This is a genomic window from Xenorhabdus budapestensis (assembly GCF_017743015.1).
Lineage (GTDB): Bacteria > Pseudomonadota > Gammaproteobacteria > Enterobacterales > Enterobacteriaceae > Xenorhabdus > Xenorhabdus budapestensis.
On record NZ_CP072455.1, the window covers coordinates 3,618,699 to 3,734,041 of the forward strand.

At 41.5% G+C, this 115,343-nt stretch carries 97 protein-coding genes, 1 other RNA gene and 3 pseudogenes (2 of these 101 cut by a window edge); 35 read left to right on the plus strand and 66 right to left on the minus strand.

The window, feature by feature from the left end:
• A protein-coding gene (gene ushA / locus HGO23_RS15950; protein WP_209027235.1) for a bifunctional UDP-sugar hydrolase/5'-nucleotidase UshA crosses the window boundary here: on the minus strand, window positions 1-747 show its beginning. It extends 912 nt beyond the left edge of the window; the window shows 747 of its 1,659 coding nt (coding positions 1-747); the start codon lies at window positions 745-747; its stop codon lies off the left edge, out of view.
• Between the two features lie 341 nt (window positions 748-1,088).
• On the opposite strand from ushA, the gene HGO23_RS15955 reads away from it, so the two are divergent.
• Both HGO23_RS15955 and ybaL read left to right on the plus strand, forming a co-directional pair.
• Window positions 1,089-2,333, plus strand: a complete 1,245-nt coding sequence (locus HGO23_RS15955; RefSeq protein WP_209027236.1) for an MFS transporter — start codon at window positions 1,089-1,091, stop codon at window positions 2,331-2,333.
• 215 nt (window positions 2,334-2,548) lie between these two features.
• The gene (gene ybaL, locus HGO23_RS15960) at window positions 2,549-4,261 is read left to right on the plus strand and encodes a YbaL family putative K(+) efflux transporter (protein WP_209027237.1); all 1,713 of its coding nucleotides are present in this window, start codon (window positions 2,549-2,551) and stop codon (window positions 4,259-4,261) included.
• 58 nt (window positions 4,262-4,319) lie between these two features.
• Here ybaL and HGO23_RS15965 read toward each other — a convergent pair whose 3' ends face one another.
• The 9 genes from HGO23_RS15965 to apt all read right to left on the minus strand — a co-directional run bounded on the left by HGO23_RS15965 (window position 4,320) and on the right by apt (window position 14,864).
• Window positions 4,320-5,630 (minus strand): inosine/guanosine kinase, encoded by a 1,311-nt coding sequence (locus HGO23_RS15965; protein ID WP_099135798.1) that lies wholly within the window; start codon window positions 5,628-5,630, stop codon window positions 4,320-4,322.
• Between the two features lie 194 nt (window positions 5,631-5,824).
• Entirely contained in the window at window positions 5,825-6,940 is a 1,116-nt protein-coding gene (gene wzz(fepE), locus HGO23_RS15970; protein WP_099135799.1) for an LPS O-antigen length regulator Wzz(fepE), read from the minus strand.
• A 215-nt stretch (window positions 6,941-7,155) separates the two neighbouring features.
• The gene (gene hemH / locus HGO23_RS15975) at window positions 7,156-8,121 is read right to left on the minus strand and encodes a ferrochelatase (protein WP_209027238.1); all 966 of its coding nucleotides are present in this window, start codon (window positions 8,119-8,121) and stop codon (window positions 7,156-7,158) included.
• A gap of 172 nt (window positions 8,122-8,293) precedes the next feature.
• Window positions 8,294-8,938 (minus strand): adenylate kinase, encoded by a 645-nt coding sequence (gene adk / locus HGO23_RS15980; RefSeq protein ID WP_209027239.1) that lies wholly within the window; start codon window positions 8,936-8,938, stop codon window positions 8,294-8,296.
• A gap of 173 nt (window positions 8,939-9,111) precedes the next feature.
• The gene (gene htpG / locus HGO23_RS15985; RefSeq protein WP_169923053.1) at window positions 9,112-11,001 is read right to left on the minus strand and encodes a molecular chaperone HtpG; all 1,890 of its coding nucleotides are present in this window, start codon (window positions 10,999-11,001) and stop codon (window positions 9,112-9,114) included.
• Window positions 11,002-11,226: 225 nt separating this feature from the next.
• A complete protein-coding gene (gene recR / locus HGO23_RS15990; protein WP_209027240.1) occupies window positions 11,227-11,835 on the minus strand; it encodes a recombination mediator RecR in 609 nt (202 codons plus the stop codon).
• The gene (locus tag HGO23_RS15995; RefSeq protein ID WP_099135804.1) at window positions 11,835-12,164 is read right to left on the minus strand and encodes a YbaB/EbfC family nucleoid-associated protein; all 330 of its coding nucleotides are present in this window, start codon (window positions 12,162-12,164) and stop codon (window positions 11,835-11,837) included. Before HGO23_RS15995 ends, recR begins: the two co-directional genes overlap by 1 nt.
• 47 nt (window positions 12,165-12,211) lie before the next feature.
• Complete coding sequence (dnaX, locus tag HGO23_RS16000; RefSeq protein ID WP_209027241.1) at window positions 12,212-14,215, minus strand: DNA polymerase III subunit gamma/tau; 2,004 nt, start codon at window positions 14,213-14,215, stop codon at window positions 12,212-12,214.
• Window positions 14,216-14,312: 97 nt separating this feature from the next.
• Window positions 14,313-14,864 carry an adenine phosphoribosyltransferase gene (gene apt, locus HGO23_RS16005; protein ID WP_099135806.1) on the minus strand — a complete coding sequence of 184 codons (552 nt, stop codon included), beginning with the start codon at window positions 14,862-14,864 and terminating at the stop codon, window positions 14,313-14,315.
• A 208-nt stretch (window positions 14,865-15,072) separates the two neighbouring features.
• Between apt and priC the strand changes: the two genes are divergently transcribed.
• Both priC and rsmS read left to right on the plus strand, forming a co-directional pair.
• Window positions 15,073-15,615, plus strand: coding sequence for a primosomal replication protein PriC (gene priC, locus HGO23_RS16010; protein ID WP_099135807.1), 543 nt, complete (start codon window positions 15,073-15,075; stop codon window positions 15,613-15,615).
• A 17-nt stretch (window positions 15,616-15,632) separates the two neighbouring features.
• Window positions 15,633-15,803, plus strand: a complete 171-nt coding sequence (gene rsmS / locus HGO23_RS16015) for a pleiotropic regulatory protein RsmS (protein WP_099135808.1) — start codon at window positions 15,633-15,635, stop codon at window positions 15,801-15,803.
• Between the two features lie 36 nt (window positions 15,804-15,839).
• Here rsmS and mscK read toward each other — a convergent pair whose 3' ends face one another.
• Both mscK and acrR read right to left on the minus strand, forming a co-directional pair.
• Window positions 15,840-19,190 carry a mechanosensitive channel MscK gene (gene mscK, locus HGO23_RS16020; protein WP_425330523.1) on the minus strand — a complete coding sequence of 1,117 codons (3,351 nt, stop codon included), beginning with the start codon at window positions 19,188-19,190 and terminating at the stop codon, window positions 15,840-15,842.
• A 299-nt stretch (window positions 19,191-19,489) separates the two neighbouring features.
• Entirely contained in the window at window positions 19,490-20,140 is a 651-nt protein-coding gene (gene acrR, locus HGO23_RS16025; protein ID WP_145956621.1) for a multidrug efflux transporter transcriptional repressor AcrR, read from the minus strand.
• Window positions 20,141-20,291: 151 nt separating this feature from the next.
• On the opposite strand from acrR, the gene HGO23_RS16030 reads away from it, so the two are divergent.
• The 4 genes from HGO23_RS16030 (at window position 20,292) to HGO23_RS16045 (ending at window position 26,220) form a co-directional block, all read left to right on the plus strand.
• On the plus strand, window positions 20,292-21,491 hold the full coding sequence (locus HGO23_RS16030; RefSeq protein ID WP_099135811.1) for an efflux RND transporter periplasmic adaptor subunit: 1,200 nt from the start codon (window positions 20,292-20,294) through the stop codon (window positions 21,489-21,491).
• Window positions 21,492-21,505: 14 nt separating this feature from the next.
• Window positions 21,506-24,640 carry an efflux RND transporter permease subunit gene (locus HGO23_RS16035; RefSeq protein ID WP_209027243.1) on the plus strand — a complete coding sequence of 1,045 codons (3,135 nt, stop codon included), beginning with the start codon at window positions 21,506-21,508 and terminating at the stop codon, window positions 24,638-24,640.
• A 961-nt stretch (window positions 24,641-25,601) separates the two neighbouring features.
• A complete protein-coding gene (gene tomB / locus HGO23_RS16040; protein ID WP_099135813.1) occupies window positions 25,602-25,970 on the plus strand; it encodes an Hha toxicity modulator TomB in 369 nt (122 codons plus the stop codon).
• Window positions 25,971-26,016: 46 nt separating this feature from the next.
• Entirely contained in the window at window positions 26,017-26,220 is a 204-nt protein-coding gene (locus tag HGO23_RS16045; RefSeq protein ID WP_010845060.1) for an HHA domain-containing protein, read from the plus strand.
• 131 nt (window positions 26,221-26,351) lie between these two features.
• On the opposite strand, the gene ffs is transcribed toward HGO23_RS16045, so the two are convergent.
• Window positions 26,352-26,448: signal recognition particle sRNA small type (gene ffs / locus HGO23_RS16050), an RNA gene on the minus strand.
• A gap of 878 nt (window positions 26,449-27,326) precedes the next feature.
• Between ffs and tesB the strand changes: the two genes are divergently transcribed.
• On the plus strand, window positions 27,327-28,196 hold the full coding sequence (tesB, locus tag HGO23_RS16055) for an acyl-CoA thioesterase II (protein ID WP_099135814.1): 870 nt from the start codon (window positions 27,327-27,329) through the stop codon (window positions 28,194-28,196).
• Between the two features lie 106 nt (window positions 28,197-28,302).
• On the opposite strand, the gene amtB is transcribed toward tesB, so the two are convergent.
• The 5 genes from amtB to HGO23_RS16080 form a co-directional block, all read right to left on the minus strand.
• On the minus strand, window positions 28,303-29,583 hold the full coding sequence (amtB, locus tag HGO23_RS16060) for an ammonium transporter AmtB (RefSeq protein ID WP_099135815.1): 1,281 nt from the start codon (window positions 29,581-29,583) through the stop codon (window positions 28,303-28,305).
• Between the two features lie 15 nt (window positions 29,584-29,598).
• Window positions 29,599-29,937 (minus strand): P-II family nitrogen regulator, encoded by a 339-nt coding sequence (gene glnK / locus HGO23_RS16065; protein WP_038262238.1) that lies wholly within the window; start codon window positions 29,935-29,937, stop codon window positions 29,599-29,601.
• A 179-nt stretch (window positions 29,938-30,116) separates the two neighbouring features.
• On the minus strand, window positions 30,117-31,910 hold the full coding sequence (locus HGO23_RS16070) for a SmdB family multidrug efflux ABC transporter permease/ATP-binding protein (protein WP_209027244.1): 1,794 nt from the start codon (window positions 31,908-31,910) through the stop codon (window positions 30,117-30,119).
• The gene (locus HGO23_RS16075; RefSeq protein WP_099135817.1) at window positions 31,894-33,642 is read right to left on the minus strand and encodes a SmdA family multidrug ABC transporter permease/ATP-binding protein; all 1,749 of its coding nucleotides are present in this window, start codon (window positions 33,640-33,642) and stop codon (window positions 31,894-31,896) included. Before HGO23_RS16075 ends, HGO23_RS16070 begins: the two co-directional genes overlap by 17 nt.
• A gap of 68 nt (window positions 33,643-33,710) precedes the next feature.
• On the minus strand, window positions 33,711-34,172 hold the full coding sequence (locus HGO23_RS16080; protein WP_099135818.1) for an Lrp/AsnC family transcriptional regulator: 462 nt from the start codon (window positions 34,170-34,172) through the stop codon (window positions 33,711-33,713).
• A 121-nt stretch (window positions 34,173-34,293) separates the two neighbouring features.
• On the opposite strand from HGO23_RS16080, the gene HGO23_RS16085 reads away from it, so the two are divergent.
• Both HGO23_RS16085 and queC read left to right on the plus strand, forming a co-directional pair.
• A complete protein-coding gene (locus tag HGO23_RS16085; RefSeq protein ID WP_099135819.1) occupies window positions 34,294-35,346 on the plus strand; it encodes a PLP-dependent cysteine synthase family protein in 1,053 nt (350 codons plus the stop codon).
• A 32-nt stretch (window positions 35,347-35,378) separates the two neighbouring features.
• Window positions 35,379-36,077, plus strand: a complete 699-nt coding sequence (gene queC, locus HGO23_RS16090) for a 7-cyano-7-deazaguanine synthase QueC (protein ID WP_099135820.1) — start codon at window positions 35,379-35,381, stop codon at window positions 36,075-36,077.
• Between the two features lie 37 nt (window positions 36,078-36,114).
• On the opposite strand, the gene HGO23_RS16095 is transcribed toward queC, so the two are convergent.
• From HGO23_RS16095 to bolA, 9 genes are all read right to left on the minus strand, one after another.
• A complete protein-coding gene (locus tag HGO23_RS16095) occupies window positions 36,115-36,525 on the minus strand; it encodes an acyl-CoA thioesterase (protein ID WP_099135821.1) in 411 nt (136 codons plus the stop codon).
• A 148-nt stretch (window positions 36,526-36,673) separates the two neighbouring features.
• A complete protein-coding gene (locus HGO23_RS16100) occupies window positions 36,674-37,057 on the minus strand; it encodes a ComEA family DNA-binding protein (RefSeq protein ID WP_099135822.1) in 384 nt (127 codons plus the stop codon).
• 147 nt (window positions 37,058-37,204) lie between these two features.
• A complete protein-coding gene (gene ppiD, locus HGO23_RS16105; RefSeq protein ID WP_209027245.1) occupies window positions 37,205-39,079 on the minus strand; it encodes a peptidylprolyl isomerase in 1,875 nt (624 codons plus the stop codon).
• Between the two features lie 170 nt (window positions 39,080-39,249).
• Window positions 39,250-39,525, minus strand: coding sequence for a nucleoid-associated protein HU-beta (hupB, locus tag HGO23_RS16110; protein ID WP_169923052.1), 276 nt, complete (start codon window positions 39,523-39,525; stop codon window positions 39,250-39,252).
• A gap of 240 nt (window positions 39,526-39,765) precedes the next feature.
• Window positions 39,766-42,120, minus strand: coding sequence for an endopeptidase La (gene lon, locus HGO23_RS16115; RefSeq protein ID WP_209027246.1), 2,355 nt, complete (start codon window positions 42,118-42,120; stop codon window positions 39,766-39,768).
• Between the two features lie 208 nt (window positions 42,121-42,328).
• Window positions 42,329-43,600 carry an ATP-dependent protease ATP-binding subunit ClpX gene (gene clpX / locus HGO23_RS16120; RefSeq protein WP_099135826.1) on the minus strand — a complete coding sequence of 424 codons (1,272 nt, stop codon included), beginning with the start codon at window positions 43,598-43,600 and terminating at the stop codon, window positions 42,329-42,331.
• A 144-nt stretch (window positions 43,601-43,744) separates the two neighbouring features.
• A complete protein-coding gene (clpP, locus tag HGO23_RS16125) occupies window positions 43,745-44,368 on the minus strand; it encodes an ATP-dependent Clp endopeptidase proteolytic subunit ClpP (protein ID WP_209027247.1) in 624 nt (207 codons plus the stop codon).
• Between the two features lie 258 nt (window positions 44,369-44,626).
• Entirely contained in the window at window positions 44,627-45,931 is a 1,305-nt protein-coding gene (gene tig, locus HGO23_RS16130) for a trigger factor (protein WP_209027248.1), read from the minus strand.
• 393 nt (window positions 45,932-46,324) lie between these two features.
• Window positions 46,325-46,648, minus strand: coding sequence for a transcriptional regulator BolA (gene bolA, locus HGO23_RS16135; protein WP_099135829.1), 324 nt, complete (start codon window positions 46,646-46,648; stop codon window positions 46,325-46,327).
• A 244-nt stretch (window positions 46,649-46,892) separates the two neighbouring features.
• Between bolA and HGO23_RS16140 the strand changes: the two genes are divergently transcribed.
• From HGO23_RS16140 to HGO23_RS16180, 9 genes are all read left to right on the plus strand, one after another.
• Window positions 46,893-47,480: a lipoprotein gene (locus tag HGO23_RS16140; RefSeq protein ID WP_099135892.1), complete on the plus strand. Its 588-nt coding sequence runs from the start codon at window positions 46,893-46,895 to the stop codon at window positions 47,478-47,480.
• 83 nt (window positions 47,481-47,563) lie between these two features.
• Entirely contained in the window at window positions 47,564-49,090 is a 1,527-nt protein-coding gene (gene ampG / locus HGO23_RS16145; RefSeq protein ID WP_099135830.1) for a muropeptide MFS transporter AmpG, read from the plus strand.
• A gap of 233 nt (window positions 49,091-49,323) precedes the next feature.
• Window positions 49,324-50,091 (plus strand): nucleoside-specific channel-forming Tsx family protein, encoded by a 768-nt coding sequence (locus tag HGO23_RS16150; RefSeq protein ID WP_209027249.1) that lies wholly within the window; start codon window positions 49,324-49,326, stop codon window positions 50,089-50,091.
• Window positions 50,092-50,440: 349 nt separating this feature from the next.
• Window positions 50,441-51,406, plus strand: coding sequence for a cytochrome o ubiquinol oxidase subunit II (gene cyoA, locus HGO23_RS16155; RefSeq protein WP_099135832.1), 966 nt, complete (start codon window positions 50,441-50,443; stop codon window positions 51,404-51,406).
• 4 nt (window positions 51,407-51,410) lie between these two features.
• A complete protein-coding gene (gene cyoB, locus HGO23_RS16160; RefSeq protein WP_209027250.1) occupies window positions 51,411-53,393 on the plus strand; it encodes a cytochrome o ubiquinol oxidase subunit I in 1,983 nt (660 codons plus the stop codon).
• The gene (locus HGO23_RS16165) at window positions 53,393-54,004 is read left to right on the plus strand and encodes a cytochrome o ubiquinol oxidase subunit III (RefSeq protein WP_099135834.1); all 612 of its coding nucleotides are present in this window, start codon (window positions 53,393-53,395) and stop codon (window positions 54,002-54,004) included. The genes cyoB and HGO23_RS16165 overlap by 1 nt, the downstream gene beginning before the upstream one ends.
• Window positions 54,004-54,336, plus strand: a complete 333-nt coding sequence (locus HGO23_RS16170; RefSeq protein WP_038262173.1) for a cytochrome o ubiquinol oxidase subunit IV — start codon at window positions 54,004-54,006, stop codon at window positions 54,334-54,336. Before HGO23_RS16165 ends, HGO23_RS16170 begins: the two co-directional genes overlap by 1 nt.
• Window positions 54,337-54,348: 12 nt before the next feature.
• On the plus strand, window positions 54,349-55,233 hold the full coding sequence (gene cyoE / locus HGO23_RS16175; protein WP_209027251.1) for a heme o synthase: 885 nt from the start codon (window positions 54,349-54,351) through the stop codon (window positions 55,231-55,233).
• Between the two features lie 208 nt (window positions 55,234-55,441).
• A complete protein-coding gene (locus tag HGO23_RS16180; RefSeq protein ID WP_209027252.1) occupies window positions 55,442-56,824 on the plus strand; it encodes an MFS transporter in 1,383 nt (460 codons plus the stop codon).
• Window positions 56,825-56,954: 130 nt separating this feature from the next.
• Here HGO23_RS16180 and HGO23_RS16185 read toward each other — a convergent pair whose 3' ends face one another.
• A complete protein-coding gene (locus HGO23_RS16185; protein ID WP_099135837.1) occupies window positions 56,955-57,446 on the minus strand; it encodes a YajQ family cyclic di-GMP-binding protein in 492 nt (163 codons plus the stop codon).
• A gap of 178 nt (window positions 57,447-57,624) precedes the next feature.
• Here HGO23_RS16185 and panE point away from each other — a divergent pair, with 178 nt between their 5' ends.
• Window positions 57,625-58,536: a 2-dehydropantoate 2-reductase gene (gene panE, locus HGO23_RS16190; RefSeq protein WP_209027253.1), complete on the plus strand. Its 912-nt coding sequence runs from the start codon at window positions 57,625-57,627 to the stop codon at window positions 58,534-58,536.
• Window positions 58,499-59,092, plus strand: coding sequence for a protein deglycase YajL (yajL, locus tag HGO23_RS16195; protein WP_209027254.1), 594 nt, complete (start codon window positions 58,499-58,501; stop codon window positions 59,090-59,092). Before panE ends, yajL begins: the two co-directional genes overlap by 38 nt.
• An 83-nt stretch (window positions 59,093-59,175) precedes the next feature.
• Here yajL and thiI read toward each other — a convergent pair whose 3' ends face one another.
• A complete protein-coding gene (thiI, locus tag HGO23_RS16200; RefSeq protein WP_099135840.1) occupies window positions 59,176-60,624 on the minus strand; it encodes a tRNA uracil 4-sulfurtransferase ThiI in 1,449 nt (482 codons plus the stop codon).
• Window positions 60,625-60,874: 250 nt separating this feature from the next.
• Between thiI and xseB the strand changes: the two genes are divergently transcribed.
• The 3 genes from xseB to dxs all read left to right on the plus strand — a co-directional run bounded on the left by xseB (window position 60,875) and on the right by dxs (window position 64,092).
• Window positions 60,875-61,132 carry an exodeoxyribonuclease VII small subunit gene (xseB, locus tag HGO23_RS16205; protein ID WP_099135841.1) on the plus strand — a complete coding sequence of 86 codons (258 nt, stop codon included), beginning with the start codon at window positions 60,875-60,877 and terminating at the stop codon, window positions 61,130-61,132.
• Between the two features lie 4 nt (window positions 61,133-61,136).
• Complete coding sequence (ispA, locus tag HGO23_RS16210) at window positions 61,137-62,054, plus strand: (2E,6E)-farnesyl diphosphate synthase (RefSeq protein ID WP_099135893.1); 918 nt, start codon at window positions 61,137-61,139, stop codon at window positions 62,052-62,054.
• A 172-nt stretch (window positions 62,055-62,226) separates the two neighbouring features.
• A complete protein-coding gene (gene dxs, locus HGO23_RS16215; RefSeq protein WP_209027255.1) occupies window positions 62,227-64,092 on the plus strand; it encodes a 1-deoxy-D-xylulose-5-phosphate synthase in 1,866 nt (621 codons plus the stop codon).
• Window positions 64,093-64,192: 100 nt separating this feature from the next.
• Here dxs and hemB read toward each other — a convergent pair whose 3' ends face one another.
• From hemB to metE, 15 genes and pseudogenes are all read right to left on the minus strand, one after another.
• Entirely contained in the window at window positions 64,193-65,209 is a 1,017-nt protein-coding gene (gene hemB, locus HGO23_RS16220; protein WP_209027256.1) for a porphobilinogen synthase, read from the minus strand.
• A gap of 143 nt (window positions 65,210-65,352) precedes the next feature.
• Complete coding sequence (tatC, locus tag HGO23_RS16225) at window positions 65,353-66,132, minus strand: Sec-independent protein translocase subunit TatC (protein WP_209027257.1); 780 nt, start codon at window positions 66,130-66,132, stop codon at window positions 65,353-65,355.
• A 3-nt stretch (window positions 66,133-66,135) separates the two neighbouring features.
• Window positions 66,136-66,624, minus strand: coding sequence for a Sec-independent protein translocase protein TatB (gene tatB, locus HGO23_RS16230; RefSeq protein WP_099135845.1), 489 nt, complete (start codon window positions 66,622-66,624; stop codon window positions 66,136-66,138).
• 9 nt (window positions 66,625-66,633) lie between these two features.
• Window positions 66,634-66,891, minus strand: a complete 258-nt coding sequence (tatA, locus tag HGO23_RS16235; protein WP_099135846.1) for a Sec-independent protein translocase subunit TatA — start codon at window positions 66,889-66,891, stop codon at window positions 66,634-66,636.
• Window positions 66,892-67,101: 210 nt separating this feature from the next.
• The gene (gene ubiB / locus HGO23_RS16240) at window positions 67,102-68,730 is read right to left on the minus strand and encodes a ubiquinone biosynthesis regulatory protein kinase UbiB (RefSeq protein WP_099135847.1); all 1,629 of its coding nucleotides are present in this window, start codon (window positions 68,728-68,730) and stop codon (window positions 67,102-67,104) included.
• Window positions 68,717-69,370: a ubiquinone biosynthesis protein UbiJ gene (gene ubiJ / locus HGO23_RS16245; RefSeq protein WP_099135848.1), complete on the minus strand. Its 654-nt coding sequence runs from the start codon at window positions 69,368-69,370 to the stop codon at window positions 68,717-68,719. The genes ubiB and ubiJ overlap by 14 nt, the downstream gene beginning before the upstream one ends.
• A gap of 1 nt (window position 69,371) precedes the next feature.
• Window positions 69,372-70,127, minus strand: coding sequence for a bifunctional demethylmenaquinone methyltransferase/2-methoxy-6-polyprenyl-1,4-benzoquinol methylase UbiE (gene ubiE, locus HGO23_RS16250; RefSeq protein WP_099135849.1), 756 nt, complete (start codon window positions 70,125-70,127; stop codon window positions 69,372-69,374).
• A gap of 73 nt (window positions 70,128-70,200) precedes the next feature.
• Window positions 70,201-71,556, minus strand: coding sequence for a DNA recombination protein RmuC (gene rmuC / locus HGO23_RS16255; RefSeq protein WP_099135850.1), 1,356 nt, complete (start codon window positions 71,554-71,556; stop codon window positions 70,201-70,203).
• A gap of 116 nt (window positions 71,557-71,672) precedes the next feature.
• Window positions 71,673-72,203 (minus strand): DedA family protein, encoded by a 531-nt coding sequence (locus tag HGO23_RS16260; protein WP_099135851.1) that lies wholly within the window; start codon window positions 72,201-72,203, stop codon window positions 71,673-71,675.
• Window positions 72,204-72,314: 111 nt separating this feature from the next.
• Window positions 72,315-73,097, minus strand: coding sequence for a tyrosine-protein phosphatase (locus HGO23_RS16265; protein ID WP_099135852.1), 783 nt, complete (start codon window positions 73,095-73,097; stop codon window positions 72,315-72,317).
• A 185-nt stretch (window positions 73,098-73,282) separates the two neighbouring features.
• Window positions 73,283-74,038, minus strand: coding sequence for a uridine phosphorylase (gene udp / locus HGO23_RS16270; protein ID WP_209027258.1), 756 nt, complete (start codon window positions 74,036-74,038; stop codon window positions 73,283-73,285).
• Between the two features lie 238 nt (window positions 74,039-74,276).
• Window positions 74,277-75,656 carry a GntP family permease gene (locus HGO23_RS16275; protein ID WP_099135854.1) on the minus strand — a complete coding sequence of 460 codons (1,380 nt, stop codon included), beginning with the start codon at window positions 75,654-75,656 and terminating at the stop codon, window positions 74,277-74,279.
• Between the two features lie 160 nt (window positions 75,657-75,816).
• Window positions 75,817-75,873, minus strand: a complete 57-nt coding sequence (locus HGO23_RS20095) for a hypothetical protein (RefSeq protein WP_422645771.1) — start codon at window positions 75,871-75,873, stop codon at window positions 75,817-75,819.
• Window positions 75,848-76,069: pseudogene (locus tag HGO23_RS16280) on the minus strand (GntT/GntP/DsdX family permease); the annotation flags it as partial. The gene HGO23_RS20095 and the pseudogene HGO23_RS16280, both read right to left, overlap by 26 nt.
• Before the next feature lie 6 nt (window positions 76,070-76,075).
• Complete coding sequence (metE, locus tag HGO23_RS16285; RefSeq protein ID WP_209027259.1) at window positions 76,076-78,364, minus strand: 5-methyltetrahydropteroyltriglutamate--homocysteine S-methyltransferase; 2,289 nt, start codon at window positions 78,362-78,364, stop codon at window positions 76,076-76,078.
• A 107-nt stretch (window positions 78,365-78,471) separates the two neighbouring features.
• Here metE and metR point away from each other — a divergent pair, with 107 nt between their 5' ends.
• A complete protein-coding gene (gene metR / locus HGO23_RS16290; protein WP_209027260.1) occupies window positions 78,472-79,428 on the plus strand; it encodes an HTH-type transcriptional regulator MetR in 957 nt (318 codons plus the stop codon).
• Here metR and HGO23_RS16295 read toward each other — a convergent pair.
• From HGO23_RS16295 to HGO23_RS16305, 3 genes are all read right to left on the minus strand, one after another.
• Complete coding sequence (locus HGO23_RS16295) at window positions 79,313-80,212, minus strand: carboxylate/amino acid/amine transporter (protein WP_099135857.1); 900 nt, start codon at window positions 80,210-80,212, stop codon at window positions 79,313-79,315. The two genes, metR and HGO23_RS16295, sit on opposite strands and share 116 nt — an antisense overlap.
• Window positions 80,213-80,216: 4 nt before the next feature.
• A complete protein-coding gene (locus tag HGO23_RS16300) occupies window positions 80,217-81,866 on the minus strand; it encodes a Na+/H+ antiporter (RefSeq protein WP_209027261.1) in 1,650 nt (549 codons plus the stop codon).
• Between the two features lie 273 nt (window positions 81,867-82,139).
• Window positions 82,140-83,486: an NCS2 family permease gene (locus tag HGO23_RS16305; RefSeq protein ID WP_099135859.1), complete on the minus strand. Its 1,347-nt coding sequence runs from the start codon at window positions 83,484-83,486 to the stop codon at window positions 82,140-82,142.
• A 428-nt stretch (window positions 83,487-83,914) separates the two neighbouring features.
• On the opposite strand from HGO23_RS16305, the gene HGO23_RS16310 reads away from it, so the two are divergent.
• On the plus strand, window positions 83,915-85,255 hold the full coding sequence (locus tag HGO23_RS16310) for an MATE family efflux transporter (protein ID WP_209027262.1): 1,341 nt from the start codon (window positions 83,915-83,917) through the stop codon (window positions 85,253-85,255).
• A gap of 90 nt (window positions 85,256-85,345) precedes the next feature.
• On the opposite strand, the gene HGO23_RS16315 is transcribed toward HGO23_RS16310, so the two are convergent.
• From HGO23_RS16315 to HGO23_RS16325, 3 genes are read right to left on the minus strand one after another with little or no spacing between them, the layout of a single operon-like run.
• Window positions 85,346-86,014, minus strand: a complete 669-nt coding sequence (locus tag HGO23_RS16315) for a DUF799 domain-containing protein (RefSeq protein WP_099135894.1) — start codon at window positions 86,012-86,014, stop codon at window positions 85,346-85,348.
• A complete protein-coding gene (locus HGO23_RS16320; protein ID WP_099135861.1) occupies window positions 86,014-86,370 on the minus strand; it encodes a DUF4810 domain-containing protein in 357 nt (118 codons plus the stop codon). Before HGO23_RS16320 ends, HGO23_RS16315 begins: the two co-directional genes overlap by 1 nt.
• A gap of 38 nt (window positions 86,371-86,408) precedes the next feature.
• Window positions 86,409-87,080 carry a CsgG/HfaB family protein gene (locus tag HGO23_RS16325; RefSeq protein ID WP_099135862.1) on the minus strand — a complete coding sequence of 224 codons (672 nt, stop codon included), beginning with the start codon at window positions 87,078-87,080 and terminating at the stop codon, window positions 86,409-86,411.
• Between the two features lie 1,114 nt (window positions 87,081-88,194).
• On the opposite strand from HGO23_RS16325, the gene HGO23_RS16330 reads away from it, so the two are divergent.
• A complete protein-coding gene (locus tag HGO23_RS16330) occupies window positions 88,195-89,520 on the plus strand; it encodes an SLC5/6 family protein (protein WP_099135863.1) in 1,326 nt (441 codons plus the stop codon).
• Between the two features lie 872 nt (window positions 89,521-90,392).
• Window positions 90,393-90,956 carry a tyrosine-type DNA invertase gene (locus HGO23_RS16335; RefSeq protein ID WP_099135864.1) on the plus strand — a complete coding sequence of 188 codons (564 nt, stop codon included), beginning with the start codon at window positions 90,393-90,395 and terminating at the stop codon, window positions 90,954-90,956.
• 455 nt (window positions 90,957-91,411) lie between these two features.
• On the opposite strand, the gene yjiA is transcribed toward HGO23_RS16335, so the two are convergent.
• Window positions 91,412-92,365, minus strand: a complete 954-nt coding sequence (gene yjiA / locus HGO23_RS16340; RefSeq protein WP_099135865.1) for a GTPase — start codon at window positions 92,363-92,365, stop codon at window positions 91,412-91,414.
• A 554-nt stretch (window positions 92,366-92,919) separates the two neighbouring features.
• Between yjiA and HGO23_RS16345 the strand changes: the two genes are divergently transcribed.
• Complete coding sequence (locus HGO23_RS16345) at window positions 92,920-94,677, plus strand: flavin monoamine oxidase family protein (protein WP_209027263.1); 1,758 nt, start codon at window positions 92,920-92,922, stop codon at window positions 94,675-94,677.
• 206 nt (window positions 94,678-94,883) lie between these two features.
• Window positions 94,884-96,185, plus strand: a complete 1,302-nt coding sequence (locus HGO23_RS16350; RefSeq protein WP_209027264.1) for an FAD-dependent oxidoreductase — start codon at window positions 94,884-94,886, stop codon at window positions 96,183-96,185.
• Between the two features lie 118 nt (window positions 96,186-96,303).
• Here the strand turns inward: HGO23_RS16350 and HGO23_RS16355 are convergent, their stop codons facing one another.
• The 3 genes from HGO23_RS16355 to map all read right to left on the minus strand — a co-directional run bounded on the left by HGO23_RS16355 (window position 96,304) and on the right by map (window position 99,974).
• Window positions 96,304-96,507 (minus strand): YbdD/YjiX family protein, encoded by a 204-nt coding sequence (locus HGO23_RS16355; RefSeq protein ID WP_099135867.1) that lies wholly within the window; start codon window positions 96,505-96,507, stop codon window positions 96,304-96,306.
• 158 nt (window positions 96,508-96,665) lie between these two features.
• Window positions 96,666-98,819, minus strand: a complete 2,154-nt coding sequence (locus HGO23_RS16360; protein ID WP_209027265.1) for a carbon starvation CstA family protein — start codon at window positions 98,817-98,819, stop codon at window positions 96,666-96,668.
• A 327-nt stretch (window positions 98,820-99,146) separates the two neighbouring features.
• Window positions 99,147-99,974 (minus strand): type I methionyl aminopeptidase, encoded by an 828-nt coding sequence (map, locus tag HGO23_RS16365; protein ID WP_209027266.1) that lies wholly within the window; start codon window positions 99,972-99,974, stop codon window positions 99,147-99,149.
• Window positions 99,975-100,163: 189 nt separating this feature from the next.
• Here map and HGO23_RS16370 point away from each other — a divergent pair, with 189 nt between their 5' ends.
• Window positions 100,164-100,769, plus strand: a complete 606-nt coding sequence (locus HGO23_RS16370; protein WP_099135870.1) for a plasmid pRiA4b ORF-3 family protein — start codon at window positions 100,164-100,166, stop codon at window positions 100,767-100,769.
• Between the two features lie 228 nt (window positions 100,770-100,997).
• Here the strand turns inward: HGO23_RS16370 and HGO23_RS16375 are convergent, their stop codons facing one another.
• Window positions 100,998-101,987 carry a Fic family protein gene (locus HGO23_RS16375; protein ID WP_209027267.1) on the minus strand — a complete coding sequence of 330 codons (990 nt, stop codon included), beginning with the start codon at window positions 101,985-101,987 and terminating at the stop codon, window positions 100,998-101,000.
• Window positions 101,988-102,089: 102 nt separating this feature from the next.
• Between HGO23_RS16375 and HGO23_RS20130 the strand changes: the two are divergent.
• The 3 genes and pseudogenes from HGO23_RS20130 to miaE form a co-directional block, all read left to right on the plus strand.
• Window positions 102,090-102,176, plus strand: a pseudogene (locus HGO23_RS20130) (GFA family protein); the annotation flags it as partial.
• A gap of 358 nt (window positions 102,177-102,534) precedes the next feature.
• The gene (gene mutS / locus HGO23_RS16380) at window positions 102,535-105,054 is read left to right on the plus strand and encodes a DNA mismatch repair protein MutS (RefSeq protein WP_209028810.1); all 2,520 of its coding nucleotides are present in this window, start codon (window positions 102,535-102,537) and stop codon (window positions 105,052-105,054) included.
• Window positions 105,055-105,087: 33 nt separating this feature from the next.
• A pseudogene (gene miaE / locus HGO23_RS16385) lies at window positions 105,088-105,623 on the plus strand (tRNA isopentenyl-2-thiomethyl-A-37 hydroxylase MiaE).
• A 114-nt stretch (window positions 105,624-105,737) separates the two neighbouring features.
• Here miaE and rpoS read toward each other — a convergent pair.
• The 11 genes from rpoS to cysD form a co-directional block, all read right to left on the minus strand.
• The gene (gene rpoS, locus HGO23_RS16390; RefSeq protein WP_209027268.1) at window positions 105,738-106,733 is read right to left on the minus strand and encodes an RNA polymerase sigma factor RpoS; all 996 of its coding nucleotides are present in this window, start codon (window positions 106,731-106,733) and stop codon (window positions 105,738-105,740) included.
• 53 nt (window positions 106,734-106,786) lie between these two features.
• On the minus strand, window positions 106,787-107,839 hold the full coding sequence (nlpD, locus tag HGO23_RS16395; protein WP_209027269.1) for a murein hydrolase activator NlpD: 1,053 nt from the start codon (window positions 107,837-107,839) through the stop codon (window positions 106,787-106,789).
• Window positions 107,840-107,992: 153 nt separating this feature from the next.
• Complete coding sequence (locus HGO23_RS16400) at window positions 107,993-108,619, minus strand: protein-L-isoaspartate(D-aspartate) O-methyltransferase (RefSeq protein WP_099135874.1); 627 nt, start codon at window positions 108,617-108,619, stop codon at window positions 107,993-107,995.
• The gene (surE, locus tag HGO23_RS16405; RefSeq protein WP_209027270.1) at window positions 108,613-109,377 is read right to left on the minus strand and encodes a 5'/3'-nucleotidase SurE; all 765 of its coding nucleotides are present in this window, start codon (window positions 109,375-109,377) and stop codon (window positions 108,613-108,615) included. The genes HGO23_RS16400 and surE overlap by 7 nt, the downstream gene beginning before the upstream one ends.
• Before the next feature lie 513 nt (window positions 109,378-109,890).
• Window positions 109,891-110,940, minus strand: coding sequence for a tRNA pseudouridine(13) synthase TruD (truD, locus tag HGO23_RS16410; RefSeq protein WP_209027271.1), 1,050 nt, complete (start codon window positions 110,938-110,940; stop codon window positions 109,891-109,893).
• 2 nt (window positions 110,941-110,942) lie between these two features.
• Entirely contained in the window at window positions 110,943-111,416 is a 474-nt protein-coding gene (ispF, locus tag HGO23_RS16415; protein ID WP_209027272.1) for a 2-C-methyl-D-erythritol 2,4-cyclodiphosphate synthase, read from the minus strand.
• On the minus strand, window positions 111,413-112,183 hold the full coding sequence (gene ispD / locus HGO23_RS16420; RefSeq protein ID WP_209027273.1) for a 2-C-methyl-D-erythritol 4-phosphate cytidylyltransferase: 771 nt from the start codon (window positions 112,181-112,183) through the stop codon (window positions 111,413-111,415). Before ispD ends, ispF begins: the two co-directional genes overlap by 4 nt.
• A gap of 83 nt (window positions 112,184-112,266) precedes the next feature.
• Complete coding sequence (gene ftsB / locus HGO23_RS16425) at window positions 112,267-112,602, minus strand: cell division protein FtsB (protein WP_209027274.1); 336 nt, start codon at window positions 112,600-112,602, stop codon at window positions 112,267-112,269.
• A gap of 190 nt (window positions 112,603-112,792) precedes the next feature.
• Window positions 112,793-113,428, minus strand: coding sequence for an adenylyl-sulfate kinase (gene cysC, locus HGO23_RS16430; RefSeq protein ID WP_209027275.1), 636 nt, complete (start codon window positions 113,426-113,428; stop codon window positions 112,793-112,795).
• Window positions 113,429-114,871 carry a sulfate adenylyltransferase subunit CysN gene (gene cysN, locus HGO23_RS16435; protein ID WP_209027276.1) on the minus strand — a complete coding sequence of 481 codons (1,443 nt, stop codon included), beginning with the start codon at window positions 114,869-114,871 and terminating at the stop codon, window positions 113,429-113,431. It lies immediately after the preceding gene.
• 32 nt (window positions 114,872-114,903) lie between these two features.
• Window positions 114,904-115,343 carry the 3' end of a sulfate adenylyltransferase subunit CysD gene (gene cysD / locus HGO23_RS16440; RefSeq protein ID WP_099135882.1) on the minus strand. Its footprint extends 469 nt past the window's final position, so only the last 440 of its 909 coding nucleotides appear in the window; its start codon lies beyond the right edge, outside the window; its stop codon occupies window positions 114,904-114,906.

Here is a 115,343-nt window from a genome sequence, read left to right on the forward strand (position 1 = left end):
CACAATCATATTTAAATAACCAGCAGGTAAACTACGTGCCATTTCCACATCACCAGGCGCATTCGTGCCATGATGACCGTCGTCGTAGTGCCCCATGTGGGTTGCTGCAATAATGACATCCGGCTTTTCACTTTTCTTCAGTTCATCAATGACTTTTTTTGCTTCTTCGGCAGGTATACGGAATTCCACATCAGGGAAATTAGCCGGATTACCTATTTTAGCTGTATCATCAGTAGTTAAACCAATAACCGCAATCTTCACAGCTTGCTTATCGAATATCACATATGGCTTAAATAAGCGCTTGCCGGTACTGGTTTGATAAATATTCGCTGACAAGAATGGGAAAGTCGCCCATTTTCCCTGTTGATAGAGCACATTCAAAGGTTTATCGAATTCATGGTTTCCCAACGCCATCGCGTCATAACCCACTAGATTCATTCCTTTAAAATCCGGCTCAGCATCCTGCATATCCGATTCAGGAACACCAGTGTTGATATCCCCGCCAGATAACAACAATACACTGCCGCCTTTTTTAGCAACTTCCTGACGGATAGAATCCACTACGGTTTTTTGAGCTGCCAGACCATACTCTCCATGATCATTCTGCCAAAAGTGACCATGATGATCATTGGTATGCAGGATTGTAATATCGTACGTTTTATCCTTTTCCCAAGCAGATGCGATCATCGGTGACAATGACAGAGAAACAACCAGGGCACATACTGACGCTTTAAATGAAAATTTCATCGGGTATCTCCATGTTCCTTAAATAAATCTGTTATTAGTTTTCAAGAATGTTGAAACCTACCCCGTTTAAGGCATGTTACTTTTTTATAACAAGAAACCTTACTAGAATAAGTACATATTCACCACAGAATGGAATAACGACACGACGTTAGACACGGTGTTTTTTCGATCAAGATTACATAATCAGGCTATTAAATAGAGTGTTATTTCATTTTTTTGCGATAAGCATCAAATTATATCAAGATAAGCGAAGATTTTATTAGGAAGTTAATATGTATTAAGGCGTAACAATTAAATGACAATTCAACACCACCACAACGTAGGTGAGACTGGGTGAAATAATGAACAAAATTAGGCAAAATAAGACTATCCCATTATCAGATCCGCGGAAAAAAACACAGGGAACTGCTTTCTCAATACTGGGTGCGATCAGCTTATCTCATCTCCTGAATGATATGATCCAATCGCTCATTTTAGCAATTTACCCACTATTGCAGTCTGAATTTACCCTTAGCTTTATCCAGATCGGAATGATCACTCTGACTTATCAGGTTACTGCATCCTTACTACAACCTCTCATCGGCTTATATACAGATAAACACCCTCAACCTTACTCACTCCCTATCGGGATGGGGTTTACGCTATCCGGATTACTTTTATTAGCCTACGCAGACAGTTTTCCTATTATATTATTGGCCGCGGCACTAGTCGGCACAGGTTCATCTGTTTTTCATCCTGAATCATCACGGGTTGCTCGAATGGCTTCGGGTGGCCGTCTTGGATTAGCTCAATCTTTATTTCAGGTAGGTGGAAATCTGGGCAGTGCACTTGGCCCTCTGTTAGCGGCTATCATCATAGCGCCTTATGGTAAAGGCAATGTGGGATGGTTTTCTCTGGCGGCTCTGTTGGCTATCATCATTTTGTTACAAGTCAGTCAGTGGTACAAAATGCAGTACCATGCCACTTCACGCCATATATCCAATACGCTCCCCCATCCCCGTCTCTCTAAAAAAATTATTATCCGTTCATTCATCATTCTTCTGGTACTGATTTTCTCAAAGTATTTCTATCTCACCAGTATCAGCAGTTATTACACCTTTTACCTGATCCAAAAATTCGGTATTTCCGTACAAAGTGCGCAGATTCATCTCTTTGTATTTTTGTTTGCTGTGGCTACAGGCACGATTATTGGTGGCCCAATCGGTGATAAGATTGGCCGTAAATATGTCATCTGGGGATCTATCCTGGGCGTTGCCCCTTTTACTCTGTTATTACCTTATGTATCGCTATTCTGGACAGGTGCTCTCAGCGTTATTATCGGTCTGATACTGGCATCTGCATTTTCTGCCATTCTGGTCTATGCACAAGAATTGATCCCCGGCAAAACAGGCATGGTTGCGGGCTTATTCTTTGGGCTGGCATTTGGTATGGGAGGCATCGGTGCAGCAGTACTTGGCTATGTAGCAGATAAAACCAACATAGAATCAGTTTACAAAATTTGTGCTTTTTTACCACTTCTTGGTATTTTTACCCTATTCTTGCCAAATATAGAAAAGAAGAATGAGAAAAATAGTACAAGATACTAAAAAATATTATTTTCTTAATATCACTTCTCTTTGTAAACATGAGTAAATAATGAAAAGATCTACATAAAATACCATTACAATAATATTTATGTAGATCGCCTGCATTTCCATATAAAAGAATATTTTTCAAGCAATTACCTTAAATTATTTGTAAAATAAATTATTACCTCACCTAATAATACAATCTATAACAATCTAACCTAGAAGGAGCCTTGATGGAGCATTCGACACCTCTAATCACGACTATTGTTGGCGGTTTTCTTCTCGCCTATCTGCTCGGTATGTTTGCACAGCGCCTGAGAATCTCGCCTTTAGTAGGCTATCTTATGGCAGGTGTACTCGCCGGACCTTTTACACCTGGTTTTGTTGCCGATACTTCTCTGGCACCCGAACTTTCAGAAATTGGCGTGATCTTACTGATGTTTGGTGTCGGCCTGCATTTTTCACTCAAAGACTTATTAGCCGTAAAATCAATTGCAATCCCAGGTGCTATTGCACAGATAGCCGTTGCAACCGTTCTGGGAGTCGGCTTATCAAAACTACTTGGCTGGGGATTATTCAGTGGGATTGTCTTTGGCCTCTGCCTGTCAACCGCCAGTACCGTAGTGCTTCTCAGAGCACTGGAAGAGCGTCAACTCATTGATAGCCAACGAGGTCAGATTGCGATTGGCTGGTTAATTGTTGAAGATCTGGCAATGGTACTAACTCTGGTATTACTACCCGCATCTGCTGGTATCTTAGATAATCAGAATGCAGATATAGGTCAGTTACTGCTCGGACTGGCTATTACAATTGGCAAAGTTGTCGCCTTTATTTTATTGATGATTTTCGTCGGCCGCCGTCTTATCCCCTGGCTTTTAGCGAGAACAGCCGGTACAGGCTCCCGTGAATTATTTACCCTTGCAGTCCTTACCATCGCATTAGGGGTCGCCTATGGTGCTGTGACACTGTTTGATGTCTCATTTGCATTAGGAGCATTTTTTGCCGGCATGGTGCTGAATGAATCAGAATTGAGTCATCGTGCGGCACAAGATACTTTGCCTCTCAGAGACGCTTTTGCAGTTCTATTCTTTGTGTCCGTAGGCATGTTGTTTGACCCAATGATCCTATTACAACAGCCAATTGCCATTTTAGGAACCCTTGCCATTATAATTATTGGCAAATCAGCCGCCGCTATGTTGTTGGTCAAGATCTTTGGTCATTCGCGACGTACTGCGCTGACAATTTCCGTCAGCCTGGCCCAAATTGGCGAGTTTGCCTTTATTCTGGCAGGGCTCGGAGTAACTTTAGGCATGTTGGATGAAGATGCTCGTAATCTTATACTTGCAGGAGCCATTCTTTCTATTATGTTGAATCCAGTTTTATTCAGCCTGCTGGATCGCTATCTGGAAAAAACAGAAACCATTGAAGAGCAGCTGTTGGAAGAAACATTAGAAGAAGAAACTCAGATCCCTGTCAATATTTGTGGTCATGCCATTGTCGTGGGATATGGCCGGGTTGGTCGTCTGCTTTGCCAATATCTGCAAGAAAGAAATTTTCCCTTGGTAGCCATTGAAGATACACGTGCCGGATTTGAAGAGTTAGGAGAAGCTGGCATCAGTGCCGTAATGGGTAATGCGGCCAAAAAAGATATCATGACATTAGCAAGACTGGATTGCGCTTGTACACTATTCCTGACCATTCCAAATGGTTATGAAGCGGGTAAAATTGTCGAAAATGCGCGGGAAATGAGACCAGATATCAATATCATCGTCCGTGCTCATTATGACGATGAAGTCACTTACATTACAGAACGCGGTGCCAATCACATCATTATTGGTGAACATGAAATCGCCAAAACTATGGCTAATGTACTACCGAAAGATGATGCAGGTTGCCCAATAACTCCACCATCATCACTTTCACCAACCAATCCATCAGCAGCATAATTATTAGCAATATGGAGTATCCCGGTAAAATTAATGGGATACTCCTGAGCAATAATTATTAACGTTCCCAGTATGCTTCTTCGAGACTATCTTCTTTTTCTGGTAATCCACGAGTCAAGCGCGGAGCATGCTGGCTCAATACCTGATAACTCACTCTATTCGCATACTTACATACCTGAGCCAAAGAAGAATATGTCAAATAAGAGCGCATATGTTTGCTGGAATTAGGAACATTCATGCGGTGATAACTATTGGCCGTAATATCATGCAGCAATGCAGACAATGCACCATCTCCTGCTCCATTAGTGTTCATAATCTTCTCAGGCCCTCCCATATATGGCTCAATATGAGAATAGACCCGCATTGGACTCTGACAATCAGCCTGACGCATCGCGCGGCTAAACTCAAAACGATTGAATTCAGCAATTGCACCCGGCAATAATGGATGTGAAGTCTGACGTTTATGCTCTTCTTCAGTGTAACCCGCCATATATAATCCAGCTGGCCCGGCAGTACACAATACGAGATCCACCCAATTCAAAACCATATCTGCCGCCAGCAGAGGATCACTAAAACCAGTCAGTTCCTGAGCTTCATCCTCATTCATAGCTACTACAGAAACGTGCTCTGCCAGAAAATCACGCCACCATTGAGGATCATCAGCAATGACGTATTTAGTTCCTAATGTCAGTACAACAGGGACATTATGCTTTTTCGCATATTCGATAGCTTTCATCGTCGCTTCCGGCATAGGTTCACCTGGCTTACAACGTACCAAATAGGCTGTAATTATCAATGCCGATGCTTCGGCAATAATATGTTCAGGAATATTTTCTGGACTGAGTTGATTCATTAATCCTGGGCTGATAGCGAATGTTCTTTCACCATTTTCAGTTATCAAAGTGAAACAACGGCCAATTGGACCATTAACCCCCTGAAGATGATTTAAATCCATACGGCTGGAAGTATTGCAGAGATAACAATAGGCGTAACTGCCAATTTGGATGTTATTGCACATAGTGCCAAGTAATACGGATTTGTCATCAGCTAAAACAGAGTAATTGTGCAAAGTATTACCGATAGTTCCACCTGCAAACTGATGGTTGATCAAGTTATTTTCTGCTAACTCATTATAGAGTGCCTCAGCCACATCATCCTCAATAACTAATGAATGCCCTTGGCTCAGGTTATAGCGTTGAATAAAACTTTCATCTACTTTCGCTTCAATATCTACCAATATTTGGTCAATACCAACAACATAGGCCCGATTATTTTCAGTATCCATCATCTCTTTGATGGGCTGGAGTAGAGGATCTCTGAGGCTGACAGGAAAATAGTGTTTAGATTTACGCTTACCGGGGAATTTCATAATTGATTGCTGCTATAGAGCCAAAACATGCGGCATATTAGCATAATCCCATTTGGCACAATACTACAGTGAAACAAAAAACCTGATGTTCATAAATGGTATCCATAAAGAAAAGCGGCCAACGTTATTACAACATTAGCCGCTAAAATTACGGTTATTATAAGTCCCTAAAAAATATTGGTTTATAAAACATATTAAGCTGTTTGCTGCTTCTGACGACTACGCACCATATGGCGCATCAGGACAAACATAATGGACAGGATAAAGCCAATAAAGCCAGCACCAACCAGAATCAACAGACGTTTAGGTGAATCTTTCGTTGTTGGCTCATAAGGCTCCTGCATATATCTGAATGGCTGGAAATCAAGTTTATCAATATTTACAGTTCCCAGATTCTTGATATACAAAAGACGGTTACGCAAATCCGCATCTATCATTGTTGAATCGGTGATTCCTTCAGTAATCTGCAATTTTCGTTGCAACGCATCGGAACCTAATGCAATTGAATAATCTGGATCATCCTTAATGATAGAGCCACCATTAGAGACTGGTTTTTTGACACCCGCAGAGTTGGCGATGGAAATCGCATACTTCAATCGTTCAATATCTGTAGCACGCATATTGGTGATACGAGCCAAATCGATCTCATAGAGTTTTTTCGAGTAAACCAGCTTCTGATGCACCATATCATCCAGTTCATCTTTCACCTGATCCCGCACAACTGAAGAGACAAATTTGATATAGCCAGATAATAATTTGTAAGAATCTTCCGCCGTACCGGCACTAAAAGAGAGCGTTGTTTCATAAGACTCATCATCTTTATCTTTTTTAGGCACGGAAGAGGAAATATTTTTATTTACAATCTGTTCGATCAGGCCTCTTTTGCTCTGTGCAGTAATCTCGTCTTTACTGGCAAGCAGTGCTCGGAAATAATCAGTATCCACCAAATACTCTTCACGTAATACACGTGAATTATAGTTTTCAACAAAACGCTTATATAACGACTCTTCTGTCAGCTTTGGTTCAAGATTAAGAACATGCAGCTCTGTTAATACGTTTTTTAATGGCTGAAACTCTTCCAACCCTGGTTGCACCATCGCAGCCGTACTGGTCCATTTTTGTGGCAAGAATGATGCAATACCAAAGCCAATTACTGCAAATACAAAGGATACTGCAATAATCAAATATTTTGATTGAAAGATTACGGAAAACAATTCAAACAGATCAATTTCATCTTCTTGTTGCCTTGAATGATAATAATCTGCATGCTCCTCATAAAAATCTGCGTGCTTAACTGGTTTCTTACTCATTATCTACATTTCCAATCCAAAATAATTTTGCTTCTCAATTGTTGCCCGCCGAGTTTCTGCTCCCACTCACGGATTCTTTTGATTTTGAAGCAATATCCTTAAAAATCACACAACTCGCAAAACATATGCTGGTTAACTATAAGCAAAAATATACATATCAACTAAGGGTTTGCCAGCATGGAGTCCGATAACAATCCATGATTGCCAATAATTCATTACCTGACGATGTTATTGATCAATTGTTCGAACAGCGAAATGTGTGCCTCATTATCGTTAAGTGCAGGTATATACTCAAACTTTTTCCCACCTGAACCCAAAAAAACAACTTTATTCTGTTGCTTAATTTCTTCCAATGTCTCAAGGCAATCAGATGCAAACCCCGGGCATAATACCTGAACATGTTTCACACCTTGTTTTGGCAGCGATGCCATTGTCTTATCCGTGAAGGGTGTTAACCACGGCAAACGACCAAAACGTGATTGGTAGGTCATCATAATTCTATCTGCCGGATAATCCAACATTTGCGACAAAAGCTCAGTCGTTGCCAGGCAATCTTTTGGATAAATATCCCCCATTTTCACCAGACGTTCAGGAATTCCATGGTAAGAAAGAATAAGGCGGTCAGGCTGACCATGTTTTTCAAAACTTTGCTCTACTATTTCCTTTAGCGCAGCAATGTAAGCAGGGTGCCTTGCATAACCACGGATAAAATGCAGATGAGGAATAGTACGATATCCCTGCAATATTTTGCTGATACTATCAAATACAGCTGCCGATGTTGTACTGGAATATTGGGGATAAAGAGGAAGTATGATGAAATGATCAACACGTTGCTGTAACAAAGTATCCACTGCCTGAGGTAAAGAAGGTGAGCCATAAGTCATCCCCAGAACCACAGGAATATTACTCAGCTTTTCACTCAAGCGTTTTTGTTGACGAATACTATAAGCCAGTAAAGGAGATCCCTCTTCTGTCCAGATTTCTTCGTATAGTTTAGCGACACGGGAAGAACGGAAGGGAAGAATAACACCGTGTAAGAATGGCTTCCAAATCAATGCAGGGATATCTACCACCCGTCGGTCACTTAAGAATTTCGCCAAATAACGTCTGATTGCTGCTGGTGTAGGTTCATCTGGCGTGCCAAGATTGACCAATAGAACACCATAATTGCGATTACTCATTCCTCAACACTCCATCAAAATGACTGGTAATCTAAAATAAAACACTATGATAGTCACATATTACATTTTATGGGGCGAGAGTCTCATGGTATATGAGGTAAAAGTCAGGCGGTATTCACACCGCCCGCTCTGGCAGTTCAGGATTAAAATGAATCAAGAACCGACTGTATGATTAACCCAGAATTCTGGCTAATTCTTCGCTGACTTCAGACACCTGACGGGTTCCATCAAGTTTGAAGTATTTTGTATTACCGTTCTGAGCTTCTTGTTGGTAATAAGAAACCAAAGGTGCTGTTTGTGCATGGTATTCAACCAGGCGTTTATGAACTGTATCTTTCTGATCGTCTTTACGAATGGTCAATTCTTCGCCTGTAATGTCGTCGTGGTTTTCCACTTTTGGTGGATTGAATTTGATATGGTAAACACGGCCTGATGGTGCATGTACACGACGACCAATAATGCGTTCAACGATAATTTCGTCTGGAACATCAAACTCCAGCAAATAATCAACCTTGATACCCGCTTCTTTCATAGCATCAGCCTGAGGAATGGTACGTGGAAACCCATCCAACAAGAATCCATTACGGCAATCATCTTGTTTGATGCGCTCTTTAACCAAGGCAATCACCAGCTCGTCAGTGACCAGTTTGCCATTATCCATCAATTCTTTTGCTTTCAAACCTAACTCGGTGCCTGCCTTTACTGCGGCACGCAACATGTCACCTGTTGAAATCTGGGGGATCCCAAATTTCTCCATGATAAATTGCGCCTGAGTCCCCTTACCGGCGCCTGGCGCGCCCAGCAGAATAATACGCATCGCGTAAATCCCCTTGCTATTTGCTTTTCGTATTTTTAAAAGAAAACGAACCACCATACCATTGGAATGGGGGATGGCTCAAGAAAACAGGTAAACGTTTTCGCTTTCATCAAAAAATAAACCACGCTCAATTTTCGGTTGAAGCGTGGTTTATTGTCATAATTTCAGCGAAATTACGCTTGTTCAGCTAATAATAATTGATTCATACGACGAATGAATTGGTTTGGATCATTCAATGTTCCACGTTCAGCAAACAGCGCCTGATCCAGCAGTAATTCTATCCAGTCAGCAAACTGAGCATCATCCTGAATGTCAGCCGCTCTTTTCACCAAATTATGTTCCGGGTTCAGTTCAAAGTTATAACTAACTTCTGGCACTGACTGGCCTGCTGCTGCAAACAGTTTTGCCATTTGAGTCGTCATTCCGTTGGCATCAGTGGTGACTATCGCCGGAGTATCAGTCAATCGATGAGTCAGTTTAACTTCTTTCACACGTTCACCAAGCAGTGTCTTCACGCGTTCAATAAATGGCTCTAGTTTCTTATCTTCTTCTTCCTGCTCGGCTTTGTTCTCATCAGCCAGTTTATCAAGGGATTCATCAGCCTTACTAACTGACTGGAATGATTTACCATCGAACTCAGTCAGATAGCTCATCATCCATTCATCAATACGGTCGGACAACAGCAGAACTTCAATGCCTTTCTTACGGAACAGTTCCAGATGTGGGCTATTCTTCGCCGCAGCATAACTATCAGCCGTAATGTAGTAAATCTTTTCCTGACCTTCAGCCAAGCGGCTGATGTATTCTTCCAGAGAAACAGTTTGTGATGAGCTGTCATTGTAAGTGGTTGCAAAACGCAGTAATTTAGCGATAGCTTCTTTGTTTCCGCCATCCTCAGCCGGGCCTTCTTTCAACACCAGACCAAACTGCTGCCAGAAAGTCTGATATTTCTCTGCGTCATCTTTTGCCAGTTTATCCAACATTTGCAATACACGTTTAGTCAATGCACTGCGCAGATTACGGGTAATTGAACTATCTTGCAGAATTTCTCGAGAAACGTTCAATGGCAGATCGTTGGAATCAATCAGACCACGGACAAAACGCAGATAATTTGGCATGAATTGTTCTGCTTCATCCATGATGAATACACGCTGCACATACAGTTTCAAGCCATGTTTATGTTCACGGTTCCACAAATCCCATGGGGCTTGAGAAGGAATATACAGTAAGCTGGTGTATTCCTGCTTACCTTCAACACGATTGTGGCTCCAGCTCAGAGGATCAGTGAAATCATGAGAGATGTGTTTATAGAATTCTTTATACTCATCATCGCTGATTTCAGCTTTACCACGAGTCCACAAGGCTTGAGCTTTATTGATTTTTTCCCATGCGACAGTAACTGAATCGTCTTCTTCGTTTTTAGTTTGGGTTTCAATTTCAACAGGCAAAGCAATGTGATCAGAATATTTGCCAATGATAGAACGTAGACGCCAGTCGTTAAGGAACTCGCTTTCCCCCTCGCGCAGATGCAGAGTAATTTCTGTACCACGATCTGTCTTTTCAATATCTGCAACAGTGTAATCACCTTCACCGGTCGATTCCCAGAATACACCTTGTTCTGTCTTCGCACCTGCCGCACGGGTACGTACGGTCACTTTATCAGCAACAATAAAGGAGGAGTAAAAACCAACACCAAATTGTCCAATCAACTGGCTATCTTTAGCCTGGTCAGAACCGATAGATTCAAGAAATGCCTTAGTACCGGACTTTGCAATCGTTCCCAAATTATCGATCACTTCATCACGGGTCATACCAATACCATTATCGCTGATGGTAATGGTTTTCTTCTCTTGATCTAAAGCCAGGCGAACGCGCAGTTCAGCATCATTCTCGTACAATTCAGGCGCAGATAACGCCCGGAAGCGTAATTTATCAGCGGCATCTGATGCGTTTGAAATCAGCTCGCGGAGAAAAATTTCTTTATTGGAATAGAGAGAGTGGATCATCAATTGCAATAGTTGTTTGACTTCAGACTGAAATCCACGGGTTTCCTGATCTTTCATGCTCATTTATTACCTCAATCTAAATCCAGTTCAGATATGTAAAATCGGAAGATGGTAATCAAATGGGGATAAAACCTGAAAGTTTCAAGCTCAGATAACAAGAAGAATTTGAAATTAATTATATAAATCATTAAAAACAATAAGTTATACAAGATATTATGGATGATGGGGCTCTCCGCAACACCATCCATTGGAATTTCCCATTAAAAAATAATGGGAGAACAATCACAAGTCAGTAATTTTCTGCCGGCCAGCAAGAGAATGGGATAGTGTTGTTCCATCCACCATTTCGAGTTCCCCTCCAACGGGAACACCATGAGCAATACGACTGGCAGTCACACCATATTGTGAGCACATTTCCGCAATATAGTTTGCTGTTGCCTCTCCTTCGACAGTCGGGTTGGTCGCCAGAATAATTTCTGACAGGGTTTCAGAAGACAAACGCTCTTCCAAGCGCTCCAACCCAATATCCATTGGACCAATACCATCCAACGGCGATAAATGCCCCATAAGGACAAAATAACGCCCCGCAAATTGACCGGTCTGTTCAATTGCGTGGATGTCCGCTGGGCTTTCCACCACGCAGATTTGACCATTTTGCTGGCGACGGGGATTGGCACAAATTGTGCACTGTTCCTGCTCTGTAAATGTCCGGCAGTCCTGACAATGACCAATTTCAGACATGGCGCGCGTCAATGCTTGCGCAAGCCGCATACCGCCACTGCGATCCCGTTGTAAAAGATGAAACGCCATTCGTTGTGCCGATTTAGGGCCTATACCCGGCAGGCAACGCAGTGCTTCCATCAAGGATTCAAGAAGAGGGCTGGTTTGCATCAGAAAGGCATCTTAAAGCCAGGTGGCAATTGCATACCACTGGAAACACTGGCCATTTTTTCTTTTTGAGTTTCTTCAATACGGCGAGCTGCATCATTGAATGCCGCAGCAATCAAATCTTCCAGCATATCCTTATCATCGTCCATCAGGCTTGGATCGATTTCGATACGGCGGCAGTTATGTGCACCATTAATGGTAACTTTCACCAAACCTGCACCAGATTCACCAGTCACTTCCAGATTTGCAATCTCTTCCTGCATCTGCTGCATTTTTTCTTGCATCTGCTGGGCCTGTTTCATCAAATTGCCCAAACCACCTTTACCAAACATAATTCTCTCTCTTTGCTTTAGACACAGTATAAATACACACTGCGAGGTTAAACAGGCCGGATACTTTCTTCATCCAATTCTGCATCGAATAACTGCTGAAGTGTTTGAATCGTTCTATCCGAAATAATGGATTGGCGAGCTTGTGCCAATTTTTCTTCATAAATGGCTTGTCGCCACTCCAACGGCGTTTTTACCGCTGGATTATCATCTTCAATGATACTGAGTTCAATAGGTTTACCATGTAATTCACTCAATGCTTCGGATAAAGATCTCTGTACCGATGCTGAATTAAGATGACGTTGTTTTGAACGCAAATGAAGGCAGAACTGACTTTCGTTAACCAGCTCTTTAAATGCATTCAATGCCACCTGTTGAACCAGTTTTGGAATATTCAAGTTATCAATTTCAGCGGCCCATGGATCTCTTTGCTTAGATTCAACAGCCAACTTTTCCAGCAATTCTGGTGTCTTTTCATATTCAAGCGCTGATTTGATCGCTTTTGGTGTTGTAGCAACTGGTTTTTCTTCAATATTTTTAGCACGCCAGCGATAAGCCTCTTGTTTTACAGGTTTAGATTCCCGTGCCTCGGGAATAAAAGATTGCGGCCGCTGTTCAGCCACCGTAACCAATCGCTCCAGTGCCGAACTTGCCGGCTTCGTCTTCACAGACGCTGCCGGCTCAACCTTTTTTGGAGGAGCGTTTCCTTGGCGAGAAAGCAGATTCCTCGCTTGCAGTAATTTTGCTGTCGGACTGTCAGCTACCGATTCTGCCTCTGATGTTTGGGGCGTTTTTTGTTCAGTAGATTTTTTGCTGACAATATTGTCAGGTACAGGATTATTTGGCTCGGAATTATTAGGTTTGGATTGAGCTATAAAACGCTGTTGTGCAGGTGTTGATGCAGCAATAACCGATGCAGCAGGCATTTCTACATTATGGGGTTCCGGCGTTTCTTCAATAATTGTTTTGGGATGAAACGCCAAAGCACGCAATAATGCCATTTCAACCCCCATTCTGCGCTCCGGCGCATAGGGGAGATCTTTACGACCAACCAATAAAGCCTGGTAATAAAGTTGTAAATCGCTAGGTGAAATTGATTTCGCCAGCCATCGCAAACGCCCTTCTGTTGAAGACGATTCTATGTCTGGTTGTTGAGGCAACAATTGGATCATGGCAATGCGATGTAACAACGATAACATCTCGACCAAGAGATTTTCCCAATCCATACCACGTGCTGCAACCTGATCAACCAGAGCCATAAGCTTCTGCCCATCAGCACGAACTAACGCTTCTATCATTTCCAGAGGCTGTTCATCATCCAGCGTGCCCAACATCTGGCTGACAATCTCTGCTGTCAGTTTTTCCCCTCCACCGAGAGCAATGGCCTGATCGGCCAGACTTAATGCATCACGCATACTGCCATCCGCTGCACGAGCCAATAGCTGACGGGCCCGAGCTTCGCTCTCTATTTGTTCGGCCTTAAGTACATGCTCCAATTGACCACTGATTTGATTAACATCCAGTGCTTTCAAATGAAATTGCAGACAACGTGAAAGAATAGTTACCGGCAATTTCTGCGGATCAGTCGTTGCCAACAGAAATTTCACATGTTCTGGCGGTTCTTCCAATGTTTTGAGTAACGCATTGAAACTATGACGTGACAGCATGTGTACTTCGTCAATAAGATAAACTTTGAAACGCCCTCTGGCAGGTGCATACTGCACGTTATCCAGCAATTCGCGGGTATCTTCTACTTTTGTTCGCGAAGCAGCGTCAATTTCTATCAGATCAACAAATCGTCCCTGCTCAATTTCAAGGCAGTTTGTACACTGTCCGCAGGGGGTTTTTGTGATACCTGTTTCACAATTCAGCCCCTTTGCCAACAGACGCGCAATAGTTGTTTTTCCCACACCACGAGTGCCGGAAAAAAGATAAGCATGATGGAGGCGCTGGTGTTCAAGACCATTAGCCAATGCAGTCAACACATGTTGCTGACCAATCACATCAGAAAAAATTTGTGGGCGCCACTTACGGGCAAGTACCTGATAGCTCATGAATACCGAGGAAATTGAACACGACTGTCTATCATGCTAGCACAGCCTCACCATGGACGGCGAGGCTGAAGTATCAATTATACAAAAATCAGAACAATCAGTGACCAGGAAATTCGACGAGAATGTAGCTGTCAACACCCTGATTTTTCAAACGCTCTGTACCACCCAAATCAGGTAAGCCAATGATAAAGGCGGCTTCAGAAACCTTTCCACCAAGGCGACGGATTAAGCGAACTGTCGCTTCGATTGTTCCACCAGTTGCAAGCAGGTCATCAATAACGAGAACTTTATCTTCGGCTTTGATACTGTCTTTATGAATTTCTAATGTATCAGTGCCGTATTCCAGATCATAAGTTTCACTTAATATCTCTCTGGGTAATTTGCCTTTTTTACGGACAGGAACAAACCCCACTCCCAAACGCAGTGCTACAGGTGCTCCAAACAAGAAACCACGCGCTTCAGTACCGACAATTTTGGTGATACCTTTTCCCTCAAAATGTGCGACCAGTAAATCAATCGTCGCTTGGTACGCAACGGGATTATCCAATAGCGTAGTAATATCACGGAAAAGTATGCCTGCTTTGGGATAATCAGGTATTGTTTCAATACTATCTTTAATAAATTGCAGTTTTTGTGCGTTAGCGGTCATAATTAATGCCAGCCAGTTAAAAAAATGAAAACGCTAAAATCTATGAAAACTACCGGAAAAAAGCAACAACAAAGCACGTTGCTGCTTATATTTGTTGATATGTATCAAACTTATCCTCTATGACATCCTGCATCATCATTAAACATAACTTTGATGATCGGATAGCATAGAATTTAACAAGAAGATTATTGACTATAACGGGATACTGATGGGTATACAAAATTTATTAGATGTGCTTGAAAAACAAATCAGTATGCTGGCAACCGAGTTAACTTCCCTGCCCGATACTCCATTTTCAATTGCTCGCTTTGATCAGGCTTTATTTCATCACCACAGCAATAGACTCAGTGGATATATGCAGGAAATTAACCAGAATATGGCCCAGTTAAAACATTGTGTTAGAGATAATCGTACTGTACAGGTCAAATTTCTCTCTGAACGTTTAGTAATGCAAATTGAGGCTCTGAAAAGAGAATTTTCCACCCAATCACTCCGCAGGCAAGAAGATAAGTTTGATCAACAGTCACAAGAACGAGATCTTTACCAACGATTAGCCGAACATCAAGATTATCAACGCCGTTTAATAGCAATGATTGATGATCGTGAGTTACAACTAGATCAACAAGTTGTATTGGCAAATAAATATAAACTGCAAAAAGAAATCGCCGCTCTGGCAGGAAGGCTTGCCCGTTGCCGTCAGGCATTAATGCGTATAGAAAAAGTGATAGAAAAACAGGAATATTCAGATTAATTAGAGGAATAACCGTTATGACTCTCGAAAATGCACCAGCTGAAGTTAAACTTGCAGTAGATCTTATTTATCTACTCGAATGCAATGAAATTTCCCCTGAAATCGCATTAGCTGCACTAGAGATCGTCAAACATGATTTCCAAGGGAAGCTAAAGCAAGAGTCTCAACAAACTGAGAAAAATGCCTGATAAACAATCATCAGGCATGTTCTTTAAAGTCATTCCTTAAGGTAAGAGCGGCTTGTCGTCAGAGGCTGGAGGTTCATCTGAATGACGTCGGCCACTGCTCACGGAGGGTTGAGGTACGGGATTTCGCATCATAGTCTTTTGAATCTCTTGCAGACTATTTCCCTGTCCATTATGCAAATAGACTTCCAGCTGATTGAACGCAATATTGATATCATTTTCCCGGCACAATTTATCTATACTGCGGTTAACTTCATCTACCGTGCGGCTGCGATCACCTAATTCCCGCACATATAACCTTAATTCATGATCCAGTGTGCTGGCCCCGAAACTCATAAAATAAACCTGTGGTTCTGGTTCGTTCATTACGCGGGGATTACTTTTCGCCGCCTGTAACATAACTTCTTTCACCTTATCGAGATCAGAACCATATGCAACACCCACCTTAATGATAATTCGGGTGATTGTGTCAGAAAGTGTCCAGTTAATCAGGCGTTCTGTAACAAATGCCCGGTTAGGAATAATGACCTCTTTACGATCAAAATCAGTAATTGTTGTTGCACGAATACGGATTTTACTGACTGAACCAGAATATGTTCCTATAGTAACGGTATCTCCAATACGGACAGGACGTTCAAACAAAATAATCAAACCTGAAACGAAGTTGGCAAAGATTTCCTGTAAACCAAATCCCAACCCTACCGAAAGTGCTGCTGCCAGCCATTGTAATTTATTCCATGAAACACCCAGTGTTGCCAGTGCACTAATCCCCCCAACACCGATGATAAAATAAGTCAGCGTTGTCTTAATGGCATAAGAGGAACCTTGTTGTAACTGTAAACGGGATAGTACCAATACTTCCAACAAACCCGGCAGGTTTCTCATCATGACCCATGAGATAACCAGCATCGCTATGGAAAGTGCCAAATCTTTCAAGGTGACATGTTGCAGGACATTTCCCAGCTCTGTTGTCGTGCTGTATTGCCACAGATTAATTCCGTCAAGGTAAGAGAATACCGTCACCAAGTCAGACCAAGTCCAGTAAAAGGCCATAAAAAAGATCAGAAACAGCACCATCGTGGTTAAACGTAATGATTGCTGGTTAATAAGATCCAACGCCATTGGTGGTTCTTCTACCACTTCACCTTCTGCACCTTCTTTTGCTTGAGCCTGACGGCGGGCAATCGCCCGGTGATACGCAATACTACGCGCTGCGAGGCTTAATCCACGCAGACAGGACTGATAGCAAATATGCCAGAGAAGTAGCAGATAAACACTGTAAAGCCAGCGTTCAGATAAACGTAATGCCGTATAGAAGTAGCCGGATACTGTCAGCACAATCAGAACCAACGGTGCAAAAGTCAATGTCGTTATCACAATGGTTTGGATCATATGCGAACTTTTTTCACGCCATACCTGACGACAGAATGGAAAAATAAAAATAAAAACAAAGAACAGACAAATCAGTACCGTACATTGACCAATAACATCATCAGATAAACGAAGTGGATGTTTAACACCCAGAGTTACCCAGAACAGAAGCGGCAATAAAGCGAGTGACAATCTCACGAGATTCTTGCGAAATAGTGAACACATTTCTCTGCTCAGTGAGAAATGCTGTTCTCCGATCCCACCTTTATCCAGAATTTGGTAACTGCATCCATAGACAATCCAGAATAACGCCATTTGACGGGAGAATCCCCAAACCAACTCCCCTAACTCATCACCTGACTTCGAGTACCAGTAACCTATTGCCAGAATAATAAAAGCCAGTGGCAGTGTCTTTATCAGCGTTAGAATCAAGGCCAGTGGAGTATGTAATTGACTATCTCTGCGTAATTGCCCTACCTCAGCAGAAATTTTCTTCAGTTGCACATTAATACTTTTTGTCTGCCAACGTAAAAACAACCCTACAAGTAAAAGGGGAATAACAAAGTGAATGGAATTCTGTAACCCGGTGATAAGCCCGCTGATCGTAAAATGAACATTAAAATGCGTCAGCTCCTCATGAGCTAATGCTGGCAGTGATTTCAACCATGCCCAGTTCATAGGCTTATTGCTATTAACCCAGAAAATCTGCTGGACGAGCGTCTGTTCCAGCGATTGAGTCACATCCAATAACTCCTGTTGATCCATCTGCAAATTAATGGCATGTGTAATCTGCTGACCAAGCAGATTGTTCAGTTGGTTCAATAAATCCCGACGAATCTCAAGCAATTGCCCTATCGCATTACGAATTTCCCCAACTACCTCTTGAGGCTCATCTTTTATCTCACTGGCATGTTGGTTCAATAGTTGATTGATATAGTCATTAACCAAGTAAAGCTGATCACGTTGCTGAGCAATTTCAAACTGTTCTAACCGCAAATCGGCAATTTTTGTTGGTAAATCCTTTGTCAGAGCATTTCGGGGTACTTTGAGCTGCTCCTGAAACAAAATGCGTGATAACAATAAGCTTCCACGTAACACCTTAACTTGTTCTTTCAAACCACGCTCAGATTGGATAGCTCTATCCAGAAAATTCTTTACCTGAATTTTTTTCTGCACAAGTTGGTTATTATCCCGTGTTGCCGCTACTAAACGCTCACTAAAATCACGATTTATCTCAATTTCTTCCCTGATCAGCGGATTAGACTGAATATCGGGATTAGTATCATCTGAATTCTGCACCTCTTTGGCGGTTTCTTCCGAAACAATTAGGTGTCTTCCATTAACAATATCCTGAATTAACTGGACATACCGTTCCAATTGTTCAATTTGGAAAGAAGTGTAATCACGTTGAAGCTGTAAAAGGGTTTGCAACTGGGTATTCACTCGCAAGGACTCTTTCTGGTAGTCCTTTTGTTGCATCAAGAAAGATTGCTCTACCAATAATAATTCGATTTCGGTATGACGAGCCTCGGACTGTTCCGTGATTGCGTTATTAAGCTGATTACGAATTTGCTGCAACCGTTGTACATTATGATACAGCAAATTTTGTGCTCGCTCTGGCTGCGTTTGTAACCCAATCAGTTGGCTATTATAACTGGCGAGATTGTCCTGTGCTTTTTGCAGACTGTTCAGTGTATTGTTCAGTTTGGTTTCAAGTTGTTTCAGGGACAAAGTAGCCAGATTTTGCTTATATTCACCCTCATTCTGTTGAGAATTATTCTTCAGATTTGCTAATTCAGCGGTGAGCTGTTGTGATTTCTGCGGCAATTCCTGTAAATTTTTTTTAAGTTGCTCAGAATCCAGCTTAACCTGATCTATTTTATCAAAGAAAGAGAGCGTTTTTTCTAAGTCGGCTATTGAGGTTTTCTCCTCAACTGTATGCTCTTTACGCTCTGTTAACACTTTAAGTTGATTCTGGATATCATCACGCGTTGGAACATCACTGCTGAATGCAGCCATAGCTGGATGAAAAAAGCATGACAGAAGAATAAATAGGCTCACCAGTCCTAAAAAGCGAAAATACAGTATCCCAGGTCTTTTATTGCACAAGACCCCCTTATTGAGTACTACACTCAAATAGTGGTTAAATGGAACCATGAATTCATCTACTCATCGTTTGCAGATAATGGAATGATAGCACTGAAGTGCGGGCAACACTGCTATGTTTATTTTTCAGCCCAGTGTCAAGAATCTACTTTTGAACACATAACTACTGGTCATAATAAAAATTGATTCCATCCATATTTATCTCATGTTATTCAAAATTTGTTTTCTTCAATACGACGCAAGTGATGGCTATATTTTAGTGTGTCGATGAAACTATCCACCAGATATACAGATTGCTCCTGAATATTAAAACTGTCCGGCGCAAATAACCAATTCTCCAATAACCCGGTCATTAATGCTCTTAGCATAATAGCTGAACGTTTGGGATCGATATCATAAGGCAACTCTCCCGATTGAATACAAGCAACCAACACATCTTCTATTTTTTGATAATCGGAAATACATACCTCCCGAATCTGCTCAGCCAATAAAGACATTTCTCCAATAAACTCACATTTATGGAAAAAAATTTCCATTAACAAACGGTTCTGGCAATTACCCGTCATCATTTTTAACAGAAAAATCAACAGAGATCTCAATACAAGGAGTGGATTATTGGGATATTTTGCTTGATACTCTTTTTCAAAAGCATCTATTGTGCTTTCGGGCATTTTACAAGCAGCAAAAAGCAAATCAGTTTTGTTTTTAAAATGCCAATAAATTGCGCCGCGTGTTACACCGGCTGCAATTGCGATATCTGATAATGACGTAGCAGAAACGCCACGCTCAGAAAAAACCTTTATCGCAGCTTCTATAATTTGTTGACGAGTTTCTTTAGCTTGCTGTTTAGTTTTTCGTGCCATTTTTATGCCATAAACTTTGTTTTTTAACCGAGGCTGATTTACATACATTCATGTATGTTTGTACTATAGCATCGCTCATCAATGAAGTAATAATTTCACTCGTTAGCACTCATCAATTCGAGAGTTTACATTGAAAAATTGAGGTTTACTTATGCGAAAAATCAGAGGGGTTGTGCCTCTGGCCACATTACTGGTACTTTCAGGCAGCTTCATTCTCTCAGGATGTAATGACAGTCAAGATTTTCAGCAAGGGGCTGCTGGCGAGCAGGTTCCTGAAGTCGGTATCGTAACGCTGAAAACTGAACCTCTGACAGTGATCACAGAATTACCGGGCAGAACTTCAGCTTATCGCGTTGCTGAGGTACGCCCTCAAGTCGGCGGCATCATTCTGAAACGTAACTACAAAGAAGGCAGTGATGTTCATGCCGGAGAATCTTTATATCAAATTGATTCAGCAACCTATCAGGCAGATTACAGTAAGGCCAAAGCAAATCTGGCCAGAGCAGAAGCAAACGAGAGCGTCGCTCGTTTAACTGTTGAACGCTATAAGTCATTGCTGGGTACACAATATGTTAGTAAACAAGAATTTGATAAAGCAAATTCTGAATATGCTCAGGCTGCGGCAGATGTTCAATCTTTGAAAGCGGCATTGGAAAGTGCCCGCATAAGCTTAGCTTATACTAAAGTCACTTCTCCCATCTCAGGACGTGCAGGTAAATCTACCGTCTCTGAAGGAGCACTGGTTTCTGGCGGGCAGTCAAATGCTTTGACAACGGTTCAACAACTTGATCCTATCTATGTTGATATCACGCAATCCAGCGATGACTATCTGCGGCTTAAGAATGAGATCGCAAAAGGCACAGTTCAACGAGAAAACGGTAAGCCCAAAATTCACTTAATCACTGATGCAGGGAAAATGTATAGCCAGACTGGTCACCTTGAGTTTTCAGACATTACTGTGGATGAAACAACGGCTTCCATAACAATGCGTGCTGTTTTCCCGAATCCAAATGAAGAACTACTTCCCGGTATGTTTGTCCGTACCAAACTGGAAGAAGGAGTACGCAAAAATGCGATTTTAATTCCTCAACAAGGGGTGACTAGAACACCTCGCGGTCAAGCAACGACATTCGTCATTGATAAAGATAACAAAGTGGAATTGCGTTATATCAATGCCACTCAGGCCGTTGGCAACAAATGGCTGGTTACCAAAGGCCTGAAAGCGGGTGACAGAGTCATCGTCACAGGGTTGCAGAAAATCGCGCCGGGAATAACAGTTCAGCCAACAGAAGTTGATTTGGATGCCAAGCCTACAACAACTAAAACTGAATCAGCCAAAAAATCTCAATAAGGAGTTGGGGATTCATGCCTAAGTTTTTTATAGAACGACCAATCTTTGCATGGGTAATTGCGATTATCACTATGCTTTCTGGTCTGTTGGCAATAATGAAATTACCTGTGGAGCAATATCCTTCTATTGCACCGCCATCGATTTCTATCTCAGCAAGTTATTCTGGCGCTGACGCAACAACAGTACAGAATACGGTCACTCAAGTTATTGAGCAAAATATGAATGGGATCGATAACTTAGTGTACATGTCTTCTAGTAGTGACTCTGCCGGTCGCGTGAGTATCACACTCACCTTTGAAGCGAACACAGACCCTGATATTGCACAAGTGCAGGTACAAAATAAACTGCAACTGGCAATGCCTTTGTTACCTCAGGAAGTTCAACAGCAAGGCGTTAGCGTTGATAAAACAACCAGTTCATTTTTAATGGTCGCGGGCTTCATTTCTGAAGATGATTCTATGACTCAGGATGATATCTCCGACTATGTTGGAGCCAGTGTCAAAGACTCACTCAGCCGCGTTACTGGTGTGGGTGAAGCAATGCTGCTTGGTACTCAGTATGCCATGCGTATCTGGCTCGATCCTGACAAGTTAGTCAATTATAAAATGACTGTACAAGATGTCATGAAGGCCATCAAGGATCAGAACAACCAAGTTGCAGCCGGTCAGCTAGGGGGAACACCTCCTGTTCCCGGGCAACGCCTAAATGTTTCCATCATTGCCCAGACACGTCTAAGTTCTCCCGAACAATTCAGCAAGATCCTGATACGTGTAAATCCTGATGGTTCAAAAATCAGTCTGAGTGATGTAGCTACTGTTGAGCTTGGTGCTCAAAACTATGGCTTCATCGCCCGATTCAACGGTAAAGCTTCGTCAGGGCTCGGTATCAAATTAGCAACCGGTGCCAACGCCTTGGATACGTCTAAAGCTGTCAAGAAAGTACTGGCTGAACTGCAACCATTTTTCCCGCATGGTTTGACCGTTGTATATCCGTATGACACAACTCCCTTCGTTAAGATTTCTATTTTCGAAGTGGTGAAAACACTGGCAGAAGCTATCCTGCTGGTCTTCGTTGTCATGTATCTGTTCCTGCAAAATTTCCGGGCAACATTGATCCCAACCATTGCGGTTCCGATCGTATTGCTGGGTACATTTTCAGTACTGGCCGCATTTGGTTACTCCATCAATACGTTAACCATGTTTGCCATGGTACTTGCCATCGGGCTACTTGTAGACGATGCCATCGTCGTGGTAGAAAACGTTGAGCGCGTCATGCAAGAAGAAGGGCTTTCACCAAAAGAAGCCACAAAAAAATCAATGGGACAGATCCAAAGTGCTTTGGTCGGTATCGCACTGGTACTTTCTGCGGTATTTGTTCCAATGGCGTTTTTTGGTGGATCGACCGGTGCAATTTACCGTCAATTCTCGGTGACAATCGTCTCAGCAATGATATTGTCTGTATTTGTCGCCTTGATCCTGACACCAGCACTCTGTGCAACCATGCTTAAGCCCGTTACCAAAGGCAGCCATGGCATTCAAACCGGTTTCTTTGGCTGGTTTAACCGTTTGTTCGAAAAAAGTACGCACCACTATACCGATAGTGTGGGGCGTATGTTACGTGGCACAGGACGTTATCTGCTGATTTATGTTGTACTGATCGCAGGTATGGCTCTGATATTCATGCGTATACCCTCTTCTTTCCTTCCACAAGAAGATCAGGGTGTATTGCTGGCAATGGTTCAGTTACCTTCCGGATCAACTCAGGAGCAGACACAAAAAGTATTGGATGAAGTTAATGATTACTTCTATACCGATGAAAAAGACGTTGTTCAATCTGTATTTACCTTAAACGGCTTTGGTTTTGCCGGTATGGGACAAAATATGGGGCTGGCCTTTGTTAGCTTAAAAGATTGGGATGAACGTAAGGCTGCAAAAGACAAAGTCCAGGCAATCCTAGACAGAGCTAACATCCGTTTTTCACAAATCAAGGAAGGGATGGTATTCGCATTTAACATTCCGGCGATTGTGGAATTAGGCTCCTCCAGCGGTTTTGATTTCCAGCTAATTGATAGAGGAAACCTTGGACATGAAGCTCTGACAAATGCACGTAACCAATTACTAGGCATGGTCGCTCAACATCCCGATATGCTCACGAATGTTCGTCCAAATGGGCAAAATGATACTCCTCAGTACCGTTTCTATATTGATCAGGAGAAAGCAGAAGCACTGGGTGTTTCCGTCAATGACATCAACACAACATTAAGTACGATGTTTGGTGGTGCTTATATCAATGATTTCATCGACCGAGGCCGGGTCAAAAAGGTTTATATTCAGGCCAATTCAGCTTTCCGTATGTTGCCAAAAGATATTGGCAAGCTGTATGTCCGTAACTACTACGGTGAAATGGTGCCATTCTCTGCGTTCATAGATACTTCCAAAGAACCGTGGATTTATGGTCCTCCGCGTCTGGAACGCTATAACGGATTACCATCAATGGAAATCGTCGGTGAAGCTGCCCGCGGAAAAAGTACCGGTGATTCAATGGCCCTGATGGAAAAACTTGCTTCACAGTTGCCACCGGGTGTTGGCTATGACTGGACGGGAATGTCTTATCAGGAACGCTTATCAGGTAACCAAGCACCGGCACTATACGCTCTATCATTGATTGTCGTGTTCCTCTGTCTGGCAGCACTGTATGAAAGTTGGTCCATACCATTCTCTGTAATGTTAGTTGTACCACTAGGGGTTATTGGTGCATTACTGGCAACTTTAATTCGTGGCCTGGACAACGATATCTACTTTAAAGTAGGTTTGCTAACAACAATCGGTCTGTCTGCAAAGAATGCCATCCTTATCGTTGAATTCGCCAAAGATTTGCTAGAGAAGGAAGGTAAAGGACTAATAGAAGCAACCTTGGAAGCCGCGAGAATGCGTTTACGTCCGATTCTGATGACTTCTTTAGCCTTTATGCTAGGTGTCATGCCTTTGGTCTTGAGCAATGGTGCTGGCTCTGGAGCTCAAAATGCCGTAGGAACTGGCGTACTGGGAGGTATGATTGCTGCAACATCGTTGGCAATCTATTTCGTCCCTGTATTCTTTGTTGTAATTAGACGCCGTTTTAGCAAAAAAAATGAGGATTATACCCTATAGATTTCAAGATGCAGCGCGACGGCAAGGGAACGAATTTGCCCATCCAAAGGCAGGCCTCCGGTGAGAGGCAGGAGCCTCTCATTAATCCCCGGTAACACAGATAACTATGTGATCGGGGTGAGTGAACACAGCCAACAAAGCGGCAACTTGAAAGATGACGGGAATAAAACACATTTCATCTCCTCAATAAATCCAGTAATTAACTTAAAAGGCCACATCCGTGGCCTTTTATATCAAGCCAATAACATCAACAACAAAACATCTTCTCATGTATCCAACATGGAAAATCACCTTTACCACAGTCAAAATAAATATTTATGAAAAATAGCCTACATTTAAAATGTGATATCTTTACGTTTTTTATAATAAATGGAAGATAAGTTAGTAACTTGACACCTGTTTCTTCTGATTACACCTTTAATGGTAAAAAGTGTTCCCCCTTGATGATGATATATGTAATAATGACGTTATATTGATTTTGAAAGTTCCAATACAATTACCCATACCCAAGTCAAATTCAAGTTGCAGCGTGATAACAAACAACTTACAAGCCTCCAGAAGCATAGATAACTATACCCAGTAACTGTGCTTAGATAACATATGTGAGTGAACGCAGCCAACGCTATAACCAGCAAAAAAGTAGCAATTTGAAAGATGGAGGGTATATAATGATTTTTGTACCTACTTGCTATAACATCTACTATATTAGTATAATCCAATATATTTGATGACATATGTGTTTACATCCATATTTTTTGTAGCATGCTAGCTTTTGACCTTAATTAAGTGTAAATTGCTCACCTTTAAAAAAGCGTGTTGGTGAACGCAAAAAAATATAGAGTCTTATTATTAATAAATAATAATCATGTTTTGATAGGCTTAATTCTAAAAGAACGACTATAATAATTGATATGTATAAGCCTTAGCTCAAATAATCCGTGCGTTGTTTACGGGGGTGATTATGGATGAATATTCACCAAGAAGACATGATATTGCTGAATTAAAGTACTTATGTGAAAATTTAATTCCCGAAGCATTTTCAGTGTTGAATCGCACTGATAATCATTGGATAAACGACCTTACTTCTGAAAAAAGCTTAAGACTAAACGAATTTATCGAACACATTACTGTGTTTGTTTGGAGTTTTAAAATTAAATATACTGATAACTACAACCTCAGTACCTTAATTGATAAATATCTGGATGAAACATATAACTTGTTTGGAAGTGATAAGATAAGCTTTGTTGAACTGACAAAGTGGCAAAGAACAAATGAACGCTTAACTAGCATTCTGTTACATGATTTGAACGCTTCTTTAAGTAAAATCTGATAAATATATTCCTAACTATTTTTATACCAAATAAGATAAGGCTATTATGACTAAAACTGACTATCTGATGCGTTTGAGAAAATGCACTTCTATTGAAACACTGGAACGTGTAATTGAGAAAAATAAATACGAGCTTTCGGATGATGAACTAGAACTGTTCTATTCCGCCGCTGATCACCGTTTAGCTGAACTCACCATGAATAAACTCTATGATAAAATCCCATCATCTGTTTGGAAATTTGTCCGCTAAGCTGCTGTGATCAGATAGGAAGTAGTGAAAGCCGGTAACTATTATCGGCTCCCCATATATCGGTCGATATGTAAACCGATTGTAGGGTAAAGATGGTGGGTTAAAAACCGCGTCTCGAAAATGGGTGAGGGCTCTACCAGCAACATTCCAGCACACACATCCCCTGCTATGGCTGCTTCTTTCCAGACCTGACCAAGTTAACAAGTTAGCATTGCGGGAGAACCAATAGAGCCCCCATTGACGTTAGCTTTAAACTTCAAAGCGGCCGCCATTATCTTTCATACAACTTCAAATAGCAAGCCACTCCAATTTAAATGCCCATTTATTACCCACAATGATAGGTAAATCTTCAAAAAAGTTGTTTTAACATACAAAACAGCTTATAGGTTCATGTCATCACTGGCAATTTGTTCAATTGTAATAACAAAGCAACTCAGGCTCCATGAAATCAGAGCCTATTCATTTGATTGAGTATCATTATCCGAACCAAAATAGAGATGCTATCTTTTAAGGATTAATACATAAGAGTTACAATCGTGCTCTTAACCAAAATAACAAATAAAATAGTTTAATAAGATAGATCATTAGTACTTTCCTATTTAAATATATTTAATCAACATCATGTTTGAAAAATGGTGTTTAAAGAATTGCGCTTAAAAATTTGTGTTTGATCACATCAAAAAAACTATTAACCTAAATATCTAATCAATAAAAATGACTGGCACAACTAACAAACATAATAATCAATAAACAAACTTGGTAGCTAAAATATCAATTTAAAATGATGTAATGAAGTTTATGAAATCTATCAAAACATACTCACTTCAACCATCATGTCACTTACCCACATAGTTCTGATAAAAAACATCTATAAAAATAGCCATAAAAATCAAAAAATAATAATAAAACCAAACACCTATCGCATTCTTTAATAAGTATTGATAAGATTAATAACACCCTATTTCATTTCATGATGAAAACATAAAGACAAACTTTACAAATTGAATAGATTTTTTATTTTATGAAGAAGATAAAAAATCCATCAAAAATTAATATATTATTATTTTATAAAGACTTACCTAATATTACAAAAATAAGGGCACATTATGAGTCAGGCATTGCAAAATTTAATCAACCTGATGCATCTGGAAAAGATTGAAGAAGGGATTTACCGGGGACAAAGTGAAGATTTGGGATTTCCTCAAGTTTTTGGGGGGCAAGTTATTGGTCAATCTCTATATGCAGGAAAGCAAACTGTTACAGATGAGCGCATACTGAACTCCTTCCACAGCTATTTTCTCCGGCCTGGTGATAGTCATAAACCAATTATTTACGATGTTGAAATATTACGTGATGGAGCCAGTTTCAGTGCCCGCCGTATCAGTGCCATACAAAATGGCCACCCTATTTTTTACATGACAGCTTCTTTTCAGGCTCACGAAGAAGGTTTTGAACACCAGGGTCCAATGCCAAAAGTTCCTCTACCTGAAACGTTAGCACCTCAACAAGAAATAATTAAGAATATCTCTCATCAACTGCCTGACAAACTGAAAAGTGTGTTTTCAGCTTCTCCCCCGTTAGAAATAAGACCTATTAATTTCCATCGCTCTATTAATAATTCATCAGAAGAGCCTATTCGTTACGTCTGGTTTCGTAGCAATGGCAAGCTGCCGGAAGAACTCTATATTCATTATTGTCTACTAGGTTACGCCTCAGATTTAAATTTTTTACCTACATCATTACAACCTCATAACGTTCATTTTATGGAGAAAGGCATCCAGGTTGCCACTATTGATCACTCTATGTGGTATCACCGCCCATTTAGGATGGATGACTGGCTACTTTATGCAATTGAGAGCCCCTCAGCATCAGGAGGTCGTGGCTTTGTTCGTGGTCATATTTATAACCGTGGAGGTGTACTTATTGCCTCTACTACTCAGGAGGGTGTGATCCGTAAGCGAAAACATACTCAATAAACGAAACCCCAAGAGCATAGATAAACTATGCCTTGGGGTATTTCGAGAACGGGACAACATAATCAACAAAACAAAAAGTAGAAAAGTGGGCGTTTAAACAAACTAATCAGTTATAAGCACTTTCTCCGTGTGAAGTAATATCCAACCCCTCTCTTTCTGATTCAACGCTAATACGTAATCCAACCGCCAGGTCAGCAATCTTGAATGAGAAATAAGCGGTTACGGCTGACCAAACAACACACACCAATATACTGATAACCTGTATGCCAAATTGTCTTAGAATAGTCATTCCTTCCGCAAACCCTGTTCCCCCCAACGCGGAAGCAGTAAAAATACTTGTTAATAAACAACCAACAATACCGCATACGCCATGAACACCAAAAACATCACAAACATCATCAACACGCAACCAACGTTTTAATACGACTACGCCCCACAAACCGATGAACCCGGCAATCACACCAATGACTAGAGCCCCTCCAATGCCGACTGTTGCAGCAGCAGGAGTGATAGCAACCAGTCCAGCAATACAACCAGAGCATGCACCTAAAAGAGAAGGCTTATCGCGTAATAACCATTCTGAAGAAATCCATGACAGTACTGCGCCTGCCGTTGCTACCATTGTGTTCACTAATGCCAGAGCTGCAATAGCATTCACGGCCCCTGCAGAGCCAACATTGAATCCAAACCAGCCAATATAAAGAACTGCTGTGCCAATAAAAGTCATGGGTAAGTTGTGTGGTTTAAAAGCTTCCTTACCAAACCCTGAACGCTTACCCAGTAAGTAAGCACCTACTAAACCCGCAACCGCAGCATTAATATGTACAACCGTTCCACCTGCAAAATCCAATGCGCCATCCTGGGCCAGCCAACCACCACCCCATACCATATGAGCCATAGGAATATAGGAAGCAGTAAACCACAAGACAATGAAAATCAATAAGGCAGAAAAACGGACTCTTTCACACAAAGCTCCAACAACCAAAGCTACAGTGATACAACCAAAAGCTCCCTGAAAAACGACATAAATCAATTTATAGAAACTGCCATTTAAATCAGTAATGGATAAGTTTTTCAACATAACTTGCGTTAATCCCCCAAAGAAAGGGTTTCCTGCCTCAAAAGCCATGCTATACCCATAAATAACCCAGAGCACACAAACAAGTGAAAAACTTACTATCACTTGTGACATCAATGACAGAACATTCTTACGACGCAGCAACCCACCATAAAATAAAGCAATACCAGGTATCGTCATAAAAATCACAAGAATCGTATTTATCAGCATGAATACCGTATCAGCTTTATCAACCGTGTTTCCCGCAGCAAAAGCACAAGAAGGTATACCGACTATGATGCTGATAATAGCTAACCATTGTTTTCTCATTTTTCACCTTCCCATTCACAGTGCTGCATCATTCGTTTCATCTGTCCTAATCCTGACAGCATGCTGTAATTCAAAGACAAAAATCTTGCCATCTCCCATTTTCCCAGTGAAAGCAGCTTGTTTTATAACATGAATGATTTCTTCTACTCGTTCATCATGAGTAGCAATGTCAATTTTTACTTTGGGCAAGAAATTGACACTGTATTCAGCTCCTCGGTAAAGCTCTGAATGACCTTTTTGACGCCCAAATCCCTTTACTTCTGTAACGGTCATACCTTGTATACCTATATCAGAAAGAGCTTCCCGTACCTCTTCTAATTTAAAGGGCTTAATGATGGTAGTGATCAGTTTCATACTCCCCCCGTTTTTGTCTGTATTTGTAAAATGGTATTTGCAGGAACGCATTACAAAGATATTTGCAAAGGGGATGCCAAGAATTTAAAATTACTTATAATCAAATAGTTACAAATAATTCGTATTGATAGGAAATGTAAGACAGGGAGTAACCTTTTCAGTTACTCCCAATATGCACGCTAAATGTGCAGAGGTTCATTTAATGTTTCACCAACCTGTTGAAGCTGATACATCTGGTAATAACGGCCACACCTTGCCAATAGCTGTTGATGCTGACCTTGTTCTACAATTGCACCACGATGCAGCACGAATATAGAATCAGCCTCAACAATCGTTGAAAGGCGGTGAGCTATAATCACTAAGGTTGTGTGTTTACGGATCATCCGTAGAGCTTGTTGTATAGATTGTTCTGTTCCCGAATCAATATTCGCTGTTGCTTCATCCAAAATCAAAATTTGCGGTGTTTGTACCAAAACCCGTGCCATTGCCAGAAGCTGTTTTTGTCCGGCAGAAAGAGTATTTCCTTGTTCTCCCAGCCTTGAATTTATACCTCTCGGTAACTTACGAACAAACTCAGCCAGTTGTACAACTTCCAGAACCTGCCAGACTTTTTCCTCACTAATATTTCGCCCTAATGTAATATTGTCGAAGAATGAGGTAGCCAAGACGACAGGATCTTGTTGAACCATTGCCACACCATTGCGCAAAACAGTATGGGAGAGAGAAGATACTGATCGTCCATCAAGATAAATATCACCGTCTTGCCATGGGTAATACCCCATCAGCAAATTGGCCAACGTACTTTTGCCACTCCCAGTATGACCAACAAGCGCAATAAAGCCCCGTGACGGTACATGCAAATTGATATTATGTAACACAACTTTTTCATTGCGATAGGAAAAGCTTAAGTTTTCGACATCAATTCTGCCACTTGCCAAAGCTTGTTGATCAACACCATACTTCTGCTGTGGACTATCCATTAACTCAAAAACCCGTTCGCCTGAGACCACGGCTTGCTGTAATAACGATTGTTGGGCTGTCAGCTCAATCAGTGGTTCATTTAGACGTCCAAGATAGCTGATGAATGCATACAATACCCCAATCCCAATAAAATCCGTTCCCTGAAAGCCAAACAGTAACAATAGACCACACAACACTGCAGCAGAAAACAAGCTCAATAAAGGTCTTAACAGAATGCCATCCAATCGTAATGCCTGCATACGAGCCTGATAGTGGGCCCGATTAGTGGCAAACAATTTCTCACCAAAACGCGCTTGCTGACGAAATTGCTGAATGACAGTCATGCCATTAATGGCCTCATTAAAAATATTATTAATATCAGCAAGATAATATCGAACCCGCCGAATAATCGGTGTACTGAAACGCTGATAAATTATAATCACAAGAAAAACAGCAGGAAAGATCATCAGTGCAACACACGCCATACACCAATCCAAAAAGAACATTGCTATCAACATTGCTCCAATCAGCGCAACACTACGAAAAACAGTAGGGATGACATTCACAAATAGATCTTTGATAACCTCAGTATCATTCGTCACACGAGATATTAATTGCCCAACAGGTTGGTTATCGAAAGTACTCAAAGGCTGACGTAGAGCTGAATCCATGACATCCGTCCTGATCTGCTGTACGACATCAATAGATGCCTGGTTAAACAGCAAGGACTGGAAATAATGTAAAGCAGCCGCCACCAGCTGTAATATCAAAAACACAACTGCAAGACCACTAACAACATCAAGTGGAAGATTGCCAGTTGAAACTATGTGATCGATAAAATAGCTGATAATCATCGGGCCACTGACTTCAGCCAATGCAGCAATCCATAACATCAATACAGCCAGACCAATTGGCTTACGATAGTTTTTACTGTAAGCCAACAGGCGTTTTAACGATGACCAGAGTTTACGCGTATTAGATTTCTCCATATCAGTATTACTCATATTGACCATCCAATGCGGCTTCCAGTTGTTGATAGTGGTACATATCTGAATACCAACCAGATTGCGCAATAAGCTGTTTATGCTGCCCCTGCTGAAAAATCGTACCATTTTGCATGACCAAAACATTATCGGCTTCTACTAAAGCTGATAATCGATGTGCGCTAATAATAACAGTTCGTTGCTGCCGCCATTGACTGAGATTTTTCATGATACGATGCTCAGTCTGACCATCTACAGCAGAAAGCGCATCATCCAGGATCAGAATCTCTGCATCCAATAGTAATGCTCTTGCGATAGAAATACGTTGTTTTTGCCCACCAGAAAGCATCACTCCCCGCTCTCCGACTTCGGTTTGATAACCTTGTGGTAACTGCAAAATATCATCATGCACATTCGCCAAACGGGCTACTTCTTCGATTTGTTCTTGAGTCGCATCAGGACGCCCTAGGGCAATATTCCTTGCAACCGTGTCCGAAAATAGAAAAGGAGTCTGATTCACAACAGCTAATCGTGATCGCCACTCTTCCAGCCTGAGTGCAGAAACATTGTGGGATTGAAACAATATTTCACCATCAGCAATATCAAACTGGCGTTGTAATAAAGCAAGCAACGTACTTTTTCCTGACCCCGTCGGACCACAAATTCCCAATAATTGACCCGGTAGTAACTGAAAACGAATATCTCGCAGAACAGGCACACTGTACTCTGGATAAATAAAGCACTGGATATTTGCTACCAATGTGCCGCGCTCAGCAGATAAGGAGTGTGAACCATCCTCAATTACCAGAGGCTCCTGTAACAAGCTGCGGATCCGTGTATATGCAGCACTACCACGCTCAACAATATTGAACATCCATGCCAGAGCTAGCATAGGCCAAATCATTAGCCCCAAATACATGACAAAGCTTGTCAATTCTCCCAATGTCAGAGAACCATTCACAACCATCCAACCTCCACCACCAACAGCCAATAAATTTGCAAGCGCGATAGCAATGAAGATAGTAGGGTCAAAGCGTGCATCTACATGTGCAACACGCATATTTTTACGTCCGGCCTCAGTGGCTACTTCTTCGAACTGATTGGATTGTAATTCTTCCAGCCCAAAAGCCTTTATCATTCGAATACTGGTCAAGCTTTCCTGAGCATGGTTATTGAGAGCAGAAAAAGCGCCTTGAGCCAACTTGAAACGATGGTGAAGTTGTTGACCATATCGTTTAATCACTAACGCCATAATAGGCATAGGTAACAATGATAATAGTGTCAATTGCCAACTTATCTCCACACTCATCACAATGAGTACGGCACACCCCATTACTAAGGCATCAACTAAAGAAAGTACTCCCTCACCTGCAGCAAAAACAACTCTATCAACATCATTGGTCGCCCTAGCGATTAAATCCCCCGTTCTATGACGTAAATAGAATTCAGGATCTTGACTGCTCAATCTCCGATAGAAATCACTGCGCAATTTAACAGCTAATCGATAAGAGGCACCAAATAGCCATACCCGCCAAACGTACCGTAGACCATATATGGCCAGCGCAATGATGAGCATAATGCTTATCCACATCAATAATTGACTGGATGACATTGTTTTTGCACTGATACCATCAACAATAATTCCAACCAAACGAGGTGGAATTAATTGCAATATCGCGACCATTACAAGAAAAATGACAGCACCTAAATAGCGACGCCATTCGCTGAGAAAATACCAACTTAATTGAGAAAATAATCTCACAAACCTATTCCCGGGGTAAAAATGAAAAGGATCAGCGACCACTTCACCAAAGAGATTTGAATAATTATCTAATCTGGCATGGGTAACGCCGTTGTATATTTTATTTTTTCCATTGCAAAGTTTGATGTTACATCAATCAAACCAGGGATCCCATTAACCATGCGTTTGTAAAAATGATCATAACTTTTCATATCAACAACTTCTACATGCATTAAATAATCATATTCCCCTGCCATACGATAGAATGTTAAGACTTCCGGCATCTCTTTAACAAAAGCAACAAACTGCTCATACCATTCACTACTGTGCTGTTGAGTTTTGATCATCACAATTACAGTCAAACCTAACCCAAGTTTTTCACCATTAAGTAACGCAACTTTTCCAACAATATATCCTTCATCTTCAAGCCGCTTAAGACGTTTCCAGCACGGTGTAGATGTCAAATTAACGGCTTCTGCCAACGCATTTAGTGACAGACTACAGTCCTGTTGGAGCAGCGCTAGTAGCTTACGGTCTGTTTTATCTAACATACCTATATCCTGTAGAAATATTTCCTAATAATAAAACGCAATATCAGAAAAATAATAATCTATTTCTCCGAATGTAAGAGTAATCTATACGTCAAAAATGTATTTTATCCGGGGTCAATTTATGTCGTCTTTATGGGCTACCAATGCCATAAAATCTATCCAAGCTGATTATCAACGCAGTGCTGATACGCATCTGATTAAACTCAACCTCCCCATGTTTCCTGGAGTTCATCTGTATCTCAAAGATGAAAGCACTCATCCCACTGGTAGTCTTAAACACCGACTTGCACGCTCCCTTTTCCTTTATGCACTCAGTAATGGTTGGATAGATGAAGAAACTCCCATTATTGAAGCCTCATCCGGTAGTACTGCTGTTTCTGAAGCCTATTTTGCTCGTTTACTTGGCTTGCCTTTTATCGCAGTGATGCCCGCTTGTACTGCTAAACGCAAAATTCAGGAAATCAAATTTTACGGTGGTAAATGCCACTTTGTAGAACATTCAGCCCAGATTTATGAAGAGTCAGAACGCCTGGCAAAAGAACTGAATGGTCATTATATGGATCAATTCACTTATGCTGAACGAGCCACTGACTGGCGTGGCAACAATAACATTGCAGAAAGCATTTTCCGCCAAATGGAATTAGAACCATTCCCTGAACCGACTTATATTGTCATGAGTGCAGGGACTGGCGGAACTTCCGCAACACTTGGTCGTTATGTGCGTTATCAAGGGTATAACACTAAACTCATTGTTGTTGATCCTGAGAACTCCGTTTTCTACGACTGCTATCATCAAAATTGCAGACAAATACGCAAAAATACAAGCAGTAAAATTGAAGGTATCGGGCGTCCGCGTGCCGAACCATCTTTTATACCTCATGTTATCAATGACATGCTCCAAGTTCCTGATTGTGCATCGATTGCCACCATCTACTGGCTCGAAAAACTCATTGGCAGAAAAGCAGGAGCATCAACAGGAACCAATGTCTGGGGTGCTTTGCAACTAGCCAAACAAATGCACGACAACAACCAGCAGGGTTCAATCGTGACATTGTTATGCGATAGTGGGGAGCGTTACCTTGATACTTATTACAACCCAGAATGGGTCAAAAATAATATCGGTGACATCACGCTATATCTCACGCAACTACCCAAGCTCAATAGTTATGAGTAACATATCTCCTTTAATTTAAAGAGGCAGGTATCATGAAACGAGCTGTTGTTGTATTCAGTGGTGGACAAGATTCCACCACTTGTTTAATTCAATCACTTCACCAATATGATGAAGTTCACTGTGTCACTTTTGACTATGGTCAACGCCACCGAGCTGAAATTGATGTTGCCAGCTGTATCAGTAAAGAGCTGGGAGCAGCAGCCCATAAAGTACTTGATGTTACTTTATTGAATGAGCTTGCTATCAGCAGCCTGACAAGAGATAACATTCCCGTACCAGATTTCAATGAAAGCGAAAAAAGTGGCCTACCGAATACATTTGTTCCCGGTCGTAATATTTTGTTTTTAACTCTGGCAGCAATTTACGCATATCAGGTTGAAGCTGAAGCCGTTATCACTGGTGTTTGTGAAACTGATTTTTCCGGTTATCCTGATTGTCGCGATGAGTTTGTCAAGTCTCTGAATAATGCTGTTTGTCTCGGTATTGCTAGAGATATCCGCTTTGAAACTCCATTAATGTGGCTGAACAAAGCGGAAACTTGGGCATTAGCTGATTATTACCAGAAACTGGATTTTGTTCGCACTCAAACTCTCACTTGTTATAACGGAATACAGGGTGATGGTTGTGGTGAGTGCGCCGCCTGCCATCTTCGAGCTAATGGATTAAATCTTTATTTAAACAATACCAAGCCCACAATGGCAGAAATGAAATCCAAAACACAGCTTAACTAAATAATTCAGGCTATCAGTGAGGGGGATAAAATACCTCTCACTTCACTGCTTCATTCTTAAACTCACCAAACCTTTCTCTTAATTCACCTTCCAGTACCAACGTTTGTTGAGTTTTTAAATCAACACAAACAAATGTAGTCATAGAATCGGCGATAATTCGGTTATCACCTTTGCGTATAATCTCCTGGAAAAAAGAGCCGCTTTTATTACGCAACTCCTGCAAGGACGATTTCACTTCCAATTCATCTCCTAATACAGCAGGATGACGATAGTTAATATTGATATTGGCTACAACAAAAGCAATTTTGTTATTATTTAGCCATCGTAACATGTCACTTTCAGCGAGTAAATCCCAGCGAGCCGCCTCCATAAACTCCAAATAACGTCCATTGTTTACATGCTGAAAAACATCGATATGATAACCTCTGACTTTTATAATCGTGCTCATTGCTATTTTCCTTTCAACTCATCTGACCAGTCAATTTATTAACAATAGCAAAACATTTTAATTACAATAGCGTTTAATCAATTATTTTTGATCAGTATCACAACCCTCTTGATAAAATCATCAGCACATTCATCAAGAGGGCTTTTAATCAGTAGGTTAATTTATCCCGGTTTTTCTCTATAAAAGCAGGACCAATACCTTGTACTTCCTGTAACTGCTCAATTGCTGTGAATGGGCCATACTTTTCACGATATTCAATAATTGCCTGTGCTTTTTTGGCACCAACACCATTAAGTTCTTTCGCTAATTCTTCAGCATTCGCCGTATTGATATTAATGCTTCCTTTTCCTGAGAGCGCTTTTTCTCCCTTATCCCTCGATTCATTTTTCTCAGTAGTGGTTTTATTCAGATCAGGTGATTGTGTCAGCACCACTTTATTAACAGCCTCTCCTGCTGCAATAGCATGAGATAACGGCATACTAATACCAAAAGTAAGAATAAATGAATTAAATAATATCCTTAAATACTTCATAAAAATGTCTCCATGTTTTGTTGATGGAGGAAAGAGTGCCATAATAAAAATTCAGAACAACAGGCAAGATTCAAATATGCGAAAGGCCACGAAAGTGGCCTTTTTCAATTACTGTTTTGCAAAATCAGTTGCGAGTAACTTCGCAATTTACTCAATTTGCCCTATTTTAATTTCAGCATTATCACGTAAATTAGCGACTACAGATTCCAGCATAGCATTACCCATCTGGTACTGCTCAACCATCATATATTGTTTAATCTGCTCTTCTGAAACAGAGCCAGGCACAACTTTATTCAATTGAACCAAAACAGCATTGCCAAGCCCATCATGAGCTAATCCATATACTGGTTTACCACCTTTAGGATGAGGCAAGGTAAATACCACATCAGTAACCGGGCTGGCTTGTGACATACGTGTCATTGCTGTTGGTTCACCAAACTGAAGCCCTGCTGTTTTTAGAGCTTGTTCACCTTTACCTTCTTTTAATGCTGTAAGAAGATTTTCACCATCAACCTGTAACTGTTTTTCAGCTTTTTGACGTTTTACCAATTCAGTAACCTGAGTTTTAGCCTCTTCAAATGGCAGAATAGATTCAGGTTTAACATCATCCACCCGAATAATAAAAGCCCTGTCACCATCAACAGAGATTACATCAGAATTTGTTCCTGAAGCGCCTTTATCATCCATCAGATTACCAAAGAAAATAGCCTGAACTACCTGACTGAAATTAATATCAGCTGGGATATGATCTCGGTCAAACCAATCAGTAGTAGCAGCTTTATAACCAGCGGCCTGTTCTGCCGCAGCTAAGGACTCATTATCATTGGCGGCAGCTTCACTGACTTTTCTCTGCAATGCATAAAACGCATCAATTGCTTTTTCTTGTTTTACCGTTTTTTCTATTGTTGTGCGCTCATCCGCTAATGGCTTAACTACCTGAGGTTTAATATCATCCAAACGGAAGATTGCATACCCATTAGATAATTTGATGGCATCAGAAAGTTGCCCTTTTTCCGTTAAATGAGCAGATTTAATCTCATCAGGTGAAGAGCTGTCTTCCATCCAGCCTAGCTCCCCTCCTTGCTGAGCAGAATATTTATCTGTCGATTTTTCTGCTGCCAATTTGCTGAAATCGGCACCTTTTTTCAATTCATCAAGAATCGATTTTGCATCAGCTTCAGATACAAGTTGGATAAGACTGTATTTCTTCCTTTCTGGTTGTGTATATTTTGACAGGTTATTTTTATAATACTTTTCAATATCAACATCAGTTACGGTAACATTTTTCAGTTCATCCGCAGCATCCATCTTGATATAGCTGACTTTGACTTTCTCAGGCACTGTGAAGCGTTTACTATTCATATCATAGTAATTTTTCAGTTCTTGCTCTGTTATTGTCTGCTTTGCTTCAACTGATTTCAGTTCAAGAGTTGCCAAACGAACCGTTCTTTCTTGCAAAGACAATTCTGCCATCTGTTTAATTTCTGTCGGCAAAGCAATTTCTGAGCCCAATAACGTTGCACGAAGTTGACGGGTAATCAATTCCTGCCGAACTTGTTCCGCATAATCATCTGGACTCCGGCCTACTCTGGTTAACGTTTCCAGATATTTATTGTTATCAAATTTGCCATCCTCGGTCTGGAAATAAGGTTGTTTGCGGATCTCTGCCTTCACTTGCTCATCACTTGCTGATAGACCCAGTTTATTTGCATATTGTTCAAGCAAAACCGCATTAATAAGACTATCCAATGACTGGCGTTTCAGCAGTCTCACTTGCTGCTCATTACTTAGCAGAGTTGAGAATTGATCTCCCAGTCTTTCCTGTAATGAAATTTTTTCTTGTTGAAATACCTGCTCTAACTGAGCACGACTAATGGTTTGACCATTCACTTTGGCAGCATAATTACCGCCTTCACTTGACAGGTAGCCTGTTACACCTGTCAACAAAAAGGTCAGGATAATTAGAGCCAACACGATTTTAAGCACTGGGCCGTTTGCCGCCGTGCGTAGGTTATCCATCATAAAGACGTAAAACTCCGCTTTAGTGAAAAAGAAACTATCATCTTACGCTAATTCGAACGCTAAGAGAAAAAAAGCGCATCAATCAAGTGATGCGCTTATATTCCAACCTATCAGTTAGATCCAGTCAGTCTATAACTGTCATAGTAAATGAGACAGGTTATTTATGTTGATTACCCGTTAACAGCATCTTTCAGCCCTTTTCCTGCACGGAAAGCGGGTACTTTTGCTGCTGCTATTTTGATTTCCTTGCCTGTCTGAGGGTTACGTCCTGTACGAGCAGCACGCTCACGTACAGTAAATGTGCCAAACCCTACCAAAACGACATCATCACCGCCTTTCAATACACCAGATACTGAAGAAATGAATGCATCTACTACACGCCCGGCAGCTGCCTTAGAAATATTTACATCAGCAGCAATTTTGTCGATCAGTTGTGACTTATTCACTCTTATCATCCCCATTTTGTTTTACTAACGTAACAAATACCTATTTAGAACGGATAACACGACAGTCTCGCCGTCATCTCAACCAATTCCAGTATTAGCAAGAAATTATAGAACAGCAAAATATTTAATCAGATCTTTAGATTAAACTAACTTAATGAGACAAAAAAAGGCTGGCAAGCCTGAATTGACTTACCAACCTAGTTTTTATAAAGAGTCTTGAGTTAGCTCACTATTTTTGTACTACTTTAGTGAGACAACCTCAGCACCAAATGCAGGATCCTGTAAAGCAATAGTTAAAACGTCTTCCATACGCTTAACCGGATGAATTTCCAAATCTTGAATTACGTTTTGTGGGATCTCTTCTAGATCTCGTTTATTTTCATAAGGGATAATGACCGTTTTAACTCCACCACGATGAGCTGCCAGCAGTTTTTCTTTCAAACCTCCGATAGGCAAAACAAGACCACGCAGAGTAATTTCACCTGTCATCGCTACATCAGCACGAACCGGATTACCTGTCAGACAAGAAACCAGTGCTGTACACATTGCGATGCCTGCACTTGGACCATCTTTCGGTGTTGCACCCTCCGGGACATGAACATGAATATCACGTTTTTCGTGGAAATCCGAACTGATACCCAACTTATCTGCGCGAGCCCGAACTACAGTCAGTGCGGCCTGAATGGATTCCTGCATCACTTCACCCAACGAACCGGTATAAGCCAATTTCCCTTTACCCGGTACACTGGCTGTTTCAATTGTCAGCAAATCACCACCGACCTCTGTCCATGCAAGCCCAGTGACTTGACCAACACGGTTTTCAGTATCTGCACGACCATAATCCACTTTCTGAACACCCAGATAATCTTTCAGGTTATCAGCATTGATTTCGATATGCTTAAGCTGCTTATCCATCAACAGAGCCTTGACCGCCTTACGACACAGCTTAGAAATTTCACGTTCCAAACTACGCACCCCGGCTTCACGGGTGTAATAACGGATTATGCTAATAATCGCCCCATCATCAATGGTCAATTCACCTTTTTTCAAGGCATTGCGTTCTATCTGTTTCGGCAACAAGTGACGCTTGGCAATATTTAGCTTCTCGTCTTCGGTATAACCTGATAAACGGATCACTTCCATACGATCTAACAAAGGTGCCGAAATGTTCATAGAGTTGGATGTTGCCACAAACATCACATCGGACAAATCATAGTCCACTTCAAGGTAGTGATCGTTAAATGTCACGTTTTGTTCAGGATCAAGTACCTCTAACAAAGCAGCAGCAGGATCACCACGCATGTCAGATGACATTTTGTCAATTTCATCCAATAAAAACAGTGGGTTTTTAACCCCTACTTTGGACATTTTTTGAATTAATTTACCCGGCATTGAACCGATATAGGTACGACGATGCCCACGTATTTCAGCTTCATCACGTACCCCGCCCAGAGCCATACGAATATATTTACGACCTGTCGCACGAGCAATAGAACGTCCCAGTGAGGTTTTACCCACACCCGGTGGCCCAACCAGACAAAGAATTGGGCCTTTGATTTTACTAACCCGGCTTTGCACTGCCAGATATTCAAGGATACGTTCTTTCACTCGCTCCAAACCATAATGGTCTATATCAAGTATTTCCTGCGCCTTCAGCAAATCTTTTTTCACTTTGCTGCGTGCATTCCAGGGAACCTGCACTATCCAGTCAATGTAGCTACGAACAACTGTTGCTTCTGCTGACATTGGGGACATCATTTTTAATTTTTGTAACTCAGCTTCCGCCTTTTCCCGTGCCTCTTTTGGCATTTTGGCGTCTTCGATCTTACGTTTCAGCATTTCATATTCATCAGGTGCATCATCCATCTCACCCAATTCTTTCTGAATCGCTTTCATTTGCTCATTCAGGTAGTATTCGCGCTGGCTTTTTTCCATCTGTTTTTTGACGCGATTACGAATACGCTTTTCTACCTGTAACAGATCGATTTCTGATTCCATCATAGCAATCAGATATTCAATGCGTTCAACAACATCAGACATCTCTAAAACAGCCTGTTTGTCATTGATTTTCAATGGCATATGGGCAGCGATGGTATCTGCTAATTTTGCTGCATCTTCAATGCTGTGCAATGATGTCAATACTTCCGGCGGGATCTTTTTATTCAGCTTGATATAGCCTTCAAACTGATTAATGGCGGTTCTTACCAGGACTTCTTGCTCACGCTCATCAACAATCGGGGAATCCAGATATTCAACCTGCGCATAAAAGTACTCTCCATTATCCGTTAATGTTGTAATACGAGCACGCTGCAAGCCTTCAACCAGAACTTTCACTGTACCGTCTGGTAATTTTAACATCTGTAGAACAGAAGCCACTGTACCTACGGAAAACAGATCATTAACTCCCGGTTCATCGGTGGATGCTTCTTTCTGCGCTACCAACATGACCTGTTTGTCATTATCCATTGCTGCTTCCAGACAATGAATCGATTTCTCTCGCCCAACAAACAGAGGGATCACCATATGTGGGTAAACCACTACATCACGCAAAGGCAATACAGGGATTTCTATGCGTTCGGAACGCTCAGGGTTCATAGAGCTCTCTCTTCGTTTAGCTTTCGCCAGTTTTTAGGAATCTCGTGAAACACGGTTTTCACGAGTTTCACTTCAAAGAATATAAAATATATGGGGACAGGAATCTGACATTCAATAGCCTATGTCTGCAAAAAGCAAAATGAGGGATTCTCCCTCATTTTATTTTTTCAATGCGTATTGATAGCTGGTGCTTCCTACCCCATTTTCGTCACTCACCAGAAACTTGAGCATCCGGCTTGCTATATATCAATAATGGTGCGGATTTATCTTCAACAACTGTCTCATCAACAACAACTTTTTCTACATGTTCCATTGATGGAAGATCGTACATTGTATCCAGCAAAACACCTTCCACAATTGAGCGCAGTCCACGTGCACCTGTTTTACGCGCCATTGCTTTTTTCGCAATCGCTGTCAGTGCTTCTTTTCTGAACTCCAGCTCAACACCTTCTAGATTGAACAAAGCCTGATACTGTTTTGTCAAAGCGTTTTTTGGCTCTTGCAAGATTTGGATCAACGCTTCTTCATTAAGTTCACCCAACGTTGCCACAACAGGCAGACGGCCAATGAATTCAGGAATAAGTCCAAATTTGATCAAATCTTCCGGTTCAACCTGAGCAAGCAATTCACCTTCTGTCGCCTTATCCGATTCACCTTTAACTGTAGCACTAAAACCAATTCCAGAGCTGACATTCAAACGCTGGCTGACAACGTTGCCTAAACCGGCAAACGCTCCACCACAGATAAACAGAATCTTAGAAGTATCAACCTGAAGGAATTCCTGCTGTGGATGTTTACGACCACCTTGAGGGGGAACGGCTGCCACTGTGCCTTCGATCAATTTCAAAAGTGCTTGTTGAACACCTTCACCTGATACGTCACGTGTTATTGAAGGGTTATCAGATTTACGAGAAATTTTATCTATTTCGTCAATATAAACGATACCACGCTGTGCTTTCTGTACATCGTAGTCACATTTTTGCAAAAGTTTTTGGATAATATTTTCTACGTCTTCCCCAACATAGCCCGCTTCAGTCAAAGTCGTGGCATCAGCCATCGTAAAAGGCACATCTAAATAACGGGCAAGGGTTTCTGCCAACAAAGTCTTACCACTACCTGTTGGCCCAATCAGCAGAATATTACTTTTACCTAACTCTACACCGCTATTGGTGTCTCCATTACGCAGTCGCTTGTAATGGTTATAAACAGCTACTGCTAGCACTTTTTTCGCCATTTCCTGACCGATGACATAATCATCCAAATGTTGACGAATTTCATGAGGGGTAGGTAATGTACTACGCTCACGATGTGGTACTAGCTCTTTAATTTCTTCGCGAATGATATCATTACATAAATCGACACATTCATCGCAGATATACACTGACGGGCCAGCTATTAACTTCCGAACTTCATGTTGGCTTTTCCCGCAGAAAGAGCAATACAGCAGCTTTCCTGAACCGTCTTTGCGCTTATCTGTCATCAGTCAACCTCACTTTATGAGCTGTTATCCCAGTCTCTCTGGCATAACAGAAAAAACGCTGCCATTACTCCGCCGAATTAGGTGTTAGCACAAAAAGTCACCTTAAAATTATAGTGTTGGAGTAATAAATTAATTATCAATAAATTAGTTGCGATGGGTAAATATACTATCAACCAATCCATATTCTACGGCTTCCGCGGCTGACAAGAAACGGTCACGTTCTGTATCTTCAACGATCTTCTCAAGTGTCTGTCCCGTATGTTTTGCCATCAATTCATTCATACGAGCTTTAACTTTGAGTATTTCCTGCGCATGGATCCCAATATCTGTCGCCTGTCCCTGGTATCCGCCCAGTGGTTGGTGGATCATAACTCTGGAATTTGGCAAACAAAAACGCTTTCCTTCTGCGCCAGCTGTTAGCAGGAAGGCCCCCATTGAGCAGGCTTGCCCCATACAAATAGTACTCACATCTGGTTTAATAAATTGCATCGTGTCATAAATAGACATACCAGCTGTGATAACCCCACCCGGTGAGTTGATATATAAGTGAATGTCTTTTTCTGGGTTTTCTGCTTCCAGGAATAGCATTTGAGCGACAATTAAATTCGCCATATGATCTTCAACTGGGCCAGTCAGAAAAATAATTCGCTCTTTTAATAAGCGGGAATAAATATCGAACGCACGTTCTCCACGTGCTGTTTGTTCAACCACCATCGGCACCAAAGACATGTTAGGTGCATATTGATCTTGCTTGCCACTGTATGACATTTCCGTCTCCTAATAGAACTCACGCTGGTGCCATTCATAACTGATTCTACGTGAGATAAGCGATGATGACCATGATCCAAAGTTAACTAACAGAGGACTCTCCCTCTATAAAAAGTAGTAAGCCTTTACATAATAGTAAGAAAGGATATGAGGTTAAATCTGTTTTTTTCAAGAACAATAAAAAACCCGCAGGCCAAGCTTGCGGGTTTACATCACTGAGAGAAAAATTCATTACCTCAGGTAATCAATAAATAAAACTTATGCCAGTTGGTTCTGATTCATCAGATCGTTGAAGCCAGTTTCTTTTTCAGAAACTTTTGCTTTGCTCAGAACCAATTCAACAGCTTGCTCTTCCAGAGCAATGTTGCGAATATTGTTCATCATTTCTTGATTTTTGCTATAGTATTCAAAAACTTCTTTCGGATCTTCATAAGCAGAAGCCATTTCTTCGATCAGCGCATTAACACGCTCATCATCAACTTTCAGCTCATTGCTGCTGATAACTTCGCCTAACAGTAAGCCAACAACAACACGGCGTTTTGCCTGCTCTTCAAACAGCTCACGAGGCAGTTCCAAAGCTTGTTTTTCAGAACCACCGAAGCGCTGAGCTGCTTGACGACGCAGTACATCAATTTCACCGTCAACAACCGCAGCCGGAACTTCAATTTCGTTAGTCTTAACCAGACCATCCAGAACCTGAGTTTTAATGCGGTTACGCACTGCATTTTTCAGTTCGCGTTCCATATTTTTGCGAACTTCTGCACGCAGGCCGTCAACAGTACCATCAGCAATACCAAAGCGCTTGATGAATTCTTCAGTCAGTTCTGGCAGTTCACGCTGTTCAACTTTCTTCAGGTTAATAGCAAACTTCGCTGCTTTACCTTTCAGGTTTTCTGCATGATAGTCTTCTGGGAAAGTGACATCGATTGTGAATTCTTCACCCACTTTGTGACCAACGATACCCTCTTCAAAACCTGGGATCATTCGGCCCTGTCCCATTGCCAGAACGAAATCAGTTGCTTTACCGCCTTCAAACTCTTCACCATCAACAGAGCCATTGAAATCAACAGTTACACGATCTTCTGCAACCGCTGATTCATCAGTTTCTTTCCAATCAGCCTGCTGTCTGCGCAAAGTTTCCAGCATTGTGTCAACGTCTGCATCTTTTACTTCAACAACTGGTTTTTCAACTTCAATGTCTTCCAGACTTTTCAGTTCGATTTCTGGATAAACTTCGAATTCAACTGCAAAAATGAAGTCTTCACCGTTTTTAAACTGTTCTGGTTTGTAGCTTGGTGCGCCAGCTGGATTAATTTTATTCTCAATGATTGCATTGACGAAGTTGCGCTGCATCAGATCACCAAGAACATCTTGCAGAACGGAAGCACCATAACGCTGTTTGACGATATTCATAGGCACTTTACCTTTACGGAAACCGTCAATACGAACTTTCTTCGCTACATTAACCAGTTCACTGTTAACTGCTTTTTCAATGTCGGCAGCAGGAACGGTGATTGACACACGACGCCCAAGGCCTTGAGTTGTTTCAACAGAAACTTGCATCTTGTTACCTCAAAAAAATCATAGTGCTCGGTCAACTTCAGAATGGTGCAACGTCTAAAACAGGTTAATTACATCACTCTTCAAGAACCGGGGCGGTCGCATTTAAAAACCGAGAATCCCTGTGATCAGAAGCGCCCCGAACGAAACTATTGTAAAAATTTAGACGCAGCATTATAGCGATTCAGACAGTATGAGTCGAGAATTGCAGACAAAAGCATGCACTATTCGTTGACTTAATGTGATATGCATTGCCCAATGGCTACATCATGATATTGACCATTCGGTATGAATATAAACAAAAATACAGCCCGAAGGCTGTAGTCTAACTTGAAAACCAGATTAATAAAAAATTAAGTAATATGTTGTTGTACGGTATTGTTATACAGTACAACCTTATAAAGTTGATGTCGTTGAACTTCCTCCCCGACATGCAGGTGAGGCCAGAACGGTATCTTCCAATTCAGCCCACTCTTTTTCTGTATAAGTATGAAGCGCTAAAGCATGTACTCCTTCTTCCATCTCCTTAGCCAAAACACTATATACTGAGCGATGGCGATTGAGGATTCTCTGCTCAACAAACGCATTGCTGATCACAATGATTTTAAAATGACTTTCAGAACCTGCTGGTACATTATGACGATAACTTTCATCGATCACTTCCAGATGAGAAGGCTTAAATGCCGCCTGTAACTTTGTTTCTATTTCCTGACGAACCATCTCATTCTCCTTAGTCACCAAAGGTTATTAATCAACCATATATTGATTCTAGTTTATTTCCCGTGATTTATAACATCAGGGCATCCAAATATCTTTTATAGAGTTTACTTTAAGCATTTCCCCACATCTTTCAGTTAGTAAGCATTAGGGATATGCCGTTACCTACGGCAATGCTATGATTGCGACAGTTTATACTGCCTGTATTACTATATCGGGTATCCGTATTCTGAATGAGAACACTTACATGCTAAAGAAAATATTGACTCCATTTATCGCACTTCTCTTTCTAGCCAACTTATCTGGCTGTGCAGACACCAGCAATACATTGGCTATTCAACCTAAAATTACCTTGCCATCGGCAGATCCTACAATGAAAGCGATTACAATCAGTATTAGTGGGGTCGATCATCGGCAATCTCAAGCCCTGGCCCAAATTAACCGTGATGCAAAATTAGTTACGCTGCTGCCTTCACGTGATTTACGCTTTTTACTGCAAGAAGCACTGGAAAAGCAAATGGTTGCTCGTGGTTATATGATTGGCTCTCCGGCGAATGCCAATTTACAAGTCGTTGTGAATCAACTTTATGCGACAGTAAAGGAAGGAAGCCTACGCCACGATATTGCAGCGAAAGCAGAAATCTCAATTATTGTTTATGCTCAAGATGGTAGTAAGCAAATCAAAAACTACCGCACCAGCTATAATGCTCAGGGTCCATTAAACGCAACTAACCCCAAAATCGCTGATGCCGTTACTACTGTACTATCTGATGTGATTGCAGACATGGCTCAAGATTCGTCAATCAGCACCTTCATTAAACAGAACGTTCGCTAACAGGTAACAGAATATAGACTTTCTGCCTGATTTTGTTGAACTTTCCTCTGATAGATTATGGGCAGAAAGTATTAGAAGGGCTTATGACGAATCACACACTGAGTTTATCTACAATACGCAACTACCGTATTCTTCTTTTATTGGGTTTTGCCTCTGGTCTCCCCCTTGCCCTCACCGCAGGAACATTACAGGCATGGATGACTGTCGAAAACGTTGATATCAAAACTATCGGCTTTTTCACTTTAGTCGGTCAGGCCTATGTTTTTAAATTTCTCTGGGCACCTACAATGGATCGTTATTCCCCCTCGTTCTTAGGACGTCGGCGCGGATGGATGCTCATTACCCAACTTTTACTCATTGTCAGTATCGGGGCAATGGGATTTCTCGACCCATCGCAACATTTATGGTGGTTAGCTGCATTAGCTGTTGCTGTCGCCTTTTTCTCGGCTTCTCAAGATATTATTTTTGACGCCTATAAAACTGACATTCTGCTACAGGAAGAACGAGGGGCTGGAGCGGCTATTTCTGTACTGGGATATCGGCTAGCAATGCTGGTTTCCGGCGGCTTGGCGTTATTGATAGCGACTTATATTGGCTGGCATAGTATGTACTGGTTAATGGCAGGTCTGATGCTGATTGGCGTTTATGCCACTCTTACTGCTAAAGAACCTCAGATTGACGCAGCGCCACCAAAAACATTACATCAAGCTGTATTTGAGCCTTTATTTGACTTTTTTAGTCGAAACAATGCCTGGCTTATTCTGCTCTTAATAGTGATGTATAAGCTGGCTGATGCTTTTGCCCTCTCACTCAGTACCCCTTTTCTTATTCGCGGAGTAGGTTTTAATCCGGCTGAAGTCGGTATGATTAATAAAACCCTTGGCCTGGCTGCCACCATTATAGGGGCTCTGTATGGTGGTTATTTGATGCAGAAGTGGAGCTTGTTCCGTGCATTGATGATCTTCGGACTCCTTCAAACCGTTTCAAATTTCGGTTATTGGATACTTGCCGTCACTCCTAAGGATATTTATGTTATGGGTGGCGCTATTTTTCTGGAGAATATCTGTGGCGGTATGGGCACGGCAGCATTTGTTGCCTTACTAATGACGCTTTGTAATAAATCATTTTCAGCAACCCAATTTGCCCTTCTTTCTGCACTATCCGCAATAGGACGGGTTTATGTTGGTCCAGTTGCAGGCTGGTTTGCCGAAGTACATGGTTGGCCAATGTTTTATTTGTTCTCCGTTGTGCTTGGATTACCGGGGCTTGCTCTCTTACTTGTCTGCCGCAAAACACTGGCTTATACCCAAAAAACTGATAATTTCATTTCTCGAACATTATTCAGTCATTACTATCGGTTAGCCTTCCTGACCATGACATTGGCTGCACTTATTTTTATTACCTGGTTAATTATAAGTAGCCTACTATTTGTGATAACTCATTTAGTCACTTTGATATTGTTTATTTCTCCAAAATATATTCTGCTTTTCAATGAGATCAGTGACTTTATATCTCCTATGCTCTCCTGGAGTGTTGTCATTGGTGCCATAGGATTGCTACTGGGAGGTACCTTGGATTATGTGGCATTGAAGAAAAGTAAACTTGCTTAAAATTCTGCCCGTTGCAACAAAAGACTGACAAAGTTCAGTCTTTTGTTGCTCCCATTTAGTGATAATTATCACAATAAAAATAAAAAACTGAAATTATGTGACCTAAGAAACATCTTTTCTTATAGGGAAATATTTATACTAATAAATATTATTATTCTCATGTTCGCATTCATTTTGTTTCGAACTATCCATAATATTTTTTATATGTTTAAAAAAACACATAAAGGGAATTTATGAAAAGACATATTCTGACACTCACCGCAGTTGCTACTGCCTTGGTTTCTGCTTCAGCCAGCGCGGAATATCAGTGGGGGTTTGCCAATGTCAGCATGAACTACCTTGACTGGAGCAAACACACTACACATAAAACAGGGCAGACCTCTCACAAAGACGACTTTGCTTATCTGGAACTAGAAGGTGGAGCTGGTTTCAGTTGGGGAGAGCTATATGGCTTCTTTGACTTAGAAAACCCATTTAACAGCAAAACTGCACAACCTGGTGATAATCGACGTTACGCTTTCAAAACAACAGGGCGTTTTTATCTGGGAGAAACAGGTTTCAACCTTTATGGACACGTTTATGGAACCTACTCACAACCTGGGAAAGCTAACGGTGGCAACTTCCATGAAGTAAACACACTCTATGGATTGGGCTATAACACGACCTTTGCTGGTCTGTGGTTCAAACCTTTTGTTGCCCTGCACTATGTTGACCAAACTTTCTACTCAGGAAATAACGGTTATGTCGTAGGCTGGGTTGCGGGATACGATTTCAATCTTTGGGAGCAAAAATTCAGTGTCACAAACTGGAATGAAATCGAACTGAACCGTAATAAACGCTATGGTAATGGTGGCCGTGATGGTGTTAACGGGGCTCTGGGATTATGGTGGACTCCACACACTTCTTTTACTACTGGTATCCAATACCGCTATGCCAATAATAAACTAGGCGAAGATTTCCTTCAGGATGGTATTGTTTACAGTGTAAAATATAATTTCTAACAATTAGTTTAACTGATGAGCAGTATTGAACTGCTCATCAATATCAAAAACGATCATTTCATTACAATAAAAAGTCAGTTCAAAAACACTAATATGTGATTTTCATCAAAAAAATTATTTTTAAAAATAGAGAGTTACTTTAAAAATATTGCCTATTTTGATTTCTTAGATACAATGACGACCTGAAGTTAACTTTTTGTTAAATCTCATATTACATGTGATCCCTCTAGCATAAAAAACCTATAAGCCATCCTGCTTCTATTACAATTGTTTACACTCCAGTAACCTTACCGTAGAATGCCCGCACTGATGAAACGACAATAAAGCTTTTGTTATCTGGGGTCGCTCAATGAGACTTATGAAATACAAAAAAACTATTGGGTTATCGTCATTACTCGCAGCCACTTTAATGCTAAGTGGTTGCGATATGGTATTGATGAATCCCAAAGGGGCGATCGGCGTTGAACAAAAAACGCTGATACTGACAGCGTTTGGCCTAATGCTGATCGTTGTTATCCCGGCTATCGTAATGGCAATCGTTTTTGCTTTACGTTACCGGGAAGCCAATAAATCTGCTACCTATCGTCCAAACTGGGCACACTCAAATAAAATTGAGCTTGTCGTCTGGACTGTGCCTATCCTGATTATCATCACTTTGGCGACGATTACATGGAAAACGACTCATCAACTCGATCCATATAAGCCACTAGACAGTGATGTGAAACCGGTAACGATTGAAGTTATTTCCCTTGACTGGAAATGGCTATTCATCTACCCGGAACAGGGTATTGCAACTGTAAATGAAATTGTATTCCCTAAAGATGTGCCAATTAACTTCAAAATCACCTCAGACTCTGTGATGAACTCTTTCTTCATCCCTCAGTTAGGTGGTCAGATTTATGCAATGGCAGGTATGCAGACAAAACTGCATTTAATTGCTAACTCAGCAGGTAAATACGACGGTTTCTCGGCCAGTTATAGTGGACATGGTTTCTCCGGCATGAAATTCACTGCAACAGCAACTGAGGATCGTGCAAGTTTTGAAGAGTGGGTGCAGAAAGTTAAAGCATCATCTAAAACCCTGGATACTGTGCAAGCATTCAATGAGTTAGCTAAACCTAGTCAAAACAACCCAGTTGAATACTTCTCAAGCGTGAAACCAAATCTGTTCCAAGAAACTATCACCAAATTTATGGGTGATATGGGCCATAGTGGTATGTTTGGTGTATCTGGTCACGGAAAAACAGAACATGGTGAAGCTGCGGGTCATAATATGAATATGAGTCAGCCGGCTCATGCAGGTGTTGAGGAATAAAGACATGTGGGGAAAATTAACACTTGATGCAATCCCATTACATGAACCCATTATTGTGGTGACATTGATTGGGATACTTCTTGGGGGACTGGCAGTTGTTGGTGTCCTAACCTATTTCCGTAAATGGAAATGGCTCTGGACTGAATGGCTGACAAGCGTCGACCACAAAAAAATCGGGGTCATGTACATAGTTGTTGCTATGGTAATGATGGTGCGCGGTTTTGCTGATGCCATCATGATGCGGGGACAGCAAGCTCTGGCTTCCGCTGGTGAAGCAGGTTTCCTGCCCCCGCACCATTATGATCAGATCTTTACCGCTCACGGCGTTATCATGATCTTCTTCATGGCAATGCCTTTCGTTGTTGGTCTGATGAACATTGTGGTTCCTCTGCAAATCGGGGCACGTGACGTTGCATTCCCATTCCTGAACTCTCTGAGTTTCTGGTTATTTGTTGTAGGTGTCGCTCTGATCAACCTCTCTCTGGGTGTAGGTGAATTCGCTCAAACTGGCTGGCTGGCTTACCCGCCTCTGTCCGGTCTGGAATATAACCCGGGAGTTGGCGTTGATTACTGGATATGGAGCCTTCAGCTCTCCGGTGTAGGTACATTGCTAACTGGTGTTAACTTCTTCGTGACTATCCTGCGCATGCGTGCACCAGGTATGTCCATGATGAAATTGCCAGTTTTCACCTGGGCTTCACTGTGCACCAACGTACTTATCATTGCTGCGTTCCCTATTCTGACAGTTACTATTGCACTGTTAACCCTAGATCGTTATCTGGGCACCCATTTCTTCACCAACGATATGGGTGGCAACATGATGATGTACATCAACCTGATCTGGGCTTGGGGCCATCCCGAAGTTTACATTCTGGTTCTACCTGTCTTTGGTATCTTCTCTGAAGTCACTGCAACCTTCTCGAAAAAACGCCTGTTTGGTTATACCTCACTGGTGTGGGCGACAATCGTTATTACCATTTTGTCGTTCATTGTATGGCTGCACCACTTCTTTACCATGGGCTCTGGTGCGAACGTTAACGCCTTCTTTGGTATCGCCACGATGATTATCTCTATCCCAACTGGGGTTAAGATCTTCAACTGGTTGTTCACCATGTATCGTGGCCGTATCGAGTTCAAAACACCTATGCTGTGGACTGTCGGCTTTCTGGTCACTTTCTCCATTGGTGGTATGACAGGTGTTCTGTTGGCTGTACCTGGTGCGAACTTCGTACTGCATAACAGTCTGTTCCTGATTGCTCACTTCCATAACGTTATCATTGGTGGCGTTGTATTCGGCTGCTTCGCTGGTACAACTTACTGGTTCCCGAAAGCATTTGGTTTCACACTGAATGAAAAATGGGGTGTCCGTGCCTTCTGGTTCTGGATCACTGGTTTCTTCGTTGCCTTTATGCCTCTGTATGCTCTGGGCTTTATGGGTATGACTCGTCGTCTGAGCCAGGATATCAACCCAGAATTCAATCCTCTGCTGGTTGTTGCAGCAGGCGGGGTTGTCCTGATCGCACTTGGTATTCTGTGCCAGGTTATCCAGTTCTACGTGAGTATCCGTGACCGTGAACAAAACCGCGATCTGACTGGTGACCCATGGGGTGCTCGTACTCTGGAATGGTCAACTTCATCTCCACCTCCGTTCTATAACTTCGCAGAAGTTCCACACATCCAGACTCGTGATGCATGGTGGGACATGAAAGAAAAAGGCACTGGATATAAGCGCTCTGCTAAATATGAAGAAATTCATATGCCTAAAAACACAGGTGCTGGCGTAATCATTAGTGCATTCTGTCTGATCTTAGGCTTTGCGTTGATCTGGCATATCTGGTGGATGGCTATTGCAAGTTTCGCAGGCATTATCATCAGTTGCATCGTGAAAAGCTTTGACGAAGACGTTGATTACTACGTTCCAGTGGCTGAAGTCGAGAAAATTGAAAATCAGCGTTACGAAGAACTGAGAAAGGCAGGTATAAAATAATGTCGACTCAAACCCTTAACAGTACAGCTGCCCATGACGCTCATGGGCACCACGACACAGGAGCCAACAAAATATTTGGTTTCTGGATCTACCTGATGAGTGACTTGATTCTGTTTGCAAGTCTGTTCGCTACCTATGCAGTACTAGTTAATGGCACTGCGGGTGGCCCAACAGGTAAACAGATTTTTGAACTACCATTTGTCTTGGTAGAAACCTTCCTGCTGCTGTTCAGTAGTATCACCTATGGTTTCGCCATGCTGAGCATGAACAAAGGCAAAATCGGTCAAGTTAACCTGTGGCTATTTGTTACTTTCCTGTTCGGCCTGGGCTTCGTCTCAATGGAAGTTTATGAATTCCATAAACTGATCATAGAAGGTTATGGCCCTGACCGCAGCGCATTCCTGTCTGCTTTCTTCGCGCTGGTTGCTACTCACGGTCTGCACGTAACTTTTGGCCTGATTTGGATCATCATTCTGATGATTCAGGTTTCACGCCGTGGCCTGACTGACGTGAACCGTACGCGCCTGAACTGCCTGAGCCTGTTCTGGCACTTCCTTGACGTTGTATGGATTTGTGTATTTACTGTCGTTTATCTGATGGGAGCTATGTAATGAGTCATCCAAATACTTCTCATTCCGGCGCCAGCCACGGTAGTTTCAAAACCTATATGATTGGTTTTGTTCTGTCAGTTATTTTGACCGTGATCCCATTCTGGATGGTGATGGATGGTACTGCCTCACACAGCACAATCCTGACAACAGTAGTTGTTATGGCTGTTATTCAGATCTTTGTTCATTTCATCTGCTTCCTGCACATGAATACATCGTCTGAAGAGCGTTGGAATCTCGTTGCTTTAATATTCACAATACTGGTCATCGCTATTGTTGTTGTTGGCTCCCTGTGGATTATGTACAACCTGAACATCAATATGATGGTTGATTAAGGGTTGATTTGAATGATTAAGCAATACCTGCAAGTGACCAAACCAGGAATTATTTTCGGAAATCTAATTTCTGCGATTGGTGGTTTTCTACTCGCTTCCAAGGGCGTAATAGATTACCCCTTGTTCTTTGCAACAATGGTCGGGGTATCGCTGGTGGTAGCATCAGGTTGTGTATTCAACAACTATATCGACCGCGATATCGACAGGATCATGGAAAGAACAAAAGAAAGGGTCCTTGTGAAAGGGCTTATCAATCCTAAAATCAGCCTGATTTACGCCTCAGTGTTAGGTATTGTTGGCATTGTGCTGCTCTATGTGGCAGCCAATGCCTTAGCAATGCAGTTAGCTCTCATCGGGTTTGTCGTTTATGTAGGGGTTTATAGCCTCTACATGAAAAGGAAGTCTATTTATGGCACGCTGGTTGGCAGCTTGTCAGGCGCTGCACCACCTGTCATTGGTTATTGTGCAGTAACCGGACAATTTGACACAGGGGCTCTCATTCTGTTGTTGATCTTCAGTTTATGGCAGATGCCCCACTCTTACGCCATTGCTATTTTTCGGTTCAAAGATTATCAGGCTGCCAATATTCCAGTATTGCCTGTAATTAAGGGTATCTCTGTGGCCAAAAACCATATTACCCTCTATATTCTGGCATTTATGGTTGCCACTCTGATGTTAGCAATCAGTGGCTACGCAGGTTACAAATACCTGATTGTCGCTGCTGCAGTAAGTATTTGGTGGCTGGGTATGGCATTATCCGGTTATAAAACCACTAATGACCATATCTGGGCTCGTAAGTTATTTGTATTTTCTATTGTCGCTATCATGTCATTGAGCGTCATGATGTCTGTGGACTCCGCAGCATCTCCAGAAATAATGCTGACTTACGTCCGATAATATCAAAATGGCAGGGGAAACAGATCCTTGCCATTTTTCCTTTCTTTATCTCTTACAAACATTAATAAATTACTTCGTTTAGATCACTCTTGATAAATATGATTTAGTAACCAATACGTTGGTAATCTGCATGAAATGAGCATATTGCATCAATTTATTCCTTTCTAAGCAAAATGCCATATCGAATTTTTTGAGGTATCAGGTATCCATGAACGATAATCAAATGACTCCCCTTGAACTCCGGACAACATGGGGCTTGGGTTCCGTTTTTTCTCTACGCATGTTAGGCATGTTCATGGTCTTACCCGTCCTGACGACCTATGGTTTAGAATTACGGGATGCCACTGAGGCCCTGATAGGAATTGCAATCGGTATCTACGGCTTAACACAGGCAATATTTCAAATTCCATTCGGGTTACTTTCAGATAAAATTGGTCGAAAACCTTTGATAATAGGTGGACTACTCATTTTTGTATTAGGCAGTATCATTGCTGCCTTTAGCGACTCTATTTGGGGAATTATCGCCGGAAGAGCTTTGCAAGGTGCAGGTGCAATCTCTGCTGCAATCATGGCGTTATTATCAGATCTTACCCGCGAACAAAATCGTACAAAAGCAATGGCATTCATTGGTATCAGTTTTGGCATCACATTTGCTTTTGCTATTGTTGTCGGCCCTGTTATTGCCCATCACATCGGATTAAATGGTTTATTTGGTACGATCGCAATTCTTGCCAGCGGTGGTATCTTAATAACACTATTCGCTGTCCCATCAACACATAATCATTTATTAAATCGTGAATCTGGCATTGTCCGGGGCAGTTTCCGGCGTGTACTTTCTGATCCTCAATTACTCAAACTCAATTTTGGTATTCTCAGCCTACATACCTTATTGATGTCCAGCTTCGTTGCCCTGCCCTTGATCATGAAAAAAGTAGGTTTTCCTCCCCAACAACATTGGAAAGTTTATTTAATTACTACACTTATTTCTTTTATTGCTGTTTTACCATTTATTATTTATGCGGAGAAAAAACGCCGCATAAAACAGGTTTTCTTGCTTTGTATCGGCATGTTGTTCATTGCTGAATTTATTCTGTGGTCTTTGGGGTCACATCTTTGGGGAATATTTGCAGGTATTCAGATTTTCTTTCTTGCTTTTAATATCATGGAAGCTATTTTGCCTTCATTGATCAGCAAAGAAGCACCAGCAGGCTACAAAGGTACAGCAATGGGCGTTTACTCTACCAGCCAGTTTCTTGGTGTCGCGCTGGGAGGCAGTATCGGTGGAATGCTATATGAACTGCAAGGCGCATCATTAGTATTTATGGGCGGTATTATTCTCACCATATTCTGGTTTATTCTCAGCCTCACATTACGTCAACCACCTTATGTCAGTAGTATCAGGCTCATCTTGCCAGCTCAATTAAATGCTCCTGAAATTCTGGAAAAGAAAATATTGTCTCAAGCGGGTGTGAAAGATGTCATTATTGTACTGGACGAACTGAGTGCCTATATCAAAGTCGATACTAAACAAACTAATCGTGAGCAACTAGAACAGATTGTGTTTTCTCATACCCAAGAAGCTCTGAGATAATAGGGCTCTATAAATAATGAATTTATTAGGGAAGCATTTGTAACAATTGAAATTACTCAGCTTCCCTTAAATATTTTGACCAGAGAAAAAAGTAAATCTGCTGATATCAGCAGTCAGTCACGGAAAACAGTTAGTCACGGAAGTTAGTGAATTGGAAAGACTGCCCCAACTCTGCGCCACGAACTAATACAATAACACCTTGCAGATCATCACGAGCTTTACCGGTAACTCGCACTTGCTCGCCCTGAATTTGTGCCTGAACTTTCAGCTTGCTATCTTTAATCAGCTTGACGATTTTTTTCGCTAACGGTGTATCAATACCTTGCAGCAAAGTTGCCTCCACACTGTAAGTTTTACCGCTATGCACCATATTTTCAGGAATATTCAGTACAGAGCTGTCAATTCCTCGCTTAGCAAGTTTTTCACGCAGAATATCGACCAGTTGATTAACCTGAAAATCAGACTCACTCGCAATCTTGACCGATTCGCTCTTTTCGTTTAGTTCAAAACTCGCATTGACATTGCGGAAATCCCAACGATTGGTTAATTCCCTCTGCGCATTCTCTACCGCATTACGCACTTCCTGCATATCAACTTCTGAAACAATATCAAATGATGGCATTATCAGTCACCTCCAGCTAATCAATAATCCGGCATGATAACCGCTTTCCATTATTGGCAAAAGATCTATACTCCCCACACTAAGTGATCTTTTGGAATTTACGTTATCTTAGCGCGTTTGGAATTCAGATCAGCATAATTTTGAGGTTCCCAATGAAGGCATTTCTCAAGGAAGAACGATGAAAATAACTGTTCTTGGCTGTGGTGCAATGGGTAAACTGTGGCTTGCTGCCTTATCCCGACAACATCACCAAATTCAGGCATGGCTAAAAGCGCCACAACCTTTTGTCGACATTCATATTGATAACTTTCAGGGTAAGGTATTTGAACAACAACTTCCTGCCAATGATGAAAAACATCTTGCCGAAAGCGAATTGTTACTTGTTTACCTAAAAGCCTGGCAAGTTTCTGCTGCTATCAATAACCTTGCCCCCAAACTTTCCCCTCATTGTCCGATCCTTTTACTGCATAATGGAATGGGAACACAAGATGAACTTTTATCTCTGCCCAATCCCATCTTATCGGGAGTGACGACTCATGGGGCATATCAGGAAAGTGGTACTGTTTATCACAAATCACAAGGTATAACCCATATTGGTTCTATATTGCCTGATACTGATAAATTCAGTTTTTTAGCCAAAATTTTGCATGACGCCTTACCAGACGTAACATGGCACGACGATATCTATACCATCAGCTGGCTAAAACTTGCCGTCAATTGTGTTATCAATCCACTCACCGTAATTTATGATTGTAAGAATGGCGAATTATCGCATCACGTTACAAATATCCATTCATTATGTGATGAGATCTATCAGGTGATGCAAAAAGAGGGCCTTCAGATCACCAAGCCAACGCTTATCAATTACGTGATGGATGTTATTGAGCGAACATCTGAAAACTCTTCATCTATGCGGCAAGATATTCGGGCACAACGGCCTACAGAAATAGATTACATTACCGGATTTTTACTACACCGAGCCCGTGTACATGGGCTGGTGCTTACAGAAAACATCCACATTTATCGTTTTATCAAACGCAAGGAGGAGAAATATGAACATTTCAGCTCTCATTTGCCTCGCACACGGTAGTGAAGAAATAGAAGCTGTCACGACCATTGATTTGTTGGTCAGAGCCGGGATCAATGTCACCATCGCCAGTGCAGTGACCAATGGAGCTCTGACATTAACCTGCTCGCGTGGCGTTAAAATTGTTGCAGATGCTCCCTTATTCGATGTTATTGATGAAGATTTTGATGCTGTTATTCTGCCAGGAGGGATAAAAGGGGCAGAATGTTTTCGCGATAATCTATTAGTTGTAGAGAAAATCCGCACAGCCCAAAGTCAGGGTAAAATCATTGCAGCAATCTGTGCATCTCCAGCCGTTGTACTGGAATATCATCAGCTTTTCCCGATTGGAAATATGACAGGCTACCCAGGTATGAAAGATAAAATAGCCCCAGAAAAGTGGATCGATCGTCGGGTTTATTTTGATGAGAGGGTTAATTTGCTCACCAGTCAGGGGCCTGCAACTGCTTTTGACTTCGCCCTGAAGCTGATTGAACTACTGAAAGGAAAAGACAAGGCAGCAGAAGTTGCAGCTCAATTAGTCTTACCACCCGGTATAAATAACTACCAAAATCTATAGTAGTGAATCTGTTAATATAAGCTGCTAACAGAAATCTATTCTGCCAGCAGCTTATATGTTTCTTTCAGATGTACTAACTCAGATTAAGGCCGATAAACTTTCACATTCTGAAAACCTTGTTCACGCAAGTAAAGCGCCTGCAAACGGCTCATCACACCGCGTTCACAATAAAGCAGATAATTTTTCTCTTTCGACAAATCACCAAACTGGGTACTCAACTTATAGAAAGGTAATGATTGAATTTCGATACCTTCCATACTCAGTGGGTGATCATCCTGTTCATCTGGTGAGCGAATATCCAACAATACATCATTCGCAGAAAATTCAGTGACTGTTTCCACTTCCACAACCTGCTCGCTGGCCTGTTCAGCAATCTGACGAATATCCAAGTTCTGGGCTTCACTTACCACACGCTCTAGAATATTAAAATCGAACTTACCCTCTTCCTCTTCAATTTTAGCTTTAACGGCTTTGACAGTTGGACTTTTAGAGATCACACCACAAAATTCCGGCATAGTACGAGCAAAATCTTCCGTTCCAATTTCGCGTGCCAGCTTAATAATGTGTTCTTTATCGTGAGAAATCAGTGGACGGAGGATCAACGTATCCGAAGCGTTATCAATCAGTCTCAAGTTAGTCAATGTCTGGCTGGAAACCTGCCCCAATGCCTCTCCTGTCACGATTGCTTGCACACCATAACGTTCTGCAATCTTGGAAGCAGCTCTGACCATCATTCTTTTCAGCACAACACCCATTTGACCGTCATCCACTTTTTCCAGAATTTCAGCAACAACTGGTTCAAAATCGACGGCAACAAAACGAACCTTATGGGAACTGCCAAATCGGTTCCATAAGTAGTGAGCTACCTGTTTCACACCAATTTCATGGGCAGAGCCACCAAGATTAAAGAAGCAGTAATGTACACGACAGCCACGGCGCATCAGCATATAACTGGAGACCCCAGAGTCAAACCCGCCTGAGATAAGGGACAGAACATCTTCCTGCGTTCCGATAGGAAATCCGCCGCTCCCCGGATGACGAGCTTTAACCAGGATCAGTTTATCCTGATCAATTTCCAGATTTACCGTCACATCTGGATGAGTCAGTTTCACTTTGGCAGATTCAATATGCTGATTCAGGCCGCCACCGATATAGCGTTCAGCCTCATTGGAAGTGAAACTATGTTTACCACGACGCTTCACACGGACACAAAATGTTTTTCCATGCAGTAAATGCCCATATGCTTCGTAGGTTTGTTCAAAGATATGATGCAAGTCACGAAAATCTCTCTCTTCTACTTGCAGGATATGGTGAATACCCGGAATACGTGTCAGTGCATCACAAATTTCTGCACCAAGATTATCATTTTTAGCTCGAACTTCGATATTATCCCAATGGCGAACAACAGCAATCTCTTCTCCTAATGTTTTCAGCACATTACGAATATTGCTAGCAAGGATTTTAATAAAACGTAAACGGACAGTTTGGCTCTTGATCGTAATTTCTGGGAATAATTTAATGATAAACTTCATAGTAAGATATTGTAGTCATTCAATATTGAACTATCACAAATAGTATCAATGATTGTTTTTAAGTGGTTCAGTTGGATAAGGCGTAGAGTATAACACCATCTCACTACATCTCCTGTAAAAACAGATCATCTTCTGTAAAAAAACAGTGGTAACGAATGATTTATTTCTTTCAGTGTAGTAGGGTACTCTGCAAGTCTGTAACGAAATTATCTTACTGTAATTCGTTAAATAATCACACTTTAAAATTATTATGTCTAATGCAAATCGAACATCAGAAACCGAGCAAGCACCAGCATTTGAAACTTCCCTGAAAGAGCTGGAGGAAATTGTCATTCGCCTGGAATCAGGGGAACTCCCTTTAGAAGATGCATTAAATGAATTCGAGCGTGGCATTCAACTTGCAAGACAAGGGCAAAAAACCCTCCAACAAGCGGAACAACGAGTGCAAATTTTATTGAATCATGATGCACAATCTCCACTTGATGAATTTTCGCCTGATGCTGAGTAACTTTATGTCTGAACAATATAAGGCTCCTTTTGAAGAGCAATTAAACAATTGCCAGCAACATATCAATAATAAGTTGATGGCAGCATTTTCTTCATTACCCTTTTTGGACAGCCCGTTAGCAACAGCAATGCAACATGGTGCTGTACTGGGTGGAAAGCGGCTTCGCCCATTTTTAGTTTATGCTGTGGGTGAAATGTTTGGTCTTTCCAAAGAGAGCCTTGATGCGCCAGCCATCGCTTTAGAGTGTATCCATGCCTATTCACTGATCCACGATGATTTGCCTGCAATGGACAACGATGATTTACGTCGTGGTCAACCTACCTGCCATATTAAATTTGGCGAGGATCACGCGATCCTGGCTGGAGATGCGTTGCAATCATTAGCCTTCGAAATTCTGGCAAAGCAAGAGATACCAAATGTGGCATTATCTGACCGTCTTGCAATGATTGCTGAATTAGCAACATCCAGTGGTATTGCGGGCATGTGTGGCGGGCAATCATTGGATTTGGAAGCCGAAGGGAAACAGATTGATCTTGCTGCGCTGGAACAAATCCACCGACACAAAACAGGTGCATTAATTCGTTGTGCGGTCAGATTGGGTGCTTACGGTGCGGGCACACGTGGCCATGAAGCGTTGCCTTGGCTGGATCAATATGCACAGGCAATCGGCCTCGCGTTTCAGGTGCATGATGATATTCTGGATGTCATTGGTGATACAAAAATTATCGGCAAGCGTCAGGGGAATGATCAGCAACTTGGAAAAAGCACCTACCCTGCATTATTGGGCTTGGAGCAAGCCCAGAAAAAAGCCAAAGATCTTTATAAAGATGCTATTGCTGCACTCACAGAACTGGAAAATCAATCCTATAATACTGTGACTTTAAAACAACTGGCAGGTTTCATCATTGAAAGAAACAGCTAAAAAACCGGTCATGACCATGACAATCACCGTTTTGTAAGTTACCGGTTACATACATCCAAAATCAATAAAATGGAACATGGCCTTATAGGGAGAGCCCAACAATTACATGCTGATAATTCCAGGGTTCTTAATCTTCAATTTATAACGTGCATAGCGTTTTAACAGGCATAGCATGAACATTGATATAGCGAAATATCCAACATTGGCATTGGCGGAAACCCCTGAAGAACTACGCCTGCTACCCAAAGACACTTTGCCAAAGTTATGCGATGAACTGCGCCAATTTTTGCTAAACAGTGTCAGTCGCTCCAGCGGCCACTTTGCTTCCGGTCTCGGAACTGTCGAATTAACGGTCGCACTTCATTACGTTTATAAAACACCTTTTGACAATTTAGTCTGGGATGTCGGTCATCAGGCCTATCCACATAAAATTCTGACCGGACGCCGTGATCGTATCGACACTATTCGCCAGAAAAATGGTCTCCACCCTTTCCCGTGGCGAGATGAAAGCGAATATGACACGCTATGCGTCGGTCATTCATCGACCTCAATCAGTGCCGGATTGGGTATGGCAATTGCAGCAGAACATGAAGGTAAGGGCCGTAAGACAGTCTGTGTGATTGGTGATGGTGCCATTACCGCAGGTATGGCTTTTGAAGCCATGAACCATGCAGGTGATATTGATCCTGATATGCTTGTCATCCTCAATGACAACGAAATGTCTATTTCCGAGAACGTTGGAGCATTGAACAACCATCTGGCACAATTGCTTTCAGGAAAATTGTACTCAACTCTGCGTGAAGGTGGTAAAAAAGTCTTCTCTGGCCTGCCCCCTATCAAAGAGTTATTGAAAAAGACCGAGGAACACCTTAAGGGTATGGTTGTTCCCGGAACACTGTTCGAAGAGCTTGGATTTAACTATATCGGCCCGATTGATGGTCATGACGTATTGGCGCTGGTTCAAACATTGAAAAACATGCGTGAACTAAAAGGGCCTCAATTTCTGCATATCATGACCAAAAAAGGCCGTGGTTATGCTCCTGCGGAAAAAGATCCAATCAGTTGGCATGCTGTACCTAAATTTGATCCATCTACCGGCTCCCTGCCAAAAAGTACAGATACCCGCCCAACATTTTCCAAAATCTTCGGTGAATGGTTGTGTGAAGAAGCAGCCTCCGACAAAAAACTCATGGCGATCACTCCAGCTATGAGAGAAGGCTCTGGCATGGTACGTTTCTCTCGTGAGTACCCTGAACAATACTTTGACGTTGCTATTGCCGAACAACATGCTGTGACATTTGCAGCAGGGCTGGCAATCGGGGGATATAAACCAATTGTCGCGATTTACTCTACCTTCCTGCAACGTGCTTATGATCAGCTTATTCATGACGTTGCTATCCAGAACTTACCGGTCCTGTTTGCCATTGACCGTGGCGGGATTGTCGGAGCCGATGGGCAGACTCATCAGGGAGCATTCGACCTTTCATTCCTGCGCTGTATCCCCAATCTGGTGATCATGGCACCGAGTGATGAAAATGAGTGCCGTCAGATGCTGCATACGGGTTACCACTATCAAAATGGCCCTGCTGCTGTTCGTTATCCACGAGGTACAGGTGTAGGGGCAGAACTCCAGCCACTGGAAAAACTGCCAATTGGCAAAGGTGTTGTTCGTCGTCAAGGAGAACGCATTGCTATCCTGAACTTCGGCACATTACTGCCAAACGCACTACAGGCCGCAAAGTCCTTGAATGCAACCGTTGTTGATATGCGCTTTATCAAACCTCTGGATAAAGAATTGGTACTAGAAATGGCTTCTCAACATGATTTACTGGTGACGTTAGAAGAGAATTCCATCATGGGAGGAGCCGGTAGTAGCGTCAATGAATTGCTGATGCAGGCAAGTCAGCCAGTTCCGGTATTAAACCTCGGTTTACCTGACTACTTTATACCGCAAGGCACACAGGCAGAGCTTCATGCTGACTTAGGGCTGGATACAACTGGTATTTTGAGCGCTATCGAAAAATATCTGAATAAATAGCCTGTCATAACGGATGAATATCCTTTTTATTTATTCATCCGTTATTGTTTTTTACCCAATATCTCAAGTTACGATATTTTTTAAGGTAAATAAGGACTCATTAATATTTCTGTTCATGCAGCCATTGTGCTACACGCTTGGCAAAATAAGTCAGAACCCCATCTGCTCCTGCACGTTTGAAACAGAGTAAAGATTCCATAATCGCGGGTTGTTCTTTCAACCAACCATTTTGAATGGCTGCCATATGCATCGCATATTCACCAGACACCTGATAAGCGAATGTCGGCACACCGAAGGTATCTTTTACCCTACGGATCACATCCAGATAAGGCATACCAGGTTTTACCATCACGCTATCTGCGCCTTCCTGTAAATCCTGCGCGATCTCCTGTAATGCTTCATCACTGTTTGCCGGATCCATCTGATAAGTCATCTTGTTACCACCTTTCAGATTACTACTGGATCCAATAGCATCTCTGAATGGCCCATAGTAACAAGAAGCATATTTAGCCGAATAAGCCATGATCTGCGTGTTGATATGGTCATCATTCTCAAGCTGATCACGAATAGCACCGATACGGCCATCCATCATATCGCTGGGAGCAACAATTTCAGCCCCTGCTGCTGCATGAGATAGTGCCTGCTTCACCAAAATCTCTTTAGTGATATCGTTGATAACATAGCCATCCTTATCAATAACACCATCTTGCCCGTGAGTAGTAAATGGATCCAATGCAACATCAGTTAACAAGCCTAACTCTGGAACAGCACCTTTCAAGGCACGAACAGAGCGTTGGATCAGACCATCAGGGTTATAAGCTTCTTTAGCGTCCAGTGATTTTTTATCTGCTTCAATAACCGGAAACAGAGACAAAACAGGAATACCCAGTCGGGCAATCTCTTCGGCTTCTTTCAGCAGAAGATCGATTGTCAGACGATACACTCCCGGCATGGAAGGCACTTCCTGCCGCCGATTAGTTCCTTCCATCACGAACACCGGATAGATCAAATCATTAACGGTCAGTTGATTTTCAGCGAATAGGCGGCGGGAAAAATCATGACGACGCACACGGCGCATACGACGGCCAGGAAATGTACCTGGAAATACATAACTCATTCTGCTCTCCTAATGTAAAACCCAGCGGTAATACACTGGGTTAATTTTGCCATCACTTTACTTGTAATACTGCCGATCTTAACACTATCAGACAGTTGGCGATAATTATGACTGGTAGGTAGCCTGATTACTTTTCTGAGTTATCACCTGCCTGAGTTGTCACCTGCATCATATTCCGATTCATCATCCGTTTTAGATGGCTTATGTTTTCCCACATAAAATTGAGAAAACAGAACCCCCAGTTCAAATAGCAAGTACATGGGAACAGCCAACAAAGTTTGCGAGAAGACATCCGGGGGAGTGAGTAGCATCCCTACTACAAACGCCCCGACCAGAATATAAGGGCGTTTTCTTTTCAGTGATTCAGGTGTTACTACCCCACTCCAACACAGCAGAATAATGGCGATTGGCACTTCAAACGAGACACCAAATGCCATAAAAAGCGCCATAACGAAACTCAGATAATTACTGATATCCGTCGCAATCAACACGCCAGTGGGGACTGTTTTAGTAAAAAAACCGAATACGAAGGGAAATACGACGAAGTAAGCAAAAATCATCCCCAGGTAGAATAAGACACTACTGGACAACAACAGCGGCATAATCAAACGCCGTTCATGTTTATACAGAGCCGGTGCAATAAATGCCCATACCTGATACAGGATCATGGGTGCCGAAACAAAAATTGATACCATGATGGTAAGTTTGATCGGCGTGAAGAAAGGGGATGCCACATCCGTTGCGATCATATTCGCACCTTTAGGTAATTGTTCCATTAAAGGCGCAGCAATAAGTCGATATATATCGTTAGAAAAATAAACCAATGCCAGAAAAACTACCAGCACAGTAATCAAACTATTCAAAATCCTCTTACGCAGTTCAATCAGGTGACTGATAAGAGGTTGAGTATCATCCACAGACATGTTTTAGTGTTCACTATTGGATTTTTCAGGAGATTGCTTTGTATTCTGTTTGGTACTTTCTTTTGAGATTTCTTCTAGCTTTTTTTCTGTTACTTGTTCTCTATATTGGTTTAGTTTCTGCTCTGGTACTGGATCAGATTCAAGAGAGTGAAAATGCGTTTCGTCTTCTTCCAGCTCTTTAGCTTCTTCAGAAGTAAGCTGATACGACTTCTTCAACGATTCAGCCGCTTCCCTTAATTCATCCATTGATGCTTTTAATTCTGGAGAAAGAGACTGTAAGTCTGCTTTTTCTTCCATTTTTTTCAAGCTATCCTGAAGCTCCTGCAACTTTAATTCTTTTGCAAGTTCACTCTGGACATTGACTGCCAGTGATCGTAATACCCTTATCCAGCCTGCTATAGTTTTGACAGCAACAGGCAGACGCTCAGGCCCCAGGACAATCAGGCCAATTACCAGCACCAACAGCAGTTCACTAAAACCAATGTCAAACACAATTTATACCTATTCTTTTTTGTCTTTACTCTCTGATTTTTCAGACTGAGCAACGGTGGGCTTTTCAGTGAGATTTTTAGTTTCAAAGTCAGCATCATGGTTGTTTTTCTCAGTCTGATCTGACTTTTCATCATCACTCATCGCTTTTTTGAAGCCTTTTATCGACTCTCCCAAATCAGAACCTAATGTACGTAGTTTATTAGTCCCGAACAACAAAACAACAATGACAGCAATAATGAGTAATTGCCAAATACTTATACCACCCATACTGATCTACCTCATGTTCGTGGGGAATATACCCTTCATCTTTCAGTTTGTAGTTTTGTTGACTACATCTTGAAATCTACCTCAGGTACATATTATTAATAATTTCATTATAAACTACGAACTTTATGTTCGAAAATACCCGCAACCATACCAAAAACTACAGCAAAATAATCTTTACTTCTTTTTACTTATTTTCTTTCCGGCCAATGGTTACTTAAGTTTAAACCAGCCCAATATCCACGATATTATTCCCACGCCCATCAATCCCCATGATAAATGAGTCAGGTTGGTGATAAAAAATAAACCACCACAGATAAACAATGTTGCACCAATCCCCAGCAAGTAAAGAGATTTTCGATGATTATTCCGTTGCTGTTTTAACTGTTGTGATATCTTATCAATACTCGTTTGTAAACGTTTATGTTGTTGCAATGTGCCATAAATCAGTTCAGGAAATTCTGGTAGTTTTTCCGCCCAATAGGGTGCTTTTTCTTTAAATGCACGCATAATAGCTGGAAGACCAACTTGATCATGCAGCCAATCTTCCAGAAACGGTTTTGCCGTTTTCCATAAATCAAGCTGAGGATAGAGCTGGCGTCCTAACCCTTCGACATACAACAGTGTTTTTTGTAGCAGGACTAACTGAGGTTGCACTGCCATATTAAAACGACGGGCTGTATTGAAGAGGTTCAACAACACATGACCAAATGAGATATCTGCCAGTGGTTTTTCAAAAATAGGCTCACATACCGTTCTAATAGCAAACTCAAAATCTTCCACATTGGTATCTACCGGAACCCAGCCTGAATCCACATGGAGTTCCGCTACCTTTCGATAATCTCGATTGAAGAAAGCAATAAAGTTTTCTGCCAGATAACGTTTATCATCTTTGTTCAGAGAACCAACAATACCGTAATCAATACCTATATAAGTGGGATCTTCCGGTCGTTCATAGCTGACAAAGATGTTGCCCGGATGCATATCTGCATGGAAGAAACTATCACGAAATACCTGAGTAAAAAATATCTGAACACCACGCTCAGCAAGTAACTTCATATTGGTATTTTGCGCTTCCAAAGCCGCAACATCAGACACGGGAATACCATAAATACGCTCCATGACCAGGACATTCTCCCGACAATAATCAGGATAAACTTCCGGTACATAAAGCATAGGGCTATCTTCAAAATTGCGACGCAGTTGAATAGCATTTGCAGCTTCACGCAATAGATTCAACTCATCAAGCAGCGTTTTTTCATACTCACGAACCACTTCAAGTGGACGAAGACGACGACCATCAGGCAATAAAGGAACCAAATTTGCCAAACGATACATTAACCGTACATCCGCCTTTATCACGGGTAAAATATCAGGGCGGATCACTTTAATGACGATCTCTTTTCCATTCTCTTTAAGCCGTGCAGTGTGCACCTGAGCAATGGAGGCAGAAGCCAGAGGATGCAGAGCAAAATCCTCAAACCACGTTTCCAGGCTTCCCCCCAATGCTGTCTCAATCGATTTGTGGGCAACGGCTCCATCAAAAGAAATGACCCGATCCTGCAATAAAGAGAGCTGATCAGAGATGGCGGAAGGAAACAGATCCCGCCGGGTAGAAAGCATTTGACCAAGTTTAATCCATACCGGGCCAAGCTCTTGCAATGCTAAGCGTAAGCGCTCTCCGAGCGGTTTATCTTTATGTCGATTAGGCAGCCAAAACAGGAAATAACGCCCAAAACGCAACGGCCATGTCAGTCGGATCTTCGGGATTAACTCATCCAGCCCATAGGTAAGAAAAACCTTAATGATAAAATAGAGGCGTTTTATTTCACTGGGAGTCATATTTCTCCTCCATTACTGCCAGACGCTTTTCCATGTCAGACAGTTCATTGGCAACAGCATTAACTTCTTCACTGAAATAAGCCAATTCCAAAGCACCAGGTGCCATTCTCCACTCTTCCGTCAATGATTCTGCCAGGTAAGTTTTTTGCTTTGTGATGGTATTACGGGCAAAACTGATACTGTTTTTCATTACCCGATTGATACCTTCTGCCAAAATATCACCGACATAAGGTGAAAGGTAATGGGCAGGATCCCATTCCAGCATATCCAGCAAGGCCGACCACTGCTGAATAACCTGCATATCCCCTTCAATGACAATTTCACCACTGTTAATCAGAGATGAAAGACATTGACGATCCCGTAGTTTAAGCAATGCTGGTAATGTCGTTTTCATCGAACAATTAACAACTCCTGACCATTGGCTTAAAACATCTAACTGTCTTTCATTGAAAACCAATACCAATGGTGTCTCAAGTTCTTTCAGTTCGATAGAAAGAATTTTTCCCGCTAGTCGCATACGGGCTGATTTCAATATGGTTTCGCGGTACAACAGATGATTCAGAGTTGTTTCCAGAAAAGCAGTCAGAACCGGAAATAATACCGTAGAATTCACACTGTGACTTAATGAGGGAGTTTCCATTTCAGAACTTAAACCCTTTATGCAGTGCAACAATTCCCCCCGTCATATTGTTGTAAGAAACTTGCTCAAAGCCAGCTGTTTCCATCATGGCTTTTAATGTTTCTTGATCGGGGTGCATACGAATGGATTCTGTCAGATAACGGTAACTATCCGCATCTTTAACAACCGCCTGACCAATACGTGGCAGAATGTGGAACGAATAGGTATCATAAATTTTACTCAACGGTGCCAGCACAGGTTTAGAAAATTCCAGTACCAATAAACGCCCACCTGGTTTCAGGACACGGTACATAGAACGCAGGGCTTTGTCTTTATCCGTGACATTACGCAAGCCGAATGAAATAGTAATGCAGTCAAAATAGTTATCCGTAAATGGTAATTCTTCAGCATTAGCCTGAACATAGCTGACATTACCGACTATGCCGTTATCGCGCAATTTTTCCCGCCCGACTTTCAGCATAGAGTCGTTGATATCCGCCAGAACAACTTCTCCCTTTTCACCTACAAGGCGGGAAAATTTCGCTGTCAGATCCCCTGTTCCCCCTGCCAGATCAAGGACTCTATGACCACGGCGCACACCACTTGCATCAATAGTGAAACGCTTCCAGATACGATGAATGCCAAACGACATCAAGTCATTCATCAAATCGTATTTTGATGCGACAGAGTGAAATACCTCTGCCACCATATCTTTTTTCTCTTCTTTGACTACGGTACGGAAACCAAAATGAGTGGTTTCTTTCGATTGATCTGCCATGTTATTTGTCCGCTTTTCATTCAAAAAATTATAGCAAGTGTACCAGCCTTTCCGGTAAAACCCTATTCAGACTTTACTCATTAATTGATAACGATTGGAAAGATTTATCAATAATCTGTGAATCGATGGGGCGTTTAATATCCACACCTAAATCACGAAATCCTTCAGCCTGATTAATCAAATTCCCCTTTCCTTCTGTCAGCTTTTTCATTGCCAAATGGTAACTTGCCTGTGCTTTACTAAGGCTTTGTCCTAAGCCCTGCATATCATCCACAAACAATCGCATTTTGTCATACATTCTGGCCGCTTTTTCCGCGATCAAACGTGCATTCTGGCTTTGATATTCATAGCGCCAAAGGTTATTGATAGTGCGAACAGCCACCAAAAGTGTAGAGGGGCTAACCAGCATAATATTATGCTTCAGTGCCTCGTCGAGTATTTCGGGAGTCTGGTTAAGTGCCACCAGATAAGCAGGCTCTACAGGGATAAACATCAAGACATAGTCCAGTGAACGCACTCCGGGTAACTGTTGATAATTTTTACGGCTAAGTCCCCGGATATGACCTCTTATAGAGTTTATATGCTCCTGTAATGCCTGTACTTGCTCTGTTTCATCATCGCTATTGAAATAACGTTCATAAGCAATCAATGACATTTTGGCATCAATAATGACATCTTTTCCTTGTGGTAAGTGCACAATCACATCAGGCTGAAAACGATCTCTATTTTCTGTTTTAATGTTAACCTGTGTATGAAACTCATGTCCTTCACGTAAACCGGATGCCTCCAAAACCCGTGCCAAGACCATTTCGCCCCAATTACCCTGCATTTTGTTATCCCCTTTCAGGGCTTTTGTCAGATTAATCGCCTCTTTTGCCATCTGAGCATTAAGCTGCTGAAGGTTACGGATTTCATGGGTTAGAGTATGACGTTCGCGGGCTTCCTGTCCGAAACTATCTTGCACCTGACGACGGAACCCTTCTAATTGTTCACGGAAAGGCATTAACAGGTCATTGAGACTTTGGCGACTGTATTCATCAGTACGCCGTCGATTTTGTTCAAAAATACGATTGGCGAGATTTTCAAATTGGGTATTCAGACGTTGTTCACTATTAATCAAGAGACGTTGTTTTTCTTCCGCAGCCAGCCTGCTTTCTTCAAGCCGAGTACTCAACTCACGTAACTCGGCTTCCTGCACGCTGTTGATTTCACGCTGAGCAAGCAATTCTTGGTTTAATTGTTCACATTCAGTGCGCCAATAATGGGATTGCTCTAATTTTTCATGACTAACCGCAAGTTGACTGTGTAATTCACGCAGTTCCTTTTCTTTGTATTGAATACGTTGGTGAACAGAAAACCAGACGAAAAAACCTCCGCCTAATAATCCACTTAAGCCACCAATTAACATGTATAACAAATGGATATCCACCTATACCCCCCACTAACTTTACCCCAGCCACTTTGCTTTAATGTAAGTTAAATAGAGGCTGTATAGATGTCCAGATTATTCACCGGATTTCTTTCAGTTTGCAAAGCGGCTCGCAATTAACCCATCCACTCTGCTAACCAACGTATTCCAAAAGCTCCCGGAGCTAAAATACCAAATGCCCAAATCAGCGCAGAAGTGAAATTAGCAAGCTGGAAATGGCGTTTTGGCATCGCACAAATGCCTGCCACCAATGGGATTGCCGCTCTTAAAGGGCCAAAAAAGCGGCCAATGAAAACGCCCCACACCCCCCAGCGTTCAAAAAATTGATGGCCACGAACCAATGTTTGTGGATGGCGTGAAAGCGGCCACATTTTGCCGACATTTTCCTTGAAATGGTAACCAAATAGATAAGAAACCCAATCACCAAAGAAGGCTCCTGCGGCAGCGGCTATCCATATCGGCCAAAAATTTAATCCACTCTCACCAATCAAAGCTCCCAGCCCCAACAAGATGATCGTGGCTGGCAATAACAGAGAAATGAATGCCAGAGATTCACCAAAAGCGAGCAAGAAAATAATAGGGATTGCCCATACTTCATGATTTTTTACAAAATTGGTGATGACTTCGATGATTTCATGCAGGCTCACATTAATCTTTCCTGTGTTAATCTTTACCGGATTTCAGGTTAGCAACAAATTAATCAATCGATACTAACCTGCTATTTTTTTGTTCAAAAAAATTCATTCCAAAAAATAGATTTATTCGAGGAAATAACTTTGCAATTTTTCACGATCTGCAATATTGAGCCCAATGTCTTTTTCCAACCAGATATCCACACTACCATAGTGTCCATTGATACTGTTCAGTGCGATCATCAAAAATTCTTCCCTGACTGAATACACATAAGCCAATTTTTCAACCACACTATCACTCATCACTTTTGCATGTTCATTCAATAGATATTCACGATACGGTGCCAGAGTGATATTTGTCACCAAATAGTCTTCTATCACTGTATCCAGATCTGCCCCCAGAGCAAACAATACCAGAGCAGAGCCGACACCTGTTCTGTCTTTACCCACAGCACAATGTTGTACAATTCCACCTTTCTCCGGCTGTAACAATAGCTTAGCTAATGTCTTATAAGCAGGATTATTAATTGGTAACAATTGATACAGACGCAACATAAAATCTTTCGCATCAAACTGTTCCAACGCTTCATGACTCAGCCTCTCCAGATTAGCATCAACTTCTTTGGAAAGCGGATTAGCCGGAGCATGATGGTAATTCGCTCCACGCCACACCTGATCTGGCCTGTCCTCAATTTCACTACTATCACGATAATCAATGATCTGGAAAAGATTTTGTTCCATCAAAAAAGCCTGATCGTTATCAGTCAACATGTCCAGAGAGCCTGAACGAAATAACAAACCTGACTTAATCTTAGAACCATTGTTCAGTGTTTTATTGCCTAAATCACGGAAGTTGATCCCGCCATTCAAAGGAAGTAATGAGGGGTGAGATAGAAATGTTGTGGTCATAATCACTCTTTCTTATTGAAGTACATGTTATTGGAACAGACTGTTATCGCAACAAACTGTAATTGAAATAGGTTGTTATTAATGCAAAATGTTATGACATTATCAGATTTCAGAACGAAATAAAGTGGAGAAAACAGAAAGTTTAGGTGATCGGGCCAGAATATTCCGGCCCGTGAATAGAGTGATTACAATAGACGACGAGCCGCGTCTACAACAATGCCTAATGCATTACTTTCTGTTTTTTTCAGCAATTCAATATCTGGAATTTCCTGCTGAGTACGGTTAACAATCACACCCGCAACCATACCAGCACGCAGTCCCTGACTTGCACACATTGTCAACAAAGTCGCTGATTCCATTTCAAAGTTCATCACCCCCATTTCCTGCCACTCTTTCATAGAACCCTGAAAGCGACGGACAACACGACCAGAATAGGTATCGTAACGCTCCTGTCCTGGATAAAAAGTATCAGAAGAAGCGGTCACACCGACGTGAGTTGTGGAACCTGATGCTTTTGCTGCTGCATACAGTGCATTGGTACATTCAAAATCAGCCACAGCCGGGAACTCCATCGGAGCAAAGTGCAGGCTGGCTCCATCCAGACGAACTGCGGCAGTAGTCACTAACACATCACCTACATTAATATTCTTCTGGATCGCCCCAGTTGTACCAATACGTAAGAAAGTGCGTACACCCAATTGCGCCAATTCTTCTACAACAATTGACGTTGATGGGCCACCAATACCCGTGGAGCAGACAACAACTGGCTTACCATCAATTTTGGCACTCCATGTTGTAAATTCACGATGAGAAGCCAGATGAACTGGGTTATCCATCAATCTTGCAATTTTCTCAACACGGTTAGGATCGCCTGGAACAATAGCCAGAGTTGCGCCCTGTAAGTCGTTTTTGGTAATACCTAAATGAAATACATCAGACATATTGGCTCCTCAACAGGAATAATTCAAAATACAGATGCCTAAACTTAATGAATACTCTGACATTTTTTGGCGATGAAAGTCACCTTTAGTTAATCGACTAAAGAAACGCATACATTAAATCGTGACTAATATCACATTTATGTGTGATGAATAATACGGTGAGTATAGAGCCGAAATGGAAATAATATTCGAAGAATAATCACAAAAAAGCGCTCTTCACAGAGCGCCGTTGGATCATTTACAAGATTAAGTTAAGAAGCAATATGCCACACAGTCCAATTCCCCATGCAATTGTTGTCGGAATCGACCAGACGATCACTTGATGCCTCACATCCTTAATACCCATCATCCGGTTAACTACCCAGAAAAAACAATCATTAAAATAGCTGAAGAACAGTGTTCCCATCATTGCAGCCTGAGCAGCCACCAACATATTAATATCCGGTATCTGTTTAATAACAGGCGCTGAAATAGACGCCGCTGTAATCATTGCCACAGTACCAGAGCCTTGAATAATGCGTATTAACGTCGCAATGATAAATGGGATCAAGACAGGAGTTATTGGCAGGCTGGCTATATATTGTGCCAGTATTGTCCCGGTTGAACCTTCATTTAATACAGCTCCCAGCGCCCCTCCTGCACCTGACACTAATAAAATAATACCCACGGTTTGTAACCCGGTTTCCAAATGTTCAATAACCTCTTGTTTACTAACATTTGGCATGAGCTTATAAACCGCCAGCAATACACTGATTGCCAGAGCGATAATGGGTGATCCAAGAAAATTAAAAACCTGAAAGTAAAAATGGTTTTCCTTACCGATAAATAGAGCCGTTTTCAACAATAATCCATTCACAACATTAATGAAAATCAGCACGATAGGCACAACAATAGGCAAAAGAGAAATAAATAATCCTGGTAATGGCGTGTTCGATTTATCTTCCATATAACTTTGATGAATTTGTCGCAGATTTTCTTCTGTCTCAACAAGCTGATATTCAGGATATTTAGTCTCTAACCATTTGGCATAACAGGTAATACCAATAACGCATGGGATAGCCAGTATCATACCCACCAGCATCACTTTACCTACGCTTACTCCGAATATTCCGGCCACACCAAGCGGCCCCGGTGTTGGTGGAACAATATGGTGAGTCACCACCAGCCCTCCGGCCAATGCTACTCCTAACGTCAGTACATTCCGTTTGCCTTTCTTCGCCAATGCTTTCACCAGAGGATAGAGGATCACAAAAGCCGAATTAACAAATATAGGAATACTGACGATATAACCCGTGATTGCCAGCGCCCATTCTTCGCGCTTTTTACCTAACCACTTGATCAAGCTATAGGCAATTTGTTCAGTTGCACCAGAGGCTTCCAATATTCGCCCCATCATGCTTCCCAATCCGATCACAATACCAATACTGCCCAATGTCGAACCAAACCCTTTAGCAATAACCTCAACAACATTGCTCATGGTTAAACCACCAGATACTCCTGCGATAACCGCAGCAATTAACATGGCAAGAAGTACATGAATACGAGTACGTAAAACCAGAAAAATCAGCGTAAATACCGCCACTCCCAATCCAATAATTGGAATGTAAAATTCCACCATAAAACCCCGTTTCAATCTGTATTATTGGTGATAAATGTGCATGGTATGTCAGTCAAAGTTCTTGTTACAAGCTGTACCAAAACTTGAAGTCTTAATTAAAGTAATGAGGATTTTATTTGGAATATCCAGAATAAAGAAAAGCGCCCTTTACAGAGCGCCATTACGACGACTTACATGGTTCCACTTTCATGTAATACTGCACCCAAAGCGCTACCAGCACCAGTAACCAACAGAATAACACCTGCCATCTTTAAGCTATTTTCCAGATGTTCAATTACCTCATGCTTGTTAACTTTGGGCATTAGCGTATAAATTGCCAATAATACACTAATTGCCAAAACAATAATTGGCTCACCAAGAAAATCAACTCGCCCACCACGCTTATCTAGTGTGGTGGGCAACTTGTTGCTCAAATTAATTTAGTCGTTCACTGAATCACGCAGACGTTTTGCCGCTTCAACCATATTCGCCAGTGACTGGCGGGTTTCTGTCCAACCCCTGGTTTTTAAACCACAATCCGGGTTAACCCATAAGCGTTCAACAGGAATGCGCTCGGCAGCTTTGCGCAATAAAGCTTCAATCCATTCAACACTCGGCACATTAGGTGAGTGAATATCATACACGCCCGGCCCAATCTCATTCGGATATGAGAAATCTTCAAATGAATCCAGCAATTCCATATCTGAACGGGAGGTTTCAATAGTAATGACATCCGCATCCAACGCCGCAATGGAAGGCATAATGTCATTGAACTCGCAATAACACATATGAGTGTGGATCTGTGTATCATCTTTCGCCACTGCTGCACTCAGTTTAAAAGCATCCACCGCCCAATCCAGATATTCCTGCCACTCTTCTCTGCGCAGCGGTAAGCCTTCACGTAATGCCGGTTCATCAATTTGAATAATGCCGATACCCGCTTCCTGCAAATCATCCACTTCATCACGCAAAGCCAGTGCAATCTGTTTAGCAATGGTTTCCCGGCTGATATCTTCCCTTGGGAATGACCAACAAAGAATGGTCACCGGCCCTGTTAACATGCCTTTTACTGGTTTATCAGTCAGAGATTGTGCATACGTTGCCCAATCGACCGTAATCGCTTCTGGACGGCTGATATCTCCGATAATTACCGGTGGTTTTACGCAACGGGAACCATAGCTTTGTACCCAACCATTCTGAGTAAAGACATAACCGTCAAAATGCTCACCGAAATATTCCACCATGTCATTGCGTTCAGCTTCACCATGCACCAGTACATCTAATCCCAGTCGCTCCTGTTCATTGATCGCCTGTTTAATGTGCTCACAAATATTGATGCGATAATGATTACCATCAACACGGCCTTTCTTGAAATCTAAACGTAAGCCACGGATCTCTGTTGTTTGTGGGAAAGAACCGATGGTTGTTGTTGGCCACAAAGGTAATTTGTACCGTTGGCGCTGAAGTTTGGCGCGCTCTGAATAAACCTGATTGCGCTCACTGTCTTGTGGTTGGATCTTAGCAAGACGTTCAGCCACAGCCTGGTTGTTCACTCTTGTGGAACTACGACGGGCACGAATTGGAGCACTATAACTATCCAATTTATTCAATTCGGTCTGTTTACTGCCTTCAGGTGCGTTTATTGCCTGAGACAACAGAGATAACTCGGTACATTTCTGTAGTGCAAAAGCAAACCAGCTCTTAACTTCTTCATCCAATCCGGTTTCATCATTCAAATCAATCGGACTATGCAGCAATGAACAAGAAGTACCGACCCAGATATCTCGTTTGCCCACCAACGGTGCAATAAGTTCATATTTCGCACTCAGATCTGCCCGCCAGACATTGCGTCCATTAATAACTCCCAACGAAAGCAGCCATGACTCCGGTAAAGATTTTTCCAATTCATTGAGAGAGTCCTGCCCTGCCACCAAATCAACATGCAAACCTTGTACCGGCAGTGCCTTAATGGTTTCCAGATTATGGCTGATGCTATCGAAATACGTTGTCAGCAATAATTTAACCTGCCCCTGGAGTGCCTGATAAGCTGCCGGGAATGCTGCCAGCCAATCTTCTGGTAGTTCCAGTACCAACGCAGGCTCATCGATCTGTACCCATTCGATACCACGTTTTGCGAGTTCAGCCAGAATTTGCTGATATACCGGCAGAATACCCTCCAGCAGTGAGAGGCGATCAAAAGCTTTTCCTTTCACCTTTCCAAGCCATAAGTAAGTCACTGGCCCCAACAAAACAGGCTTCACTTTATGTCCCAATGCTAATGCTTCATCAATTTCATCCAGTAATTGAGGCCATCCGAGCCTGAACTCCTGGCCCTGCTGAAATTCGGGCACAATATAGTGATAATTGGTATTAAACCATTTGGTCATTTCTGATGCAGCAGCCGGAGTACCTGTAGGAGCCCGACCACGAGCAATACGGAATAGTGTATCTAAATCAATGTTTCCATCTTTATTTTGATGGCGAGGAGGTACATTCCCTAACAGCAAACTGGTCGTCAATACTTGGTCATACCAAGCAAAATCACCAACAGGAACTAAATCCACGCCTGCCTCTTTTTGCTGTTGCCAGTGACGTGCACGTAATTCACTCCCTGTTTCCAGCAATTCTTGTTGAGAAATTTTACCTGCCCAATAGTTTTCTTGTGCTTTTTTTAGCTCTCTTTTCAAGCCGATACGTGGAAAACCTAATGTATGATTCAAAACTGTCATGTTGTCACCCGCAAATTTTAGCCGTCTAGATGTTTACACTTCTATAATCAACAGGTAATGTATAAACCACAAGCGCAAATTATTCATAATCAACTTGAAGGTTTTTCATGATCGAGATAAAACACTTAAAAACACTGCAAGCATTAAATCACTGTGGTTCGTTGGCAGCAGCAGCAAATCATCTGCATCAAACACAATCGGCTCTTTCACACCAATTCAGTGAACTGGAACATCGGCTGGGATATAGGCTTTTCATTCGTAAAAGTCAGCCCCTGAAACTAACTCATCAAGGTGAAGTGCTACTAAGATTGGCAGAACAAATTTTGCCTATGATCACAGCCTCCCTACACGAGTGCAATGAGCCGCAAGAGACTAACTTGCGTATTGCCATTGAATGTCATAGCTGTATTCAGTGGCTCACTCCTGCACTTAAGCGTTTTAAGGAAAGCTGGCCGCAGGTCAATGTGGATTTTAAATCCGGGGTAACTTTTGATCCACAGCCGGCGCTACAACAGAGAGAGCTGGATATTGTACTGACATCCGACATTATTCCAGACAGTAAACTGCACTATACTCCGTTGTTTGATTATGAAGTGAAACTGGTAGTTGCACCGGATCATCCATTGGCTAATCAGCGGGATATCCAGCCACAGGATCTCTCCCCCGAAACCTTGCTGATTTATCCGGTTCAACGGCAACGTTTTGATATCTGGAGACGTTTTCTTGAACCAGCAGATGTTACTCCGACCTTGAAAACCGTCGATAACACGTTATTACTAATTCAAATGGTGGCCGCCCGTTTAGGTATTGCAGCATTGCCTCATTGGGCGGTGGAAACATTCGAAAGACAAGGATTAGTTGTCACTCAGACATTGGGAGAAGGGTTATGGAGCCGGTTGTACGCAGCCCGCCGTAAAGGGGAGCAACGCCAACCGACTATTGACACATTTATTCGTTCTGCGCGTCAGCACGCAGTGGATAATTTGCCGTTTGTGAAGCGGGTCTCAATATCCAACGATGATGCACCCAAAGCGACGCAACAATCAGGCTGCCTCCAATGGTAAAGCCCAACCAATTTGGATGCTGCTGCCAAATTACAAAATTGACCAATAACCCCGCCGGAACCAGCATATTATTCATAATCGCCAGTGTTCCGGCATCCACTTGGGTTGCGCCATAATTCCACATAAAGTAGCCAATACCGGAAGCCCCTACTCCTAACCAGATCAGAACTCCCCATTGTAATTGGGTTGTCGGCAGTTTCTGTGGATCGCCAAACATTAGCCAGCCGATAATTGCAACAACACAAGCGCCTAAATAGAACCACGAAAATGCGATTCTCTGTGGTATCGGATACACTTCCATCAAACGTTTATAACCAACTTGACCAATGGCGAAGAAAATATTTGCCAATTGCACCAACATTAAACCAATCCAGAAGGATTCACTTAACCGGTCATAACGAATAATCGCAGCTCCCGCCACAGCCAGTAACGAACTGAGTGCATAGCCCCAACGCAGCGGTTGGCGTCCCATCAAATCGTATATTAATGTGACATACAGTGGAGTCATGACCGTAAACAGCAAAAATTCTGCTACCGTCAGATAGTGGTAGGCATGAAATACAAACAAATACATCACACCTAACTGACAAGCTCCCACTGCCATATACAGTGCAATGACTTTCAGTGATAACCCACGCCAACGCAGAAATGGCAGAAATACCAGAGCAGCTAACACTACCCTGACAAGAACAGAAAACCAGCTATCAACCTGACCGGCGAGATAAGCACCAATCAGGCTGAATGAAGCGGCCCACAAAAGTGTTGTAATTGTTAATAGCCACATATTTTTATTGAGATTTACCTACCAACAGCGCTTCAAGCAAATCCAGGTCATGCAGGAGCGACTGTAGCGTTTCATTACTAATCTTACGAGTTGCACGCAAGTGATATAGCTCTCCCCTCTCAGCCCGTAACGCCGTCAGGCGGAAACGCCGCTCCAGATCTTCAACCAACAAGCTGTGTTCACCCTCATCAGTCCCGGCAGTACGGCGTCGCAAATAACCGGTGACTCGGGAAGCGACCTCACTAATCACTTCGGCATCCAGTTTTTCTTCAGTGCTGACAGACAGACGTTCTTCCATTTTATTCATACTGACAATCGCAACTTCAGCCATCGCCGCTTTCGCCATTCTGATTTCATTGAAACCAGACTGTTTGTCTCCCACTTTCATGCCTCTCAGCAATAACGGCAGAGCAATAACGCCAACAAACAGAGAGAACAGAATCACACCTGCGGCAATAAAGATCAACTGATAACGAGCAGGGAATGGATCGCCATCCGGCAGGAAAAGAGGTACGGATAAAGCACCAGCCAGAGTAATTGCCCCGCGGACACCAGCAAACGAAGCCAGCCACAATTCACGTGTAGTGTAGGTTGAAAATTCCAGCGGTTTTTTCTTCATCAATACCTTGCTGGTATTTTTCATCAACCATAGCCAGCAGAATCGCAGCAGTACCAACGCAGCATAAATGATACCTACCACAGCGAACAGCATCCAGGTTTCAACATGTGGATCAAGTTCTGCCTGAGCAACAGACGTCTCCCAAATCCCCGGCAACTGTAAGCCCAGCATGATGAATACCAGGCCGTTGAACACAAACGCCAACATTCCCCATACGTTATCAGCACGCAAACGCATATCCAAAGGCGCATTGCGGATCACTCCCGCCGTACTGATAGTCATACCCGCAGCAACTGCGGCCAGAATACCGGAGAAACCAATATGCTCAGCAATCATGTAAGAAGCAAATGGCAATAACATCATAAACATGATTTGAGTGGCAGGATCATCACCACTCCAGCGACTCATCAATCGTAGTGATTTACTGTACAACCAGGTGACAGCAATACCCGACGCCAAGCCGCCAATAGCCACTTTAAAAAACTCGAATGTTGCACCCGTGACGGTAAATGCCATTGTCCCCATAGCAATTGCCACGGCAAATTTCAGAGCAACCAGACCGGAAGCATCGTTCATCAATGCTTCACCCTCCAGCACGCTCATCATATTTTTAGGAATACCCCCTTTCCCAACAATCGAAGATAATGCAACTGCGTCAGTTGGTGACAACACTGCTGCCAGAGCAAATGCAGCAATGAGTGGAATACTCGGCAGTAACCAGTAAATCAAATAACCAATGCCGACAACTGTCACCAGGACCAATACTAAAACCAGAATAACTATTTCACGCCCATGTTGAAAAAATTCTCTGGTCGGTGTTTTCCAACCATCAACAAATAATAGAGGAGGGATAAGTAAAACGAGGAATAATTCAGGATCGAAAGTAACGTGTAAACCAAAATGAGGCCAGGCCAGCAATGCCCCCATTGCTATTTGCACTATCGGCAAAGGGACACGGAATGGGATCACTTTAGTAAGAACACCAGAAACTGACACCACCAAAATCAAGATCAAGATAGTAAAGAATATTTCCATGTTACCCTTACAAATTGCCAAAAATCCGTCGGTGAAGAGATTGTGACTGTTTTTTTCTTGTAATAACAGCGCTAATAACCGCAAAAATTGAAGTTATTCTGGAAAAACAAAAAACAATCATATTGTGAATCAATGACCAGCAAGTCATTTGTCTATTTTATACTTATCTACGGAATTTTGTCGAAAATTTGACAGATTTTAAAAATTATCTAACCTGGAAATACACGCGCAAACTTTAATCGTTTGCGCATAATTTTTTGAGTATCCTTTTGATTAAATGGCCCAGTTGCCAGCGTAGAATACCACCAATGCAATAGCAATAATTACCGTACCGATATTCAGTTTGCTCCATTCACCAGAAAAAACACGTCCAACAACCAAGGCACCAAACCCCAGCATAATACCAGTAACAATATTACAAGTCAGAACGATAAATACAGCGCACAGTAATCCTGACATTGCATCGACAACATCATCGAAATTCAGCTTGCGTACGTTACTCAACATCAACAACCCGACATACATCAAAGCAGGCGCTGTCGCATATGAAGGAACCAGGTATGATAATGGAGAAAGGAATAATATCAGCAGAAATAAGATACCGACAACCGCTGCGGTTAACCCTGTTTTTCCTCCTGCTGCGGTTCCTGCTGCGGATTCAATATAAACGGCAGCAGGAGAAGAGCCAATTGCTCCGGCGAAAATGCTACTGACCGAATCAGCCGTTAACGCCTTACCGCCATTAATAATCTGCCCTCTTTTATCCAACAGATTGGCCTGCCCTGCTACAGCCCTGATAGTGCCTGTAGCATCAAATATCGCTGTCATCACCAGTGCAAGAACACTCGGTAATACAACAGGCTGTAAAGCCCCCATAATATCCATGCTAAACATCAAAGAAAGCCCGTCTTCCCCCAACGTTGGCAATTTAAAAAATCCTTGATATTTCACTGCCGGATCAAAAATCAGGCCAATAATTGAAATAGCGATAATAACCAGCAAAATACCACCGGGAACTTTTTTCCTTTCCAGTCCGATAATCCCCGCTAACCCTAGCAAGGTCATTATTACAGGGAAAGCGGTCAACGAACCAAAAGCAACCGGCAACCCCGCCTGGGGATTTTTAATCACCAGTCCAACGCCATTTGCTGCAATAAGTAACAAAAATAATCCGATGCCGATACCTGCTCCATGAGCTATCCCCATTGGCATATTGCGTAATATCCAAGCGCGAATACCAGTAACGGAAATAACTGTGAACAGACATCCCATCAGGAAAACAGCGCCCAATGCGACAGGAATACTGACCTGCTGCCCCAATACCAGACTGAAAGCAGTAAAGGCCGTCAGTGAGATTGCGCAGCCAATTGCCATCGGTAAATTAACCCATAATCCCATCAATAATGAGCCAACCCCTGTAACCAAACATACAGCAATAAATACTGCAGTATGGGGAAATCCGGCTTGTCCAAGCATACCTGGCACAACAATAACGGAATAAACCATCGCCAAAAATGTGGTTAATCCAGCGAGAATTTCCTGACGTATCGAGCTTCCGCGTTCAGTTATCTTAAAATACTTATCAAGTTTGCATTGAGTTGGTGCCTGCGTGCCAGACATGTTTATCCCCTGCCAATATGTTGAATATCTATCCGATTCCTCACCATTTTTCCCCTCTTACCCGACGAAAACGATTACGTCATTTGATAATCTCAAAAATGCGGAGCTTATTAGTCCAGCCATTTCCATACGCAATCGTTTGGCTTTTGAGGTAAAAAATGGTGAGATATTTTGAGGCAAAGGATTATCTGGTGAATCGGGGATGAGAATCAAGTCATAATCATGAATTTTGTTGCCAATCCCCCTCTTGGCAGTCTTAAGGAAAAACAGGAAATCAGTGAATATTTATAATAAAAGTTTTTACTTCATCCTATCGGGGAATAACGCATTTTGTCTACCAATCAACCAGTAAACCAAGTAAAATCATAGATACTTTCTGGGTATTTCACACCACAAAAGACCATTCAATTTAATTAATAGGTTTTATAATGCATCAATCTGATGTTACAGATCGTTCGCTTTTTTCACTGAGCTGGCCGATTTTCATCGATATTTTTCTTCATATGGCGACGTTGCTAATCAATACATATATGGTCAGCCATATTTCTTCGGCTTACTTAGCTGCTATGGGGGTTGGTAATCATGTTTTTGATCTGTTCATTACAATCTTTAATTTCATTAGTGTTGGTTGCAGCGTTGTAATTGCCCAATATCTCGGCTCAGGAAAAAGAGATAAAGCCAGTCAGGCGATCCATATTTCCATCGCCTTTAATTTTGTGTTGGGTTTTAGTTGTGCCTTGGTGACGATTTTCTTCGGCTATAAAATCTTGCGCATCATGAATCTGCCAGAAAACCTGATGGAGGATGGATTTGCTTATCTGCATATTTTAGGTATCTGCCTGATACCGGAAGCAATTTCAATTATTTTGGCTGCTTGTCTGCGGGTTTATGGTAAGTCAAAATCTGCCATGTATGTCACCCTGATTGCCAATCTGCTGACGATTGTCGGTAATATGATTGTCCTGTACGGGTTCTTTGGTCTACCTAAATATGGACTGGAAGGCGTGGCATGGTCTACGGTATTTGGTCGTACGGTTGCTGTTATTCTCCTCTGCGGATTGTTATTTTATGGTTTAAGAATCAAGCTGTCCCCGAAATTACTGATATGCTGGTCAAAGAATATGCTTGGCAAAATCCTGCATATCGGTTTACCGGCTGCCGGTGAAAACCTGGTGTGGATATTACAATATATGACCGCACAGGCTTTTATCGGTTTGATGGGTGAAACTTCTCTGGCTGCACAGACTCTGTATTTTCAATTATCGCTGTTCATCATGCTGTTTGGTATCTCCACCAGTATCGGTAATGAAATTATGGTCGGCCATCTTGTCGGAGCAAAACGCTTTGAAGATGCCTATATCCGTGGGATAAACAGTCTGAAAATCGGCGTTGTTGTCACAGTTGGTGTCGTATTATTTTTCTGGATTTTCCGGAAACCGCTCCTTGGCCTGATGACAGAAGACCAAAAGATCATTGAGCTTCTGCTGCCTTTATTCCTGCTGTCTGTATTTCTGGAGCCGGGGCGTACTTTTAATATCGTCATGGTCAATGCCCTGCGTGCTTCCGGTGATGCCAGATTCCCGTTTTGTACTGCTCTGCTCTTCATGTGGGGTATTTCTATCCCTGTTGGCTATTTTCTGGGAATTACCATGGAGATGGGGATCCTGGGGATCTGGATTGGCTTTTTCTGCGATGAATGGATACGAGGGCTGGTAAACGCCTGGCGCTGGAAATCTAAGAAATGGCAAACCAAACGATTAGATGTTTAATCGTGTTTAACTGCAAAACTATAGTTGTAAAAGTTAGTTGTAAAAATGACAGTAAAAAATGCCGCAGTTATTGTCTGCGGCATTTTAAAATTATTCTAGTTTTTCTTTACGATAATGTTCTGAACGCGGCCCATACAGCAGGTGGCCATATTGATATCCTCCTGCACTCAACAGACGATTGCTGGTAATGCCTGCAATATCGTGGCCTTTATCCATCACAGTGTTCGCAATTTGCTCAATAGCCGCAGACACTAACATACCAATAATTCCACCACCGCCATTGTTACGATTTTCTGCGGTAGAAGCTGTCGCTACACCACTCCACACTTGTTTACCAGTCCGCAGATCAACCAGGCGAGCTTTCGCTGTCACGCGGGTATCACTGCTAATGAGCTGATATTGTGTACCGTATTCAGTGACATCCAGATAAAGCGCTGCATCCGCACCAAAAATATCATGTAGCTTTTTATAGCTGATATTGTGGATATCCTGCGCATCTACTGCACCATTCTGCCGGAATATCTCTTCGACAACCGCGACAGGAAAAACATAATATCCTGATTCCGCCAACGGATAAGTGACTTGAGAAACCACACTGCCAGCCGCCTTCACATCCACGGATTTATTCACAGCAGGCAGAACCAGTATCGATTTAGGGTCACTTTCCTTCAATGCACTATAATCGTAAGGTGTCTGCTTGGCACATCCTGTCAATACCAGCAATAATAAAGCGCCGACTGCGCCCCAAAAACGGTTCATCATTTCACTCCCTTATCTTTATTCAGCAGAAAATCCATATACTGTGCGGATTCAGGAAATAATTTCTTTTCTATTTCAAACTGCTGAAAGGCTTCTTCAATATTGCCTATTTTACTATAGAGCAACCCCATTTGAGCGTGCAGCCCGGGAGGAACGGGTTTGTCTTTGGCTCTGGCTTGTTCAATGACTTTTTGCAATGCCTGGATCTGCTCTTGTGGCCCGGTCTTATCCTGTTGGTAATATTGGTAAACTGTTGGCTGATATTCACCCCATTCATAAATGTTTTTAGGTGCCTGCACACATCCGGCCAATAATAATATACCCAGCAGCATTCCCGTCTTTTTCATCAAAAACATTAAAAAGTTTTCCCTATGTATTATTAGTTATTAGAATATTAGTTCGTTGGTTTCCATTCACCACTTTCAATGCCAGACACAAGGTCATTAACAGCTTCACGGATCGCTAAATCCAACACCTTGCCATTCAGAGTAGAGTCATAACCAGATGCACCACCGAAGCCAATAATTTCGCGGCTGGATAATTTATATTCCCCTGCTCCCGCTGAAGAGAAAACAACTTCAGACGTTTCAACATTCACAACGTTCAGCATCACTTTTGCATAGGCAATCTGTGATTTTCCCCGTCCCAAAATGCCCCATAACTGATGGTCACCTACTTCCTTGCGGCCGAATTCAGTAACAGCACCAGTGATAACATAATTAGCTCCCTTCAGCTTCTGTGCTTTGCCTTGTAACCCGGCCTCTGTTTTCAATTCAGCCATGTTAGTACGCTCCAGCACATTAAAACGACCAGTTTGCTGTAAATGAGTCACCAGAATAGTTTTTGATTGGTTACCCAAACGATCGATACCATCAGAGAAAATGCCATTTTGATAGCTTGAGCGGTTTTCAAATTTACCTACCGCAATAGGGCTACGAATTCCTTTGTAGGTGGTGTTATATGAAGAAACTTTTTGCACCTGAAGAGTCGATGACGACTCCGTCGCACACCCGCTCAACATGAGTGAAGCGAAGCAAAGTGAAGCTAAAGTGAGTTTAATTTTCATTATTATGTCTTCCTGAGAGTTTTTAGTTAAATGCCTGCCAGATAAGCTATACCCTTCATATTACCTTATGGGTTTCTGCCTGGAATAGACCGGATTTATACAGGCGATAAGACTAAGATGAAGCAGTCAAATAATAAGTTTTATTATAGGAAAAGTCTATGAAATAAAACACGGCTTTATCAGCCGTGTTCAATCCCTATAGTGAAACATAGATTAAGATATTAAAATTCGACCTATACAAAATATCTCTATAACAATATCATATAATTCGAAACATTATATTAAATTGGCAACCTGAAAATTTAAATAATAAGATAAGTTATAATTTAAATGACAACACAGAAAACACCATACCACCACTTCCAGCCCATACAAAGTTTATCCCGTTCTGCCAAACCTTTTTCAAGGACATCTTATACCAAAAGGAATTGAGGCAGTAATAATACTCTCTGCCTTCCTGCCAAACTGATGCAATTTACCGTCAACATTAGCTATCTTTCCAAAACCATCCCACATATTGGGTGAATCCACGCGCAATTAATTTAATCTGTAATTATTAAAATATAAAATAAAAAAGATATAATTAAATAACTCTTTATATACAAATTTATTAAATCCAAGCAAAAGATAAAGATGAATAAATACACTATATGACCATCCAGATGACCATTAAGATGGATTGCTTTTTATCCATTACTGACAGTAATACAAGAAAAAAACTAGATTAATATTCTAAATTATATCATAATGCAGACAATAAAAAGGATTTAATACTGACAGGGTGTTTTGAGCAAGTATGAATGTGGTGAATCACATCGCTTTCCTCTCCAATTGTTTCAATTTTCAATATTACGAACAATCACAACGCCCTGGCATAAAGAGAGAATAACAAATATCAATTTTTCCTTTATGTAAAAATGATTCTTTAAAAAGTCATATTAAATGGAGTCTTTAGGAAAATTTTTCCTCATAGAATTCTTTAATATCAACACACGACAATTCATTTTTTGAACAAATTTTCTGAACAAATCGTTCTTCGGTGTTTATGTGATACGTTTTTCTCTGTGCTTATTCGACACCTATTACAGCACCAAAAATGTAAGCGAGAGCTATTATGAAAACAGCAACAAAAAGTAATGATGTCATGTCCCACGCTTCTTTGGCTGCCAAACGAGCTAATATGACGGAAGCAGAATGGAAACAAGCCACAAAATTTGGTGGCATAGACATGGGATGGGTCATCATGAGTATCGGCATGGCAATCGGTGCTGGTATTGTTTTCCTTCCGGTACAGGTTGGTTTGATGGGATTGTGGGTCTTCCTGCTCTCTTCAGTTATTGGCTATCCTGCCATGTATCTTTTTCAACGCCTATTCATCAATACACTTGCTGAATCATCTGAATGTAAAGATTATCCCAGCGTGATCAGCGGCTATCTCGGTAAAAATTGGGGCGTTTTTTTAGGTGTGCTCTACTTTATTATGCTGGTGATCTGGCTGTTTGTTTACTCCACTGCGATTACCAACGATAGCGCCTCATATCTGCAAACCTTTGGTATTACCGGCAAATTGTTATCCGAAAACCCTTTTTATGGATTAACCTTAATCTGTATTCTGGTGATGCTCTCTTCCCGCAGTGAACGATTATTATTTAAACTATCCAGTCTGATGGTACTGATAAAATTATTTGTTGTTGCCGCATTGGGGCTTTCCATGATCGGCATGTGGCATCTGTACAATATCGGTGCATTACCTCCTTTCTCCATGCTGATAAAAAAGGCCATTATCACTCTCCCTTTTACACTCACATCCATTCTGTTTATCCAGACACTAAGTCCGATGGTCATTTCTTATCGCAATCATGAAAAAAATCGTGAAGTTGCCCGTTATAAGGCACTACGGGCTATGAATATCGCCTTTAGTATCCTGTTTTGTACGGTGTTTTTCTATGCTGTTTCTTTCACGCTGGCGATGGGACATGATGAAGCGGTCAAAGCTTATGAACAGAATATTTCCGCACTAGCGATTGCCGCACAATTTTTCCCCGGTGGCTGGGTCATTTTAGTCAGTATTACACTCAATGTCTTCGCTGTCATGACTGCCTTCTTCGGTGTCTACCTCGGTTTTCGAGAAGCCAGTCAGGGAATAGCCATGAATATTCTCAGCCGCTTAATGCCAACAGCAAAAATCAATGAAAAATGGGTGCAAAAAGGCATCATAGTATTTGCTATTTTATTAGCATGGGGAGCGATTATTCTGAATGCACCAGTTTTAAGTTTCACATCTATCTGTAGTCCGATATTTGGTATCGTCGGCTGCCTTATTCCTGCTTATCTGGTTTACAAGGTCCCCAGCCTCTATCACTACAAAAGAGTATCACTAATCTTGATCATCTTCACAGGGATCTTGCTATGTATCTCTCCTTTTCTGGCCTTTTCCTGATGTGATAAAAATCAGCTGCGGAACGGCTTATCATTAAGGTTTACTTATGCTAAAGACCTTTCTATTGTGGAAGGTCTGTACATCATCAAAGTCCCACAATAAACACATAACGCAATCAATAATTATCGCAATGATGAAATCTTTTTTAATTAACCATAATTAATATTTATTCAATAAATCTTCACAGCTCAAATAAAAATAGGAAAGTATTACTATTTAATTAGCAATAAAATAGCATTATTTCAAATAATAACATAACATTACAATTTACTTATTCATGTTAATTCGGTTGTTTTAAATACCATCACACCTTCATTATTTACATCAAATAAGAATATTAAACACAAATAAAATAAATAATAAAAATAAAATATCGTATAAACAAAAAATTTAAAATTTACATCCGAATAATAATGAGCACAACTCTTTAAGTAGATATTTTGCATACAAAAAAGTACACATTTCACTCTAATTAGATAAATCATTTACTTTTTCCAGTAAATGCAGTAAAAAGACGAAATCATTACACCATAAAAGGACAATATAAGAATAAAAAACTAAAAATAAAATTCAGCCAGATGTTTAGTAGTTAAATTTAATCAATCAGTATTCCTTGTGGAATTCTTTCTATGATTAGCCCATTCTATTCACGAGGGTTACATAACAAATATTTACACTATTTAAATAAATATTTTCATTAAAACAACGATGAACAGAAGCAGCAAATTTTTTTATTTCCTGTTTTCTAATTATATTAACCTGGTATTTATCCAATTATGTTCAAAAGCTCTGATAGTTTGTTGTATCCGATTAGTTTAAATAGCCCCGTTATTTACAACTAATCTATCTGATGTAATAGGAATGATAATTTCATGAAGCAACGCAAATTTTTAACCCGATATGAAATAGATGCAATTTTGGCAGAAACAAAACAAGGACGTCATGCTGAACGAGATTATTGCATGCTATTGATGTGTTTTATTCATGGTTTTAGGGTCAGTGAGCTGTGTAATTTATGTTTATCCGATCTCGATTTAAATTCAGCAATTATTCATATAAGACGTTTAAAAGGTGGTCTATCAACAACACATCCTTTGATCCCTGAAGAAATTGAAGCGCTTAAAAAATGGTTGGATGTACGCCAAAAATGGCGGGAAGCTGATTCACCATGGGTATTTCTTTCCCAAAAATCAGGGGCTGTTTCACGACAACAAGTTTATGGGTTACTGAAACGTTATGGAAAAAAGGCCGCGGTCAGCGTTTCTCCGCATCCCCATATGTTAAGACACGCCTGCGGCTATGCACTTGCAGACCTCGGTCGTGATACTCGTTTAATTCAAGATTATCTGGGGCATCGCAACATTTCACATACAGTGATTTACACGGCCAGTAATGTAAAACGCTTTTCCAAAATTTGGGAGACACACTCTAAGTAAATTTTTATTTATTTTTCTTGTTTTCACTAACATAACCTGTTATTGCAACAATCTCCACTGCCCTTCTCGTGGAGATTGCAAGTAAACAGAATAGACAATTTCGTTGTAACGTAAATATGATTTTTAACGTATGATAAATTCTATTTATATTTGTTGTTTTATGTTTGTTAAATTATTACTTTATTTTTTATAAAAACTTAAATTTCAGCGTTCATATATATAACATAAATTTGTATTTAAATATGAGTAGCAAATTTATGCCAATACCCAATAGAGTTCAAATCAAATTGAGGTGGCACTTCCGGGTACATTGCAGAGCATATCACTGGAATGAATGAGTTAAGCCAACAAAGAGGTAACTTAAAAAATGAAGGGAGATTCCCTTCATTTTTTAAGTTAAATGAAAAACCCGTATCTCAATTTGGCTATCCAGTTAAACATAAAACAGGTATCAACTATAATTGCGCAAATTTTTCCCTGATTTTCTGCTCTGGTAGATCTATTCCAATAAAAACCAATACACTATGCCGCTGTTCATCATTGCGCCACTCGCGATCCCAATCTGCACTATATAGACGTTGGACTCCCTGAAACAGCAATCTACGTGGCTCATCTTGAATGGCAAGGATACCTTTATAACGCAATAAACTGTCAGCAAAACTCAGTAACAACTCTTCCATCAGATTTGAAATTTTATTAAATTCAACAGGATGAGTCAGATTGACAACAACAGATTGGATACTGTTTTGCTGTTCAGGCACGAAGCGAAAAGTCGGTACTGAAACAGTCAGTTTATCATTCAACATGAAACCTTCCAGCTCGAACAACAAACTTAAGTCAGCCTCGCCATGTACCACTTTATGAATTGGTGCTCTGGCATTAATTCTCTGTAACCGTTCAGTCAGTGCATCATTTTCTGAGGCAACATCCGTTTTTGTTAATAAAATTTTATCGGCATATCCAACCTGTGCCTGCGCAATGGAAAAACGATCCAGTTGTTGCTCTGCATGTACTGCATCCACCAATGTAATAATGCCATCCAGTAAAAAACGCTGGCACAAAATTTCGTGGGAAAAAAATGTTTGAGTAATTGGGCCAGGATCAGCCATCCCTGTACACTCGATAACCAGCCGATCAAAAATGAACTGACCTTTATCAATGCCGTCCAATAAATCCAGTAAAGCATCTTCCAGCTCATTTGAGCGACTGCAACAAATACAACCATTGCTTAACGTCTTAATCTGAGTTGCCCTATCTCCAATCAATTCATTATCAATAGGTACTTCACCAAATTCATTTTCAATTACAGCAATTTTATAGCCATGTTCAGTATTAAGAATATGCTGCAATAATGTTGTCTTACCTGATCCTAAAAAGCCCGTTAGGATCGTGACAGATATAGGTTTCATTTTCGTTTCCTGCTTCATTATAATAATCTTTCTCCTATTCATCTGAAATCGTTTAAGAAAAGAACTAAATTTCTGAGGTATGATCAAAATTTTTCAGAGAAAACAAAACATTGGAGAATCTTAGATGAGTATACTTTAGAAGAATTTGGCAACAACGTCGATAACTTTTTACAACCTTATTGTTTATATCTTAAAATTTATAGTATGTAACTTTATTATTCTGAATTACTTTTTATAAAAAAATAAAAATATTATTGTCTAAACAAATATTCCTAACCACAATTAAATAAAGAAACAATCACATACAATCTAAATAATCAGATTAATCCAGTTACTTTAGCATTTATAAAAAATATATTATGCTCACGAGTATAGAATAATTATATCCGTTACCTTTCAAGTTACAGTTTTTTTATGTTCTTGTTCATAGCAGGAGGTAATCTAAGATACACTCTCCATTATTAAAAAAATCTGAAAAATTATTAAATCTCACAGGTGGTATTAAAAAATGATTCAGGGGAAATACTATTTATCTTAATTAAGAGAGATATCCTATGAAAAAAGACAAAAGAATTGAAATGAGTCAAATTCCTCATAGTGTTGATACTCAAGACGAATTATCAATTGATATAGCAATTATCGGTGCTGGTGTATCTGGCTTATATGCAGGATATCGCCTGTTAAACGGCCAATATTCAGCCAATTCTCATCCCCCGTCTACCGCTCATATATTTGATTTAAATGATCTTGTGGGAGGAAGATTACTCTCGGTTAACTTACCTGGTATGGATATCATCAGTGAATTAGGTGGCATGCGTTACCTCTCTTCACAAAAAATTACAGCATCTCTAATTGAAGATGTTTTTAAATTAAATTACGAACCATTTCCAAGGAATGATACACCAAATAATTTTTTCTATTTACGAGGGCAACGTTTCAGAGCTGATGCATGGTCTAAAATGCAAAATAAGGATAAGATTTTAAAAACTCGTTACTTCCTGGACGATAATAGTAAAGGTCATAGTGCCTCTCAATTATTTAATAAAGTTATATATGACGTTTTAATTGCAGATCCCTGGTTCAGAGAAAATTATGGTGATCTTATTGAAAAAACAAATAAATATGACTTTAAATTTAAAATAAGCCTGCGCCAATGGGATGTTATTAAAAAGAATATAACTTATCTCAAAAAAGGAAGCCCGTATCACGGAATGAAAGTCAAAGACATTGGATTTTGGAATTTAATTAAAGATCAGGTCGGACAAGAAGGTTACAATTTTTTAGCTGATGCCGGAGGATATTATTCAAATACGATTAATTGGAATGCTGCTGAATCCATGTCTTACATGGTAGGAGACTTTACACAAGCTGATACAGAATATCGAACCATTAAAAATGGATATGATCAATTAGCTTATGCTTTAGCAAAAGATTATACAAACCAAAATGGTGCTAAACTTTGGCTAAAGAATACCTTAATCACTTTTAAACGCAATAATAAAGGAAGCCGTCGTTATTCATTAAAATTTAGGAATGAAAATAGTCAAACTTATTGGACAGTAAACGCTGATACTATTATCCTGGCAATGCCAAAACGTTCTCTTAATCTCTTAGATCAACAAAATTTCTTCTTTGATAAACATTTATCCAAAGAATTACATAAAAATATTGACGCGGTTATTTCTGAACCAGCACTAAAATTATTAATGGGATTCGAATATCCTTGGTGGACTAAACAGTTTAAAACCAAATCAGGAGTATCAATCACTGATTTATCTATCCGACAATGTTACTATTTTGGTACGGATCAAAAAAATTCTCATTCATTATTTTTATCCAGCTATAACGATATGAGGACAGTCACATTCTGGAAAGCGCTAATGCGAATAAAAGATAAAAAATTTATCTATGAACCTCGTGAAACCACTATAGTTTCAGAAGAGAAAATTAAAGAGTTTCCCCTGCCCGGTGATCCCGTTCCTAAACATTTAGTCGAAGAAGCAATGCTTCAAGTTAAAGAATTACATGGTATAGATATTCCACCACCTTATATCGCAAGGATCAAAGATTGGTCTCAAGATCCATACGGAGGCGGATATCATGCCTGGCAAGTCGGTGTATCAGTAGAAGAAGTCATGCCTTTTATGAGGCACCCAATAAAAAATGAATCTATACATATTATAGGAGAAGCATACTCAGGAGATCAGGGTTGGACTGAAGGAGCATTTTGTGTAGCCGAGCGGCTACTACAAGAAATTTTTTATCTGAATTGGCCGGAATGGTTAGATAAAGAATATTATTTAGGAAGATAATTAATTTATATAATTAATATATTTTCAAATGAAAGAGATATTCCTATCAATATAAAGTAGTCCGTCATCATTCATAATTAATGATGTACTTATTCATAGAAAATCGCATTATGGATGATAGTGTTTGTTTTTAGTGTGCAATCTGTGTCTGGTTTTATGATTGGTAAGAGTAAAAATTTAACAATGAATAAAATTGGAGAATATAGATGAGTCGATATGATTTTACGAAATCAGCAGCACTATTAACAGCAGCAATAAATGTTTCTGCTTTAGGCAAAGATGAACAAGAAGCCACAGTAAATAAAAGCGGATACATTAATAATAAAAAATATGACATTTGTGTTATAGGAGGAGGAATTATTGGGCTGTGTACAGCTTATTATGCAGCTAAGGCCAAGAAAAATATTTTGCTCATAGAGAGAAATACGTTAGGCACACAAGATTCAAGCTCAGCAGGACATGTCAGAATGTGGAGAACGGTTTATGATGATCTTGAACATGCCACATTATCCTTTAGTGCTGGGAAACTTTATCATGAGTTAGAAAAAGAACTAGATTCTAAATTCATGTATATGAACGGATTACTCAATTTTGGTGTGTCAACCGGTGATACGCCGCAGGGCACTCTGTTCGGGCCAATAAAGGTCTTAAAGAAACTTAATAAAAGGTATGAAATACTAACAAAAAAAGAATTAGAAACAAAATATCCATTCAAAAATCTACCGGAAGATTATATGGGTTTATATAGCCCGGATAATGCTACTATAGATGTCAAACATATTATAAGGAAACTGGGGCAGTATTTAAAAGAATCAGATAATGTTACCGTCCTTGAATATACTGAAGTGAATAAGATCTCCAGCCGCCATGATGGTGTCACTATTATGACAGTTAATGGTAACTATAAAGCTGATAAAATAGTCATTACCTCTAATGCTTTTACTAATAAAATATTACCTCAATCACTGGGAATAAAAATAAATTATATCATTTGGGATATGTGTTTCTCATACTACAAATTAACAGGAGAAGTTCCGGAAAGAAACTATCCAATGTTCTTCCAATTTGAGAATCCTAAAAATGGTTACAGTAATCTTTTCTATGGTTTTCCCAGTTATGAATTTGCACGCAAAGATTTTATTCGTCTTGCCGTAGATTGGGCTTCACATAAATTTTATGATGTGGATGACAGAAGTTTTGCACCGAAGGAATTAGATATTGATATAACCAGAGATTTTGTCATTAATTATATGAGAGGAGTTGATACCACACCTATTGATATGGCAAGAGCATTACATGCTGATCTACCTGATAATACAGCAGTATTAGATTTTATACCTAAGCAATATGATCAATACCAAAATATTGTCTTATCATTAGGTGGTTGGACATTTAAATTTGCGCCATTATTTGGAAAAGCATGTGCCGATCTTGCATTGACTGGAAAAGCTGGGTTCGACAACCATGCATTCAGAATAAACAGGAAAAACATTATTCAACCGATTTAAAAGCTAGATTCATTTATCTTAAAACCGTAGGTTACAGTATTCGAAGAATATGATTAAGCCGGCAAAACAATTTCGCTGGCTTTTTTCATCGTGTCAAATCGCGCTTCCATTTAGTAGGCTAGCAACAGCGCATACCACCTTTACCATCACCGCCATAACGTGCATTCTGACGTTCACGGAAAAATTCTTCATAAGTCATATGAGACTGATCAGGATGATTATCCTTCATATGCTGTACATAAGTGTCATAGTCAGGAACCCCCACCAGCATACGGGCAGCTTGCCCTAAATATTTTCCGGCTCGCCCAAGATTACCAAACATAATGTTCTCCAATCGCTGTTCCCAAAAGCTATTTCTTTCAAAAACTATTCCTTAACCCCACACCTTAAAGAAAGGCCCCACATAATACAAAGGCGATTATGTGGGGATAGCTATTACCAATGCAGTTTTATGTATCTGCTATCGGTTTGAGTATTCCATCAGTGCGTAGAAGAAACTTTTACCCCACCTTCTGGAACAGGGACATAAGGTGTTTCTTTATCTGTACGTTCCGGATTTTTATTCGCTTTTATCGCGGCCTTAATACCATAAATAATGATGCTATAGACCACAACAAGGAACAAAATACTTAAACCCGCGTTGGTATAGTTGTTCACAACAATGTGATTCATGTTACTAATCTGCTGCGCGGTCAATTCTGCTCCGCCTTCTGCAATACGCTGTTTATACTCTTTTACCAGGAAGAAAAAACCTTCCAGTTTGGGGTTGTCGCTGAATAATTTCAATCCCAACGCCCAGGTAGTACAAATCAGCAACCAGATCGCAGGCACAACAGTGACCCAAATGTATTTAGTACGTTTCATTTTGATCAGCACAACAGTACCCAGTACCAGTGCAACAGCTGCCAGCATTTGGTTCGAGATCCCAAACAGCGGCCACAGACTCTTGACACCACCCAATGGATCAACGACACCCTGATACAACAGATAGCCCCACATACCTACACAACCCGCTGTACCGATCATCCCCGCAATCAGAGAATCCGTTTTTTTCAGGAACGGTACAAAATTCCCTAATAAATCCTGTAGTATAAAACGGCCAGAGCGTGTACCCGCATCCAAAGCTGTCAGAATGAATAACGCTTCAAACAGAATACCAAAGTGATACCAGAAGCCCATATCTGCAACCGGGACAATCTGATGGAATACATGGGCAATACCCACTGCCAGAGTTGGCGCTCCTCCGGCACGATTCAGGACAGAGGGTTCACCAATGTCTTTTGCTGTTTGCAGAATTTGATCTGGTGAAATAACAAAACCCCAGGAACTAACTACTGCTGCGGCTTGTGTGGTCACATCTTTCAACGCAGCCATAATCATTGGAGATTCCGCAGTTCCCAGATTGTGCAGATCAGGCATAGTGATGCCTAGCGCAGCCGGAGGCGTGTTCATGGCAAAATAAAGCCCTGGTTCGATAATAGATGCCGCAACCAGTGCCATAATGGCGACAAACGACTCCATCAACATCGCGCCATAGCCAATGAAGCGCGCATCTTTTTCGTTTGCCAGCAATTTAGGTGTTGTACCAGAAGAGATCAGTGCATGGAAACCAGAGACTGCACCACAAGCAATAGTGATAAACAAGAATGGGAATAATGTACCTTTCCAGACAGGCCCTGTACCATCAACAAATTGTGTAACGGCTGGCATTTTCAGATCAGGATTGAGGATCACAATCCCAATCGCCAAACCAACAATCACACCAATTTTCAGGAAAGTCGCCAGATAATCTCGTGGAGCCAGGATCAACCAAACTGGCAATAATGCAGAAACAAACGCATATCCAATCAGCGCATAAGTGATAGTAGTATCTTTAAAAGTTAAAGCAGGCCCCCAGTAAGGATCAACCGCTACAACACCACCAAACCAGATTGCAGCGATCAACATCAAGATACCAATAACCGAAACTTCTCCCACGCGACCCGGACGGATATATCGCATGTAGATCCCCATGAAAAGTGCAATCGGTACTGTGGAACAAACGGTAAATACTCCCCATGGACTTTCTGCCAATGCTTTCACCACAATTAGTGCCAGTACTGCCAGAATAATAATCATAATCAAGAAACAACCAAATAGAGCGATTGTGCCCGGAACCCGTCCCATCTCTTCTTTAACAATCTCTCCTAATGACGCTCCGTTACGACGAGAAGAGATAAACAACACCATAAAATCTTGTACTGCACCAGCAAGCACAACTCCGGCCAGCAACCACAATGTCCCCGGCAGATAACCGACTTGCGCCGCCAACACAGGCCCGACTAATGGCCCCGCCCCTGCAATAGCTGCAAAGTGGTGACCAAACAGAACATTTTTGTTGGTAGGAACATAATTAAGGCCATCATTATTAACAACAGCGGGTGTTGCCCGAGTTGCATCCAGCTTCATCACCTTTGTGGCGATGTAAAGGCTGTAATACCGATAGGCAACCAAATAAACTGCTACGGAAGCAACAATTATCCATAAAGCACTAACATGTTCTCCCCGACGCAGTGCAACAACCCCGAGGCAACATGCCCCAATTATCCCCAGTATTATCCAGGGGACATGTTTTAAAAATTTATTATTGTTCATAAAACACCCTTTTTAAGGTAAGACGAACAGCAAGTTACTCTTTTTACTTTCACTTCAAGAAACCAGTTATCTGAACACAGAGGAAAGAAACACTACTCGCCACACTGCACTATGATATGAAACTTCCTGCTGCGATATTAGAAGGATCTGGGTCAACGGCGGAATAACACATTAAGCGGTCAGAATCCTTCTATTAGTGGTTTCAGAGCAATTAAAACCTGCCTAATTTTGTGAATAAGCTCATTGTTCATAAACCTTAATCAATGGCATCGTCTTTCAAGCGATTAAAATCCCCATAATTTCAAGTAATTATAAAAAAATTGATATTTATTGGTTAATTATGTTGAGATCCATAGGGTATATACAACGCTCAAAAACTTCACGCTCTTCATCCCGTAGAGTCAAAACCTTAAAACCATCATGAGTAACCAAAATAGTATGTTCAAACTGAGCTGATAATCGACGATCTTTTGTTGTCACTGTCCAGCCATCCTTATGCAATTTGATCTCTTTTTTCCCCTGATTAATCATCGGTTCAATTGTGAAAGTCATACCTTCTTCCAATACAACCCCTTCACCAGCTCTACCATAGTGCAGAATCTGAGGCTCTTCATGCATATTGCTGCCTATCCCATGACCACAATATTCGCGTACAACGCTATAATTATTCGCCTCAGCGTGCTGCTGTATTGTCTGCCCGATATCTCCCAATGTGATCCCCGGCTTTACAATCTTGATTGCCTTATACAGACACTCCTGCGTCACGTCCACCAAGCGCTTGGCATGAGAAGCAACTTCACCGACACAAAACGTGACACTACTATCGCCATAGTAGCCATCTTTTTTAACCGTCACATCCACATTGACAATATCACTATTTTTCAGTTTCTTATCCGATGGCCAACCGTGGCAGACAACATGATTAACCGATGTATTGGCAGTATAGGGAAAGCCATATTGCCCTAAGCTACCGGGAATTGCTCCGAGAGTATTAACAATATAGTCATGACAAAATGCATCTATTTCCAAAGTCGTTATTCCCGGAATGATAATCGGCCGAACAGCTTCAAGCACCTGCCCGGTCAAACGCCCGGAGATCTCCATTCGTTTTATTTCTTCTGCATTTTTTATCAATATATTATTGCTATTTGTCATTTATTTTCTCTTATTTTTCAGCATGTAGGGCCCGCCCTTAATAATGTCCTTGCATCAGTGAATAACTCAAGTTATTTATTAAAATTTGTTCGCATTCTCATTATGTACACTTCATACTGTAATGTAGTTTTCCAACACTCAATATACTTCCCTATCAGTATCAGTTATTCAAGTAATTAAGGGCGAAAAATGGAAAAGTTTTATCAGTTAAAGATTACACTTACGGAAACAAAACCTGCTATATGGCGTCGTTTCATTATTCCATCCAATATTTCACTGGATAGATTACATGATGTAATTCAAATCGTTATGGGCTGGGAAGATAGCCATTTACATGAGTTTGTTTTTGGTTCTAAACGCTTTACTGAAATGCCGGAAGAGTCAGAAGAAGGTCTGGAAGAAGGGAAATTCAAACTTGATTCACTTATCAAGCGTAAAGGAAGCAAATTCATTTATCTTTATGACTTTGGCGATGCCTGGGAGCATGAAGTTTTATTAGAAAACAGTAACTATTCTCCCGAAGAATTACCTATGCCAATCTTCTGCCTTGAAGGTGAACAAGCCTGTCCACCCGAAGATTGTGGCGGAATCTATGGTTATGTAGATCTGATTAATATTCTTAAAGATCCTACTCATGATGAGTATCAGGAAATGTTTGAATGGGTTAATGGTGATACTGAAATTTCCCCGGATAATGCTTTTTCTCCTGAAAAATGTGTTCCTGAAGAAATAAACAATATACTGGCTTTATATTACCGCTGGTCGCGAGATCGTTACCTGCCACTGTTTGAATAAATAAGTGAGTCGTATCACTTAATTATTGGTTTCTGCTGTTTTATCTCAGTAATAAAATAGCAAAAGCCTTTTATTTATTGATGGATCTGCTATATTTTTTCTTACTATTGAAATGCAATCATTATATTAATGGAAGCAATAAAAGAAAGTATAATGACAACCACAAGAGCGCCCTCCTCTTCTCCGTGAAATTCTGAGATGTCATATATAATATCTATCACATGTCGCCTATTGCTTAACCTGCCAATATCCTGTTTTTTTTGCACCAACCCGAATTAAATGACCATTTTCCTGTAATACTTTTATGTTTCTTTCTACCGTGCGACAGCTTACTTCCAACTTGTCAGCCAATTGAGATATGGTTATCGCTGGCTGCTTAACAATAGTCAACAGGATTTTTTGCGAAGTCACATTCAGTAGCTGAAGATTTTCTACCGACATTGCGACACTCTGCTGTTTTGTATTAATACCTTCTTTCAGCACTTCGACCAATTTTTCCAGCATAAAATCAATAAATAACGTACAATCTCCAGCTCGATCACATTTTCTTAATACCTGATAATATTCCTGCTGCTGATGGTGAATTAATGTTTCCACTGGCAACCATGCTAATTCTGGACGCCACTCACTCAAAATCAATGTCTGCCATAATCGCCCCATACGTCCATTACCATCAGCAAATGGATGAATAAACTCAAACTCATAATGAAAAATAGCACCAGAGATCAATGGATGGATATCAGTTTGCTTTAACCACATAAGCAATTCACTAATCAAGCGCGATACCTGACTAGCGGGTGGAGCCATATGAATCAATTGATTTTCCCGATAAATGCCAACATTACTGCAACGCAATTTTTCCGGCCTATCCACTAATCCACCCATTAATAAATGGTGGGCTGCCAATAAGTCAGCTAATTGATAACTCTGCCATTCCGGCAATTTCTCATAGGCTAATATGGCATTGCGTACCTCCTGAATATCTTTTGCAGGGGCCAGTACACGTTTCCCATCCATAATAGCCGTCACTTGTTCAGTAGACAGGCTATTATACTCAATAGCTACTGAAGCCTGAATTGTACGGATCCGGTTTTCTTTACGTAACAAGGGTGAAGTATTTTTACTTTGTGATGACCAACACCCCAACAACTCACCTATCTGTATAACACAATTTAGTATGGTGGGAGTAATGCTATAAAGAGGTTGATAAGCCGCCACTTTTATTTCCTCTTAAATCTGCCAAGCTCTAAATGAGAGTAGTTCAATATATCACAACGTTATATAAGGAAGAGCTAGAATACATCAGAATATCGGGGTGGATGTTTATGTAGCAATATTAGATTTATTGCTACGGGGATTCCAGACAATCCTCATACCTGTTCATGTACTATGTGCCAAAAACAGTAGTAGCATAGTGGTATACATAACAAAATGATTTAAATCGAGCGGCTTCGCAATCCTGCTTAGTAGTCAGAAAATCTGATACATTCCCGATGACAATCCTGATACCCTAACCCTACAGCTCTTGCTCTTAATGTAAACAATCTAATCCACAGATGAATCACACAGATTATCAGTGATAAGATAGTGTTTTCGCCCAGCATGAGGTTCATTAGCGTTCTATCCTTAGCTGATTATATTTAGGTTTTGTCATTTCGATGGGTTGACTGAGTGTCGATAGCCCAACCGAGTCAACAGGAATAAAAAATTGAATCAAATCAATATAAAAGAATCTCCAGCAAAGGATATAGATAGCCATACCCCTATGATGCAGCAGTATCTGCGACTGAAAGCGCAACACCCGGACATTCTGCTACTTTACCGCATGGGTGACTTTTATGAATTGTTCTATGACGATGCCAAAAAGGCGGCAAAGTTACTGGATATTTCACTGACTAAACGTGGACAATCCGCAGGCCAGCCAATTCCAATGGCAGGGGTTCCTTATCATGCAATCGAAAACTATCTGGCAAAACTGGTTCAACTTGGTGAATCTGCGGCAATATGTGAGCAGGTTGGTGATCCTGCCAGCAGTAAAGGCCCTGTTGAACGTAAGGTTGTACGTATCGTAACTCCGGGTACTGTCACTGATGAAGCATTGTTGCAAGAACGCCAGGACAATCTTCTGGCGGCTATCTGGCATGACAGTCAGGGATTCGGTTATGCTACTTTGGATATCACTTCCGGTCGTTTCCGGGTTTCTGAAATGGCTGATGAGGATACCATCGCTGCTGAACTCCAGCGTACCCGCCCGGCAGAATTGCTCTATCCTGAAACCTTCGGTCATATGGCATTAATTGAGCGCTGCCACGGTCTGCGCCGCCGCCCAATGTGGGAATTTGAACTGGATACCGCAAGACAACAATTAAATTTGCAATTTGGTACTCGTGACCTGATAGGTTTTGGTGTGGAAAAAACCACGCTGGCGCTGCGAGCTGCGGGTTGTCTGCTGCAATATGTCAAAGATACTCAGCGTACTGCTCTACCTCATATCTGTAATATCACGATGGAACGTCAGCAAGAAACGGTCATCATGGATGCTGCAACCCGCCGTAATCTCGAATTGACCCAAAATCTGTCGGGAGGTACTGAAAATACGCTGGCTTCTGTGCTCGACCAGTGTGTGACACCAATGGGCAGCCGCATGCTGAAACGTTGGCTGCATACTCCGATCCGTGACAGGAACATACTGGAAAATCGCCAGCAGGCTATTTCTGCACTCCAAGAGATCGGCTTTGAGCTACAACCATTTTTACGTCAGGTTGGTGACTTAGAACGTGTAATTGCCCGCCTTGCGCTTCGTTCCGCTCGTCCCCGTGATCTGGCAAGAATGCGTCACGCGTTCCAGCAATTACCTGATATTCATCAGATTATGGCCTCCTCTGATTCGCCTTATATCCAAATATTGCAACAACGCATCGGTCATTTTGATGAGTTACAGACACTGTTGGAAAAGGCGATTGTCGAAACACCCCCGGTTCTGGTCCGTGATGGTGGTGTGATTGCAATCGGCTATAATGCTGAGTTAGACGAATGGCGGGCATTGGCAGATGGCGCCAGTGATTATCTTGACAGACTGGAAATCCGCGAACGTGAAAAGCTTGGTATTGATACCCTGAAAGTCGGCTTCAATGCTGTGCATGGTTACTATATTCAGGTCAGCCGTGGACAAAGCCATCTCGTACCGATTCATTATGTACGCCGCCAAACCCTGAAAAACGCAGAACGTTACATTATTCCTGAACTAAAAGAATACGAAGATAAAGTTCTGACTTCCAAAGGTAAAGCACTCGCTATCGAAAAAGCGCTGTATGAAGAACTGTTCGATTTATTGCTCCCTCATCTGGCTGCGTTGCAAACCAGTGCGGAAGCTCTTTCAGAATTAGATGTTCTGGCAAACCTGACTGAACGCGCTGAAACATTGAACTATACCTGCCCGACCCTGACTGATAAAGCCGGGATACAAATCACGGGCGGTCGTCATCCGGTTGTTGAGCAGGTGCTCAGTGAGCCTTTTATTGCAAACCCATTAACGCTTTCATCGCAACGTCGCCTGTTAATCATCACAGGGCCGAATATGGGGGGTAAAAGTACTTATATGCGTCAGACAGCCTTAATTACGTTATTGGCGTATATCGGCAGTTTTGTTCCTGCTGAAAAAGCCGTAATTGGGCCTGTAGACCGTATTTTCACTCGGGTAGGGGCTTCCGATGATCTGGCTTCAGGGCGTTCAACTTTCATGGTGGAAATGACCGAAACCGCCAATATCCTGCATAACGCAACAGAGCATAGTCTGGTTCTGATGGATGAGATCGGGCGTGGTACATCAACTTACGATGGTCTTTCCCTCGCCTGGGCTTGCGCTGAAAATCTGGCTAACCGCATTAAAGCAATGACGCTGTTTGCTACTCACTATTTTGAATTAACGACACTACCCGAAAAGCTGGAAGGCGTGGTTAATATCCATCTGGATGCTGTTGAACATGGCGATACCATCGCTTTTATGCACAATGTTCAAGAGGGTGCAGCTAGCAAAAGCTACGGGTTAGCTGTTGCTTCACTGGCAGGAGTTCCCCGCGATGTTATCAAACGAGCACGCCAAAAATTAAAAGAACTGGAGTCGCTCTCCAACAACGCAACAGCAGGTCATGTCGATACACCGCAATTGGCGCTACTGACAGAAGAAACTTCTCCTGCGGTTGAAGCATTGGAAAATCTGAATCCGGATTCCCTGACTCCACGCCAAGCATTGGATTGGATTTATCGTTTGAAAGACATGGTGTAAAAATGACATGGTATAAAAATGACGGGTTTACAAATGAAATGTGATATCAGCCTGTTAGAGCCAATTTATCAATTTTTACAGTGTGAAACACCGGATCAATGGGTAGAAAAAGCACGACAACCGGAAAATCTTCCGGTTTTACTATGTGATCATCTTCTATGCGAATTAAAAGCAGCCCAAAGCGCCAATCGTTATGCCAAATCATTATTTCAGCATATCACGAACCATGAACCTTACACTTTGGTAGATAAGTTGATTATTGGGGCATATATTGAAGCACGCTCTTGCGAGCGTTTCGTGAAACTGGCTCCCCATCTGGATGAAGAGTTGGGTAAATTTTATATTTCCCTGCTGCGTTCAGAAGCGCGCCATTATCAGGATTATTTAACGCTGGCTCAATCTATCTCTAAAGAAGATTTACCGAAAGAGTGAAATATTTTGGTCAAATTGAAGCTGAACTTACTCAATCACCAGATCCCGATTTCAAATTCCATAGTGGAATGCCTATAAATAGTTACACTGATATAAATAGTGATTTCGTCAGAAATCATATTGTTCCAATAAATTAACCAAATAACAAATAAAAAGGTGAGCTAATAAGTCCACCTTTTTATTCAATTATCTCTTTATCTTTCAAATTACGGCTTTTTCAGCCATATCTTGAATTCTATTAGGCATAAAAATTAAGTCCGGAATAATGATTCAATGTTCAAACCCTGGGTGTGCAGAATGTCTCTGAGACGACGCAACCCTTCCACTTGGATCTGACGGACTCTTTCCCTGGTTAACCCAATTTCTCGCCCGACATCTTCCAATGTTTCCGCTTCGTACCCAAGTAAACCAAAACGGCGAGCCAGAACTTCACGTTGTTTTGCGTTCAGCTCAAACAACCATTTGACAATACTTTGTTTCATATCGTCATCCTGAATAGTTGTTTCCGGCCCTGAATCATTCTCATCAGATAAAATATCCAATAATGCTTTATCTGAATCCCCACTAATTGGCGTATCAACGGAAGTAATGCGTTCATTAAGCCGCATCATACGGCTTACATCATCAACTGGCTTATCCAGTTTTTCCGCTATTTCTTCAACACTTGGCTCATGATCCAATTTATGAGCCAGCTCTCTCGCTGTACGTAAATAAACATTTAGCTCTTTAACGATATGAATAGGCAAACGAATCGTACGAGTTTGATTCATAATAGCCCGTTCAATTGTCTGGCGGATCCACCAGGTTGCATAAGTGGAAAAACGAAAACCCCTTTCAGGATCGAATTTTTCTACTGCTCGAATAAGACCAAGATTACCTTCTTCAATCAAATCCAAAAGTGCCAACCCTCGGTTGCTATATCTACGGGAAATCTTAACTACCAACCGCAAATTACTTTCAATCATACGCTGGCGTGCAGCAATATCTCCCCGCAATGCGCGTCTGGCGAAAAGAACTTCTTCCTCTGCTGTCAACAAAGGAGAAAAACCAATCTCTCCGAGATAAAGCTGTGTTGCATCAAGAACTCTCTGGTTTACTCCTTGCAACAAATCCAAATCTTCATCAAGACTAGTTAAATCATCCTCGTCTTTCAGCAACGCTTCATCAAAGTCATCGGCTTCCATGCCACTTTCGTCTAAATCCGCCTCTTCATACAACTCATTAACTTTAAGCGTACCTTGGCTCATCAGCTGCTCCTACCCATGATAATGCGGACAGGAGTTCAGGATCCTGCCCCGGTTTATCGCTGCGGAAGATAACGCAGCGGGTTTACGGATTTTTCCCTGTATCTAATCTCAAAATGCAATCTTACTGAACTGGTTCCGGTGCTACCCATAGTGGCGATTTTTTGCCCTGCCTGTACTTCCTGCTGATCTCGCGCCAGAATAGTATCATTGTGAGCATAGGCACTCAGGTAGTCATCATCATGTTTTATTATTATTAGATTTCCATATCCGCGTAATGCATTTCCGGCGTAAACAACTTTTCCACTAGCGGCTGCAAAAACGGGTTGACCACGACTCCCCGCAATGTCAATGCCTTTATTCCCACCACTAGGATCTGAGAAACCTTCAAGAATTTTTCCTTCCGCAGGCCATCTCCAATTATTGATAGCCTTACTCGCATTTAAATCTGTCGCTGACGATGCTTTAGAGGTGGTATCGTCGCTATCAGAAACTGTTACTCTTGGCAACATTTTTCTAGGATTCTGCCTATCAACATTTGCAGGATACGCATTACCTTTTTGAAAATCAACCTGCTCAATTTTAGATTGAGTACTATTTGATGCTATTAATACACCATTCTTGGAGTTTGTGTTACCAATTCTCAGGACTTGGCCAACATTTAAGCTATAAGGTTCTGAAATACTATTTATGTGAGACAGTTCACTAAAATCCTTACCAGTAATCCACGCAATGTAAAATAAAGTGTCGCCATGTTTAACTGTGTAAGTATCGCCGTTATAGCTGCCTTTAGGAATGTTCTCATAATTGCGGTCATAGACGATCCCCTCTTGCCGAGCAGCCGTATTGCCAGCATGATTCACTGGATATTTATTATCTGAAGCACGATGTTCTATTGGTCGATTTGTAGAAATGACAGGGGGAGAAGATGGCATAGGTATCGAAACCGATGGGCTCCGGGAGGACATTATTCTGTTTTTTTCCTGATTGTCTACACTCACTATTGGTGCAGGGCGGTTCGTTGTATTACTACAACCTGTCAGAATTACTCCTACAATAATGCAGGTTATTATCCACTGTATTTTTTTCATTAAGTTTCCTACTTTCATACCTTATTCCCCCATAAAGGCAAATATAAGTGATAAGCATGATGATTTATAAAGAAATTTAGATGTACAAAAATATTTAAAGCAAAATACTTTTTTATCTCAAAAAATGACGGCTAATTTAAAAATAGCGGCAAAAAAATATAAATCAGCAGATTATGCCAGTTCGCCTTGGATCAGGGGTACAAAACGAACAGATTCGATTACTTCACTATGAAAATCGTTCCCATAGCGACGTACCACTTTTAGCGACTGAGAACGTTCACCAACTGGTAACACCATCACTCCGCCATCTGCCAGCTGATGTAATAGTGCCTGTGGTATTTCTGGAGGTGCTGCTGTGACGATAATGGCATGAAATGGCCCCTTTGACGGCCAACCATTCCAACCATCTCCATGGCGGGTTGAAATATTATGTAAATCGAGCTGTTTTAACCTGCGCTTAGCCTGCCACTGTAACCCCTTAATACGTTCTACGGAGAAAACATGTCTGGCTAAATGGGCAAGTATAGCTGTCTGATAGCCAGACCCCGTTCCAATCTCCAACACATTAGATTCAGGGGTCAAATTCAGTAGCTCAGTCATACGAGCAACAATATACGGCTGGGATATAGTCTGCCCAGATCCAATGGGCAATGCTGTGTTTTCATATGCCTTATGAGCCAAAGCTTCATCAACAAAGCATTCCCTGGGAACTCTGGATATCACATCCAGCAGGTGTTCGTTCTGTATTCCCTGCTGGCGCAATTGTGTCAGCAAATTTTTCATTGACCGACTTAACATTCTCCCATATCCCCGACTTTCAACAACCAATCAGCTACCAATTCCTGTGCTTTATAGGCTGTCAAATCTACCTGCAAAGGAGTAATGGAGACAAACCCTTCTTCTACCGCAGCAAAATCTGTTTCCGGGCCAGCATCACGCTTTTCTCCCGGAGGACCTATCCAATAAAGCATATCGCCCTTGGGATCTTCCAGAGAATAAACTTCTTCAGCCGCACTTCGGCAACCACATCGTGTTACCTTAAACCCTTTGATTTGCTCAATAGGTATATCAGGCACATTGATGTTTAGAATATTGTCGGCTCTCAATGGGAATTTTTGTAACAGATTCAATAAACGTACAGTGACTTCTGCTGCTGTTTCATAATATTTGTCACCATCAAGTGATACTGCAAGGGCGGGTAACCCTAAATGACGTCCTTCCATTGCAGCAGCAACTGTGCCGGAATAAATTACATCATCACCTAAATTGGGACCACAGTTGATCCCTGAAACCACAATATCCGGGCGAGGGCGAACTAAATTATTGACCCCCAAGTAAACACAGTCTGTCGGTGTTCCTTCCCGAACTGCAACATCACCGTTACTCAATACGCTGATACGCAAAGGACGATCCAACGTTAAAGCATTCGACGCACCGCTACGGTTACGATCAGGTGCAATAACCTGCACATGATATTGTTCCCGCAATTTAGCCGCTAAAGTTTGAATACCCGGCGCAGTGACACCATCATCATTACTTAGCAATATCCGCAGCATTAAAATATCTCATTGATTTTACTTATTAAAACATAGAATGATACTGTAACTTTCCCTATCCATTGTCCTATTTTTATGGTGTAACTTACGCCCGGACAAGATCAGGATTGCCAGAAAATCGTTTGATCTTAGCATGAGGCAACCCGTTTTGTAGAGCGCTTTGCATTCAGCCTGTCTAAATAAGAAAATACTTACCATACAAGTCAGTATGTACTTACTTTTATTCAAACACCTGTCTCTGTATGGCGATGCAATACAATATTAAATTCCTCTTCTTTCTGAGGAATGATAAAAGAGTGAGTGATGACAGCAAATTGTTCGTCTGTTACAGAAAATTGATATGCCCCCTGACTGAAATGGTTAAATTATCTATAGATATAATAAACAAAGAATCCTTAGAAAAAATAAAAGAAAGTGTATTTAAATTCACTAGTTGGAAAGGAAATAAAATTCCAGTCATATCGCTAACCATATGACTGAAAATAAGTGAAGGGAATCAGAAATAAAAAATCACTACTCAGCAATATCAGCAGTGTTATTTTTATCCTGATTAATCAATTCTCTGACAACACTGGTGGCAAAGCTACCTGATGGCAAAGAAAAATGAAGAGTGACGGTTTGGTCATCCTGCCATTCCCAACGCAGATTAAGTGGTTTCACCAACATCGCTCTGCGAGCACTTTCTACACGCTCACGTTTAACTAATGCCCAAAGTAATTCGTAATCCTGCAAACATTGTTGCTCGAACCCCAGAGCCTGATGTTGTGTCCCTAATACTTTGTCACCCGGTAATGGAGCGGTGATCTGCAATTCTCCATCCATCACCCGCTGCTGTAATACGACCAGTTCAGATTCGTCAGCCACAAACCAACTACCACGCCCTGTTAACTGTAATGCGTCACCATTTTGTACCTGCTGATGCTCACCCTGCGCAATACGTATGCTGGTAATGGTATTAAACATAGCACTGCGGCAAGCAGAAAGGTAAAAGCTACGGCGATTGCGTTCTTTAACCTGTATTTCATTTTCTGCCCAACGTTGTGCCTGAACCAAATTCTGCCCATCACGCCCGAAACGCTGTTCGCCAAAATAATTAGGAACACCTGTCTGAGCTACCAGCTGCAAGCGCTTTTCCACTGATTGCCGATCAGAAACTTCTCTTAAAATCAGTGTAAAGTCATTACCTTTCAATGCACCAATGCGCAGTTTGCGTTTCTGGCGAGCGGTAGCCAGTATTTCACACCCTTCAAGCTGGAATGCAGTTAGATCTGGATCTTGTTTTCCCGGCAGATGTAAACAAAACCACTGTTCAGTCACTGCATTACGATCTTTTAAACCCGCATAGCTGACAGAGCGCGCTGATATTTTGGCAAAACGAGCAAGATGATCGGCAACAAACTGAGTGTTACATCCTGTCTTACGGATATGTACCATTAAATGTTCGCCTTCTCCATCAGGAAAAAAGCCTAAATCCTCACGAACAATAAAATCTTCCGGTGCTGCTTTAACAACGCCGGTTGCTTCCGGGCGACCATAAAGCCAATGTAATTCACTCAATACCATACTTATTCCTTCACCAGCAAAGCCACTGCTTCACAGGCAATACCTTCTTTACGCCCAATAAATCCCAGTTTTTCAGTGGTTGTCGCTTTAACGTTAATGTCATCCATATGACACTCAAGATCTTCTGCCAGATTAACCCGCATCTGGGGAATATGGGGCAACATTTTAGGTGCCTGCGCGATAATTGTGATATCAAGATTACCAATCCGATAACCTTTTTCACGGATACGCCGATAAGCTTCTTTCAGCAATTCACGGCTATCTGCACCTTTAAAGGCCGGATCAGTATCTGGAAACAATTTCCCGATATCTCCTAAAGCCGCAGCCCCCAACAGAGCATCAGTTGCAGCATGTAAGGCAACATCACCATCTGAGTGTGCAATCAATCCCTGCTCATAAGGAATACGGACGCCGCCAATGATCAATGGCCCTTCTCCGCCAAATTTATGTACATCAAAACCGTGACCAATTCTCATACAATATGTTCCTTTGATTTTCGGGATAGATAAAACTCAGCCAATGCCAGATCTTCAGGTTGGGTCACTTTAATATTGTCCGCTCTTCCTTTGATCAGTACTGGACGATGGCCGCAATATTCCAATGCTGAAGATTCGTCCGTAATGCGAGCTTGCTCTGAAAGCGCTTTAATCAAACAATCACGTAATAGCTGTAAAGGAAATAACTGCGGAGTCAACGCATGCCAAAGGCCATTACGATCAACGGTATGATCAACAAACAATGGGTTTACCGCAGATATTTTTTCCACCGGTGAAACCAGCATACGTTTCATTGTGTCCCTGACGGGAGCTGCCAGTAATCCACCACAAAACGATCCACTACTAACGGCAAGAGAGCATGAGTTTTTATCAACCAATTGCAGTAAGTTATCAAGGTCATCCCGGTGTAAACAAGGACGAGCTGCATCATGGACTAAAACCCAAACTGAACGTTCCGGTGAAAATCCTGACAAGTAATTCAGTCCCGCCAGCACAGAATCAGCACGTTCATCACCACCAATAACGGTAGTGATACGCGGATCAGAGGCAATAGCCAATTGGTTAAATTGCGTGTCAGCAGGATTCAGCACAATAACAATTTGCTGTATACGGGGCTGTTCAAATAATGCAGACAGCGTGTGTTCAATAATGGTTTTTCCCACAACATTAAGATATTGTTTCGGGCACTCTGATTTCATCCGGCTGCCAATACCAGCAGCCGGGATCAAGGCAACTATTTCAGTCATAAGATTTAGTCATAAAATTCAGTCATAAAAATATCGTGGGATAATGAAGAGCGGATGATTTATTTACGTTATTGTTCACTATCTTACCCCTGGGTATTTTGTCCCAAAGTATTGCTGCTCACAGAGTGTTGTGAATTTTGTTTCGTTGTATCCGGCACCATGCGATAAAAAGATTCGCCCGGCTTAATCATACCTAATTCATTGCGGGCACGTTCTTCAATTGCTTGCTGACCGCTTTTCAGATCTTTAATTTCAGCAAATAACTGGTCATTGCGTGACTTAAGGAAAAGGTTGTCTTTCTCTTGTTTTTCAACCTCATCTTTAATTCGCACATAATCGTGGATACCATTTTTGCCGAACCACAGCGAATACTGTAACCAGCCAAGTAAAACCAGTAATAGTAGCGTTAGTTTACCCATTTCCGCCCCCAGAAAAACCCGCTAATCATCCCATAACTCAAGGAATGACGCCACTATCACAAACTGCTTCTGAAACGTGATCATTAAGACATAATGAAAAGTATTAAATGAAATGAGTGTAGAAACACATTACCTCGCCTGCAATAATGTGTTTCTATCTACTCAGAGGATGGGAAATTTAAACAGGATATTAAATAGTCATAATATAGCGTTCATTGAGTGCAATAAGCAATTTTTCCATTGATAATTCAATATGTTGAGAACCATCCAAATAAATATCAGGCTGCTCTGGTACTTCATAAGTCGCATCAATTCCAGTGAAATTCGGAATTTCACCGGCTCGCGCTTTTTTATATAAACCTTTCGGATCACGGGATTCACAAATCGCCAGAGGCGTATCTACAAATACTTCAATAAATTGACCAGACTCCATTGATTGGCGTATTTTTTGTCGCTCAACCCGGCTAGGAGAAATAAATGCCGTCAATACCACCAGCCCGGCATCAACCATTAATTTCGCAACTTCTCCCACACGCCGGATATTCTCCTGTCGATCAGCGTCAGAAAACCCCAAATCACGGCACAAACCGTGACGCACATTATCACCGTCCAACAAATAGGTTTTGATCCCCTGCGAGAATAAAGCTTGCTCCAACATTCCCGCCAGCGTGGATTTTCCTGAACCTGATAACCCGGTAAACCAGATAACCAAAGCAGGATGCCCATTAACGGCTTCCCGCTGTTTTCTGTTTACATCATGTGAATGCCAGACAATATTATCGGGAACAATATCGGAAAGGGTATCAGTATTTTCGACCTGAGCCACTTATTTTCCCCCCAATAAATCACGAGCTCCCCAGTGCGGGAAATGACGACGCACTAAGCGATTGAATTCCAGTTCAAACTCACTGTACTCTTTCGGCTCTTGATAAACATCGGTCTGAATTTCACGTACCAACCCAGCGCCAACAGTAACATTAGTCAAACGGTCAATCAGAATGATACCGCCGGTATCCGCATTTTGCTGGTAACTGTCGAGAAGCAATGGCTCATCAAATGAAAATTCCACCAGTCCAATGGCATTCAGTGGCAACTCAACCGCAACTTTCTGTGTCAGGTTATTGATATCTACCTGATATTGCACATTGTCAATTTTGGCCCGGCTCTTTTTACCTGCTACCTTGATATCCAGACTTTGCCCCTGAATCAGCGGCTTTTCTGACATCCAGACAACATCTACCAACGCATGATGAGCGACAATTATTTGATCTTCAACCGCAACCAAAAGGTCACCCCGGCTGATATCTATTTCATCTTTCAGCACGATGGTGATCGCTTCACCCGGCACGGCAAAAGGTAAATCACCGTCGAAAGTGACGATCCGCTCAACCGTTGAAATTCTGCCTGATGGCATTACTTTGACTTTCTGCCCCTGATGTAAAATTCCCGATGACAACGTACCGCTGTAACCGCGAAAATCCAGATCAGGACGATTGACATATTGCACCGGAAAACGCAGTGACTGCTTCGCAACATTTTTCTGCACATCAACCGTTTCAAGAATATCCAGTAACGTTTCTCCGGTATACCACGGCATATTTTCACTGCGACTGACAATATTGTCCCCTTCCAGCGCAGATATGGGGACAAAATAAATATGCAAATCGGCAGGCAATTGCTCAGTGAAATGTAAATAATCCTGTTTGATTTGAGCGAAAATCTCTTGTCTATATTCCATCAGATCCATTTTATTCACTGCCACCACCAGATGGCGAATACCTAGCAACGTACTAATAAAGCTATGACGGCGAGTCTGTTCCTGTACTCCCTTTCTCGCATCAATCAGTAAAATCGAAAGATCACAGGTTGACGCCCCTGTTGCCATATTACGGGTATATTGCTCATGCCCCGGTGTATCTGCGATGATAAACTTGCGTTTCTCAGTGGAAAAATAACGGTATGCCACATCGATGGTAATACCTTGTTCCCGTTCAGCCGCAAGACCATCTACCAAAAGCGCCAGATCTAACTTTTCCCCCTGTGTCCCTAGCCGTTTACTGTCATTTTGCAAAGTCGCAAGCTGATCTTCATAGATCTGGCGAGTATCGTGCAGCAGACGACCAATCAGGGTACTTTTGCCATCATCTACACTGCCACAAGTTAAAAAACGCAATAATCCCTTTTCCTGCTGTACTTTCAAATAGGATTCAACACCACCCTGCTGTTTGATTTGATTAGCGATGGATTCATTATGTGCAAGTGCTGGCATATTCTTCTCCCCTCAAAAAATAACGCTATGCCTTAAAAATAACCCTGGCGTTTTTTCAGCTCCATTGAACCAGATTGATCACTGTCAATAAGCCGACCTTGCCGCTCACTGGTTGTTGATATCAACATTTCTTCGATAATTTCCGGCAATGTTTCCGCTTCCGATTCCACAGCACCAGTCAAAGGCCAACATCCCAACGTTCTGAAGCGAACTTTGCGCTGACTGATAACTTCACCTGATTTCAAATCGATACGATCATCATCAACCATAATCAATATGCCATCGCGCTGAACAATCGGACGAGGTTTAGCAAAATAGAGAGGAACAATATCTATCTGTTCTAAATAGATGTATTGCCAGATATCCAATTCTGTCCAGTTAGATAACGGGAATACACGGATACTTTCACCTTTATTAATCTGGCCGTTATAGTTACGCCAAAGTTCCGGACGCTGATTTTTGGGATCCCAAC

What these genes read in the sequence shown, in the direction of transcription:
- HGO23_RS15955 (WP_209027236.1), top strand. Translation starts at nt 1,089, where the DNA reads ATGAACAAAATTAGGCAAAATAAGACTATCCCATTATCAGATCCGCGG.
- ybaL (WP_209027237.1), top strand. Translation starts at nt 2,549, where the DNA reads ATGGAGCATTCGACACCTCTAATCACGACTATTGTTGGCGGTTTTCTT.
- HGO23_RS15965 (WP_099135798.1), bottom strand. Translation starts at nt 5,630, where the DNA reads ATGAAATTCCCCGGTAAGCGTAAATCTAAACACTATTTTCCTGTCAGC.
- hemH (WP_209027238.1), bottom strand. Translation starts at nt 8,121, where the DNA reads ATGAGTAATCGCAATTATGGTGTTCTATTGGTCAATCTTGGCACGCCA.
- adk (WP_209027239.1), bottom strand. Translation starts at nt 8,938, where the DNA reads ATGCGTATTATTCTGCTGGGCGCGCCAGGCGCCGGTAAGGGGACTCAG.
- htpG (WP_169923053.1), bottom strand. Translation starts at nt 11,001, where the DNA reads ATGAAAGATCAGGAAACCCGTGGATTTCAGTCTGAAGTCAAACAACTA.
- recR (WP_209027240.1), bottom strand. Translation starts at nt 11,835, where the DNA reads ATGCAAACCAGCCCTCTTCTTGAATCCTTGATGGAAGCACTGCGTTGC.
- HGO23_RS15995 (WP_099135804.1), bottom strand. Translation starts at nt 12,164, where the DNA reads ATGTTTGGTAAAGGTGGTTTGGGCAATTTGATGAAACAGGCCCAGCAG.
- dnaX (WP_209027241.1), bottom strand. Translation starts at nt 14,215, where the DNA reads ATGAGCTATCAGGTACTTGCCCGTAAGTGGCGCCCACAAATTTTTTCT.
- apt (WP_099135806.1), bottom strand. Translation starts at nt 14,864, where the DNA reads ATGACCGCTAACGCACAAAAACTGCAATTTATTAAAGATAGTATTGAA.
- priC (WP_099135807.1), top strand. Translation starts at nt 15,073, where the DNA reads ATGGGTATACAAAATTTATTAGATGTGCTTGAAAAACAAATCAGTATG.
- rsmS (WP_099135808.1), top strand. Translation starts at nt 15,633, where the DNA reads ATGACTCTCGAAAATGCACCAGCTGAAGTTAAACTTGCAGTAGATCTT.
- mscK (WP_425330523.1), bottom strand. Translation starts at nt 19,190, where the DNA reads ATGGCTGCATTCAGCAGTGATGTTCCAACGCGTGATGATATCCAGAAT.
- acrR (WP_145956621.1), bottom strand. Translation starts at nt 20,140, where the DNA reads ATGGCACGAAAAACTAAACAGCAAGCTAAAGAAACTCGTCAACAAATT.
- HGO23_RS16030 (WP_099135811.1), top strand. Translation starts at nt 20,292, where the DNA reads ATGCGAAAAATCAGAGGGGTTGTGCCTCTGGCCACATTACTGGTACTT.
- HGO23_RS16035 (WP_209027243.1), top strand. Translation starts at nt 21,506, where the DNA reads ATGCCTAAGTTTTTTATAGAACGACCAATCTTTGCATGGGTAATTGCG.
- tomB (WP_099135813.1), top strand. Translation starts at nt 25,602, where the DNA reads ATGGATGAATATTCACCAAGAAGACATGATATTGCTGAATTAAAGTAC.
- HGO23_RS16045 (WP_010845060.1), top strand. Translation starts at nt 26,017, where the DNA reads ATGACTAAAACTGACTATCTGATGCGTTTGAGAAAATGCACTTCTATT.
- tesB (WP_099135814.1), top strand. Translation starts at nt 27,327, where the DNA reads ATGAGTCAGGCATTGCAAAATTTAATCAACCTGATGCATCTGGAAAAG.
- amtB (WP_099135815.1), bottom strand. Translation starts at nt 29,583, where the DNA reads ATGAGAAAACAATGGTTAGCTATTATCAGCATCATAGTCGGTATACCT.
- glnK (WP_038262238.1), bottom strand. Translation starts at nt 29,937, where the DNA reads ATGAAACTGATCACTACCATCATTAAGCCCTTTAAATTAGAAGAGGTA.
- HGO23_RS16070 (WP_209027244.1), bottom strand. Translation starts at nt 31,910, where the DNA reads ATGGTCAATATGAGTAATACTGATATGGAGAAATCTAATACGCGTAAA.
- HGO23_RS16080 (WP_099135818.1), bottom strand. Translation starts at nt 34,172, where the DNA reads ATGTTAGATAAAACAGACCGTAAGCTACTAGCGCTGCTCCAACAGGAC.
- HGO23_RS16085 (WP_099135819.1), top strand. Translation starts at nt 34,294, where the DNA reads ATGTCGTCTTTATGGGCTACCAATGCCATAAAATCTATCCAAGCTGAT.
- queC (WP_099135820.1), top strand. Translation starts at nt 35,379, where the DNA reads ATGAAACGAGCTGTTGTTGTATTCAGTGGTGGACAAGATTCCACCACT.
- HGO23_RS16095 (WP_099135821.1), bottom strand. Translation starts at nt 36,525, where the DNA reads ATGAGCACGATTATAAAAGTCAGAGGTTATCATATCGATGTTTTTCAG.
- HGO23_RS16100 (WP_099135822.1), bottom strand. Translation starts at nt 37,057, where the DNA reads ATGAAGTATTTAAGGATATTATTTAATTCATTTATTCTTACTTTTGGT.
- ppiD (WP_209027245.1), bottom strand. Translation starts at nt 39,079, where the DNA reads ATGATGGATAACCTACGCACGGCGGCAAACGGCCCAGTGCTTAAAATC.
- lon (WP_209027246.1), bottom strand. Translation starts at nt 42,120, where the DNA reads ATGAACCCTGAGCGTTCCGAACGCATAGAAATCCCTGTATTGCCTTTG.
- clpX (WP_099135826.1), bottom strand. Translation starts at nt 43,600, where the DNA reads ATGACAGATAAGCGCAAAGACGGTTCAGGAAAGCTGCTGTATTGCTCT.
- clpP (WP_209027247.1), bottom strand. Translation starts at nt 44,368, where the DNA reads ATGTCATACAGTGGCAAGCAAGATCAATATGCACCTAACATGTCTTTG.
- tig (WP_209027248.1), bottom strand. Translation starts at nt 45,931, where the DNA reads ATGCAAGTTTCTGTTGAAACAACTCAAGGCCTTGGGCGTCGTGTGTCA.
- bolA (WP_099135829.1), bottom strand. Translation starts at nt 46,648, where the DNA reads ATGGTTCGTCAGGAAATAGAAACAAAGTTACAGGCGGCATTTAAGCCT.
- HGO23_RS16140 (WP_099135892.1), top strand. Translation starts at nt 46,893, where the DNA reads ATGCTAAAGAAAATATTGACTCCATTTATCGCACTTCTCTTTCTAGCC.
- ampG (WP_099135830.1), top strand. Translation starts at nt 47,564, where the DNA reads ATGACGAATCACACACTGAGTTTATCTACAATACGCAACTACCGTATT.
- HGO23_RS16150 (WP_209027249.1), top strand. Translation starts at nt 49,324, where the DNA reads ATGAAAAGACATATTCTGACACTCACCGCAGTTGCTACTGCCTTGGTT.
- cyoA (WP_099135832.1), top strand. Translation starts at nt 50,441, where the DNA reads ATGAGACTTATGAAATACAAAAAAACTATTGGGTTATCGTCATTACTC.
- cyoB (WP_209027250.1), top strand. Translation starts at nt 51,411, where the DNA reads ATGTGGGGAAAATTAACACTTGATGCAATCCCATTACATGAACCCATT.
- HGO23_RS16165 (WP_099135834.1), top strand. Translation starts at nt 53,393, where the DNA reads ATGTCGACTCAAACCCTTAACAGTACAGCTGCCCATGACGCTCATGGG.
- HGO23_RS16170 (WP_038262173.1), top strand. Translation starts at nt 54,004, where the DNA reads ATGAGTCATCCAAATACTTCTCATTCCGGCGCCAGCCACGGTAGTTTC.
- cyoE (WP_209027251.1), top strand. Translation starts at nt 54,349, where the DNA reads ATGATTAAGCAATACCTGCAAGTGACCAAACCAGGAATTATTTTCGGA.
- HGO23_RS16180 (WP_209027252.1), top strand. Translation starts at nt 55,442, where the DNA reads ATGAACGATAATCAAATGACTCCCCTTGAACTCCGGACAACATGGGGC.
- HGO23_RS16185 (WP_099135837.1), bottom strand. Translation starts at nt 57,446, where the DNA reads ATGCCATCATTTGATATTGTTTCAGAAGTTGATATGCAGGAAGTGCGT.
- panE (WP_209027253.1), top strand. Translation starts at nt 57,625, where the DNA reads ATGAAAATAACTGTTCTTGGCTGTGGTGCAATGGGTAAACTGTGGCTT.
- yajL (WP_209027254.1), top strand. Translation starts at nt 58,499, where the DNA reads ATGAACATTTCAGCTCTCATTTGCCTCGCACACGGTAGTGAAGAAATA.
- thiI (WP_099135840.1), bottom strand. Translation starts at nt 60,624, where the DNA reads ATGAAGTTTATCATTAAATTATTCCCAGAAATTACGATCAAGAGCCAA.
- xseB (WP_099135841.1), top strand. Translation starts at nt 60,875, where the DNA reads ATGTCTAATGCAAATCGAACATCAGAAACCGAGCAAGCACCAGCATTT.
- ispA (WP_099135893.1), top strand. Translation starts at nt 61,137, where the DNA reads ATGTCTGAACAATATAAGGCTCCTTTTGAAGAGCAATTAAACAATTGC.
- dxs (WP_209027255.1), top strand. Translation starts at nt 62,227, where the DNA reads ATGAACATTGATATAGCGAAATATCCAACATTGGCATTGGCGGAAACC.
- hemB (WP_209027256.1), bottom strand. Translation starts at nt 65,209, where the DNA reads ATGAGTTATGTATTTCCAGGTACATTTCCTGGCCGTCGTATGCGCCGT.
- tatC (WP_209027257.1), bottom strand. Translation starts at nt 66,132, where the DNA reads ATGTCTGTGGATGATACTCAACCTCTTATCAGTCACCTGATTGAACTG.
- tatA (WP_099135846.1), bottom strand. Translation starts at nt 66,891, where the DNA reads ATGGGTGGTATAAGTATTTGGCAATTACTCATTATTGCTGTCATTGTT.
- ubiB (WP_099135847.1), bottom strand. Translation starts at nt 68,730, where the DNA reads ATGACTCCCAGTGAAATAAAACGCCTCTATTTTATCATTAAGGTTTTT.
- ubiJ (WP_099135848.1), bottom strand. Translation starts at nt 69,370, where the DNA reads ATGGAAACTCCCTCATTAAGTCACAGTGTGAATTCTACGGTATTATTT.
- ubiE (WP_099135849.1), bottom strand. Translation starts at nt 70,127, where the DNA reads ATGGCAGATCAATCGAAAGAAACCACTCATTTTGGTTTCCGTACCGTA.
- HGO23_RS16265 (WP_099135852.1), bottom strand. Translation starts at nt 73,097, where the DNA reads ATGACCACAACATTTCTATCTCACCCCTCATTACTTCCTTTGAATGGC.
- udp (WP_209027258.1), bottom strand. Translation starts at nt 74,038, where the DNA reads ATGTCTGATGTATTTCATTTAGGTATTACCAAAAACGACTTACAGGGC.
- HGO23_RS16275 (WP_099135854.1), bottom strand. Translation starts at nt 75,656, where the DNA reads ATGGTGGAATTTTACATTCCAATTATTGGATTGGGAGTGGCGGTATTT.
- metE (WP_209027259.1), bottom strand. Translation starts at nt 78,364, where the DNA reads ATGACAGTTTTGAATCATACATTAGGTTTTCCACGTATCGGCTTGAAA.
- metR (WP_209027260.1), top strand. Translation starts at nt 78,472, where the DNA reads ATGATCGAGATAAAACACTTAAAAACACTGCAAGCATTAAATCACTGT.
- HGO23_RS16295 (WP_099135857.1), bottom strand. Translation starts at nt 80,212, where the DNA reads ATGTGGCTATTAACAATTACAACACTTTTGTGGGCCGCTTCATTCAGC.
- HGO23_RS16300 (WP_209027261.1), bottom strand. Translation starts at nt 81,866, where the DNA reads ATGGAAATATTCTTTACTATCTTGATCTTGATTTTGGTGGTGTCAGTT.
- HGO23_RS16305 (WP_099135859.1), bottom strand. Translation starts at nt 83,486, where the DNA reads ATGTCTGGCACGCAGGCACCAACTCAATGCAAACTTGATAAGTATTTT.
- HGO23_RS16310 (WP_209027262.1), top strand. Translation starts at nt 83,915, where the DNA reads ATGCATCAATCTGATGTTACAGATCGTTCGCTTTTTTCACTGAGCTGG.
- HGO23_RS16315 (WP_099135894.1), bottom strand. Translation starts at nt 86,014, where the DNA reads ATGAACCGTTTTTGGGGCGCAGTCGGCGCTTTATTATTGCTGGTATTG.
- HGO23_RS16320 (WP_099135861.1), bottom strand. Translation starts at nt 86,370, where the DNA reads ATGTTTTTGATGAAAAAGACGGGAATGCTGCTGGGTATATTATTATTG.
- HGO23_RS16325 (WP_099135862.1), bottom strand. Translation starts at nt 87,080, where the DNA reads ATGAAAATTAAACTCACTTTAGCTTCACTTTGCTTCGCTTCACTCATG.
- HGO23_RS16330 (WP_099135863.1), top strand. Translation starts at nt 88,195, where the DNA reads ATGAAAACAGCAACAAAAAGTAATGATGTCATGTCCCACGCTTCTTTG.
- HGO23_RS16335 (WP_099135864.1), top strand. Translation starts at nt 90,393, where the DNA reads ATGAAGCAACGCAAATTTTTAACCCGATATGAAATAGATGCAATTTTG.
- yjiA (WP_099135865.1), bottom strand. Translation starts at nt 92,365, where the DNA reads ATGAAACCTATATCTGTCACGATCCTAACGGGCTTTTTAGGATCAGGT.
- HGO23_RS16345 (WP_209027263.1), top strand. Translation starts at nt 92,920, where the DNA reads ATGAAAAAAGACAAAAGAATTGAAATGAGTCAAATTCCTCATAGTGTT.
- HGO23_RS16350 (WP_209027264.1), top strand. Translation starts at nt 94,884, where the DNA reads ATGAGTCGATATGATTTTACGAAATCAGCAGCACTATTAACAGCAGCA.
- HGO23_RS16355 (WP_099135867.1), bottom strand. Translation starts at nt 96,507, where the DNA reads ATGTTTGGTAATCTTGGGCGAGCCGGAAAATATTTAGGGCAAGCTGCC.
- HGO23_RS16360 (WP_209027265.1), bottom strand. Translation starts at nt 98,819, where the DNA reads ATGAACAATAATAAATTTTTAAAACATGTCCCCTGGATAATACTGGGG.
- map (WP_209027266.1), bottom strand. Translation starts at nt 99,974, where the DNA reads ATGACAAATAGCAATAATATATTGATAAAAAATGCAGAAGAAATAAAA.
- HGO23_RS16370 (WP_099135870.1), top strand. Translation starts at nt 100,164, where the DNA reads ATGGAAAAGTTTTATCAGTTAAAGATTACACTTACGGAAACAAAACCT.
- mutS (WP_209028810.1), top strand. Translation starts at nt 102,535, where the DNA reads ATGATGCAGCAGTATCTGCGACTGAAAGCGCAACACCCGGACATTCTG.
- rpoS (WP_209027268.1), bottom strand. Translation starts at nt 106,733, where the DNA reads ATGAGCCAAGGTACGCTTAAAGTTAATGAGTTGTATGAAGAGGCGGAT.
- nlpD (WP_209027269.1), bottom strand. Translation starts at nt 107,839, where the DNA reads ATGAAAGTAGGAAACTTAATGAAAAAAATACAGTGGATAATAACCTGC.
- HGO23_RS16400 (WP_099135874.1), bottom strand. Translation starts at nt 108,619, where the DNA reads ATGTTAAGTCGGTCAATGAAAAATTTGCTGACACAATTGCGCCAGCAG.
- surE (WP_209027270.1), bottom strand. Translation starts at nt 109,377, where the DNA reads ATGCTGCGGATATTGCTAAGTAATGATGATGGTGTCACTGCGCCGGGT.
- truD (WP_209027271.1), bottom strand. Translation starts at nt 110,940, where the DNA reads ATGGTATTGAGTGAATTACATTGGCTTTATGGTCGCCCGGAAGCAACC.
- ispF (WP_209027272.1), bottom strand. Translation starts at nt 111,416, where the DNA reads ATGAGAATTGGTCACGGTTTTGATGTACATAAATTTGGCGGAGAAGGG.
- ispD (WP_209027273.1), bottom strand. Translation starts at nt 112,183, where the DNA reads ATGACTGAAATAGTTGCCTTGATCCCGGCTGCTGGTATTGGCAGCCGG.
- ftsB (WP_209027274.1), bottom strand. Translation starts at nt 112,602, where the DNA reads ATGGGTAAACTAACGCTACTATTACTGGTTTTACTTGGCTGGTTACAG.
- cysN (WP_209027276.1), bottom strand. Translation starts at nt 114,871, where the DNA reads ATGCCAGCACTTGCACATAATGAATCCATCGCTAATCAAATCAAACAG.